Below are 115,343 nucleotides of genomic sequence, written 5' to 3' on the forward strand. Positions count from 1 at the left end.
GAGCAACTAAAACAAATTGCCCGCGTTAGTGGCGTTGAGTCATTGCTTTCGTTAAGCTAGGCGGTCTTATTAACTTTTAAGCCAACGGCAGATAACAATGAATACTGAAGAACTAAAAACTTTGCTGAACGATGCGCTTTCTCTGGAAGAGCTACTGGTTAAAGCTGAAGGCGCAAATGTCGAAATTATTGCTGTCAGTGAAGACTTTAAAGATATGAGTCGTGTTAAGCGTCAGCAAGCCGTGTATGGTCCTCTAAACCCGTTGATTGCCGACGGTTCAATCCATGCCGTATCGATAAAAGCATACACGCCTGAAGACTGGGCGCGTGATAAAAAATTAATGATGCCATAAGGTTGTTGGTTAGTTGATGGATAAATTTAAAATACGTGGTGGCCAACCTTTGTCTGGTTCGGTCACTATTTCAGGGGCAAAAAATGCAGCGCTACCTATTTTAATGGCTTCGCTGTTGCCGTCTGAAAAAATAACCTTGTCTAATGTCCCCGACCTTCATGATGTCGACACGACACTGGAGTTATTAGATTGCCTGGGCATTAGTCACAGCAACCTGAATAATAATAGCGTTTGTATTGATCCGACCACGCTGAATCACTTTAAAGCACCTTATGAACTGGTTAAGACTATGCGTGCTTCAATTCTGGTTTTAGGTCCGTTATTAGCCAAAACCGGCAAAGCAGAAGTGTCGCTGCCGGGTGGTTGCGCTATTGGTGCGCGGCCGGTAAATCTTCATATTGAAGGTTTGCGTAAAATGGGCGCGCATATTGATGTTGAGAATGGTTACATCAAAGCGTCGGTAGATGGCCGTCTGCATGGCGCTGAGATTTTGCTGGACACGGTAAGTGTTACCGGCACTGAAAACTTAATGATGGCAGCGGTACTGGCCGAAGGTGAAACGGTTATAGAAAACGCGGCTCGCGAACCTGAAATTATTGATTTAGCAAACTTTCTAAATAGCTTAGGTGCGAACGTCCGTGACGCAGGAAGCGATACCATCCATATTACTGGGGTCAGTAAGCTGCATGGTGGCGAATACAGTGTTATGCCCGACCGTATCGAAACCGGGACTTTTTTAGTTGCCGCATTAGCTACTGGTGGCTCAGTGCGTTGTGAAAAAACTGACCCGGCCAGTCTCGATGCGGTATTGAAAAAGCTGGAAGAAGCTGGCGCGACAATTGATAAGGGTGATGACTGGATAGCGATACAAAGCCATGGACGGCCTAAAGCGGTTAATATTATTACTGCTCCTCACCCGGCGTTTCCAACCGATATGCAAGCTCAGTTTTGCGCGCTGAATGCTATTGCAGAAGGTACTGCTGGTATTCGAGAAACGATATTTGAAAACCGCTTCATGCATATTCCTGAGTTACGGCGCATGGGCGCAAATGTTGAGTCAGAAGGCAATACAGCGTTATGCCACGGGGTTGCTGAATTAACAGGTGCTGAGGTTATGTGTACCGATTTACGGGCATCTGCGTCGCTTGTTATAGCGGGCCTGGTTGCGACCGGAGAAACCGTTGTTGAGCGCATTTACCATATTGACCGGGGCTATGAAGGGATTGAGAAAAAACTTCAGGGCTTAGGTGCCGATATTGAGCGAGTAACGGCTTAGCTGCCGTTTTTACTCGTTATCTGGGTAATTCGGCCACTGTTACAGTGGTCGTCATTCGCTTTTCATCCCGATAAAACTCAACTTCTAACTTCGTACCAGGTTCACTACTGGCTACCCGATCAAGACCCTCGGGTGCAGAGCGAACCGGGTCACCACCAATAGCGATTAAAAAGTCGTTGGGTTGTAGTCCTGCTTTTGCCGCCGGACTGTTTCGTTCGACTTCCGTTATTAATATGCCAGACAGCGACTGCTCTTCGCTAAAGTTAGGGTTAACGCTAATACCAATGTAGCCGCGCACCACTTTACCTTCCTGAATAAGCGTTTTCATTACTTTGCGGGCATTCTCATAAGGTACGGCAAAATAAATGCCTTCGCCGCCGTCCCCGAAAGCCGAATTATAGCGGGCGTTATTGATTCCGATAAGCTCGCCTGCGGTATTAACCAAAGCTCCGCCTGAGGCGCCCTGGTTTATCACTGCGTCCATTTGAATCAAATCGGAATAGGAATTGCTGACACCGACCCGACCACCACTGGCACTGACAATACCTTGTGTAATTGTCTGGCCAATGTTGTATGGATTACCTATGGCAAGAACAATATCACCAACGCGCACGCGTCGCGTCGACTGAACCGGAATTACCGGTAAGTTATCGGCATCAATTTTCAGCACGGCTAAGTCGGTGTAACGGTCACTACCAATTAACTGAGCGGCGTAGCGTCTGCCGTCCTGTAATGCGACTTCAATTTTATCAACGTTATCGACAACATGATGAGCGGTCAGAATATAGCCCTGAGAGTCCATAATAACACCCGAGCCTAAACGCCAGACGCGTGATGACTGAGGTTGATAATAAGAGCCCTGAATTTCGCCCATGCTGTAAATATTCACAACGGCAGGAGCGGCTTTTCGAACGGCCTGATTGAAGGAAGTAATTTCGCTACTGTTTTGTCTTAGTGATTCAGACTGAGCCCAGAAAGGCTTGGAGAGAATAAAAATAGCCGCAACAACTAGGCCTAAGCCAACTGACTGAAGCAAAAATCGTAGAGTTGAAGAAAGTTGTTGCATACCAGCTTCCGGTTAAATCAGGTGGTATCAGCATAGCACTGATACCACCCGCCTGTCACAATGTCAGTTTGCGCTACGCAAGACAATAAAGAGTGAACTGTCGCCCCGTTTTATATTAAGGGCGATAACGCCGCTTTTATCTTCTATTGCTGTTCGTAACTCAGACAGCGAGCTCACTGCCTTTCTGTTAACGCCCTGAATAATATCGCCTTCCTCAAGACCTATACGAGCGGCGGGAGAGCGTTCTTCGAGCTCCGCCACTTCGATTCCGTTACCAGAATCTGTCGCAGCTAAGGTGGCTCCCTGTAAAGCTGGGTGAATTGACTCTGCGGTAACAGACATGTCTTGTGCTCCAAGAGTGACATCTATCGACTGCTCTTTGCCGTCGCGAATAATGCCAAGCTCTATAGAGTTACCCGAGCCTATTGAGCCAACCAGTGCGCCAAGCTCTGAAAATGAGCGAATTTTTTGCCCGTCAACGGAGACAATGACATCACCGGACTCAATACCAGCCTCAGCGGCGGAACTGCCAGGTACTACCTGAGAGACAAAGGCGCCGCGATTCACCGGGATATTCAGTGCCTGAGCAACGTCGTGGGTCAAATCGTTACCCCGGACTCCCAGTACACCACGACGAACTTCGCCAAATTCAATCAATTGTTGTACTAAGTTGTTCATCATGTCCGATGGAATAGCAAAACCGATACCGATATTGCCTCCATTAGGGCCTAGTATCGCGGTGTTAATTCCAATGAGTTTGCCGTCTAAGGTGACCAGAGCTCCACCTGAATTTCCGCTGTTAATAGCTGCATCGGTCTGGATAAAGTTTTCCAGTTCTTCAATGCCAAGGCCACCGCGGCCTAAAGCGCTGACAATACCGGAGGTGACCGTCTGACCTAATCCGAAGGGGTTACCAATGGCGACAACAAAGTCTCCCACCCGCAGCTCGGATGATTTACCAAGCTCAATTGCGGTAAGGTCTTCGCCGTCTTCTATTTTAAGTAACGCCACGTCACTGCGTTCATCGGTGCCTATGACTTTGGCATCAAACTCGCGGCCATTTTTCAGGGTGACAAGAATTTCAGTGGCGTCGTCTACAACATGGTTGTTGGTGACCACGTAGCCTTTATCGGCATCAATAATAACGCCGGAGCCTAAGCCCTGAAATGGCCGTTCGCGGACTTGTTCACGTGGCGAATCCGGACCAAAAAAGAAGCGTAGGGCGTCTGGTAAGCGTTGTCTAACTTCTCGTTTACCTTTAACCGAGATATTAACGACAGCAGGAGTAACTTCCTCAAGCATAGGAGCTAAAGTAGGCTGCTCGTCGTCATCGCTAAAAAAAGGAATACCAGCCTGAGCTGACGTTATTGGGGTGAAGCTAAAAACAAAGAGTAAACTGAATAATGCTAAGACTCTTTTCATGATTTGAGTGACTCCTTAATAAAGCACTAACAAACGGTCGTGAGTTAAGACCGCTTGTCAGCTATATGAGTTCACTCTAAAAATGTTTCAAGATGTTTTTGAGGACTCTTTTTCCTGATCCTGCTCGTAACTACTTGAAAAGAGCCCGCTGGAGCCCTCGGTGTAATCGCGGGGAATATCATTGGCACTATAGCTGTCACGGCCGGAACGATGATCTTTATTTAATGAATTTGCGACACGCAGCTGCTTAATTGTGTCTTCTGCAAAAAAGGGCAAGTCACTTTGTATGTCGTTTTTCTCGAGTAATTCAGCGCTTTGATTTAAATAGCTTTGCAAGCGTTTTTGGGTATCGGCCAGTTGTTCAACCATCGCGTTTGCAGTGGCAAAGTGCTCGGCAACTTCGCGTTGATAATCAGTTAAACGTTGCTGACTTTGCTGTACTTGCTCTTCGAGATCGCCTGACTGGCCCTTCGACTGACTATAACGAGCCGCAAAAAAGCCAATGATAGCACCGGCAATGACCAACAGAACTCCAATAATCCAACTCATAATTAACTCCTGAACAAGCTGCTGCAGCGGCGAATGATTGCTGCGCTTCACCTTCATGGTAACATATTAACTTATAGGATAATCCCAACTGAGGTGAAGTGGTAGTGTCCAAACAGCAAATGTCTCCACTAGAACGTTATCAGTATGATATAGAACACAATGATTTCTCGAAAGATGCTGCGCAGCTTAACGCTGTTAAACATTTGCAAAGATTGCATGATGAGCTTATTGAGTGGCATCAGTATCAGACTCTGCCAGGCTGGCAAAAGTGGTTTAACAAAGAACCTGATTGGCCTCAGGGCATATATTTTTGGGGTGGTGTCGGTCGTGGAAAAACCTATCTGGTTGATACTTTCTTTGAGAGTCTGCCAATTGAGCGTAAATGGCGCATTCACTTTCATCGCTTTATGCACCGGGTTCATAATGAACTTAAACAACTGGATAAACAGAGCGATCCGTTACGGATCGTGGCAGATAACATTGCCAGCGAAGCACAAGTTGTCTGTTTTGATGAGTTCTTCGTGCAGGACATTACCGATGCGATGTTACTAGGCAAACTGTTCGAGTACCTATTTGAGCGAGGAGTTGTGCTGGTAGCGACTTCAAACATTATTCCTGACGATCTCTATAAAAACGGGTTGCAACGCGCGCGCTTTATTCCGGCAATAAAGCTTATCAATCAGCATTGCGAAGTGGTTAATGTGGATAGCGGCATTGATTATCGCCTGAGAACGCTTACGCGGGCAGAAATTTTTCATTCGCCACTGGATGAAAAGGCCGATAAGAATTTATGGAAATACTTCACCGAACTGGCTCCAGAGTGCAAAGACGAATATCTGTCAGAAGCCATAGAGATAGAAGGGCGGGATATAGACGTTCGGGCCGAATGTGACGATGTGGTGTTCTTTGACTTTACTTCTATTTGTAAAACTGCCCGCAGCCAGAACGATTATATGGAAATAGCCCGTCTGTACCATGCCGTTCTAATTAGTAATGTTGAACAGATGGGAGCAGGCAAAGACGATACGGCCCGCCGTTTTATTGCGCTAGTGGACGAGTTTTATGAGCGTCGGGTGAAACTAATTTTATCCGCCGAAGTGGCTATTGAATCGTTATATACCGAAGGCCAGTTGAGTTTCGAATTCCGTCGGTGTGTTAGCCGGTTGCAGGAAATGCAAAGCCAGGAGTATCTGGCTATGGCACATAAAGCATAAATTTCAGAAAATGCGTGATCTTTAACCGCATTTTTCCTATAATCCGCGCAGCCCACGTTACAGTCCGTTGTGTTACATAACGTAATGCAGCGGTCGCAGCAGATAACTAAATGATTTTCATCATTTTTTTATTGTTGTGATTCGCGGGGAAGCCCGGAATTACTGTCCGTGAACTTTTAAAATGTAGGTTTTATACAATGAAAACATTTGTAGCCAAGCCAGAAACGGTAAAACGCGACTGGTACGTAGTAGACGCTGAAGGCAAAACTTTAGGTCGTTTAGCTACTGAAATCGCTCGTCGTTTACGCGGCAAGCATAAGCCTGAGTACACTCCTCACGTTGATACCGGCGATTATATCGTTGTTATTAATGCTGAGAAAGTTGCCGTTACTGGTAACAAAGCTCAGGGCAAGATGTACTACTCGCACACTGGATTTCCGGGTGGTATCAAATCAATCAGCTTTGAAAAACTGATTGCTAAGAAACCAGAGATGGTCATTCAGAAAGCGGTGAAAGGTATGTTACCCCGTGGTCCATTGGGTCGTGCCATGTTCCGTAAACTGAAAGTGTACGCAGGTACTGAGCATAACCATATTGCTCAACAACCTAAACAACTGGATATATAATACGGAGCAAGAACACTATGGCAGATAATCAATACTACGGTACTGGTCGTCGCAAAAACTCCACGGCTCGCGTATTTTTGCGTCCTGGTAGCGGCAACATCAAAATTAACAACCGTGAACTGAACGAATACTTCGGTCGTGAAACGGCTCAAATGGTTGTTCGTCAACCATTAGAATTAGTTGAAATGACTGAAAAGTTTGACATGTACATCACTGTAAGTGGTGGTGGTACTACAGGTCAGGCTGGTGCAATTCGTCACGGTATTACTCGTGCATTAATGCAATACGACGAAGCTTTACGTGGTCCATTACGTAAAGAAGGTTACGTTACTCGTGACGCTCGTCAAGTTGAACGTAAGAAAATCGGCTTGCACAAAGCACGTAAACGCCCACAGTTCTCAAAGCGTTAATTCGCCTTTGTTTTTTGTGGCAAAGCCCAGCTTCGGCTGGGTTTTTTTATGTCAAAAATAAATGGAAATAGACCAATAAGGGCGGCTATTAAGCTTGTAAAAAGTGTGTCTTTTCATTATCATCTCAACGCATTTTCTGTAATCCGCATAAGCGGACAAAGCAGCAGCTAATTCCCGACTTCGCGACAACGCATCGTGGAGCGTCCAAAACTGGAGAATAGATGGATGAGCAATGCGCCTGTAGATAAAGGCCGCCGTCGTTTTTTGACTGTCGCAACCTCAGTGGTAGGTGGTGCCGGAGCGGTAGCAGTAGCCGTTCCTTTTATAGCATCGTGGAACCCGAGCGCGAAAGCGAAGAACGCGGGTGCGCCCGTAGAAGTAAATATACGCAAAGCTGAACCTGGTCAGATAGTCCGCGTGAAGTGGCGTGGAAAACCTGTTTGGATAGTACGTCGTACACCAGATATGCTTGAAGAACTGGGGAATATCGAAGACAGACTTCGTGACCCGAAATCTGAAGAGCCTCAGCAACCAGCCTATGCACAAAACCAATATCGTTCAATTAAAGAAGAATTTTTTGTTGCGGTTGGTATTTGTACCCATCTGGGTTGCTCTCCATCTTATCTTTCAAGTGGAATGGGTGAACACGTTGAAGGCGTTGAGTCAGGCTTCTTCTGCCCATGCCACGGCTCTAAGTTTGATGTTGCCGGCCGCGTATTCCAAGGTGTTCCTGCACCACTGAACCTGGTCGTGCCACCACATTATTTTATCGATGAAAACACCATTCTGGTGGGTGAAGATAAGGGGCAAGCATAATGTTTAAGCGATTTGTAGAGTGGATGGATGCCCGCATCCCCATGACAAAAACCTGGAACATCCACCTGGCGCAGTATCCGGCTCCCAAAAACTTCAATATGTGGTATGTTTTTGGTTTTTTGGCAACCATCGTATTAATTAACCAAATACTGACTGGTGTCTGGTTAACCATGAACTACGTGCCAAGTGCCGAAGGCGCGTTTGCCTCGGTCGAATACATCATGCGTGATGTCGAATACGGCTGGTTATTGCGTTATATGCACTCCACCGGTGCCTCGGCGTTCTTCGTCGTGGTTTATCTGCACATGTTCCGCGGTATGATGTACGGTTCTTACCAGAAGCCTCGTGAGCTCATTTGGCTGTTTGGCATGTTCATCTTCCTGGTACTGATGGCCGAAGCCTTTATGGGATACTTGCTACCTTGGGGACAAATGTCTTACTGGGGTGCACAGGTTATTATTTCATTGTTCGGTGCCATTCCGGTCATTGGTGATGATTTAACCTTATGGATACGCGGTGACTACGTTATTTCCGGGGCGACGCTAAACCGTTTCTTTGCGCTGCATGTTATTGCATTACCGTTGGTGCTGGTTATTCTGGTGTTCCTGCATATTGTCGCTCTGCATGAGGTTGGCTCGAACAACCCTGACGGTATCGATACTAAGAAACCCAAAGGTTCTGTACCGGACGAAGAGAAGCCTAAGTTTAAGTTCCATGAACGCTTTACTAACAAGAAAGATATTGTCGATTCTATTCCGTTCTTCCCTTACTACATTATTAAGGATTTGTTCGGGTTCGGCGTATTCTTGTTCTTGTTCTGTTACGTTATTTTCTTCAACCCGGAAATGGGAGGCTTTTTCCTTGAGCCGCCTAACTTTGAGCCGGCGAACCCGTTGAAGACACCTGAGCACATTGCTCCTGTATGGTATTTCACGCCGTTCTACGCAATTTTACGTGCGGTACCTGACAAGTTATTTGGTGTTATTTTGATGTTCGCTGCTATTGTCTTCCTGGCTCTGTTGCCTTGGTTAGACCGTGGACGAGTACGTTCTATTCGCTATCGTAGCCTGTTGCATAAGCTGAACTTGACTGTGTTCGCTATCAGCTTTGTTGTACTGGGTTATCTGGGAACGCAACCAGCAACACCTGTTGCAACCGTGTTCGCGCAGATATTTACGTTCCTGTACTTTGCATTCTTCGGGCTGCTCTGGTTCTACAGTAAGCGCGAGAAGACTAAACCGGTACCAGAAAGGGTGACGTCGAAATGAAAAAACTGTTAATCGCTCTTCTAACTTTGGTTCCGTCGCTGGTATTTGCGGCGGGTCCTGAAGTTCCATTGGACAAGGCCGAAGTCGACTTACACGATAAAGCCTCACTGCAGCGTGGCGCGCAGTTATACATGAACTATTGCCTGGGTTGTCACCAGCTGCAGTACCATCGCTATAACCGCACCTTTGAGGATATTGGTATCCCGCAGGACCTTGGTGAAAAGAACTTGCAGTTCACAGGCTATAAAGTCGGTGATCGCATCACCAATAATATGAATCCTGATTCAGCTGCAAACTGGTTTGGTACTGCGGTACCCGATCTAACGAACGTTGCTCGTGTTCGTGGAGCCGACTGGATTTACACTTATCTGCGTTCATTCTATAAAGATGACAGTCGTCCTTTTGGTGTCAATAATGCGGTATTCCCAAATGTCGGAATGCCCCATGTATTGCAAGAACTTCAAGGGCTTCCTGAAAAGACTTACGAAGAACGCATGGTAGACGGTGAAATGAAAGACGTGTACGTCGGTATTGAAACCGATGGCAGTGGCCGTTTATCTGAAAGTGAATATGATCAAGCCATGTTGGACTTAACGGCTTTTCTGGTCTATACCGGAGAGCCTATGTTGTTAGAACAACGCCGCATTGGTTGGTTTGTTTTTGGTTTCCTGCTGGTATTCACCATTTTTGCATGGTTACTGAAAAAAGAGTTTTGGAAAGACCTGAAATAATCGGGGCTTATCAGTCTGTTAGACAACGACTTAAGAAAGGGTGGCTTGCCACCCTTTTGCCGTTGATATTATCTGGAGAAAGGAATGGCTGTTGCAGCAAATAAACGCTCAGTAATGACGTTGTATTCAGGAAAGGATGACTTAAAGAGTCATCAGGTACGTCTGGTGTTAGCTGAGAAAGGTGTTGGTGTCGAAATTACGTATGTGACCGACGAGAGTACGCCGGAGGATTTGTTACAGCTTAATCCGTACCCAGAGGCTAAACCCACTCTGGTTGACCGTGAGCTTGTGCTCTATAACGCTCAAATTATTATGGAATATCTGGATGAGCGCTTCCCACATCCTCCGTTAATGCCTGTTTACCCGGTTGCTCGTGGTACCAGCCGTCTAATGATGTACCGAATTGAACGCGATTGGTACAGCCTGGCTGAGAAAATTCAAAAAGGCGACGCTCAGGCAAGACAGGAACTGAAAGAGGGTATTCTTTCTCTGGCTCCTATTTTTGCTGATACACCGTATTTTATGAGTGAAGAGTTCAGTCTGGTTGACTGTTATCTGGCTCCTTTGCTTTGGCGTCTGCCTGCCTACGGCATTGACTTAGAAGGTCAGGGCGCAAAAGAAATTAAGCAATATATGGTGCGTTTGTTTGAACGCAAAACGTTCCAGGACTCTTTAACAGAAGAAGAGAAAGAACTCGCGCGTAATTAATTTCATCGACGTCGAGGAGTTTTACTATGACGCCGAAAAGACCTTATCTGCTGCGTGCACTATACGAGTGGATAGTTGATAACAACCTGACACCACACTTGGTGGTGGATGCTACTATTGTCGGCACCGTTGTGCCTCAGAACTTTGTCAGTGAAGGGCAAATTGTACTAAACATTTCGCCGACAGCGGTTCAGGGGTTGCAACTGGCTGACCATGAAGTGCGCTTTAACGCGCGTTTTGGTGGGCAGCCAATGCAAGTCGTTGTGCCTATGACTGCGGCTTTAGCAATTTATGCCCGTGAGAATGGTGCCGGAGCAATGTTTGAGGCGGAGCCCGAGCTGGATAAAATGCCCGAGCTTGAGGAAGAAGAGCCGGTCAGTAATGAAGCTGAACAAAAACCAGCTAAGAAAAAGCCTAACCTGAAAGTTGTTAAGTAAAAATAAAAAGCACTAACGCTTAATGGTTAGTGCTTTAATTACCCGCTCAACGCCATCTACGTTTCTTGCAACCTCCACCGCCGCATCTGCCTCAGCCTGGCTTACATGGCCCAGCAAAAATACCTCAGCATTCTCCGTCACCACTTTGATATTGGTCGCATCTATAGACTTATTGTTAGCAAACTTAAGTTTAACTTTGCTGGTTATCCAGCTATCCCCGGCGCGCACAGCTGCGGATGCTTTAGAGCCAATACGCAACTGGTTGAAAATTTTATTGATGCCGTTAGTGTCTTTGATAACGTCTTCAGCTCTTCTTTTCAGAGCCTCGCTCGGGACCTGGCCAACTAAAAGAACATTGGTATCGTAGCTGACGGCAACGACTCGCGATTTCTCAAGTTGTTCATCATTTCCCAGCTTAGCGTTAGCTTTCAGCTCGATAGTCTGATCATCTACCTGTGTTCCAATGGTACGAGGGTCAGTGGCTGAAGATATACCCACGGCTGCTGCTCCTACGGCAACGGCAGCGCAGCCCTGTAAACTTAATAAACTGATAAAAACGACGGGTAAAGCGGTTTTAGATAACGTCATATGCTTCAGTGCTCCTGCGGAAAGATCGTGTTTTCAATTTGTTCACATAAGCCATGGACAATAAATAGCTGAGTTTCTAGTATACGAGCCGGATTTAAACTGGGGGCTCTTAATTCGATATCGTTAGCACCCAACAGCCCCGAAACAGAGTCGTTACCCTCTCCGGTTAAAGCAATAATAAGCATATCCCGGCTAATAGCGGTTTCCATAACGGATGCCAGCTCCTCATTTCCCTGGTTATCCGCTATGACCAGTAAAATATCACCTGCCTGGCCGAGGGCTGCAAGCTGCTTCTGCTTACCAAGAGTCAATGCCAGTACCGGAAAAGGAGGACGTTCTAATTTCATACCTTCGGTCATGAGGTTAGCAAAGTGTTCTGCAACGATGCTCGTCGTGCGGTCGCCACAGCAGAAGACACGTTGGCCATTCAACAGGTTAGCAACTAACAGTTCAACTGTTGTGGCCATTTCGTCGGTAAGACTCTCTACCGCTGAAATTTGTGTCTGTATGCTTTCTGTAAAAAGCGCCTTAATTAACTCGTCATTCATAGTCAGAATGCGTCCTTAAACCATTCAATTTTTGTTGGCTGACCCACTATTGCAATTACGTCGAAACGTATAGCTGCAGTATGTTCATCGATATTATTACTGAGTAAATAGTGACGAGCCGTGTGTCTAACCCGGCGGCATTGCTGCGGCTGAACTTGCTCTATAACCGATGCAAAGCTCTCATCGTCGCGGAATTTCACCTCGCAAAATACCCAGTAATGCCTGTCCCGGGCAATGATATCAATTTCACCGCCGTCAATACGGTAATTTTTGCAAATAATTGTAAGGTTATTTTTCTTCAGAAACTCGGCTGAGAGTAATTCAGCGCGCTTACCGGTAACGACTTCCTGCATTGTCTGCTTCCTTAGCTAAGGTGATTTCTCCTTTACTAAAGGTAGCCCAAATAAGCTTCCGCTGAACAACTGAGTTATCAATATGGAGTTCGCCACTTAGGCCGGACCAGACCAACCCTGGCATGCGATTCATCATTTGCAGTCGTTGAATCAAGGATACGCTGTCGTAACCCATAGCGGTTAAACGTGCCAGCGACAGCCCCCAACCATTTCGCAGCTCAAGCCACTGACTTAAAAGTATATTTTTACCCGAATTCTTAATTAGCCAGGGAATATCTGAAAAAACGATACCGTTAAGATCGGAGTCGCCTAAACGATTTCTGAGTTCATGGGTAGCAGAGCTGGCATAGACCTGAATAGGTTCTGCAAACGGGGAAACGCTGACATCAATAAAAGGTTTTAAAAGACGAGTCTGTTGTAGATTACCCGGCAGATAAATAGCACTAATGTCTCGTCGGCTGCGTTCCTGCTCATCGACAATAATTTTCCCTGCTGCAATCTTAACTGCGCGGATACGTTGCTGACTGTCAGTTAAACCCAGTGAACGCTCCACTGTGGCTTTCATATCTTCGCGTTCAGAGAAGTAAGAAACCCTGGGTTCTCCTGCCTCGTTATTGTTCCAACTTGACTTAAAGGCATCAACCATTCTGCGGCCACTGGAGCCATCAGCGGTAATTATCAGTGCACTCTTCGATTCGGGGAACTGTGTGTTAATTTGTTGCGCGGCTTGATGCGCTTCGGTGTCTGGGCTTAATGCGAAAAACACGTTGGTTAATGAGTTTTGGGCTAATTTCTCATCGTCTATCTGATTAAGGTAAACCTGAGGAATCCCGGCAAGAGGTTGCTCCGCCCAGGCCGCTACTTTGTCCTTTAACAGTGGGCCAATAATTCCAACCGGGCTTAGCTCCTGTATTTGTTTTTGTTGAGACTCAATATCGCCCGTTTCGCTGTCGATGAAAACAACTCTTAAATTTTTTATTTCACCGGTGCGGGCGATAACTCCGTCACGCACTGCCTGGCCTTGTTGCTTGTAGCGGCCGGATAATGGTAATAACACCGCGAGGGTCGGTTCCGGAGATGCCTGCCCGGTTTCCGGTGCATCTTCTGACGGCCTTAATGATGGTTCAAGCCAGATGTCTACCAGTGCCGCAGCATCGTGGTCTGGAAAGCTTTGCTGCCATTGATTTAAGTAAGATTCCAGGCTATCCGGTGAGGTCATTGCCTGATGATGATAATCCACCAGTCGCCACCAACCTGCGAGGGCTAAGTCGTTAGGGCGCTGTTGCGGAAGCTCTTCTCGTTTAATCCGACGGGCTATAGACCAGACTGTATCTGTATTGGGTTGTTCTGCAAAGCGCTGAGCATCAACCTGCCACACCAGCGACTGCCAGTAGTCGTGTTGCTGATAAGCCGCCTGAGAAAGTAGTTGCAGACTAAGAGCGCGAAATTCTCTTTGATTAAACTGAGTGGCGACATCTTCCAGTTCTTCTATCACCTTTGACCAAATTTGCTGCTCTGCGGCCCAACGTGCTTTTGCAAGGCGGTAATATTTTTGACTGTGACGAGTAATTTTTTGAGCACTTAACTGCGAAAGAATAGCGGCCGCTTGTTGCCATTGTTGCTCACTTTGAAAAGCATTAGCGGCTCGTATTAAAGCGGAGTGTTGCTCAACTTCATTTTTTGCAGCAGCGGCTTCCTGTAACCAGTCCCGGGCTGATTTTTCTTCTTTTAAGCTTAATTCCTGGTCAGCAACATCGACCGTCTTTGCCGGTTTATCTGCTGATCGGTCAGGTGCCGAGGTACACTGGGTTAATACCAGTAATGCCATTAGAGCTAAAAGTACAAATGAATGAGTTCTAAACACTGTAAGGTTCCGCTTTGGTGCCTGTTCGGTGATACTATAAACGGCATTGACGTTGGAAACAAACAGAGACTGATTATGGCAGAGCAGGGCATTCTTTATATTGTGCCGACACCTATCGGCAATTTAGGCGATATAACGGAAAGAGCAGTTAAGACATTGGCGGAAGTTGCAGCCATTGCTGCGGAAGATACAAGACACACGCGCAAACTCATGCAGCATTATGGCATACAGAATGACGTATTCGCCCTGCACGAACATAATGAGACACAGCGTGTAGACGCGGTCATAGAACGCTTACAACAAGGTGATTCGCTGGCTTTAGTCAGTGATGCGGGGACGCCACTTATTAATGACCCGGGTTATGTTCTGGTGCATCGTTGCCGGGAGCAAGGGCTTAAAGTTATTGCCTTACCCGGTGCCTGCGCCGTTACGGTTGCGTTGTCCGCGGCTGGACTGCCAACAGACCGCTTTGCGTTCGAAGGCTTTTTGCCATCCAAACCCCAGCAACGTCGGGCAAAACTGGAAGCTCTGAAACCAGAATCGCGAACTGTTGTGGTGTATGAAAGTCCCCACCGAATTTTGCATACGCTGGCTGATATGAACGTGGTTTTAGGCAGTGGTCGGCAGGTAGTGCTTGCACGCGAGCTGACCAAGCAGTTTGAAACTTACTTAAGTGGCACTGCGGCTGAACTACTGCAGGTTTTAACCGACGATACAAACCAGCAGCGCGGCGAAATGGTTTTGCTAATAGCACCTGCACAGTCGGAAACGGATGTTCGTGACGGCCCGGGAGAAGCGGCTAAGCGCACGTTGCTGCTGTTACTAGAAGAGTTACCGTTAAAGAAAGCGGCAGCCGTGACCGCAAAAATTCATGATGAGCGGAAAAATGAACTCTACCAGTGGGCGCTTGAGAATAAAAAGAACGAGTGAAACAAAGATTGAGTTAATGCCTGCTGCAGCGTAGAATCCCCCGCGGAGAGCTGGCCAGACAATCGCCGCCTGTTTACAGGGGGAGGAAAGTCCGGGCTCCATAGGGCAGGGTGCCAGGTAACGCCTGGGCGGTGTAAACCGACGACTAGTGCAGCAGAGAGTAAACCGCCGATGGCTGCTTGCAGCACAGGTAAGGGTGAAAGGGTGCGGTAAGAGCGCACCGCGCAGCTGGTAACAGTTTGTGGCACGGTAAACTCCACCCGGAGCAAGGTCAAATAGGGGTTCTTTGGCGCGGCCCGCGTTGAACCCGGGTAGACTGCTTGAGGATCAGGGCAACCTGATCACTAGATGAATGATTGTCCACGACAGAACCCGGCTTATCGGCCGGCTCTCCACCTTTTTAAGCTTTTAAAACTGCCAGTCCTTTAGAAATTTCAATAATTCATTAAGCGGTAATGGCTCACTAATAAAATAGCCTTGTGCGAAATCGCACTGTTGTTGCTGCAGTAATTCCCATTGTTGGCGGGTTTCGACACCTTCGGCAATAACGTTAATATCCAAAGCCCTGGCTACCTGCAACAACGCATCCAGCAGAGCTACCTGCACTTTGTTCTGAGGTGCCTGATTTAGAAAGCTACGGTCTATTTTTATATAGTCTACGGGATACCGCTGCAAGTAATTGATACTGGAATAACCGGTACCAAAATCGTCGATTGCCAACTGCACTCCCTGAGACCGCAAATAATGTAAAATTTGCAGTTGCCTCTGCTTGTTACTCATTAACAGCGATTCGGTAATTTCAAAGGTTATGCTGGTATTTGGTATTCCATGCTGACTGATGCAGGACAGCCATCGTTTGGCTGACTCCATATCGTTAAGTTCACGTTCGGAGCGGTTGATTGAGACTTCAATGGGGTAACCAGACTTGTGTACAACAGCCCAGTCAACGCAAGCTTGCTCCAGAACAAATTGCCCTAATTCATGAATAAGCCCGGTACGTTCAGCAACCGGAATGAATTCAGCTGGCGAAATCATGTTTCCATCTTCATCCTGCCAGCGCAAAAGCGCTTCGCATTTACTAATTTTACCTGTGCTGAAATCAATGATGGGTTGATAAACCAAAGAAAACTCATGCCGCTTCAGGCCTTCACGCATGCGTCTATGAATGGCATTCTGGCGCTCAGTTTGTTCTCTTAATTCGTCATTAAAAAAGTAATGTGTGCGCCGTCCTGCCGTTTTCGCTGCGTACATGGCAAGATCGGCGTTTTTTAATAGTTCAGAGGCTTTGATGCCGTCATCGGGATAAAGCGCAATACCGATACTGCAGGTGGTTTGAACTTGGTTTTGGCGTAAGTTAAAAGGTTCACTCAACTGTCGGTTAATTTGGCTGGCAAGGTCATTAATGATTTGATGCGACGTAAAACGATTAATAACCACAACAAATTCATCACCACCAATACGGGCAATAAAATCTGACCCCCGCAGTTGGTTTCGTAACCGATCAGAAACCGAGACTAAAAGCTCGTCACCGGCATCATGGCCGAGGTTATCGTTAACCTCTTTAAAGTGATCAAGATCGATGAACAGAATGGCAAAGTGTTGTTCCCGGCCTTTCTGGGTAAGTTGGTCAAGGTAGTCGACAAAAGCGCGGCGATTCGGCAAATCTGTAATGGAATCAAAATGTGCCTGATGGTCAATGGTAACAAGCGCCGAGCGTAGCCGGCTTTGCGTTGTCACCAAATTGCACATAAAGGCGGTCATTAAAAAGGACAACAGCAGTCCGGCGACAATGATGATCCAATAAATACTGTCGCGATTGGCCCAAACCGTATTTTTCGGAGCCAGCGCCAATATCCACTTGCCGGTTGAAACCGCGACGTCAATAGCGACGTAGTCCTCCTTCCAGAGCGACGCATCGCCAGAGTCAAAAAGCTTGTCACCGTTACTGTTTTCTTTTTTTAACGCAAAAAGATAATCGTCTACCGAGTTCAGGCCGCTGCTGGCAATTAAGTCTCCTATATCAATGACCACGGCAATCACGCCCCACAGTTGACCGTCATTGATAAAAACAGGTGCTCTGGCAATTAACGCCCAGCCTCCTTGTATTAAGTTAACCGGACCATCAATAACCACTCGTTTTTTCTGGATAGCTTCCTGAACGCTTTCGAATTGCTGCGGAGAAGTGCGATAGTCAAAACCCAGAGCTGCTTTATTTGGAGCCAGAGGGTAAACAAACTCAATGATCAAATTAGGTGCTAACGCTACGTGCCGTACCGGAACATCGCTATCAATAAGCTCCTGCATTAACAGCCGGTAACGTTCAGGAGAAATGTCTGGTGAGAGCTTAATTTCGGCCTGTAGTGCACGAGCCGTAACTAACGACGAATTGATCTGACCTTCCAGCGCGGCGCGAAGTTTACCTAAGCGCTCGGTAGCTACCCGCTTGCGTGACTCTACTACCTGTGAATGCTGGTTTTCAGCAAACCAGATAACGCCCGTTACCAGAATGCAGAAGCTGATGAAAATAACGAATAAGTAGCGTTTCATTAAATACCGTTGCCCACCAAAACTGAAATGAGTATCGCACAAAAATTATACGAGCTCTAACGGAAAAATAATTTTACGCGTTGCATCAACCGCTTAATGTAAATTTACCGTCAAGGCCTGACAAATAGAGAGTTTTTTTCTTGACAGTGGGAAAGAGAGACACCTAGACTGTAACATTGTGGGGATTTGTGGATAATAGTGGATCGCAATGATCAGGTGGGATCATGTTCCGAGGTGCAACAACATTAAGTCTGGATAGCAAAGGACGGTTAGCCATACCGGCTAAATACCGTCATGCGTTGTCATTAGACTGTGAAGGCAAAATGGTCTGCACGATTGATATTAAGCAACCGTGCCTGTTGCTGTACCCGCTTCCCGAGTGGCAAATCATCGAACAAAAGCTTACTCGATTATCCAGTATGAACCCTGCAGAACGTCGCTTACAGCGACTTCTTTTAGGCCACGCCGACGACTGTGAAATGGATAAAAATGGTCGTTTGCTCCTGTCAGCTCCGTTGAGACAACACGCCGGTTTAGAGAAAAAACTGATGCTTGTCGGGCAGCTGAATAAATTTGAAGTTTGGAATGAAGACGCCTGGCACGAACAAGTGGCGCAGGACATGGATGTTGAACGCGAAGGTGACTTTACTCTTAACGAACGACTAGAAGACTTTTCATTATAATGATTACAACGTCACCGCAACACGTTTCGGTGCTACTGGAAGAGTCGATAGAAGCATTAGCGACTGATCCGCAAGGCACATACATCGACGCCACATTTGGTCGCGGCGGACACACGCGTGCTCTGCTCAACCAGTTAGGTGACGACGCCCGCGTTATTGCCCTGGATCAGGATCCTGAAGCTATTGCTGCGGCTGCAGCATTTGCTGATGACCCCCGTTTTAAAATTATCCACACCCCTTTCTCAAACCTGCAACAGGTACTTGATGACTTGCAGTTGAACCAGCAAGTGACCGGAATTCTATTTGACCTTGGCGTATCTTCCCCACAATTAGATGACGCTGAGCGCGGTTTTAGCTTTATGCGGGACGGTCCTTTGGATATGCGGATGAACACCACCAGTGGTGAAACCGCAGCCGAATGGCTTAATCGCGCAGAAAAGGACGATATTAGCTGGGTTCTGAGAGAATACGGAGAAGAGCGTTTTGCCCGCCGTATCGCCAGTGCCATTGTCATGGATCGCGAGAAAAAGCCGTTTACCCGCACTAAAGAACTGGCGGAAATGATTGCCCGCGTGAGTCCGGTAAAAGAAAAGCATAAACACCCGGCAACACGAACCTTTCAGGCCATCCGCATTCACATTAACCGGGAACTGGAACAAATTGAACAGGCGCTGGACGCTTCTCTGTCTGGCCTGAAAGAAGATGGGCGGCTGGTGGTTATTAGTTTCCACAGTCTGGAAGACCGTTTAGTAAAACGTTTTATTCGCAAACATAGCGAAGGAAAGCAATTACCTCCTGGCTTGCCGGTAACTGAAGCCGAGCGCAATAAAGATAAAGCGCTGGAGAAAGTTGGTAAAGCAATTAAGCCGGGTAAAGCGGAAGTGCAGGTTAATCCTCGTTCGCGCAGCTCTGTGTTGCGTATAGCAAGGAGGGTTCGCAATGACTAAGCGGCGCTACCCCAGTCTGATGAAAATGTTGCTGCAGGATTTGTTGCAGCATAAATGGGTTTTACTTCTGAGTGTGGTGGTTATCGGCAACGCGTTAAGCATTGTCTATACCGCCCATTTGAACCGCCAGTTAACTGGCGAACGTGATGATTTATTATCGCACCGGGATACTCTGGATAGAGAGTGGCGACACCTTGTGGTGGAGCAAAACGCGCTGACTGAACATAGCCGGGTTGAACGTATTGCGCAGGAACAACTGGGCATGCGGGACGTTGAGCCAGAGCAGGAGGTGTTGGTTTCATGGCAGTGAATCGTCGCAATAAACGCACAGAGCCAGCTGGTACTCGTTGGCGCTTTTACACCGCAGTATTCTTACTGTTCGGTGTATTTTCTGTGTTAATTGCACGCGCAGCCTATATCCAGGTCATAAGCCCCGATGCTTTTTCGCTGCAAGGCGATATGCGCAGTTTAAGGGCATCCAGCGTCGCGGTTCAGCGAGGCACTATTGTTGATCGTAACGGAAGAGAACTTGCGGTTAGCGTCCCGGTAGAAACCGTATGGGCCGATCCCAAACGTATCGCCGAGCGCGAGGCTTTAGCTGACGAACGTCGCTGGCAGGCCCTGGCTGAAACTTTTCGCATGAACCGTAACGAGCTGGTCAGTAAAGTGGACGACCCGTCAAAACGTTTCGTTTATCTGCAACGCAAAGTGACGCCATCAGAAGCGGATTATGTGAAGCAGTTGAAAATTCCCGGTGTGTATTTAAAAACAGAGTCACGCCGTTATTATCCTACCGGTGAGATCAGTTCTCACTTAATCGGTTTAACCGACATTGACGGCGCTGGGCAGGAAGGCCTCGAACTTCTGTACGACGAGCATTTAACCGGTACGCCGGGTAAACGAGTTTATCGCAAGGACGCAGAAGGACGGGTTGTTGAAGAAATTAGCCAGACAGATGCACAACAACCAAAACAGCTGACACTGAGTATCGACCAACGTGTTCAGGCAACTGCTTACACCGAATTGAAAAAAGCCGTGCGCTACAATCAGGCAACTTCGGGTTCGGCGGTAGTGCTGAATGTCGAAACCGGTGAAGTGCTGGCTATGGTCAATAGCCCGTCTTTCAACCCTAACAACCGTTCCGAGCTACAGTCTTTCCGCATGCGTAACCGGGCTGTAACCGACAGCTATGAACCTGGCTCTACAATGAAGCCGCTGGTCGTTCTGAGTGCGCTTGAGAACGGACGGCATAAAGCCGGCGATACAATTGATACCAGTCCGGGCTGGCTCAGAATTGGTGGACGCCGGGTGAGTGACCCTCGGAACTATGGCGAACTGTCACTGGCTGAGGTGCTGGAACATTCTTCGAACGTGGGCGTCACAAAAATCGCACTGGATTTAGGCATTGACCCTTTATTGCAAACCTATGCCGACGCTGGCTTTGGAAACGACACGGGTATTGCCTTGTTAGGTGAGAGCATTGGCATACTGGGTGACAGAAGACGCTGGTCAGATTTTGAAACAGCAACTCTTGCTTATGGCTATGGTTTGTCGGCAACAACGCTGCAACTGGCTAATGCTTACAGCATTATCGCTAATGGTGGGAAAAAACGGCCGCTGACTATTTTCCGACAGGAATCACCGTTACCGGCAGAGCAAGTGTTTAATCCGGACAATACCCGGGCGGTTATGCATATGATGGAAACGGTGGTGCGTGATGGTACCGCTAAAGCGGCGCAGGTTCCTGGCTACCGTATTGCAGGTAAAACGGGGACAACCCGAAAAACCAAAGCAACAGGCGGCTACGGTGACGAATACGTAGCACTCTTTGCCGGAATAGCTCCAGTTAGCGACCCCAAAGTGGTTGTGGTTGTAACCATAAACGAACCGGGTACCGACGACTATTATGGCGGCACGGCCGCAGCTCCAGTGTTTTCAAAAATTGTATCGCAAACCATGCGCTTACTGAATATACCGCCAGACAACGTAGATGACACTCAGGTGCACGCTGCGGGCTTTGGGGGTGATAAATGATGAAACTTACCGAGTTGCTGACAATGCTGCCAGCATCGTTCTCCATTCCGGATGTTATCGTTAGCGGTATAAAGCTCGATAGTCGGCAAGTTGCTAATGGCGATGTTTTTGTCGCTATTCCGGGCTACGAGACTGATGGTCGGGCTTATATTGATGCGGCTATTGATGCCGGTGCTGCAGCCATTATTGCTGAAGCCCCGGGAATGGCGGTTGAACACCGCCGGGGCGTAGTCGTTATCGGGTTTAGTGGCGTTCGTGAGCACCTTTCCCGTATTGCTGGTAACTTTTTCGGACATCCATCAGAAAAAATGCAGCTGGTTGGTGTGACCGGAACCAATGGTAAAACATCGGTTACTCACATTATGGCGCAGCTGGCAAAAGCGCTGGGTATGGAAGCGGCAGTTATTGGTACAACCGGCAGCGGCCTTATTGGCCGTTTGTTACCGGAGCGTCATACCACACCAGATGCCGTTACCGTACAGCAACGTTTGGCTACGCTATTAGCTGAAGGTGCAGAATTGGTTGCTATGGAGGTGTCGTCACACGCGCTGATACAGCGTCGTGTTGAAGCCTTACACTTTGCTGGCGCCGTTATTACCAATATCAGCCGGGATCATCTCGACTACCACGGCACCATGGAAAACTATGTCGCCGCAAAACAACGCTTATTTGCCGACTTTGGTGTGCAGAATCGAGTGGTTAACGCCGACGATGATACGTTAAGCCATTGGCAGCAGGATGATTTAGCCGATTTATGGGTAAGTCTTAATGCCAGCACCAATGAACCCTGCCTGCAGGCGACTGGCGTTCAGTTCCATGAGCAGGGCTCGGTGTTCAGTTTAAACTGGCAGGGGGAATCTTGTGTCGTTGAAACGCCATTACTGGGGCGCTTCAACGTTTACAACTTACTCTGCGCGGTTGCTGTGTTGCTAAAACTGAATAAGCCTCTGGCGGATATCGGCAGAGCTTGTGGCAGTTTGCAGCCCGTTCCCGGACGGATGGAAGCCTTTCATAATAACCAGTCACCGCTGGTGGTGGTTGACTACGCGCATACACCGGACGCTTTGCACCAGGTACTGAGTGCGTTACGGCTGCATTGCAAGGGCCGTTTGTGGTGTGTGTTTGGCTGCGGCGGTGACCGTGATCGCGGTAAGCGTCCGCAAATGGGTAAAGTCGCGGCAGATTACGCAGACGTTGTTGTAGTTACTGATGACAACCCAAGAACAGAGCCTGCGGAACAAATTATTGAAGATATTCTGACCGGTATTGCGGATAAAACTCAGGTTAAGGTTTGGCCTGGTCGCCGCGAGGCGGTTATACGCGCAATGCAGCAAGCCGGTAAAGATGACGTTGTATTGCTAGCCGGTAAAGGGCATGAAGATTATCAGGTTATTGGTACTCAACGCATTGACTATAACGAACGAGCGGTAGTCAGCGAATGGCTGCAAGGAGACTGCGCATGATCTCAGTATCACTGAAATGGATTGCGGAGCAGGTGGAAGGCCGCCTGATTGGCTCTGATTGTACAATTGATAAGGTGTCGACAGACACCAGGGCAGATTTAGAAGACGCGCTCTTTATTGCCCTGAAAGGCAGAAACTTTGATGCTCACGACTTTGTCGAGCAGGCGCTGGCTAAAGGCGCTGCTGCAATTATCTGCGAAAAGCAGCAAGACAGCGAGTGTCGTCAAATTATTGTTGAGAATAGTCGCCATGCGCTGGGTCGTTTAGGAGCGGCAGTTAAGGCGAAGGTTGCACCGAAAACGGTAGCGGTTACCGGCAGTAACGGTAAGACCACAGTGAAGGAAATGCTGGCGGCAATTTTATCGATTCAACATCCGGTATTGGCCACACAGGGTAACTTTAATAACGATATAGGTGTTCCGCTGACCTTATTAAGGTTAGAAGAAAAGCATAAATACGCGGTAGTAGAGCTGGGTGCGAATCATCCGGGCGAAATTGCTTATACCACAGACTTAGTAAGACCCGATGTTGCCATATTGAATAACGTGAGTGCAGCGCATGTTGAAGGTTTCGGAAGCTTACACGGGGTTGCCCGTGCTAAAACTGAAATATTCCGTGGAGTGAGTAGCCAGGGAACGGCCATTACCCCGCGCGATTCTGAGTTTTATCCTTGCTGGGAACGCGCCTGTGCTGACATGAAATGGAAGAGCTTTGGTTTAACCGACTCCGCCGATGTTTATGCAAGTGACGTGGTATTGAACAGTGACGGACACCCTGCGTTTACTCTGCATTTGGGCGGTGAAACGAAGCGTATTGAACTGAAGTTAAGCGGTCGTCACAACGTGCTTAATGCGCTTTCAGCCGCTGCTGCGGCAAGTGAGCTGGGTATATCGCTGGATGACATTGTTACTGGGCTGCAAAGGGTCGAGCCGGCTCAGGGACGTTTGACAACGATAAAAGTGAGTGACCACTTACGTATTATTGATGACACCTATAACGCCAGCGTTGCCTCAACTAAAGCTGCCCTGGATTTGCTGGGAAGTTATCAGGGGTATCGCATTTTTGTATTGGGCGATATGGGTGAGTTAGGTGCCGATGCGCGCGCTTATCACGAAGATATTGGTGAACATGCTATCGGCACTGGCATTGATAACTTATACAGTCTGGGCGTACTCAGTCAAAGTGCCAGCGAGGTCTTTAACGGCCACGGAGGTAAGCACTTCGGTAGCTTACAGTCGCTGGTTGAATCTGTTTTACAAAGACTTACAGAACAGACAGGTAAGCAACCTGTCACAGTGCTGGTTAAAGGCTCACGCTCCGCACATATGGAGCGCGTTGTTGCAGCAATACAGCAGGCTGTCGCGGTCAGTGGCAGCGTAGAGGATAAGCACGCATGTTAGTTTGGTTGGCGGAGTACCTAACCCAGTTTGAAAGCGCGTTTAACGTGTTTTCCTACTTAACCTTGCGGGCAATACTCAGTGTTTTGACCGCACTGGTTTTGTCGTTGTGGTTAGGACCAACATTAATTCGTCGTTTGCAGCGTTTGCAAATAGGGCAAACGGTACGGGATGACGGTCCGGAAAGTCATTTAGTAAAAAGTGGTACACCGACTATGGGCGGCGTATTGATACTGGCAGCCGTTCTGGGTTCCTCACTACTCTGGGCTGACTTAGATAACCGTTATGTCTGGGTTGTTTTATTGGTTATTACCGGTTTCGGTATTGTCGGCTTTGTCGACGACTATCGCAAAGTTGTGCGCAAAGACCCGAAAGGCTTAATCGCTAAATGGAAATATTTTTGGCAGTCGGTCATTGCCAGTGTGGCTGCGGTTTATCTTTACTGGAGCAGCACTCAGGGCGCAGAGACCGCGCTCCTCGTTCCATTTTTTAAAGATGTTATGCCTCAGTTAGGCATGCTTTATATGCTTATGGCCTATTTTGTCATTGTCGGTACCAGTAATGCGGTGAACTTAACCGATGGGCTTGATGGCCTGGCCATTGTGCCAACAATTATGGTGGCCGCGGCATTGGGGATTTTCGCCTACGTGTCGGGCAACGTGAATTTCGCTGAATATTTGCAAATTCCTTATTTGCCGCTTACCGCTGAATTGTTGGTGGTGTGCACCGCTATTGTCGGCGCAGGTCTTGGTTTCCTCTGGTTCAATACCTATCCGGCGCTTGTCTTTATGGGCGACGTGGGCTCGTTAGCGCTGGGAGCGGCGCTTGGCATTATCGCGATACTGGTCCGGCAGGAACTGGTGCTGTTCATTATGGGTGGTGTGTTTGTCATGGAAACGGTGTCGGTGATGTTGCAGGTAGGCTCCTATAAGTTGCGGGGCAAGCGCATTTTTCGTATGGCGCCTATTCACCACCATTACGAATTAAAAGGCTGGCCAGAGCCGCGGGTAATTGTTCGCTTCTGGATATTGTCGCTAATTTTTGTACTGATAGGACTCGCAACTTTGAAGTTGCGTTAAAAAATAATGACTAAAATAGCCTGGCAGAACATAAAACAGATTGTAGTCCTTGGTCTTGGAAAGACCGGGGTATCTGTGCTGCGCTATTTACAACATAAACGGCAGCAGGATAAGAAGCTCGCCGAAGTTCAAATTCAGGTTTTTGATTCGCGTGAAAATCCTCCGGGCCTGGAAGAAGCAAAACAAATACTGGGCGATGCTGAACTGCTTAACCGGCATTGGGAATTAGAAGACACTTTAGCGGCAGACTTAATTATTGTCAGTCCGGGCATCGATTTACGTGAAGACCCGATAGCTCTGGCACGTGATGCTAATATTCCTATTGTTGGTGACGTTGAGCTGTTTGCGCAAGAGTTAACATTGCCGATAGTGGCGGTAACTGGATCTAATGGCAAATCGACAGTAACTCGCATGGTCGAGTTTGTTGCTGAACAATGCGGCAAGAATGTTGCTGCTGCCGGGAATATTGGCCTACCAGTACTCGAGTTATTGCTGCAAGAGCAACAACCCGATGCTGTAATACTGGAGCTTTCCAGTTTTCAGCTAGAGTCAATTTCCAGCTTGAAACTTAAAGCCGCGGCGCTTATGAACATTAGCGCCGATCATATGGATCGTTACTGCACTCTGGATGAATATATAAAAGCCAAACAACGTATTTTTACTCATGCAAAAATCTGGATACTGAACCGTCAGCAGCAGGACACCTGGCCACACCCCGTCACCGGGAAATTAATGACCTTCGGTAACGACTCGCACCCCAAACACTTTGGTTTGCTGTCTGGAAATATCGACCGTGTTAGCGGACCGGTTGCCGTGACTTTCGATGGCAGTGTTGTACTGCGGGCAGATCAATTGCAACTGCAGGGCATTCATAACCTGGTGAATGTGCAGGCGGCGCTGGCCTTGTGTCAGGCAATAGATATTGATATTGAAGCTGCGGTTCGCGCGGTCAAAGATTTTAAAGGCCTGCCGCACCGCTGTGAATTAGTCAGTGACAACAACGGTGTGCTTTGGGTTAACGACTCAAAAGCGACAAATATTGGAGCTACTGCTGCCGCAGTTGAAGGCCTGAGACCAATGATAAACGGACGTTTACTGCTAATAGCCGGCGGTGTCGGTAAAGGAGCAGACTTCCGCGAGCTGCAGTCGACTTTGGAACGAGTCGATATTCTATTAACCATTGGTGAAGACGGGCCGCGCATTGGTCAGTTATTTAACGGCTCACGGCAGGTGAAAAGTTTACAGCACGCAGTAGAGCTGGCGGCGTCTTTAGTGCAAACCGGCGACATGGTGCTGTTATCGCCTGCGTGCGCGAGCTTTGATCAATTCAAGAACTTTGAGCATCGGGGCGACAATTTCCGTCATGCAGTGGAGGCGCTTTATGTCGACAGTGCGTGAAGAACAGTTAAACCTTGAAATACCGGCTACCGGCACCGATAGTCGCTGGCAGAAGCTGGTTAACTGGTTTCAACCTAAAACCAGTCAGCCGCTTTATGACCGTATGCTGTTTACCCTGGCAATGGCGTTGCTGGCATTTGGCTTTGTTATGGTTACCTCCGCATCGTTGCCGACGGCAGAGCGGCTAACAGGTAATCCGTTCTATTTTGCTATTCGTCACGGCATTTATATTGTTATTAGCTTAGCTGTTATGTTGGCGACTTTGCGGGTACCCAGCAATAGCTGGAATCAGCAAAGCGGCAAGTTGCTGTTGCTTGGGTTAATTATGCTGCTGATGGTTTTGGTTATCGGGCACGAAGTTAACGGTTCGCAACGCTGGATAAAAGTGGGACCAATTACTTTTCAGGCGGCAGAAGTCGCTAAGCTGTTTTTCTGTATTTATATGGCCAGTTATTTGTCCCGTCGGGAAGACGAGGTCAGGGAAGCGACTAAAGGCTTTATAAAGCCTCTTGCTCTATTGTTTATCGCCGCGGTGCTGTTGCTAATGCAACCAGATTTCGGAACTGTGGTTGTATTGTCGGCAACCACCGTGGCCATGCTGTTTTTAGCTGGCGCAAGGCTGTGGCAGTTCTTTGCGGTATTCATTACCTGCGTATTGGCGTTAATTTTACTGATCATTGTCGAACCTTATCGGATGCAACGGCTGCTAACCTTCCTGGAACCGGAGAAAGACCCGTTCGGTGCCGGCTACCAGTTAATGCAGTCACTTATTGCTTTTGGCCAGGGGCAATTCAGTGGTGCCGGTTTGGGTAATAGCATTCAAAAATTACAGTATCTGCCGGAAGCTCATACTGACTTTATTATGGCCGTTGTTGCTGAGGAGCTGGGTTTTCTCGGCGTGCTGGCGGTTATTGCGACCGTATTAATGTTGGTATGGAGAGCTTTAATTATTGGTCGTCGCTGCTTAATGCAGGAGCAACGTTACGGCGGTTATCTGGCTTATGGTATTGGTATTTGGTTTAGTATCCAGGCCTTTGTGAATATCGGTGTTGCGTCCGGAGCGCTACCAACCAAAGGCTTGACACTGCCGCTGGTAAGCTACGGTGGTAACAGCCTGATTATCTCGGCTCTGGCCGTTGGGCTGTTGTTACGTATAGACCATGAACGTCGGATGCTGGGTCGCAAAGTGGCGCCGCGCGGAGGTGCCGAATGAATAAAGCCTTAATAGCAGCAGCCGGCACCGGCGGCCATATTTTTCCGGCGTTAGCGGTGGCTGAACAGCTGCGCGAGAACGGCTGGCAAGTTGACTGGCTGGGTACGCAGGAAGGTCGTTTAGAAAGTCGGGTGATTCCGGCAGCTAACTTCCCTTTACACAGCATTAGTATGACCGGAGTTCGCGGTCATGGGCTGAAAAGAAAGTTGTTTATGCCATTCACTCTGGCGAAAGCGGTTTTACAGTGCAGGCGTTTACTGAAGACGCTGCAGCCACAGGTCGTGGCAACCTTTGGTGGTTATGTCTGCGCGCCAATGGGGCTGGCTGCAAAACTGCTCGGTATACCCTTAGTGGTGCACGAACAAAACGCCGTGCCGGGTATGACGACAAGGCTGTTAGCTCCCAGAGCAAGCAAAGTTATGCTGGGGTTGCCGGTTGCTCTGCCGCAGTGGCAGCAGTATCCGGTTGTGGGTAATCCATTGCGCAAGGGGTTATTGGCACAAGCGTCTGAACAGACAGAAAGTTCAAAAACAGACGATGTCTTGAATATATTGGTGGTTGGCGGAAGTTTAGGTGCGCAGGTATTGAACGAAGCAGTGCCGGAAGCCGTCAAAACATTAGAAGGTGTCGAACTGAACGTGGTACATCAGTGTGGTGCTGAGCGTGAGTCGGCAACTAAGAAGGCTTATGAAGGAACATCGGTGCTTAAAACGCTTAAGGTCACCGAATTTATTGAAGATATGGGCGACGCTTTTAAAAATGCCGATTTGGTTATTTGTCGCGCTGGCGCGTTAACCGTATCGGAATTGGCGGTGATGGGCGTAGCGTCCATTCTGGTGCCATTGCCACACGCTGTGGATGACCACCAAACCGCTAATGCAAAGGTGTTAGAAAGCCATGGTGCGGCAGTTTTATTGCCGCAAACCGAAGTAATGGAAGGCGCCTTGAAACAACAGTTAAAACGTTTATTGCATGACAGACAACAACTGTGGACAATGGCGCGTTTCGCTCGCCAGTGCGCGATGCCAGAGGCAACGCAACGACTGGTGAATGAATGTATGGAATATAAACAGAGCGATGACTAGCATGACCGCAACCAACGCACAGCCTTTTACTATTGTGAACGTCCCGGAAATGCGTCGGGTACAGCGAATACATTTCGTTGGTATCGGTGGTGCGGGTATGGCCGGTATTGCAGAAGTCCTGTTAAACCAGGGCTATCAGATTTCGGGTTCAGATATTGCCGAAAACGCCAATACCGATCGTTTGCGTTGCCTTGGAGCTACGGTAGTTCTGGGGCATATGGCGAACAATATCGAAGGTGCCAGTGTGGTAGTGGTATCCAGTGCGATAAAGACCGATAACGCGGAGTTGGTTGCAGCACAACAGTTGCGTGTGCCTGTGGTACGCCGCGCAGAGATGCTGGCCGAGCTTATGCGTTTCCGTCATGGTATCGCGGTAGCCGGTACGCACGGTAAAACCACAACCACGTCATTGGTCGCGAGTATTTTTGCCGAAGCGGATCGCGACCCAACTTTTGTGATAGGTGGCTTGCTCAATAGTGCCGGTTCAAATGCTCGCTTAGGTAACAGTAAGTACCTCATTGCAGAAGCCGATGAAAGCGATGCGTCGTTTCTGCATTTACAGCCAATGGTTGCCATAGTCACCAATATTGAAGCTGACCATATGGACACCTACGAAGGTGACTTCAATAAGTTATTGGACACCTACGTTGAATTTTTGCATAACCTGCCGTTTTACGGTTTAGCTGTTATGTGTGTCGATGACCCGGTTGTAGCCGATTTAATTCCGCGACTCGGGCGCCAGACAATGACTTACGGCTTCAGTGAAGCTGCTGATGTACGGGCAATAAATTATAAGCAGACCGCCAGTGAGAGCTGCTTTACCATTTTACGTAACGGGCTGAAGCCACTTGATGTGTGCCTGAATCTGCCGGGCAAGCATAATGTATTGAATGCGTTAGCCGCGGTAGCTGTGGCGACAGATGAAGGAATTAACGACGAAGCCATTAAGTCAGCACTGAACAAATTTGAAGGTATCGGCCGTCGCTTTCAGCATTACGGTAACTTTGCCATCTCAGACAAAGACTCGAGCAAAGAGCCGGGTGAAGTCATGCTGGTGGATGATTATGGTCATCATCCTTCAGAAGTTGCTGCCACTATTCAGGCCGCGCGGGAAGGTTGGCCGGAACGTCGTCTGGTTATGGCTTTTCAGCCGCACCGTTACTCACGTACACGGGACTTATACGAAGATTTCGTTAACGTGCTGTCGCAGGTTGACGTATTGCTGATGCTGGAAGTTTACAGTGCAGGAGAAGCGCCGGTAAGCGGTGCTGACAGCCGCTCGTTATGTCGTTCAATACGCCAGCGCGGGCAGATAGATCCGGTTTATGTGGCAACCGTGGATGACATGCCCGAAGTGCTTGAATCGGTATTGGCACCGGGAGACTTGTTGTTAACTCAGGGCGCGGGAAATATCGGCGCATTGGCCAAGCGAATTGCAACGGAGGTGTTGAGCAATGAAAGCTAATGCCTTTGGGAAAGTGGCGGTTATGCTGGGCGGTACTTCGGCCGAGCGAGACGTTTCTTTAAAGTCCGGAATGGCCGTATTAAAAGGCCTGGTGGCGAAAGGTATTGATGCACACGCGTTCGACCCGGCGGCTCACAGTTTACAGGAGCTTGTGGAGCAGAAGTTTGATCGGGTGTTTATCGCTTTGCACGGACGTGGCGGCGAAGATGGCAGCATGCAGGGCGCTTTGCAAATACTGGAAATGCCTTACACCGGCAGCGATGTTCTGGGCTGCGCGCTGGGAATGGATAAAGTGCGCTGTAAGCAAATTTGGCATTCACTGGGTCTGCCAACAGCTAATTGGCGAGTGGTGGCACAAACTGAAATCGAGCGAGTGAACGCGGAAGCTATGCTGCAGGAGCTCGGAGGCCGGGTCATTGTAAAACCAGCACGCGAAGGCTCTTCTATAGGTATGAGCATCGCCGACACCGGGCGAAGTCTGGCATTAGCACTGCAGCACGCAGCGCAGTTCGATGACGACCTTCTGGTCGAACAGTGGGTTGAAGGTGCGGAGTACACCATTGGCATACTGGAAGGTAAGGCATTGCCGGTTATTCGGTTGCAAACGCCACATGAGTTTTACGACTTTGAGGCCAAGTATCAGGCAAACGATACCCAGTATCACTGCCCGGCAGGGCTAAGTGATAGCGACGAAGCCAGTTTAGGGGCTTTGGCTGAGCGCGCTTTCGCAGCCATTGGAGGCAGCGGCTGGGGACGCATTGATGTGATGCGTAATAACGCGGGTGAGTGGTTTTTGTTAGAGGCCAATACAGTACCGGGAATGACAGAGAAGAGCCTGGTTCCTATGGCAGCAAAAGTTGCAGGTTTACAATTTAATGACTTAGTGGAGCGCATTTTAGCGCAAACGCTGGAGCGCTAACGATGGCTGCTGAACAGCGCCTGCGCTCAGTCAACTTTTGGTCAGGTGTGGTCGTGTTATGCCTGACAATAGCAGGGGCATTGGTTGGCATCTATCAGTTAAATGAAGTGCTGACGGACGAACAACAAGTACCACTGGCTGAATTGAATGTACAAGGCGAGTTGCATTACACCGCCAACGAAGAAGTAAGACAGGCACTGACAGCGGAGCCGTTAGGTAGTTTTTTTACGGCCGATGTGGATGACTTAAGACGTCGGGTAGAGCAGTTGCCCTGGGTGCAAAAGGTTTCTATTCGTAAGGTCTGGCCGGACAAGCTGTCGGTTTATGTGACGGAACACAAACCCGTAGCCATGTGGAACGGCGATCGGCTTATAAACCAGCACCAGGAAGTTTTCCGGGCTGATATAGAAAAAGCAGATAGCAGTTTGCCACAGTTATTTGGCCCGGAGAACGCGGTAAAGGAAACCTGGGAAGAGTTTAACCGGGTGCAGCAAATGCTGGAGGTTAATGGCTTTCAGATAAGAGCCTTGAGATTAACCGAACGTTTTGCTGTCAGCGTGGTTTTGGCACAGGGAATTGAAGTGAAATTAGGGCGGGAAGCCACATTAGAAAGAATAAAGCGGTTTATTGATGTGTTTCCCAGCATCCTTGAACATGAAAAAAGTAAAGATAACGAAATCGATACTGTGGATTTACGATACGACACCGGGGCTGCAGTGGCCTGGCGTGAAGCAAAAAGTGAGAGTTAGACAGCTATGTCGAAAACATCGGAACGCAATATGGTTGTAGGTCTGGATATAGGCACCAGCAAAGTGACTGCGCTTATCGGCGAGTTGCTGCCTGATAATGAGATCAGCGTTGTTGGCGTTGGCACGGCTACGTCGCGGGGAATGGATAAAGGCGGCGTAAATGATTTGAACTTGGTTGTTCAGTCTGTTCAGCGCGCCGTTGACGAAGCTGAGTTAATGGCTGACTGCCGTGTTGCGTCGGTTTACCTGAACATTTCAGGGCGTCATATTTCCTGTCAGAACGAAAGTGGCATGGTGCCAATTAACGAAGCCGAAGTAACGCAGGACGATGTCGACAGCGTGATTCATGCCGCACAGTCAGTACCTATTGCAAAAGAACGCCGTATTTTGCATGTATTGCCGCAGGAGTATGTCATTGACTCGCAGGAAAGCATCCGCAGCCCCATTGGCATGTCAGGTGTTCGCATGGAGTCCAAAGTGCACATTATTACTTGTGCTAATGACATGGCGAAAAACATTATTAAGGCGGTAGAACGCTGCGGCTTGTCGGTGGATAAGCTGATTTTCTCAGCGCTGGCATCCAGCATCTCGGTGCTGACTGACGATGAAAAAGATTTGGGCGTGGCGCTGGTCGATTTAGGCGGCGGTACCATTGATATTTGTATTTATGCGGGCGGTGTATTGCGTCATACCGCGGTAATTCCGGCGGCGGGTAATCAGGTTACCAGTGACATTGCCAAGATATTCCGTACGCCGACCAACCACGCGGAAGAAATTAAGACCAAGCACGCTTGTGCGCTGCGACAAATGGTCAGCATGGAAGACACCATTGAGGTGCCTTCAGTGGGTGGCCGCCCGTCGCGGGTAATGTCGCGTCATACGCTGGCCGAAGTGGTTGAACCGCGTTATCAGGAACTGTTTGAGCTGGTCAGGGATGAAATTCAGCAAAGTGGTTTAGACGAGCAAATTGCAGCTGGTGTTGTTATTACCGGCGGTAGCGCAAAAATGGAAGGCTGCGTAGATTTTGCCGAAGAAATTTTTCAAATGCCGGTTCGTATCGGCGTTCCTCTGGGTATGAAAGGCCTAAGAGATTACGTCGAAGATCCGGTTTATGCCACAGCAGTGGGACTGTTACGGTATGGGCAGGAAGATGCCGCTGTGTCACAAAAAGAAAGCTCTAAAACTGACGTGATCGGACTCTGGCAAAAAGTGCAGAGTTGGTTCAAAGGTGAGTTTTAACTTGGGGTAGCACGTTAAAAGCAGGTAGGGAGAATTATTATGTTCGAACTGATGGACAATTATGAAAGCGAAGCCGTCATTAAGGTGATTGGCGTCGGTGGTGGCGGCGGAAACGCTGTCCAGCACATGGTAAAAGAATCAATTGAAGGTGTGCAGTTTATTGCAGCCAATACCGATGCGCAGGCTCTGCGTAATCATACGGCGGATGTCACCATTCAATTAGGACAGGACATCACTAAAGGTCTTGGCGCTGGCGCCAACCCTGAAGTGGGTCGGCAGTCGGCAGAAGAGGACCGCGAGAATATCCGAGTCCACTTAGAAGGTGCCGACATGGTCTTTATTGCAGCTGGCATGGGCGGCGGTACCGGAACCGGTGCAGCACCTGTGGTTGCTGAAGTTGCCAAAGAACTGGGTATTCTGACCGTTGCGGTTGTGACCAAGCCTTTCCCGTTTGAAGGGAAAAAGCGTATGGCCGTAGCCGACGAAGGCATTAACGCACTGGCACAAAGTGTCGACTCGTTAATTACCATACCAAACGAGAAGTTGCTTAAGGTTATGGGTCGTGGAACCAGCTTGCTGGACGCCTTTAGCGCGGCAAACAACGTATTGTTGGGCGCGGTTCAGGGCATTGCCGAGCTGATTACTCGTCCGGGTCTTATTAACGTCGACTTTGCTGACGTTCGCGCGGTAATGAAAGAAATGGGTACCGCCATGATGGGTACCGGTGTGGCCAGCGGTGAAGACCGTGCGCAGGAAGCTGCGGAAATGGCCATTAACAGCCCGTTACTGGAAGACATCGACTTGTCTGGTGCTCGTGGCGTGTTGATTAACGTGACTGCCGGCATGGACATGAGTATTGAAGAACTGGACACCGTAGGTAATACGGTTAAAGCCTTTGCTTCAGATAACGCTACGGTGATCGTGGGTACGGTTATCGATACTGAAATGTCTGATGAGCTGCGCGTAACTGTTGTCGCTACAGGTATTGGCGCTGAACGTAAGCCCGATATCTCGTTGGTGAATAATACCAATCAGACAGCGCCTAAGCGTGAACCGCAACCGGCTTATCGGAGTAATGATATAGACCGCGGCGGTGCAGCACCTCGTTACGAGGAGCAGGAAGAGCTGCAACCGGAGGCAAAAGCGGAACCAAAACGTCAGCCCGCTGCCAAAGCTAAACAGGATAAAGAACTCGATTACCTGGATATTCCGGCTTTTTTGCGAAAACAGGTCGACTAAATTGACGTAACGCTTGATAAGTATGCGTAAAATTTGATCGAACCATGACAAATGTCGTATAATATGCGGCCGCTTTGGCTTTAGCCATGGCGAACCGAATATAAAAGGTAGGTGAACAAGTACCATGATTAAGCAACGTACATTACAGCAAGCGATATCAACCACAGGTGTTGGGCTGCATAAAGGCAATAAAGTAAACCTTACTTTACGCCCTGCGCCGGCTAATACCGGTTTGATATTCCGTCGTGTGGACCTTGATCCTGTGGTGGATATTCCAGCACGGGCCGACTGGGTGCGTGATACGCAGCTGTGTACCTGTCTTATCAATGAGGAAAACGTTCGCGTTTCTACCGTCGAGCATTTGCTCGCTGCGCTGGCCGGCGTTGGAATTGATAATGCGATTATCGAAGTCGATTCGCATGAAATTCCAATTATGGACGGCAGCTCGCACCCGTTTGTTTACCTGCTACAAAGCGCGGGCATTGAAGAGCAGTCAGCAGCGAAGAAGTTCATCCGGATCAAACAGCCGGTACGTGTCGAAGACGGTGATAAGTGGGCGGAACTGCTACCCCACGATGGTTTCCGTATCGACTTTGCTATCGACTTTGAACACCCGGCTATCGCAGACACAGGGCAGACCGTCAGTATCGACTTTAGCGCTAATGCTTTTATCAAAGAAATTAGCCGTGCCCGTACCTTTGGCTTTATGAAAGACATTGAGTATTTACGGGAAAATAACCTGGCATTAGGCGGCAGTTTTGATAACGCCGTTGTGCTGGATGAATTCCGCATTCTGAACAGTGACGGCTTGCGTTACGACGATGAATTCGTAAAACACAAAATGTTGGACGCTATTGGTGATTTGTACATGGGGGGCCACAGTATTTTAGGCCATCTGCGTGCGTATAAATCAGGGCATGCGCTGAATAATCAGTTATTACAGGCATTATTAGCGCGACAGTCAGCGTGGGAATTTGTGACCTTTGACGAAGAGCAGGCTACTGCGCCTATCGCTTTCTGGTCACCAGCAACCACCACAGCTTAGTCTTTATCGTTGGCGGTAAACTTTGCCGCCAACGCTTTTAATTCCGACTTCAACGGCTCATCACACCCTTCAGCCATTGCCAATAAGCGCTCTGCGCTGCTCGAACCTTTCTGATTTTTAATACTTTTCTCAAAACTATTCATTGACGGAGACACCTTAATTGAAAGGCTCTGTACCGGGACCGTCGCATTGTGGCGAAAATGCGTTATAATGGCCGCTTGCTGAAGTTTTAGCCTGGTCGCCCAGCTACCGTTATCCACCTGAATAATCATTTGGCCATCGCGGATATTCAGCAATTGGCAGTGTTGGCTGGTGTTTTTATCAACGCATTGTTGAAACAATTGTTGCCAATGGGAAAGTTGGGCGGCAAACTGTGCATAATGTCGTAATGTTGACGATAAGGTTTTTTGACCTGAGCGAAGCCATTCTGATGGTGTTTTCGGGTGTCGTGACATAATTGCGTAGTAGGCAAATATTAAGAGAGTTCGGATGAGTTTATCAGTCTTTTATCGAGGCTCCAAAATACGTTTTCGTATTCGGTTAAGTCGACGTCGATTTTTTTCTTTTGTCGGTATAGCGGCCTTTATCGGTCTTGCTACCTGGCAGCCATGGCAGTATCAGGGTATTAACCCTGCAGTGGCACAGAACAAAATTACGGAAGAGCAGAAAAAGCTTGTCTTACAAGAGCAAGCACTAAAAGAACTAAAAGAAGATACTCAAAAGCGTCTGGGTGCCATGACGGTTTATCTGGGCGAGTTAAGAGCCCAAATGCGTCGTCTGGACGCCTTGGGTGAGCGTTTAGCTGGAGTTGCTAATCTCGACAACGGTGAGTTCAACTTTAATCAGGAACTTCCTATTGGCGGGCCAGAATTAGAAGTTGCTGAATTGCCTCACAGCTCTGGTACCGATGTCCTTACTGAGATTGAAGATATGTTGTCGCAGATCTCTGACAAACAAAAACAGCTATCGCTACTTGAATCTGTGATGATGAATCACCAACTTAATAATGATGCATATATTGCAGGCCGCCCAATCTCAGATGGTTGGTTGTCTTCGCAGTATGGTGTTCGTAAAGACCCTTTCAATGGCACACCCGCTATGCATAAAGGGTTAGATTTTGCCAGTTATAACGAAGACGTTAAGGTTATTGCTACCGGAGCCGGTGTTGTTACCTGGGCCGGTGACAGATACGGTTACGGCACCTTAGTCGAAATTGACCACGGTGGTGGCTTAAAAACCCGTTATGGTCATAACGACGAGTTAACAGTTTCAGTAGGGGATGTTGTTACCCGCGGCCAGCAAATTGCGAAAATGGGCAGCAGTGGTCGGTCGACCGGACCACATGTTCATTACGAAGTTTTGCGTAATGGCCGTCAAATTGACCCTAATCAGTTTGTGTATCGTAAAGCTGACTCAAAATAACTCGGTAAATTAATTAGAACGTAGGCGGTACTTCAGGTACCGCTTTTGTTGTTCAGGAAAGTAACACAGGATAAATCAATCTCATGCTAGGCAGTCTGTTTCGAAAAGTATTTGGTAGTCGCAACGATCGCATTCTCAAAACTATGAAGAAAGACGTTGAGCGAATTAATTTGCTGGAACCCGAGTTTGAAGCGTTAAGTGATGCCGAGCTAAAAGAGAAAACCACTGAATTTCGTAAACGCCTGAATGAAGGCGAGCGTATAGAGAAAATTTTACCCGAAGCCTTCGCGACCGTTCGTGAAGCCAGTAGGCGTGTCTTTGGCATGCGCCATTTCGATGTGCAGTTGATTGGCGGTATGGTACTGAACGATAACCGTATTGCAGAAATGAAAACGGGTGAAGGTAAAACGCTGACAGCGACTTTGCCTGCGTACCTAAATGCGTTACCGGGTAAAGGCGTTCACATTATTACGGTGAACGATTATCTGGCCAAGCGTGATGCTGAATTCAACCAACCATTATTCGACTTTCTGGGACTGACAGTTGCCTTTAATATTCCGGGCATGGCACCGGAAGATAAAAAGGCGGCTTATCAGGCCGACATTACTTACGGTACCAATAACGAGTTTGGTTTTGATTACCTGCGCGACAATATGGCCTTTGCACCACAGGACAGAGTTCAGCGCGAACTAAACTACGCTTTGGTCGATGAAGTCGACTCAATTCTGATTGATGAAGCCCGTACGCCGCTGATTATTTCCGGTCCGGCTGAAGACAGTTCAGAAATGTACCGTAAAATGAATGAGCTGGTTCCACACTTAGTTCGTCAGGAAAAAGAAGACACCGAAGAAGAACAAGGCGACGGCGACTTTACCATTGATGAAAAAGCCAAGCAGCTGCATCTGACCGAGCACGGCCAGGAACACATAGAAGAGCTGCTGAAAGAGAAAGGCATGCTGGACGCAGATGATTCGCTATACTCTGCCGCCAATATCAGTTTATTGCACCACATCAACGCCGCTTTACGTGCTCATCATTTATTTCAAAAAGATGTGGATTACATTATCAAAGACGACAAAGTTGTCATTGTTGATGAACACACCGGGCGAACAATGGAAGGCCGTCGTTGGTCTGAAGGTCTGCACCAGGCGGTAGAAGCCAAAGAAGGCGTGCCAATTCAGAACGAAAACCAAACATTGGCATCTATTACCTTCCAGAACTATTTCCGTTTATATAACAAGCTTGCTGGTATGACCGGTACAGCTGACACTGAAGCCTTCGAATTCCAGTCTATTTATGGTCTGGAGACTATTGTACTGCCAACCAATAAACCAATGGTTCGTGATGACAGAGCCGACCTTATTTATTTGACGACACTGGAAAAATACGAAGCTATAGCTGAGGACATAGAAGAGTGTCGTAAGCAGAAGCGGCCGGTGTTGGTGGGTACGGTCTCTATTGAAAACTCTGAGCTTTTGTCACAGCTGCTGAAGAAAAAGAAAATTCCTCATGCGGTACTGAACGCTAAATTCCACGAACACGAAGCAGACATTATTGCTCAGGCAGGTCGCCCGGGAACTGTGACCATTGCGACCAACATGGCCGGTCGTGGTACCGATATTGTTCTGGGCGGAAGCTGGATGGCAGAAGTTGAAAAGCTGGAAGAGCCATCTAACGACAAAATCGAGAAAATAAAGCAAGACTGGCAAAAACTGCATGACGCCGTGATTGAAGCTGGTGGTTTGCACATTATTGGTACAGAACGCCATGAGTCGCGTCGTATCGACAACCAGTTACGGGGTCGTGCCGGTCGTCAGGGTGACCCGGGTTCATCGCGTTTCTATCTGTCGCTGGAAGATCCACTTATGCGGATTTTCGCTTCAGATCGTATCGGAACCATGATGAAGCGTCTGGGTATGAAAGAAGGCGAAGCTATTGAACACCCCTGGGTAACGCGAGCTATTGAAAACGCGCAACGTAAGGTGGAAGGACGTAACTTCGACGTTCGTAAGCAACTGCTTGAGTATGACGATGTAGCCAACGATCAGCGTAGTGTTGTCTATGACCAGCGTAATGAATTGCTGGATGAAGGTGATATCTCTGAGACCATCGTTGCGATACGTGAAGACGTGATCAATTCAGTGATCAGCGAATACGTTCCGCCTCAGTCTCTGGCTGAGCTCTGGGACTTAAAAGGTTTGGAAGAGCGTCTGCGTGGTGACTTCCACATCGAGCTGCCACTACAACAATGGTTGGACGAAGAAGAGCATTTCCATGAGGAAGTGTTGCGGGAGCGGGTACTGGAAGAGCTGGTTAAAGCTTACCAGGAAAAAGAAGAGATGGTGGGGCCGGAAGTGCTGCGTCGCTTCGAAAAATCCATCATGCTGCAAAGTCTTGACCAGCACTGGAAAGAACACCTAGCGGCAATGGATCATCTGCGTCAGGGTATTCACCTGCGCGGTTATGCTCAGAAGAACCCGAAACAAGAGTACAAAAAAGAGGCCTTTGAGCTCTTTACCGAGATGCTGGAAGCCCTGAAGCTAGACGTTGTGACTATTCTGAGCAAGGTGAAAGTACGTGCTCAGGAAGATGTAGATGCAGTAGATGAGCAACGTAAAGCAGCGGATAGCGCACCTCGTGAGTTCCGTCATGAACAAAGTGGCCCGGCGGCTGAAGAGCCTCAGAAAAGCTCTGACAATGCTCAGGGACAACCGGTTCGTAAAGGCGCAAAAGTGGGTCGTAACGAACCATGCCCTTGTGGGTCAGGTAAAAAATACAAACATTGTCACGGTAAACTATAGGTTTTTATGGAAACCCAAAAATCGCCTGCTGTCCACGTGGCAGTAGGCGTGATAGAAAATGAGCAGGGCGAAATTTTTATCGCCCAACGTCATCCAGAACAACATCAGGGTGGTAAGTGGGAATTTCCCGGCGGTAAAGTTGAAGCTGGCGAGAATGTTCAACAAGCGTTGCAGCGCGAACTAAAAGAAGAGTGCGGTATTGATGTGACCGATATGGCGCCGTTGACCGTTATAGAGCACCAGTACAAAGATAAGCGTGTTTTACTCGATGTCTGGTGGGTGCTTGCTTACAGTGGTGAAGCGTGTCAGTTAGAAGGTCAGGACTGGTGCTGGGTTGATAAAAACCAACTGGATGCATTCCAGTTCCCGGAAGCTAATCAACCCATTGTCGAATGCATTATGCAGTCATTGAACGCTTATTAGTACAGCAACTCATACTTTAATGGCTACTACCTGAACTAATAATCCGGTTCTTCGTTGTTATAGTCGTCGTTAGCTATGACAACGGGTTCGCCCGGGATGCTTTTTTCCTCGTTTGCCCATTCACCTAAATCAATCAGCTTGCATCGCTCACTGCAAAAAGGTCTGGCAGGGGATTTTTCTGACCACTCTACCTTAGTCTGGCAGGTTGGGCAGTTAACACTAATACTCATGGACTACACCTTGCGAGTTCAAATTCAATATCGTGCAGGGATGCTTCTTTGCTCTCCCCAGGTAAGGGCATGAATCGTACCGTAAATCGTTGTCGATGCCCACTGATGACCGGATAAATCTTAGCCGAGCGGGGGACTTTAATTCGCAGCATGGCAAGCAACTGCTCAGAACTTTCCTGCAGGAAACCATTTTGCAATTGTATTGGCGAAAAAACGGATTGCTCGCGTAATAAAGTCAGTTTTAAGGTAATAGCCAGTTCGACAAAAGCCAGTGTCTGACTCCAGCTTTCACACTGTTGCTGCTTTTCTTCAGCAGACTGACTTAACCATAAATGCAGCTGCGGTAATTCAAATAAGCCGCTTATGCCCGGCTGGCTGAATCGTTGGCGGATACTCGCCAGCAGTGCATCGTCTTTGAGTTGGCGTAAGTACTTTGGAATATCCTGAAGCGTGTTGAGACAATGCTCAATTTCACTAATGGTTCTTCGCAATGCGTCACGGTCTACGTCGGGGTGTTCTTCCCATTTTTGTAAACGCTGTTTATCGAGCTCTAAATCTTTTGTCAGTTCGGTACGAATGTCGCATCGTTCAAGTAGTTCGGTTACGGCAAAAAGAGCATTAAAAAAGGGTTCAGCGTGCTCATCAAAACAGGTACGGCTGGCTTTTAACTGTTCGAAGCCATGCTCTAACCGCAAGTAAGTTCGCATACGCTCCTGAAGCGGATATTCATAGAGAATGTTGTCGTTATCAGTAGATGTCATGCGATTGCCGATTGTTGAACTCTGTTTCTATGATAGCGGATTACTTTTCCTGTGCAACGATTGCCGCAAGATAGCGCTGATGCAGTTGGTTAACTTGCTGACGTAATTCGTCGATACTGCCCTCGTTATTCAGAATATCGTCCGCTTTGCGAAGTCGTGCCTCACGGCTCAGCTGAGCTTTCATTATTGCTTCAACTTCCTCTTTTGGACTCTCGTCGCGCTGAATGGTTCTTTGCAGTTGCAATTCTTCCGGAACATCCACCACTAATACCCGCTGACAGTACTTATCTAAATTATTTTCCAGTAGTAGAGGCGCTGATAAAATCACATAGGGCGAATTAGCCTGTTCCAGTTGAGCCAGAATTTCCTCGCGTATGGCCGGGTGCAACAAGTTGTTCAACCAGTCTTTTTCTGCGGGGTCAGAGAATATCTTTTGGCGTAGAGCTTTGCGATCAAGCCCCCCTTTGTCTGTTAACAGATCACTACCAAAATGCTCTGCAATAGCTTGCAGGCAAGGACTGCCCGGCATCACCACCTGACGGGAGACAATATCAGCATCGACCACGGTTATACCCAGCCTTTCAAACTCCGCTGTGGCTGCCGACTTTCCGCTACCAATTCCCCCGGTTACACCCACTACGTAGGTCATTTTTAAACGCCTCCTAGCCAATGCCAGTAACTGAACAATAGTTCCATACCATAAAAGTAACTCAGCAGGCCTCCGCCGATTAGAAAAGGTCCAAAGGGTATCGGCTGCGAGCGGCTCTGCCGGCGTAACATAATCAGTCCTACTACGGCTCCGCAAACCGAGCTGGCAAGAATAGTGACAGGCAACAGAGTCGCGCCGGTAAATGCAGTAATAGCCGCCAGCAGTTTGAAGTCACCATAGCCCATACCTTCCTTGCCAGTGATGAGCTTATAGGCCCAGAACACGCTCCAGAGACTAAGATAACCCGCTGCAGCACCAATAATTGCGGAGGCCGGAGTCATGTCACTTAAGTCAGAGATAGACCAGAGCAAAGCCACCCAGAGTAAAGGGTAAGTGAGCTGATCGGGCAGTAACTGATGACGCCAGTCGATAATGAACAGGCAAATTAATAACGAAAAGACTGTAGCATACACCAGTGCCGGTAGAGTGAACCCGAAATTCCAGCCTATCAGACCGAAAGCCGCGCAACTGATAATTTCAACCAGCCAATAGGTAACCGGAATGCGAGTTTGGCAATGGCGGCAGCGAGCGCGCAAAACCAGATAGCTCAACAGCGGGATATTATCGTACCAGGCAATAGAGGCCTTGCATTCAGGGCAATGTGAGCCCGGAAACGCGATAGAAAAACGGTCCTGTTCGGTTACCGGCGTACCGTTCATTTCGGCACATTCGCGCTGCCATTGACGTTCCAGCTGTATTGGCAGTCGGGTGATCACTACGTTCAGGAAGCTACCGATAACGGCGCCCAGCGCCAGCGCGACCACCAATGTCGGTACTGATCCGGCAGCAAGCAAGTATTCCATACTTCTATTCCTTAGTTATTGAAACTGCTGCCCCATGGAAAACAGCGGTAAATACATAGCGACCAAAAGAGTGCCTATAATGCCGCCTAAAACGACCATCAGCAAGGGCTCTGCCAGCGCAATCAGGCGCTCACAATTTTCCTCAAAACGTTGTTGCTTGAAATCGGCAAGTGCGGCGAAGGCGTTATCGATTTTACCATTTTGCTCGCCAACTTTAAGAAAACTGAGCGTGCGGGGTTCATTTAGCGTACTGAAGCGGAAACTGTCTACCCAACCGTTACCGGACTCTAGCTGCTGATGAATGTGATGCAAAGCTGCTTTATGGGGTAACCAGCTCAAAGACGATTCGGTGCTGAGAATAGCTTGCCGGGTTTCAATACCAGCCCGCAAAGCTACCGCCAGCCGGTGAAACAGTTGTTGCAGTTTAATGTCCTGCAGTAATTGCCCAACAACGGGTAACTGCGCAAGTGTGCATTGGGTGAATAGCGGAGCTTTATTTTTAACGGTCAAAAGAGTAACTGCCGCAGCTAATATCGCACCGAAAATGGCAAATGCCTGCTCTTTCAAGAAAGCTGATGAATTCAGTAAAACGGCAGTGAGCCAGGGTAGCTCACCTTCGCCAAAAAGCTGAGCAAAGGCAGGCAAAACCCAGCCCATCATCATGAAGCAAATACCTGCAGCTACTATTAATACAATGACGGGATAACGCAGCGCTTTGGTTAATTGCTTTTTCAGTTGCTGCTGGCGTTTTTCCAGTTCTTGTAACTGCTGTAACGCATCGGCAAGCTGTCCGTTTTGTTCGGCCCAGGCTATAGCGTTAATGTCAGCTTTAGGTAGCCAGTTTTCATAATAGGTTAGGGCGTGACTGAAAGAGAAGCCATGCTCAATGCTGCGAATACAATCTTCAATTAACCAGCGCAGGCTTCTGGACCTGATTTCGCAAATACTGTGTCGCAGAGCTTCTGAAAGCGGCAGACCACTCTCCAGTAAACTGGCGGTTTGTTGCAATAGAATGTACCAGAGCGATAATTTAGGCCTATTAAGTTTTCTCTGACGCTTGGATAAGCGTTTTATTTTCGTACAACGGATATGATGTTGCGATAACAGCTGTTTCGCCTGCAACAGCGAGTCTGCATGAACCAGCCCAGACGCATTGTCAGCCTGCCACTGCCAGCAGTAATCAAGCGTCTTCATAAGTGAAACGTTCCTTTTCCGCAGGGCTGATTAAGCCGCTATCGATATAATGCTGTAGCGCCTGCGAAAAATCCGGAAGCTTCAAATGGCCCAGATAGTGACGCAAATCTTCAATGGAGGCTCGTGAGTTGGTTAATGTCTCAATTAACCCTTCAGTTGTATCCAGCCAGGGCACCACCTCAAATACTGCCTGACGGTTTTTCTCTGTTCGGTTGTGGCTGTCGGCTACAGGCAGTAAACGTTGACTGACAATAAGCTTTAATGAGCTGCGAATATCCAAGGGGTTAACGCCCAGAGAGTGCAAACGCTTCAACGTATCCAGGCAGTTGTTGGTATGCAATGAACTCAGAACTAAATGCCCCGTTTGCGCTGCCTGAACTGCAATTTTGGCTGTCTCCGCATCGCGGATTTCGCCAATAAGGATGACATCGGGGTCCTGCCTAAGGAGAGCGCGAAGAATCGATGCGAAGGTCAGTCCCTGGCGCGCATTGACCATTACCTGACTGCAGCCCGGCAGCGGAACTTCAACCGGATCTTCGACACTGCAAACGTTGCTGCGCTCAGTATCCAACTGGCTCATTGCGCTGTACAAAGTTGAAGTTTTACCACTACCGGTTGGGCCGGTCACCAGAATCAACCCTTGCTTCTGATTTAAACAGCGGGCAAACCAACGATACTGTTGTTCCAGCAGTCCAGTTTGCTGTAAGGGTGTAATGTTGTGTGTGGGCTGTAAGCACCGCAGCACCAACTTTTCTCCACCTATAACCGGACAGCAGTTTAATCTGAATTCCAGTTGCGTGTTATCGCCGGACTGCACCGACAAGCGTCCGTCCTGCGGTTGGCGTTGCTCGGTTAAATCAAGGTTGGCCTGTACTTTAATACGCGAATAGACCTGCTGTGCAAACTCTCGCGCAATAAAGTCTAAACGGCGCAGCTGGCCGGCTTCGCGGCCTCTGACAACAATGCCTTGGTTCAGAGGTTGCAGATGCAGATCGGAGAGCCCTTTTTCTGCGCAGTACAACAGTAGCTGGTCAACGTACTCTATAGCCGAGTCTTTAGGCAGTTGAATACCGGATAGCCTGCCTTTGCCACGAATGAGCAATACTTTTTTATCGCTGTAAAAGCTCAGTAATACCCCGTCGACCGGGGCAAACCCAGGTTGTTGCACTAGCATTAGCCACTTTTCCCCTTGCGCAAAAGCCAGTAAACCATGTTGCCGCAGAAAAGGGTCGAGCTCATTTTCCGACGAACTCGTCGGTCCGGGAAGCTGGGTGAGTGAACAGCAGGCGAAGTCAGTCATTAGTAGCTTACCTGTTGTTCACAGTTTTGCACTACTGAGCGCATTTCGCTGTAATCGGAACAGGCAATGTTCCAGTCTAAATGCGTATTCACGGCGTTGGGTGTCAGTTCAATCTGCAGTGGCTGATTATTAATACTCACCGAGTTGAGAGTTAGGCGCACCGAAGCAGATTCAGTCAGACTGAGGTCGCTGAGTTCATCGGGTAGAGGTGACGGTAAACCGGGGATGCCTTTATTTCCGGCTTGGTTGCATTGGTTTAACTGCCCCTCAATTTGCCAGCACAAAGCAATACCCAGCTGCAGTGGCTGAGCATGGGCTAAGGCTTTACTGACTTTGGCCTGCTGGGTGTAATAGGTGTACGACGGAACCGCAATAGCCGAGAGGATGGCAATGATGGCCACAACGACCATCATCTCGATAAGACTAAAACCGTTACTTGGAAAACGAAGAACGGGAAAACGAAGAACGGGCAAACGGCGAAAATGTGCTTCCTGCATAATTCAGCTCCCTGTTTAAGAACAGCAGAACTGTGGTTCACCCGGGCGAATTAGTAAATTCTATTTTCCTGTAGGTTATTGACTATCTATGGCTATTTTCTAGCTGTCTTCAGAAATTCTCATTGATAAATCAATTGCCTGAACGTTCTTTGTCAAAGCGCCGGAGGAGATAAAATCAACCCCGGTAGCTGCCAGCTCAGGCAAACGTTCATCGGTAATATTACCAGAAACTTCCAATTGCGCGTTGTGCGCGCCATTGTCATGGTTTTGCTGCACAGCCTGCTTAATGTCTTCAATACTGAAGTTATCCAGCATAATCACGTCAGCTTCAGCCTTCAGAGCCTGTCCGAATTCATCCAAATTCTCGACCTCAACTTCCACCGTTTTACCCGGATTCAGGCGTTTGGCCGCAGTTATAGCCTGAGCAATACCACCACAGGCAAAAATATGATTTTCTTTAATCAGGTAGGCATCAAATAAACCAATGCGATGATTCACACCGCCACCGCAGCGCACCGCGTATTTCTGCGCTAAACGCATGCCGGGAAGAGTTTTGCGGGTATCCAGTAGTTGAGTTTTATAACCGTCGAGTAATTTGCTGTAGTGATAAGTGGTGGTCGCGGTAGCAGATAGTGTCTGTAAAAAGTTAAGCGCCGTGCGCTCACCGGTCAGCAAAATACGGCTGGGGCCCTTTAAGTGGCAGAGTTCCGTATTGGCTTTCACCTTATCGCCGTCTTTTACCAGCCATTCAATTTCCACCTGATTTCCCATTTGGCGAAACACCTGATCAACCCAGGCACAACCACAAATGACGGCGTCTTCGCGGGTAATAATGCTGGCGCGGGACTGGCTTTGTTCCGGAATCAGTTGCGCAGTAATATCTAAACGGGCATCTTCGCCGAATAAATCTTCTTTCAATGCGGCGCGCACACCGTCCTGAATAGCAAGTTGCAGCTCGGGCTGACTCATAGATGGCTTTACCTTTTAACAGACAATACGGATACTAGGGGGCAAACTTTACCGTTTTGTTGAGCCTGTGAAAAGCGACCCGATAAAAAATCATAAAATAACGACTGCGGTGCAGCATCCGTCCCCGCATTACGATGATCGCCCGCAAAGCGCTGAAGTCAGTCTGCTGGTCATTCATTGTATTAGCCTGCCGGAAGGACAATATGGTACACCTTATATTCGCCAGCTGTTTATGGGCGAACTGGAACCCGAGGCACACCCGGACTTTGCTATCCTGAAAGGGCTGAGGGTTTCGGCCCATTGTGTGATCCGCCGGGACGGTACGCTGGAGCAATACGTGCCTTTTGATAAACGAGCCTGGCACGCCGGCATGTCCCGTTACTGCGGGCGCAGGCGATGTAATGATTTCAGTGTAGGCATTGAGCTCGAAGGAACCGACCACAGTGCCTATACTCAACAACAGTACGAACAATTAATTGCAGTCACTAAGGCGTTAATCAGCACATATCCCAAGTTAAACCGTCGACGTATTGTCGGCCATCAGGATATCGCCCCGGGTCGTAAAACGGACCCGGGCAGTGAATTTGACTGGCAAACCTATTTAAATGCCTTATAAGGAGTCATGAATGGTCCTCATTGCGTTGCTGATTGCATTAAGCGTTGAGCGTTTGTATCACAGCCCGGCCTTTTTGCACTGGTCGTTTTTTCTGGAACGCTGGCAACACTGGAGTGCGGCACGGCTTACGAACGAAAAATGGGAAAGTGAGCCACTGCAACTGGTTCGCCTGCTGGTTCCTGCTTTGGCTGTCGGTTTTCTGGTGATGTTGCTGGACAACCTGATGGTGACCTTTATTGTCAGTATCTTGTCTTTACTGCTGGCGCTCAATTGCGAGCCGGCCCGCAAAAGCTATAAAGCGTATTTAAAAGCCGCAAACCGGGGCGATGAACAACAGGTAAATGAACATCAACAAGCATTAACTGAATTTGCCGGGCATCATCAACCAAAGCAGTTAAGTGACTCGTTAATCTGGATCAATTATCGGCAATATATTGCGGTGATGTTCTATTTTGTGCTGTTTGGCAGTTTCGGTGCTCTGGTATATGCCAGTCTGCGTTACGCCGAGAAGCAATTAAGTGAACAGGAGTCGACTAAACCCTGGCAGCAATTTATGTGGTTTGCAGACTGGGTTCCGGCTCGATTAGCCGGGTTTGGCTTATTAATTGTGGGGCATTTTTCGCGGGCGTTTCCGGTTTGGGTCAAGCACAGCCTGAACCCGCAGGTCGACCCGGATAAACTGCTTTTTAATGTCGCCAGCAAAGCAGAAGACAGCCCTCAGCACCCCGACGACGGAACCGAGCACATTGCTTGTCAGTTACGCTTAATGCGGCGCCAGCAGATTTTCTGGGTGTGTGTTATTGCCGCCTTAACCTTAACGGGTTGGGTGAACTAGAGGTTGTACCAGCTGAGAAAAATTTGGGCTCAGCGGGTAAATGATTTAGAATAACCGCATCATTTGGTCTGACCAATTTACCGTTATGCCGGATTTACCCATAAAACAAACGAAGTTATCTGACACTATCGTCGCTCACCTTGAGCAGATGATCGTGGACGGACGGCTTGGTGCCGGGCAAAAACTTCCGTCAGAACGACAGTTGGCTCAGCAGTTCAATGTGTCACGCCCGTCGTTGCGTGAGGCCATTCAAAAACTGGAAGCAAAGGGTGTTTTAGAGCGTCGGCAGGGCGGTGGTACTTATGTTATTAACAGCATGAATGAGCAACTGACCGAACCTTTATTTGAATTACTGGCCAAACATCCAGAGTCGCAATTTGATTTGCTCGAGTTCCGTCATGCGCTGGAAGGCATCTCGTCTTTTTATGCGGCATTACGAGGCACCGACGCCGATCTGGATCGGATTTCCGAGAGTATAAAAGACTTAGAGAATAGCCGGGCTAACAGCATCGATGATCAGGTCAACGCAATAGTGGAGTTCTATCACCGTATTGCGGAGGCTTCGCACAACGTTATTTTGTTGCATGTCATCCATGGCATGCAGGAATTACTGGCCGAAAATATTAGGCAGAACCTGGAAATACTGGCGGGTCGTGACGACTTGCTGGGAAAATTGAATCAACACCGTCAGCAGCTGGTTAGTGCCATTGTTGCCGGTAAACCGGAGCAAGCGCGGGATGCGTGTCACCAACATTTGGCCTATATTGAACAGACACTGTTAGACTTAGGCAAAGAACAGTCACGCATTCAACGTTCGCTACGACGTTCCTGAATTGATAAAAAGGTAAGGAATAGCTATGAGTGAAGAATTAAACAAAGATGTCGACCAGCAGGAAACTCAGGAGTGGCTAGACGCTCTTGAGGGGGTGCTTGAGGCCGAAGGCCCGGAAAGAGCGCACTACCTGTTAGAACAATTGGTCGACAAAGCTCGTCGCAATGGCGCTTATTTACCCTATAAGCCAACCACCGCATATCTGAATACCATTCCTGCCAGCCAGGAACCTACTATGCCGGGTAACCAGACGCTGGAATCGCGCATTCGTTCAGCTATTCGCTGGAATGCCGCCATGATGGTGTTGCGGGCATCGAAAAAAGGCGAAGAGCTGGGTGGCCATCTTGCCAGTTTCGCTTCTTCAGCCATGTTGTACGATGTTGGCTTCAACCATTTCTTCCGCGCACCGAGTGAAGGTGACGGGGGTGACTTCCTGTTTATTCAGGGCCATGTGTCACCCGGTATTTATGGTCGTGCTTTCATTGAAGGACGCTTGACCGAAGAGCAACTCAATAACTTCCGTCAGGAAGTCGACGGTAAAGGCTTACCTTCTTATCCGCACCCGAACTTAATGCCGGACTTCTGGCAGTTCCCGACGGTTTCTATGGGCTTAGGTCCAATTCAGGCTATCTATTTAGCCCGTTTCCTTAAGTATCTTACGGACCGCGGCATTAAAGACTGCTCTAAGCAACGCGTTTACTGCTTCTTAGGAGACGGTGAAACCGATGAGCCAGAAAGCTTAGGTGCTATTGGCCTGGCCGCTCGCGAAGAGCTGGACAACCTGACCTTTGTTATTAACTGTAACCTGCAGCGCTTAGATGGCCCGGTACGTGGTAACGGCAAAATCATCCAGGAACTGGAAGGCAACTTCCACGGCGCTGGCTGGGAAGTGATTAAAGTTATCTGGGGCCGCTACTGGGATCCGCTGTTGTACCGCGATACCGAAGGTAAATTGCAACAGTTAATGGAAGAAACCGTTGACGGTGATTACCAGAACTTTAAAGCCAAAGGTGGCAAGTTCACTCGTGAAAACTTCTTTGGTAAGTACCCTGAAACCGAAGAAATGGTCGCCAACTTGTCTGATGAAGACATCTGGCGCCTTAACCGTGGTGGTCACGATCCGGTAAAAGTGTACTCGGCTTACCATAAAGCGGTAAACACCAAAGGTCGTCCACAGGTTATTTTAGCGAAAACCGTAAAAGGTTACGGCATGGGCGCTGCGGGTGAAGGCAAAAATATTGCCCACCAGGTTAAGAAAATGGATTTAGACGCGGTTAAGCACATGCGCGACCGTTTCAATATTCCGTTTGAAGACAAAGAGCTGGAAGACCTGCCGTACTACAAATTTGATGACGACAGCGATGAAATGAAGTACCTGAACGAGCGTCGCGAGAAGCTCGGTGGTTATATGCCGGTACGTCGTCCGGAAAGCGATGTAGAACTGGAATTGCCTGCATTGAAAGCTTTTGATGCGGTTCTGAAAGGTTCAGGAGATCGTGAAATTTCCTCAACCATGGCCTTTGTTCGCGTGCTGACCGCGCTGTTAAAAGATAAGAAAATTGGTAAACGTATTGTGCCAATTATTCCGGATGAAGCTCGTACCTTTGGTATGGAAGGCTTGTTCCGTCAGGTGGGTATTTACTCACACCATGGCCAGAAATACACACCGCAGGATAAAGACCAGGTGGCTTATTATCGTGAAGATAAGAAAGGCCAGGTGATTCAGGAAGGCATCAACGAGCTGGGTGCTATGGCATCCTGGGTTGCCGCGGGTACCAGTTATTCGTTAAACAACGAGCCGATGATTCCGTTCTACATTTATTACTCTATGTTCGGTTTCCAGCGTGTCGGTGACTTAGTCTGGGCCGCTGGCGACAGTCAGACCCGGGGCTTCCTGGTTGGTGGTACCGCCGGTCGCACAACGCTCAATGGCGAAGGTCTGCAGCATCAGGACGGACACAGCCTGGTTCACTTTGGCACGGTGCCAAACTGCATTAGCTATGACCCGACTTACGGTTATGAAATTGCAGTTATCGTGCACGATGGCCTGAAACGCATGTTTGGCGACCAGGAAAATGTTTTCTATTACCTCACCGTAATGAACGAAAACTACCATCAACCAGAAATGCCGGAAGGTGTCGAAGAAGGCATCATCAAAGGTATTTACGAACTGGATAAAGTGAAGGCCAAGAACAAAGCTAAAGGCGATGTTCAGTTGTTAGGCAGTGGTACCATTTTGCAGCAAGTACGTGAAGCAGCGACAATCTTGTCTGAAGAGTACGACGTGAACTCAACAGTTTACAGCGTAACTTCATTCAATGAGCTGGCGCGCGATGGTCTGGATACTGACCGTTGGAACATGCTGAACCCTGAGAAGAAAGAAAAAGAAGCCTACATTACGCAAGTGATGAAAAAGGCGAAAGGACCGGCAGTAGCAGCAACAGACTACATCAAGCTGTACGCTGATCAGGTTCGCGCCTGGGTACCAACCTCTTACCGGGTATTAGGTACCGACGGCTTTGGACGCTCGGACAGCCGCGCTAACTTGCGTAAGCACTTTGAAGTGAACCCGCACTATATTGTGGTTGCAGCACTGAAAGAACTGGCAGACCAAGGTGATATCGATAAGAAAGTGGTAGCTAAAGCTATCAAAGACTACGATATCGACACTGACAAGCTGAACCCGCGTTTAGCATAAGGAGGTACTGAGATGGCCGATCAAATCGAACTCAAAGTCCCCGACGTGGGCGGCGAAGAAGTAGAAGTCATTGAAATTTTGGTCAGTGAAGGCGATACCGTTGAGCAGGAAGACGGTATCGTTACTGTCGAAAGCGACAAAGCTTCCATGGATATCCCGGCATCTTCAGGCGGTAAAATTACCGAGCTGAAAGTAAAAGTTGGCGATACCATTAGCGAAGGTGACGTGCTGGCAATGATTGAGGCTTCCGGAGGAGCCGACGAATCGGATGAGTCTGACAGCGAAGAAGAAGCTGAAGACAAAACCGACGACAAAGCGGACGAAGAAGCAACCAAAGACAAAGCTGAAGAATCGGAAGATAAACAGGAAGAAGAGAAAGATGAAGACTCTGAACCTGAGAAAAAATCTTCCGGTGGCGGCAGTAAAGTTATCGACGTAGAAGTACCGGATATTGGTGACGAAGAAGATGTCGAAATCATCGAGATTCTGGTCTCTAAAGGCGACTCTGTTTCTGCCGAAGATGGTTTAATTACCCTGGAAACGGACAAGGCGACTATGGATGTGCCTTGCCCTGAAGACGGCGAAATTGAAGAAATGCTGGTGAAGGTCGGCGACAAGGTGTCGCAGGGCTCAGTTATCGCCAAGCTGAAAGTTTCCGGCGGCGCTGATGACTCTGAAGCTGAAGAGAAAGACTCAGCGAAAGAGGAGAAGTCAGAATCTAATAAAGAATCTGATAAAGACTCTGGCAAAAAGTCTGAAGACAAAGACCAGAAAAAAGACAGTGGTAGTAGCGTTAAGCCAAGTAGCGAACGCCAGCCGCCGGTTCCTGATCACCCAAGCCAGCGGAGCGACCGTAAAGAAGGCATTCTGCATGCGTCACCTGCGGTACGTCGTGTGGCACGTGAATTCGGTGTCGACTTATCGCAAGTGAAAGGCTCGGGCCCTAAAGACCGCATACTGAAAGAAGACGTTCAGGAGTTTGTTAAATACGAGCTGTCCCGTCCCAAAGCCGTGGCTGGTGCAACAGGCCAGGGCGGCGGTGGATTGCAGGTTATTGACCCGCCTAAGGTCGATTTCAGCAAGTTCGGTGAAGTGGAAGAAGTTCAGTTGTCGCGCATTCAGCGCAAATCTGGACCAAACCTGCACCGTAACTGGGTGACTATCCCTCACGTAACACAGTTCGATGAGGCCGACATTACTGAGCTGGAAAACTTCCGCAAGTCAGAAAACGAAGTGGCTAAGAAGAAAGATCTAGGCTTCAAGATAACGCCGTTAGTGTTTATTTTGAAGGCCTGTGCCAAAGGCCTGCGTGAGTTCCCGACCTTTAATTCGTCCTTATCAGAGTCTGGTGAATCACTGTACATGAAAAAGTACGTGAACATTGGCGTTGCGGTTGATACGCCAAATGGTCTGGTGGTTCCGGTTATTCGTGATGTCGACAAAAAAGGCATTTACGAGCTCTCAGAAGAGCTGGTGGAAATTAGCTCGAAAGCGCGCGACGGCAAGTTGAAAGCAACCGATATGCAAGGCGGCTGCTTCTCAATTTCCAGTCTGGGTGGTATTGGCGGTACAGCCTTTACGCCTATCGTGAATGCTCCTGACGTGGCCATCCTTGGGGTTTCCCGTAATGAGATGAAACCGAAATGGAACGGCAAAGAGTTTGAACCACGTCTGACTCTGCCATTATCGCTGTCATACGATCACCGTGTTATTGATGGTGCTGAGGCCGCGCGTTTCACTGCCTATTTAAGTGGTGTACTGGGAGATATCCGCAAATTGGTGCTTTAAGCACCAATTGGGGTAGGAAATACGAAAAAATTCGCGCTACAATAGCGCCACATTTAGCGTTGACTGAGCGCAGCCGGTGGCTCAACTGGCTGTGACAAAAAAGGGGTTAACATGAGCGACAAAATTACAACACAGGTAGTGGTGTTAGGTTCGGGCCCGGGCGGATATTCAGCAGCTTTCCGTGCAGCTGACTTGGGTCTGGATGTTGTTTTGATTGAGCGTTACAGCACCTTAGGCGGTGTTTGCCTGAACGTTGGCTGTATCCCGTCAAAAGCATTGCTGCACATGACCAAGCACATTGAAGAAGCTCAGCACCTGGCAGAAGAAGGTATTGAGTTTGGCGAACCAAAAATTGACCTGGATAAACTGCGCAAACACAAAGAAAAAGTGGTTGGCCAGTTAACCGGTGGCCTTGGCCAGATGTCAAAAATGCGCAAGGTAAAAGTTGTTAACGGTTACGGTAAATTTACCGGCAGCAACACCATTAAAGTTGAAGGCGACGACGGCGAAACCGAAGTTAAATTTGATAACGCTATTATTGCTGCAGGTTCTCAAGCCATTAAATTGCCGTTCATTCCACATGACGACGACCGCGTATGGGATTCCACCGACGCGCTGGAACTGAAAGAAATTCCTAAGAAAATGCTGTTGTTAGGCGGTGGTATTATCGCGTTGGAAATGGGGCAGGTTTATGCGTCATTAGGTTCTAAAGTCGATGTGGTTGAAATGACTGACCAACTGGTGCCGCCAGCGGATGCCGACATCATCAAGAACTTCAACAAGCAAATAAAAGGCCGTTTTGAGAATATTATGCTCAATACCAAAGCGACCAATGTTGAAGCGAAAAAAGACGGTGTGTACGTGACCTTTGAAGGTGATAAAGCGCCAAAAGATCCAGTCAAGTACGACGCTGTACTGGTTGCTGTAGGCCGTGCGCCAAATGGTAACAAAATTGACGCCGATAAAGCAGGCGTGAACGTTGATGACCGTGGCTTTATCAAAGTTGATAGCCAGATGCGCACTAACGTCGATCACATTTTCGCTATTGGTGATGTTGTCGGTCAACCTATGCTGGCGCACAAAGCGGTTCATGAATCGCACGTGGCGGCAGAGGTTATTGCCGGTAAGAAGCACTTCTTCGAACCTAAAGTCATTCCTTCTATCATGTACACCAACCCGGAAGTTGCCTGGGCAGGTGTTACTGAGAAAGAAGCGAAAGAACAGGGCATCGAATATGATGCAGTGACTTTCCCCTGGTCAGCTTCAGGCCGTGCTATTGCTTCAAACGCACAGCAAGGTATGACTAAGCTTATCTTTGATAAGAACAACCGTATTATTGGTGGTTCTATGTGTGGCACCAACGCCGGTGAATTGTTGGGCGAAGTTTGCCTGGCAATTGAGATGGGCTGTGATGCAGAAGACATCGCGTTGACCGTTCACGCACACCCAACCTTGCACGAATCGGTTGGTTTGGCTGCTGAAATTCAGGAAGGCTCTATTACCGATATGCCGAATCCTAAGGCGAAAAAGAAGAAGTAACATTTTGTTACGATAAATCATCGGTAAAACGGCTGCATTCATCGCGAATGCAGCCGTTTTTTTTGCGCTGAATTTCACAATGCGCTAGTTTAGTGGAGTTAAAATAACGAACACTAAAGAAAGGGTAACAACCAATGAAAAAATTAACCGCTGTAGCGCTTGGCGTATCTATGGCATTAACTCTGGGCGCCTGTTCTCCGCAGCAGGAAGAATCAAAACAACAAACCCAGCAGGCCGAAGAAACAAAACAAGAACTGAGCTCGGGCGTTGTACTTGAGAACTTTGATCACAGCGTTAAACCGCAGAATGACCTATTCCGGTATGTAAACGGTACCTGGATTGATAAGACCGAAATTCCTTCTGACCGTTCATCGGTAGGCTCTTTTTTCGATTTACGTGAGCAAAACCAGAAACGTTTACGCGACATCATCGAATCAGCAGCCTCATCTAACCCTGAACCAGGCACAAACGAGCGTAAAATTGGCGACTTCTTCAACGCCTATATGGATGTTGAAACGCTAAACGAGCTGGGCGCAAAACCAATTGCAAGCGACTTAGACGCTATTCAGGCACTGCAAGATCATGGTTCAGTTGCTGAACATATGGCACGCATGTTCCGTGGGGGCGTTTCAATTCCATTTGGCTTTTATGTTTACCCGGATGCAAAAGACCCACAAATTAACGCGATGTATGTTTCACAGTCAGGTCTTGGTCTGCCAGATCGCGATTATTACCTGAAAGACGATGAAAAGTTTGAAGAGTTTCGCGACGCCTACCTTGAATACGCCGAGGACATTCTGGCAATGGTCGGTGTTGAAAATGCCGATGACGCCGCTGAACGTATTCTGGAGCTAGAAACTCAACTGGCTGATATTCAGTGGAGTCGCGTAGAAAGCCGTGATGCTGATAAAACCTACAATAAAAAATCAGCCGATGAAGTTGCTGATATGTTGGCAGACTTTGATTTCAAACGTTTCATCGATACGTCCGACTTATCTGACGTTGAAGAAATGGTAATTCGTCAGCCATCGTACTTTGAAGAGTTTGGTGAATTATTTAACGACGTTGATTTACAGGCCTGGAAAGACTATTTAAGTTTCCGTCTGGTGAACGAGTACGCTTCTGCGCTAAGCGAAGACATCAGCAAGCGTCGTTTTGAATTTTATGGAAAAACCTTACGTGGTACGCCAGAGCAGGAACCGCGCTGGAAACGCGCAGTAGACGCAACCAATAGCGTATTGGGTGAAGTGCTGGGGCAGGTCTACGTAAAAGAGTACTTCCCGCCAGAAGCGAAAGAAAAAATGGAAGGCTTGATTGAAAACTTGCGTGATGCTTATGGTCAATCGATTCGTAACCTGGAGTGGATGACGGACGAAACCAAAGAAAAAGCTTTAGAGAAGCTGGAGAAGTTTGACCCGAAAGTCGGCTATCCAAGCAAGTGGCGCGACTACAGCGAACTGGAAATTTCGTCAACTGACTTAGTTGCTAACTACAAAGCTTACGCTGAGTTCAATTATCAGGAAGAAATTGCCAAAATTGGCGGTCCTGTTGATGAAGAAGATTGGGGCATGACTCCGCAAACAGTCAACGCTTACTACAGCCCTGTACGTAACGAAATCGTTTTCCCGGCCGGCATTCTGCAGCCTCCATTCTTTGATATGGACGCCGAAATGGCGGTGAACTACGGTGGTATCGGTGCGGTAATCGGTCACGAAATGGGACACGGTTTTGACGACCAGGGTGCCAAATACGATGGCGATGGTAACCTGCAAAGCTGGTGGACTGATGCTGATAAAAAAGCGTTCGAGGAACGGACTCAGCAATTGTCTGCACAGTACAGCGAGTATGAACCTATCGAAGGCCTTAACGTTAACGGCGACCTGACTCTGGGCGAAAATATTGGCGATTTAGCCGGCCTGACCATCGCGTACGAAGCGTACAAAATGTCATTAGACGGCGAAGAAGCGCCAGTTCTCGATGGCTTTACCGGCGAACAGCGTGTATTTATTGGCTGGGCTCAGGTATGGCGCGGCAAGTATCGCGAAGATGCTATTCGTGAGCAGGTTATGAGTGACCCGCATTCACCAGCTGTGTATCGTGTGAACGGTACCGTTGTGAACGTTCCGGCGTTTTACGAAGCCTTTGATGTTAAAGAAGGTGACGAGCTATTCGTTCCGGCTGAAAATCGCGTTACTATTTGGTAAGCTACTGGTATGACGCAAGTAGCCTGATGTTTACATCAGGAGCAATATAGGACCTGACATAAATGTCAGGCTACGTATTAGGAAATATGAAAACACTAACGGTTGTCTGGGTATTAGTTACAGCACTGCTGGTGGGGAGTTTCTCCTCACCAGCAGTGCATGCTATGCCTATGCCAGACGCCGTTAGTGCTTCGTCATCTCACGATATGTCACAGCATGACTGTTGTGATGAGTCCGATATGTCGATGGAACAATCGAACTGCGACAGCGAAAGCTCCTTTTGCCAGCAGTGCGAGCAACATTGTGCCGGTCAACTGGCGCTGGTAAACCCATTCAAACAACTTTCGCCAGCAGCATCCACGCACGCTGCCGATCCCCTTTATTCAAACCTTCCGGTTATTACTGAAACGCTGATACGTCCGCCGAAACACACAGTTTAAGCCCAGTTTTTACGTCTTAAACCGTTTTCGAGGAAATACCATGCGTTATTGGATAGCGATATTTGTCCTGATCCCATTGTTAACTTTGGCTCAGGAACACAATCATAATCATTCAGAAGATCACAGCCCGTTCGAGCAGAGCACCGAGTATGTGTGCCCTATGCACAGTCAGGTGGTTCGTGACGAGCCGGGAACCTGCCCAATTTGCGGTATGGATTTGGTTAAAAAAGAACCTAAAGATGACCAGGCTGAGGACCATTCTGAGCATCAGCAAGGGAGTGAGGCTGCGAGTGAAAAAAGTTTCACTGTGCCAGAGTCCAGTCAGCAGGCCATTCGGGTAACCACCGCAAAAGCAGTTCGTAAAGACTTACAGCCGCAACTCATGGCGCAGGCTCAGGTGCGCTGGCAGGAATCTGCGCAGCGGCATATTCACAGCCGCGCAGAAGGCTGGGTAGAAGAATTACACGCCGACGTTGAAGGTCAGTGGGTAGAAAAAGGCGACAAGCTCTACAGCCTGTACGCACCAGACCTGGTTGTTGCACAAGACGACTATCTGCAACTGCTTGATTCACTCTCGGATATCCGCAACGGTGACAACCAGCAAAGCTTTAAACGCCGTGGCCAGCAACGTTTGCGTTTGCTGGGAATGAGCGAGGCGCAGATTAAAGCGCTTGAGCAAGGTGGCGAGACCGAATATGTGGTGGACTACTACGCACCGGAGTCGGGCTATATTACCAGTCTGGATATTCAGGAAGGCATGTACGTGTCTCCCGGGCTTAAGCTACTGACCCTGACACAGGATAATCAGCTGTGGTTCTTTGCTGATGTTCCGGCGCGCTACAGTAAACAGTTAAAAACCGGGCAAATGGCTCATATTTCTTCGGAGCATTTTCCCGGTGGCCACTGGATGAACACCATTGACTACATTTATCCGCAAGTAGACCCGAAAACCCAGACCATCAAAGTTCGTATTCCGGTTAATGACTCCATTGACCGGCTGCGGGAAGGCCTGTGGGCAACCGCGCACATTGAACTCGAGCCAGTAAAAGACGCTGTGGTTGTGCCGGTTGCCAGTTTAATTGTCACCGGAGCTAATAACCGTGTGGTGGTAAAATCCGGAGCGCGCGAATTTGAAGTGCGCGAAGTGACGACCGGGCTGCGTGTTGGTAACGAAATTGCCATTGAAGAAGGCTTGCAGGAAGGTGAGTTAGTGGTCACTTCCGGGCAATTCCTTCTGGATTCAGAGGCCAGCTTGCAAGGTCTGGGTCTGGACAACAGCGACAACGACGCTCCTGCGCCACAACATAACCACTAGGAGGTTTTATGTTAGCTCGTATTATTGAAGCCTCCATACGTAACTCGTGGATGGTGTTACTGCTGTTCTTAGGTCTGGCTTTCTGGGCCTGGCAGTCGCTGCAGCAAACCAAACTGGACGCAATACCGGACTTGTCGGAAGTGCAGGTTATCGTCAAAACCAATTATCCGGGACAAGCGCCGGCGGTGGTAGAAGAGCAGGTAACCTATCCGCTTTCCAGTGTGATGCTGTCCGTACCTAAAGCCACCTCCGTACGTGGGTTTTCGTTCTTCGGCGATTCTTATGTTTACGTTATTTTCGAAGACGGCACAGACCCCTACTGGGCCCGTAGCAGGGTAAACGAATACCTGGATCAGGCGCAAAGTCAGCTTCCGGAACAAGTTCGGCCGGAGTTAGGTCCCGACGCATCTGGCATTGGTTGGGTGTATCAATACGCATTGGTCGACGAAACCAATCAACTCAATTTAGGCGAACTAACCCGCCTGCAAAATTGGTTTTTAAAACAGGAACTGCAAAGTGTGCAGGGCGTGGCTGAAATTGCCACTGTTGGTGGCATGGTCGAAACCTATCAGGTGGTGGTGCAGCCGGAAGCTCTCCACCGTTATAACCTGACCCTGAACCAAATTAAGCAAAGCATTCAGCAGGCCAATAACGAAGTGGGCGGCTCTGTGGTTGAAATGGGTGAAGCCGAATATATGGTGCGCGGTCTGGGGTATTTGAAAAGTGTCGAAGACATTCGGCAAATTCCGTTACCGCTGGCATCTGAACAGCAGGGCACCGTGCTGCTGGAAGAGGTGGCTGATGTTCGCATTGGGCCGCAGGTGCGCCGGGGCATTACTGAACTGAACGGTGATGGTGAAGTAGTGGGGGGCATTGTGGTCATGCGTCATGGCGAAAACGCCTTGCAAACCATAGCTGCCGTTAAAGACAAACTGGAAGAACTGAAACAGGGCCTGCCCGAAGGCGTTAAAGTGGTTCCGACCTATGACAGATCAAGTCTGATTGAAGCCTCAACGGACAACCTCACCACCAAGTTGATAGAAGAAATGTTTTTCGTTGCTGTGGTGTGCATTTTGTTTCTCTGGCATGCGCGCTCGGCGGTGGTCGCTATTATCAGTTTGCCACTGTCAGTCCTGTTCGCGGTGTGGATCATGAACATGCTGGGTATCAGCGCCAATATTATGAGCCTGGGGGGAATTGCCATTGCGATTGGCGCGCTGGTGGACGCCGCCATTGTCATGATTGAGAATACCCACAAGCATCTGCAGAATTATCAGGAACGGCATCAAATAGTCGCCAAAGGCGCCGGGCGGCTGAAAATTGTTAATGAAGCCTGTCGCGAAGTGGGACCTTCACTGTTCTTCTCCTTGTTAGTCATTACCGTCAGCTTTGTTCCGGTGTTTGTGCTGCAAGGTCAGCAGGGGCGTCTGTTTGAACCCTTAGCCTATACCAAAACGCTGGCTATGGCCGCCGCCGCAATTATTGCAGTAACGTTGATACCGGTACTTATTGCGCTATTGGTGCGCGGAAAAATACCTGCCGAAGAAAAGAACTGGCTGTCGCTCGGCTTAATTGCGCTTTACCGGCCACTGCTGGCTTTCACACTTAAGTTCCCTAAAACCATTATTGTGCTGGCTCTTTTGATCACGGCATCAGCCTGGCACCCGTATAAGCAGCTTAATTACGAGCTGATGCCGCCGCTACAAGAGGGGGATCTAATGTACATGCCTACCACATTGCCGGGTATCAGTGTTGAAAGTGCCGGTAAGCTGCTACAGCAAACCGATAAGCTCATTGCAGAACAACCTGAAGTTGAGCGTGTGTTTGGTAAAGTTGGTCGTGCTGACACAGCGACCGACCCGGCACCCATGACCATGATTGAAACCAGTATTACTCTTAAGCCAGAGAGTGAGTGGCGTGAGGGGATAACCGTGGATGATATCATTGCCGAGCTGGATGACGGGGTGCAGATTCCCGGTGTCACCAACGCCTGGGTACAGCCCATTCGTACCCGCATTGAAATGCTGGCCACCGGTGTTAAAACCCCGTTGGCTATTAAAGTCAGCGGTAGTGACTTTCGTGAAATAGAAAAGTTGGCTACCCGTATTGAAAACACGCTTTCTGAAGAGGGGGCAACAGGTTCCGTTATTGCGGAACGTTCCGGCGGCGGTCGTTATATAGAGATAGAGCCGAAACTGCGTGAAGCCGCCCGTTACGGTATTAGCCAAAGCGACATTCACGATCATATTCAGTACGCCATTGGTGGTGCGAATATTGCGACATCGGTACAGGACAATGAGCGTTTTCCTATTAACCTGCGCTATCCGCGAGACCAACGTGACCATATCGAGAAGCTGAAAACCCTGCCGGTTAAATCGGCTTCCGGGCAATGGCTGACCTTATCGGATGTTGCTGACATTCAGGTGACTCAGGGTCCCGCCATGCTGAAAAGTGAAGATGCCCGTTTAAGCAGCTGGGTTTTTATTGAACCGGCTAAAGGCATCACGGTTAGCGACTACATTACTCAAGTTAGCGGTGTTATGGCGAACCTGGACATTCCGGTTGGTTACAACTGGAGCTGGACCGGACAATACAAAGCCATGCAACAGGTGGAAAGTGACTTAAAAGAAATTATTCCGCTGACATTGCTGGTTATTCTGTTGTTGCTGTACATGACTTTCCGCTCGTTACCGCAGGCAATGCTGGTCATCGGCACTTTGCCTTTAGCTCTAACCGGCAGCCTGTGGTTGATTTACTTGCTGGATTACAACCTGTCACTGGCGGTTATTGTCGGCATGATAGCTCTTGCCGGTGTCGCGGCGGAATTCGGCGTGGTCATGTTGTTGTACCTGAACAACGCCTGGAAAGCCGTGGCATACGATAAAAGCGAACTGAAAGCAGCAGTGGAAGAAGGCGCGTTGCTGCGGGTAAGACCCAAGGCCATGACCGTGCTGACCATTATTGTCGGCCTGCTGCCGATAATGCTGGGCGGTGGTGTTGGTAACGAAGTTATGCAGCGCATCGCCGCTCCCATGGTAGGAGGTATGATTTTAGCCCCACTGATCTCTATGCTGGTTATCCCTGCCGTGTTCTACCTGGCCCGGAAATAATGCGACGTAGCCTGACATTTATGTCAGGTGAGGTGGAATATAGCGAGCGCTGGAGGTTGCAGGAACCATTGAGAAGGACGCCTGTAAATACATCCCTGTAGGGCTTGGGCAGCGCCATCCATGGCGCTGCACACCTCCTCAATGGTTCGCCGCAACCGTCAGGCGTGCCCACTATCTGCCACCTCACCTGACATAAATGTCAGGCTACAGGGTGCACGTAGCCTGATGTTCACATCAGGAGCAATAGTGTTACGCAAACCGCTGCCAGATGGCATTGGCAGCAGGGCCTAAGGTACGGTTTGCAGAGCGTACCAAGTGAATCTCCAAACGCACTTGCTGGATGAATCCCGGAATACTGATTTCAACCAGCTTGCCCTGCTCTAGGGCGTCCAGAGCGATGTGTTTGGGAATAATGCCCCAGCCGAAACCGGCCATTAGCAGTTCAAACTGAGTGTTAACCTCATTTACCCTTATGCGCTGCTGGCTGGGCAGACGCAGTACTGCATCCAGATTAATGCCTATCTCCAGGTTCTGCGGTACCAGCATAGGCAGTTCTAATAAATCCTGGCGGCTTTGTGGCATACGCCCAAACTCTTTCATCAGCGCGGCTGACATCACAACCGTTAATTCAAACGGTGCCACCGGCAGAGTTTCAAAGTCGCCGTACTGGCGAAATAAAGGCAGCCAGGGGCACAAAGCTAAGTCGGCGCTGCCGTTATCGATACGCTTCAGCGCCCGCATTTGTGACTCGCCGTCTACGTGCAGTTCGGTAGCCGGATATTGTTGTTGAATGTGCTGAATACTGGGCACCCAGAGTTTGCTGTCGCAGGTATGGTCATAGCACAGCGTCAGCAAAGGCTCTGCACCGTGCTTTAGTTGGTTAGCCAGTGACTGTAGCCGTTGCTGCTGGCGCACCACTTCTTCCGCCTGCCGCAGAAAATGCTGACCCTGTTCGGTTAGTTCCAGACGATAACCGTCGCGGTTGAATAAGGCGAAACCGGCGTTCTCTTCCAGTTTCTTCAACGCCATACTCACCGCAGACTGTGTGCGGTTGAGTTGCTCGGCTGTTTTTTGCAGACTACCGAGGTTAGCTACGGTGATCATCATTTTTAGGTGAGATAAATTCATTAAATTTTTCTGATTATCTTTTTAATTTTAATTCAATATAACTGTAACTATACCTAGGGTAAACTTATTCCAATTCAATTTCTCTGAAAATATCGGAACCAAATTCATGCGCTGGCTGAAACCTATTTCTATCGCTCTGGCTGCTGTCGTTATAGCGGCGTGCAGTGAACAAGCAGAAGTTAATGATACTCAACAAGCGCGCCCGGCGCGGCTTATGCAAGTGACTGAAGCTGACGGTCCACGGTTACGTGAATTTCCGGCAGTGGTCGAAGCGGCTAAAGTAGCGCAATTGACGTTTCGCGTCGCCGGAGAAATTACCGAGCTACCAGCCCGTCCCGGCACCGAAGTAAAGCAGGGCGACCTTATCGCACAGTTGGATCCAACGGACTATCAACTGGCTGTCGATCAGGCGAAAGCACAATATGAACTGGCGTCTTCTCAATATGAGCGAAACAAAGTTTTGGTTAATGAAGGTGTCATGTCGGAAGGACAGTTTGACCAAATAGAGTCAGAACTGGCGGTTGCTAAGTCAAACTACGAAACCGCCAAAGCGAATTTACGCTATACCAAACTGACCGCACCATTCGATGGTGTCGTGGCGAACCTGGCAGTGGAAGCTTATGAAAACGTGCAGGCTAAGCAGCCCATTGTGACGTTACAAATTAGCAACGCGATTGATATCAGCATTAATGTGCCGGAAAAACTTTTTGCCAAGGTTAAAAAACAAACCGATTACCAGCCTGAAGTGCGCTTTGATGCGGCGCCGGAATTTACTTATCCGGCTCATTTAAAAGAGTGGGACTCGCAGTCTGATGGCGCGACGAATGCTTACGAAGTCGTATTCACTTTACCTAAACCTCAGGACATCAATGTGCTGCCAGGCATGACCGCAACGGTTATTGTTGATATTAATGAAGTGCTGCGCTCCTCTCAAATTGGCATGGTGGTTCCGGCTAAAGCGGTGTTTAGTGACACAAACGATGCTTCCTATGTCTGGGTTGTTAACGACGACATGCGTGTACAAAAACGTAAAGTGAATGTCGGACCAATGACCAACGATGGTTTGACGGTACTCGACGGGTTGCAGGAGGGGGAAACCATAGTCATAGCAGGCGTTCATCAGCTGAAAGAGAATCAGCAGGTGCGTGAATGGCAACGTGAACGGGGTCTGTAATGAATATAGCTCAATACAGCATGGAGCGAAAAACCACGAGCTGGATGTTATTTCTCATCCTGTTAATTGGTGGTCTGGTTGCCCTGACTCAGCTTGGTCGTTTGGAAGATCCCAAATTCACAATTAAGCAAGCCATGGTCATTACGCCATACCCGGGAGCATCAGCTCAGCAGGTAGAAGAAGAGGTGACCTACAAGCTGGAAAATGCCATTCAGGAGCTAAGTTACGTCGACCATGTAAAATCAATTTCCAAGCCCGGGTTGTCGCAAATAACGGTTGAGATGAAAAGCATCTACCGCGAAGAGCACTTGCACCAAATATGGGACGAATTGCGACGTAAAATTAACGACACCAAAGGGCAGCTTCCTCCGGGCACCAGTGAACCCATTATTCGCGATGATTTTGCTGATGTGTATGGCGTTATGATGGCCATTACCGGGCCGGATTATTCCTATAAAGATATTGAGCATTATGCTGACTTTTTGCGTCGTGAACTGGTTTTAGTTGATGGTGTAGGCAAAGTGACTCTTGCAGGAGAGCAGCAAGAGCAGGTTGTGGTGGAAGTATCGCGCTCACGCCTGGCCAATTTTGGTATCCCTCCCAGTCGTATTGCCGGGCTGCTGCAAACTCAAAATGCCGTAGCAAACGCCGGACGGGTAACCGTTGACGAGGAAGCCTTGCGCATCGCCACCAGTGGTGAATTTGCCGATGTTGAAGATATGGAAGAACTGGTTATCAGTAATCCCGGAGCCGACCAGCGTATCTACTTGCGCGATGTAGCGACCATTTATCGCGAAACTAAAGACATTCCGGATCACGTGGTTCGTTATAACGGGCAGGCCTCTTTGTGGCTGGCGTTGTCTTTTGCTGACAACGTGAACGTTGTGGAAGTGGGCGAGCGTCTGCAAAAACGAATGGATGAGCTGGAGTACGCTAAGCCTCTCGGAATGTCCGTCGACCGCATCTACGACCAGCCGCATCAGGTCGAGAACTCAGTTAATGATTTTCTGCTGAACCTGGTAGAGGCGGTGGCCATTGTTATTATTGCGTTGCTGCTGACTATGGGCTTCCGCAGCGGCTTGCTTATAGGAACGGTTTTATTACTCACCGTGCTGGGCACCTTTATTTTCATGCGCATTGGCGATATTAACCTGCAACGGGTATCGCTGGGCGCGTTGATTATTGCGCTGGGAATGTTGGTAGATAACGCGATAGTCATTGCCGACGGTATTATGGTCGGTATGCGACGGGGCATGAGTAAAGTGGATGCCGCGGTTAGCGTGGTTAAGCAGAATCAGTGGCCGCTACTGGGTGCTACCGTTATCGGTATTATTGCTTTTGCGCCCATTGGTCTGTCGGCTGACGCCACCGGTGAATTTGCCGGAAGTTTGTTCTGGGTGTTGCTCATCTCCTTGCTGCTGAGCTGGGTGACTGCGTTGACGCTTATACCGTTTCTGGCCGATCGCCTATATTCCGCGAAGGATATTGGTAGTGGTGATGATCAGGACGATGTCTTCTCTCACCCTGTATACCGGGGTTATAAGAAGATGTTGGCAGTTTGTTTGCGTCACCGCATTATCAGCATGGTAGTGATGCTGGCAATGCTGGCTGCGGCTGTGGTTGGATTCGGCCAGGTGAAACAGGCATTTTTCCCGCCATCAACAACGCCATTATTTTATGTCGATCTCTGGTATCCACAAGGCACCGATATTCGTCATACTGAGCAAGACTCTAAGCGGCTCGAAGACTACCTGCTGGAGAAAAGCGAAGTGACATCGGTAGCTACGACCATAGGCCAGGGAGCCCCGCGGTTTACCCTGACTTACCTGGTAGAAAAAAGTTACGAGAGTTATGCGCAGTTACTGGTACGGGTAGAAGACAAAGACGTTATGGACGCTTTAATGCGTGACATTCGCCAGCGAATTCGTGAAGAGCATCCGGACGTTGAGGACAAACTGATACGGGTTGAAATTGGCCCGGCTACTCCGGCAAAAATTGAAGCGCGTTTTTCCGGCCCCGATATTGATACCTTGCGTGAGTTGAGTAAAAAGGCGCAGGCCATTCTTGCCGAAGATTCAGGTGCGGTAAACATTCGCTCTGACTGGCGCACGCCGACTAAACTGTTGCGTCCGGAATACGACGAAGCGGCAGGCCGGCGCGCCGGAATTACGAAAGAAGACGTGAATAATCTGCTACTGGCTAATTTCGTTGGCCGGCAAATTGGTATATACCGTGATGGCACCGATTTATTACCAATAGTGCAGCGCGCGCCGGCGGCTGAGCGGGTCGATTTGGATAATTGGCAGGAGCTGCAAATTTACAGTCCGGCGTTCGACCGCTTTGTGCCCCTGGCTCAAGTTGCGCGTTCAATTGATGTGGTTTGGGAAGATCCTTTAATACTGCGTCGCGACCGTAAGCGAACACTTACTGTTATGGCCGACCATGACTTACTGGGTGAAGAAACGGCAGCACAAGTATTTGAGCGTGTCCGGCCTAAGCTTGAGGCTATCGACTTGCCGTTAGGCTACGAATTAACCTGGGGCGGCGAGCACGAAGCCGCCGGTAAAGCCGAAAAAGCGTTGTTCGGCGCCTTGCCTCTGGGCTTTCTGGTCATGTTTATTATTACCGTGCTGCTGTTTAACAGTATTCGTCAGGCCGGAGTGCTTTGGACGACAGTGCCACTTTCCATTATTGGGGTCACTGTTGGACTCTTGCTACTGGATAAACCTTTCGGCTTTATGGCCTTACTCGGCTTCCTCAGCCTTTCCGGCATGTTGATTAAAAACGGCGTGGTGTTGCTGGAACAGGTTAATGCTGAGCTGGACGCTGGTAAAGAGGCGGCTCAGGCGTTAAGCGATGCCGCTGTCAGCCGTGTTCGTCCGGTAGGAATGGCGGCAGCCACCACCATTTTGGGCATGATACCGCTGCTGTTTGATGACTTCTTTGCGAGCATGGCAACGGTCATTATGTTTGGTCTTGGTTTTGCCACCTTGCTGACCTTGTTTGTTGTCCCTGTTATGTACGCCATAGTACAACGAGTACCGCGCCCGTAACCCGGGCGCATTCACCCTGTTTATACCCTGAATTATCTGTTTTATAGCCCCGTGTCATGGGAATTTAACAGTAAAATCCGTATAATGCGCCGCACTAGTGAACCGTCTAGAATTCATGCAAGCAAATGAGAGGTACTATAAGTGCTTAAAGAATATCGTCAGCACGTAGAAGAGCGCGCCGCAGAAGGCATCCCTCCGAAGCCATTAAACGCCGAGCAAGTAGCCGATTTAGTGGAATTACTGAAAAATCCCCCAGCAGGCGAGGAAGACTTCCTTGTTGAGCTGCTGGCCGAGCGCGTACCGCCGGGTGTGGATGAAGCAGCCTATGTTAAAGCTGGCTTTTTAAGCGCCGTTGTTAAGGGCGAAATTGAAAGTCCGGTTGTGAGCAAAGAATACGCAGTAAAACTGCTGGGTAACATGCACGGCGGTTACAACATCGTCACTTTAGTAGAATTGCTGGACGATTCTCAGCTGGCTGAACTGGCGGCAAAAGAACTGAAAGAAACTATCTTAATGTTTGACGCTTTCCACGACGTGGAAGAGAAAATGAAAGCCGGTAATGCGCTGGCGAAAGAAGTGGTTGAATCCTGGGCCAACGCTGAATGGTTCACCAACAGCGATGAGCTGGCTAAGTCAATTAAAGCAACAGTCTTTAAAGTGACTGGCGAAACCAATACCGATGACTTGTCTCCTGCACCCGATGCCTGGTCTCGTCCAGACATTCCTCTGCATGCTAAAGCAATGTACAAAATGCCACGCGAAGGCATTACTGATGCAGGCAAGCAAATTGAAGAATTGAAAGAAAAAGGTCACCCGGTTGCCTTCGTTGGTGACGTAGTGGGTACAGGTTCTTCACGTAAGTCGGCGACAAACTCCGTATTGTGGAACATTGGCGAAGACATGCCGGGCACACCAAATAAACGTGCTGGCGGTATCTGCATTGGCTCTAAAGTCGCGCCTATTTTCTTCAACACCATGAAAGACGCTGGTGCGTTGGTATTTGAAGCCGACGTTGAAAAAATGAATATGGGTGATGTCATCACTATCTACCCATACGAAGGCAAAATCGAGAACGAAGCTGGCGACGTTATCGCTGAATACGATTATGCGTCTCGCGTTATTTTAGATGAAGTGCGTGCCGGTGGCCGTATTAACCTGATCATTGGCCGTGGTCTGACAGAAAAAGCACGTGAATCTCTGGGCATGGGTCCATCCGATTTATTCCGTAAGCCAGAGCAACCAACCGACAGCGGCAAAGGCTTCTCGCTGGCGCAAAAGCTGGTCGGTAAAGCTTGCGGTATGGAAGGTGTTCGTCCGGGCGCTTACTGCGAACCTAAAATGACCACTGTGGGCTCTCAGGATACCACTGGCCCTATGACTCGTGACGAGCTGAAAGACCTGGCATGCCTTGGTTTTAACTCAGACTTAGTTATGCAGTCGTTCTGTCACACCGCCGCTTATCCTAAGCCGGTTGACGTTGAAACTCAGCACACCTTGCCTGACTTTATTATGAACCGTGGCGGTGTAAGTTTGCGTCCTGGCGACGGTATCATCCACAGCTGGCTGAACCGTATGTTGCTACCAGACACGGTTGGTACTGGTGGTGACTCACATACGCGTTTCCCGCTGGGTATTTCATTCCCGGCAGGCTCAGGTCTGGTTGCGTTCGCCGCAGCGACCGGTGTTATGCCACTGGATATGCCTGAATCTGTATTGGTGCGCTTCAAAGGCGAAATGCAGCCTGGTATTACTTTACGTGACCTGGTTCATGCCATTCCTGCTTTCGCTATCAAAGAAGGTCATCTGACCGTTGATAAGCGTGGCAAGAAGAACATTTTCTCAGGTCGTATCTTAGAAATTGAAGGTCTTGATCATTTAACCGTTGAGCAGGCATTTGAATTGTCTGATGCTTCTGCTGAGCGTTCAGCGGCCGGTTGTACCATCGATTTGTCTGAAGAGTCGGTTGCCGAGTACCTGCGTTCAAACATCACTATGCTGCGTTGGATGATCAACGAAGGCTACGGCGATGCGCGTACGTTGGAGCGTCGTGCCCGTAAGATGGAAGAATGGTTAGAGAACCCGCAGCTAACGCGTGCCGACAAAGATGCCGACTATTCTACGGTTATCGAAATTGACCTGAACGACATTAAAGAACCTATCGTTTGCTGCCCGAACGACCCGGATGACGCGAAGTTCCTGAGCGAAGTGTCAGGTAACAACGTTGATGAAGTCTTCATTGGTTCGTGCATGACCAACATTGGTCACTTCCGTGCGGCGGGTAAATTGTTAGAGAAAAACTCTGACCCATTAAATACCCGTTTGTGGATTGCACCACCAACGAAAATGGACAAAGCGCAGCTGGAAGTTGAAGGGTATTACGACATTTATGAGCGTAATGGCGTTCGTACCGAAATGCCGGGTTGTTCACTGTGTATGGGTAACCAGGCACGGGTAGAACCGGGCGCAACGGTGCTGTCTACCTCAACCCGTAACTTCCCGAACCGTTTGGGTGATGGCGCTAACGTTTACCTGACTTCTGCAGAGCTTGCCGCTGTCGGTGCAATTGTGGGTCGTCTGCCAACTCCGGAAGAATACCTGGAGTACGCACAGGACATCAACTCAATGGCTGGCGAAGTCTATAAATACCTGAACTTCGACCAGATGGATGCCTTCCGCGACGCAGAAAAAGCGGCCAAGGAAAACATCATCCCAACCATCAACGTGGCTTAATGAGTGCTTAGGTTGCAAGGACTCTTTACGAGGACGCCCGCAAGTACTTCCCTGTAGGGCTTGGGCAGCGCCATCCATGGCGCTGCACACCTCGTTAAGAGTCCTCGCAACCGCTGATCGCACTCATTAGCAACTTATAAAACCGCTTCGGCGGTTTTTTTGTGCCCGATATTCAGTAGCCTGATGTTCACATCAGGTGCGATACTTAACTTGTCTTATGGTCTATTAATAGTCTATATTTAGACTGTTCAGTCGGGAGAGAATCATGCAGATAAAAACCATCAGTTACATTAAGCAAAATGCAGCATCGCTGGATGTGGAGGAGCCTATTGTGGTCACTCAAGGCGGTAAGCCTGTCTACCGGATTGAGTCGGAAGCGAGTGCTCGACAGCGCGATGAGGCTATTGCGACACTTAAACTGATGAACCTGGCTGAAAGGGATATTCGCAACCAGAATTTGCTATCCCTTAGCGAAGCAAAAGAAAGGTTAGAGCGTGAACTCAGTACAAAGAAGTTTGAGCTTTAGCCATATCATTTATGAACTACGATGTTTATTTCACTGAGTTTAGTTATAAAACACTGGCTACTTTAACTCGCTACATGGAAGAGTTTCTTGGTCAAGAAGAAACCATTCGATTAGGTTAACAGCTCCTTGATTTTTCGGTAAGTAAGCTAAGTGACAACCCGCTGCAATTCCCTGTTTCCCATGAGCTTGAAACACTAGGCATAGTTGATTATAGAGTGGTGCTCGTGGATAACTATAAAATTTTATTTCGCTTAGATGAGAAAGCTCGGGTGAGCTATGTCATGGCCTTTCTACGACAGAAACAGAATACTCAAGATCTGCTTTATCAAATAACAATTTGGTAGCCTGATGCTAATGCATCAGGTGAGATAGTCGAACACCTCACCTGACGTAGAACGTCAGGCTACAAAACTTGGCGGGATAAGAGAGGATCGTGAGCGCGTCCAATGGTTACAGGGCCTCATGTGGAGGTGTGCAGCGCCATGGATGGTTTTGTAGACGGTAGAAATAAACAAATAGAATCCCCGCTATCAGGAAGTGTCTGGCGCCATGGATGGCGCCAGTCAAGCCTTACAGGGACGTACTTGCAGGCGTCTTCCTGATAGCGGGGGTTCTGTTTTATTTCTGCTCGGCAATCCAGTCGTTGATGTGTTGTTCTAGTACTTTCAGTGGCACGCTGCCGTTTTCCAGTACCGCATCGTGGAACTCACGAATATCGAACTTATCACCTAACTGCTGTTCTGCTTCGCTGCGTAAACGCTTAATGGTCAGTTCACCCAGCTTGTATGAAAGTGCCTGTGCAGGCCAGGTAATGTAACGGTCAATTTCGGTTTTTACGTTGTGCAGCGATAACGCAGTGTTGTTCGCCATAAACTCCATTGCTCGTTCGCGGCTCCAGCCTTTAGCATGCATACCGGTATCAACTACCAGACGCGCCGCACGCCACATTTCGTAGCTTAAACGACCAAAGTTGCTGTAAGGGTCTTCATAAAAGCCAGCTTCCAGACCTAGGTATTCGGAATACAAACCCCAGCCTTCACCAAAAGCTGAAATATAAGTTTGCTGGCGGTACTCCGGTAAGTCTTTCAGCTCGTTCGCTATCGCGCTTTGTAAATGGTGCCCTGGTACGGCTTCGTGCAGAGTTAAAGCTTCCATCTGATACAGCGGACGACGGTCCAGTGCGTAGGTATTTACCCAGTAGAAACCTGCGCGGTCGTCACGGCTTGAACCTGAATAACGGCCGGTTGTGTATTTGGGGGCGATCTCAGCCGGCACCGGAGCTATACCATAAGGCTGGCGGGGCAAAGTTTTAAACAGTTTTGGAAGTTCACCGTCCATTTTCTTTGCTATCCAGGCGGCATATTCCAATAACTCTTCTGCAGTTTCCGGGTAAAACTGCTCATCTGTACGTAAAAAGTCGACAAACTGGTCAAAGTTACCGTCAAAACCGGTTTCTTCAATAACTTCCAGCATCTCGCCGCGAATACGCGCAACTTCCTGCAATCCAATTTCATGGATTTCGTCAGCGCTCATATCCAGCGTGGTGTAGTGTTTAATTCTGTTCTGGTAGAAAGCATCGCCGTTTGGTAGCTCGCTGGCACCAACACTCTCACGAGAGTTAGGCAGATACTCAGTGACCATAAAGTTAAAGTAGTCGTCGTAGGCCGGCATAACCTGGTCATCAATAGCGGTCAGGGCATCTTCCTTCAACTGTTCCCATTGCTCGCTATCAACAAAACCTGGCTGCTGAGAAAATGGCGAGAAATACACGCTTTGCTCGGCATCCTGTACAATATAGGCCAGTATGCTCTCTTCAAAGCCAGCCATAGCAGCGGCCGGTTGTGTGTAACCTTCCTCTATTGCTTTACGTAACCAATACGTTTGTTGTTCCATATAACGGGGAATGGAACGCAGCTTGGCAATGTAATTCTGATAGTCCTCAGCTGAAGAGAACGAGGTGTACGATGGCATAAAAGCTAAAGAACTGTGGAAGCTTCCTTCTGCTGTTAATGGCATATAGTGTGCTTTAAAACGATACTCATCCACTTTGTTTTTTAACGTATAATGGATCATCGAGTGATTAATTTGGTCATCCTGGCTAAGCGCGTTAAGGTTAACGGCGTTAAGCTGTTCAAGCCACTTTGAGCGTTGTTGGTAGCGTTTTTCTACCGCTTCCGGTGACATATCGGTCAGCTCAGTATCGCTGGACTTATTCAGTTCTTCCCAGATAGTGTCAGCCAGTTGATGAAACTCAGCAGCAGCACTTTGTTGCTGTGTGCTGCTACGCTGGGCTTGGTTATCAGCTGTGGTGGTGCAGGCAGTAACGCCCAGCAAACCAAAAATAAGTATCAGATTACGCATGATTTTTCCTTGCGGTGTCATAACGAATACAGGCATTCTATAATGCCTCTTGCGCTAATTAATGTAAAAGCGAATAGAACGAACCCACAAAAATAACAGTTAAACGGGAGAATAGGGTGGATAAAGCTCAGTCAGGAGTCTACGCGGAACCTAATCTGCATGGTCTGACGTTGTTTTGTCATGTCATGAGCGACGACGTTGAAAGTTTACGTCGCAAGTTAGCTCGTTTTCCAGCAATTTTACGCGATCTTGACGCCCGTTTCTCTGAAGGCATGTTAACAGGCTTTGTTGGTATAGGGGCAGACTACTGGGATATTCTCTATCCACATAAGCGGCCACTGCACTTGCAGGCTTTTCCCGAGCTGAGCGATGGAGACCGCGAAGCACCCAGACACCCTTATGATCTTGTTATACAAATTCGCTGTGACCGTTTCGACGCCAACTATCTGGCCGGGCGCACGCTAATGGAATGGTTCGGTTACGACATTGAAGTGGCTGAGCAAATTCGTTCCTTCCGTTACCTGGACGGCCGCGACTTAACCGGCTTTATTGATGCGCCGGATAACCCGCGGGGGATGCGTAAGCGTAAAGTCGCTTTAGTTGACGCACAGGACGACGCCGACTTTGTCGACGGCAGCTACTTATTCGTGCAGAAGTTTCGGCATGATTTGCGTCGTTGGGACTATTTAGGCCCGGAAAAGCAGGAACAGTTAATGGGGCGTGAGAAAGTATCCGGTGAACGTTTGTCAGAAGCCAAAATAGAAGGTGTCACTCACGCCGCGAAAAGTCGTTTAATTGATGGTAGCGAACAGCCCATTCCACTATTGCGGCAGAATATGCCCTGGGGCGACTTGCGTGAACAGGGGCTATTGGCCATGTATTTTAGCCATTCGCCTAAAATGGTTGTTCAGTGGCTAAAGAACCGTTATTACGCCGACGAACAGGGGGCTTACGACCCCTTACTCGATTACTCTCAGGCTGTGTCCAGCTCCGGTTTTTTTGTTCCTTCAATGCGCTTTATGGAAGCGAACAAAGAAGTCGCCGACGACATAGCGGACTATGAAGAGGGCAGTACCGCCTGATTCGCAAAAAGCTCGCGTACTTTTCGCAAAGTGAATTCAATGTCAGCAACTTTAAGCGGTGCGATAAAAATGGTGTCGTCGCCAGCAATAGTGCCGAGTACCCCTTCTTTTTTACCGACCGAATCCAGCAGTCGTGCAATTAACTGAGCGGCGCCCGGGCTTGTGCGAATAATGACCATCACATCATTATGCTGAATATCCAGTACAAGCTGGCTTAATGGTGCCCGGGTGGAAGGCACGGCTAAATCAGGTGGTAAACAGTAGACCATTTCCTGCTTCGCATTGCGGGTACGAACCGCTCCCTGCTTACTCAGCATGCGCGACACTTTAGACTGACTAATGTTATCAAAGCCCTCGGCTTTCAAGGCGTTAACAATTTCTCCCTGCGAGCCGTAACGCTCTTCGCGGAGTAATGTTTTAAAAGCTTCGAGTAACGTGTCCTGCACCATGTGAGTGTCAAATTCCTATGCTGTTTACGTGCTATAATTATGAACAGTGTACTGCATAAAGATGCGCTATTCGAGTGCTGAATGTGTATCGGGCAAAGTTGTATTTTTACTGATATAGGAGTACAGTTTTGCCCCAAATTCTGCATTTTTAAGCAGTTTAAATTGACCAACAAAAACGGAGTCTGAGATGAAAGTAGCCGTATTAGGTGCGGCCGGTGGTATCGGCCAGGCATTGTCATTACTTCTGAAAACCCAATTACCAGCAGGTTCAGAATTATCGTTGTATGACGTTGCACCAGTAGTTCCGGGTGTGGCGGTTGACTTAAGTCATATCCCTACCGACGTAAAAGTAACAGGCTTCGGTAAAGACGACTTAGCATCAGCATTAGTTGGCAGCGACATCGTATTAATTCCTGCCGGCGTACCACGTAAGCCGGGTATGGATCGCTCTGACCTGTTCAACATGAACGCAGGCATTGTTAAAAACTTAGTGCAAGGTGTTGCAGACAACTGCCCTAACGCTTGCGTTGGTATCATTACTAACCCAGTAAACACTACCGTTCCAATCGCTGCTGAAGTACTGAAGCAAGCGGGTTGTTACGACAAGCGTAAACTGTTCGGTGTAACGACTCTGGACGTTATCCGCTCAGAAGCATTCGTTGGTGAACTGCGTGGCCTAAACCCAGAAAACGTAGAAGTTCCGGTAATTGGCGGTCACAGTGGTACGACTATTTTGCCATTGCTGTCTCAGGTTGAAGGCGTTGAGTTTACCGAGCAAGAAATCAAAGACTTAACTCACCGTATCCAGAACGCAGGTACCGAAGTTGTCGAAGCAAAAGCCGGCGGCGGCTCAGCAACCCTTTCTATGGGTCAGGCAGCAGCACGTTTTGCCTTGTCACTGCTGAAAGGTCTGCAAGGTCAGGACACTATTGAGTGCACTTACGTAGAAGGCCCGGGCGACAACGCTAAGTTCTTCGCACAGCCAGTACGCTTAGGCAAAAACGGCGCAGAAGAAATCCTGTCTTACGGCAAACTCAGTGCATTCGAACAAAAATGCATGGACGACATGCTAGACGGCCTGAAAGGCGACATCCAAACTGGCATCGATTTCGCCAGCTAAGCTTTCAGCAATCCGCTCTTGAAAATATTGGGGCGGCTATTACAGGAGACGCTACAAGCTCATCCCTGAGCGCTCGACGAAGGCCGTCTTTGGCCTTCGACGCTCCTGTAATAGCCGCCCCAACATTTCTGCGCTACTTGCTGAAAGTTATGCCAGCACTTTCTCCAGATAACCCACAATGGCATATCGCCAATACTGACCAACCCCAATATTTCCCTGCTTGTTGAAAGGTATGTAGCCTGACGTTTACGTCAGGTCCAATGTTCAAATACCCCACCTGATGTGAACATCAGGCTACCGAAATGGTTCATGGGGCAGGCTGTTGGGTTGCAAGCGTTACGAGTGTTGAAGGTTTCTATGGCGGAGTGTCGAAGGCCATGGACGCTTATTACTTATTAGAAATGCCTTAAGCGGGAAGGGTTCTGTTTCGGAGGTGTGTAGCGCCATGGATGGCGCTACCCAAGCCCTACAGGGAAGTACTTGCGGGCGTCCTCCGAAACAGAACCCGCTCCCCCAAGGCATTTCCTTCCCTAAGCCACTCGGTCGACAGCCAGGTGGGTTAGGGTGAGCAGGGCTTGTTTGTAGTCGGAATCGGGGAGATCGCTTAGGGACTCACGCGCTTGTTCGGCGGCTTCTAAGGCTTTATCGCGGGTGTACTGTAATGCTCCCGTTCGTTCCATAGCGGTTAGCACGGTTTGTAAGTGCTCACGTCCGTCGCCTTGCTCAATGGCTTCGCGAATCAGCTTTTGCTCTACTTCGTTGCCGTGCCACATGGCGTATAACAAGGGTAGCGTAGGCTTACCTTCCGCCAGGTCATCGCCGGCGTTCTTACCCATAGATTCGCTATCCGCAGTGTAATCCATTAAATCATCTACTAGCTGAAACGCGGTACCCAGGTAACGCCCGTAATCGGCCAGTTTCTGGGTTACTTTTTCGTCTTGTGCGGTTAATACGCCTGCTAACTCTGTAGCTGCTTCAAACAGCTTGGCGGTTTTGCCGTAAATAACATTAAAGTAGCTGGCTTCTGAGGTATCCGGGTCGTTACAGTTCATTAACTGCAACACTTCGCCTTCAGAAATGATGTTGGTAGCATCCGCTAAAATACGCAGTATCCGTAGGGAGTCTAAATCAACCATTAACTGAAAAGCACGGGTATAAAGGAAGTCACCAACTAATACGCTGGCTTCATTACCAAATACTGCGTTGGCGGTCTTGCGTCCGCGGCGCAGTTCAGATTCATCAACCACGTCGTCGTGAAGCAGAGTCGCGGTATGAATAAACTCGATAATCGTAGCAAGTTTGCGGTGATCATTACCTTTATAACCCAGAGCCCGACAGGCTAATATTGCGAGCAGCGGTCGTAAGCGTTTACCGCCACTATTGACAATATAAAGGCCTAACTGGTTAATTAAGGCAACATCCGATTGAAGTTGTTCACCTATTAAGGCATTAACACCAAGCATATCGTCTTTGGCTAATGCGTTAATGGACTGCATATCCATCATAGATATCTGTTTATTTACAAAATTTAACGGAAAACAGATGGTACACTATTTATAGCGGAGCGGAAACTCAATCCGCGGTAAGCAGTGCCGCTTTTAAGTTCAAATTAAAGGTTGCGATCGCTGATTGGATTACGTACAATTCGCGCCCTGATTTGAATTTGGATGCCCAATAGGGTTGTGGAGAATAATATGTACGCAGTATTCCAAAGTGGCGGTAAGCAGCACCGTGTGTCTGAAGGCCAAATCGTCCGCCTGGAAAAACTGGAAGCAGCTACCGGTGATGTAGTTGAATTCGACCAGGTTTTGATGGTTTCTGACGGCAACGATGTAAACATCGGTGCTCCGTTCGTGTCCGGTGGTAAAGTGAAAGCGGAAGTGATTGATCACGGTCGTGGCGATAAAATTAAAATCGTCAAGTTCCGTCGTCGTAAGCATTCTCGTCGTCAACAAGGCCATCGTCAGTGGTTCACGGAAGTGAAAATCACTGGTATCAACAGCTAATTAAGGAGTAACGACATGGCACATAAAAAGGCTGGTGGTTCTACTAAAAACGGTCGCGACTCAGAGAGTAAACGTCTCGGTGTTAAGCGCTTCGGTGGTGAGTCTGTATTAGCAGGCAACATCCTGGTTCGTCAACGTGGTACTAAGTTCCATGCTGGTGCGAACGTTGGTATTGGTAAAGACCACACATTGTTTGCAACCTCAGAAGGCAAAGTGTCTTTTGATGTGAAGGGCAGCAAAAACCGTAAATATGTGAGCGTTATTACTGACTAATAATGTGAACATAAACTGAAAAGTTTCGGTTCTGAAAGCCCTGCCTTACGGCGGGGCTTTTTCATATGTGCTAGAATTTTGCACAGTATTCTATAAGTGAAAAGTAGCAGATTGCGATGAAATTCGTTGATGAAGTAGAAATCCGCGTAGACGCGGGTGACGGTGGTAATGGTTGTATCAGTTTCCGTCGCGAAAAATATATTCCCAAAGGCGGCCCTGACGGCGGCGATGGTGGCGACGGCGGTGATGTCTATCTAGAAGCAGATGAGAACCTGAATACTCTTATCGACTATCGTTTTGAACGTTTTCATAAAGCTGAACGCGGTAAAAACGGTATGGGCAAAAACTGTACGGGCAGACGCGGCAATGACATCGTGCTACCGGTTCCTCCTGGTACCCGCGCTACCGATATTGATACTGGCGAAGTTCTTGGCGATTTGACGAAGCATGGTCAACGTTTAATGGTAGCCAAAGGTGGTTTCCATGGTCTGGGTAATACGCGTTTTAAAAGCAGTATAAATCGCGCACCCCGCCAGAAGACCGACGGGACTCCTGGTGAAGTCCGTCCGCTAAAGCTGGAACTGATGTTGCTGGCTGATGTTGGTTTGCTGGGTATGCCTAATGCCGGTAAATCGACTTTTATTCGTTCGGTTTCGGCAGCACGCCCTAAAGTGGCGGACTATCCGTTTACCACCCTGATACCAAACCTGGGTGTTGTGCGTCCCGCGCCGCATCAAAGTTTTGTTATTGCCGATATTCCGGGTCTTATTGAAGGCGCGGCTGAAGGTGCCGGGTTGGGTATACAATTCCTCAAACATTTAGAGCGTTGCCGCTTACTGCTGCACCTGGTAGATTTGGCTCCCTTTGATGAAACCGACCCCGCCGAGCAGGCGCGTATCATCATCAACGAACTGGAAAAATACAGTCCGAAACTGGCAGAAAAGCCACGTTGGCTGGTCATCAATAAAGTCGACTTGCTGCTGGACGAAGAGGTTCAGGAAAAAGTAGATGAGCTGGTTAAAACTCTGAACTGGGACGGTCCGGTGTTCCAAATTGCTGCTCTGGAAGGGCGAGGCAGTGATGCGCTTTGTCGTGAGGTAATGTCTTACCTTGAAACATTGCCAGCACCTGACACTGAGCAGCATGAAGAAGCCGATCCGGTCGAGTTTATGTGGGACACTTACCACGAAGAAGTTCTTGAAGAAGAGATGGATGACGAAGATGACGACGATGATGATGATGATCACGACGTCGAAGTCATTTATCAGAAGTAGCCTGACATTTATGTCAGGTGAGATATTAGTCCTGGCGTAAACGTCGGCTACATTCACCTGTAGCCTGACATTCATGTCAGGTGAGATATTAGTCCTGACGTAAACGTCAGGCTACGCATTAAAGGTATCACCAAATGAAAATATCACTCGTGGTTGCTATGGCCGATAATCGTGTCATCGGAAAAGAGAACAAAATGCCATGGCACCTTCCGGACGAGTTGCAATATTTCAAAAAAATTACCTTAGGTAAGCCAATTGTTATGGGACGGCGAACTTTCGAGTCAATTGGTCGTCCTTTGCCTGGGCGTAAGAATATCGTTCTAAGTCATCGAACAGATCGTTCGGAAAATCAGGACAGTCAGGTGGTTTGGGTGTCTGGGGTGCAACAGGCAATAACCGCCGCAGGTCCGGTTGAGGAACTAATGGTGATTGGCGGAGGAAAAATTTATGAGAAATTTTTACCCCTCGCAGACCGACTATATGTTACTAAAATAGAGCTAAATGTTGAGGGCGATACGTACTTTCCTGATTACCATCAAGTTGCCGACTGGCAAGAGGTAGAGCGGCAAAACTTTGCCGCTAATGAGCGTAACTCGCATAATTTTAGTACTCTTATTTTCGACAGATTAAGTTAATAAGAAGTTATAAATTCAGTAACTTACCTGCATTTTAAGCCATTGCGGCAAGCTTGAGTTCGTAGTATCATCATGGTGAATTTTTGAACAATCTTGTGATGGGGTTTTAGATGAAAGCAATTGTATTAGGCACCATGATGGCTGCCGTTGCGGCAACAGGCGTAACTTTTTCAAAAAGCGCAGAGGCAAATGAATTAGCCTTAAGCTTATGCACATATGTACAGGGTGATGACACCATGCGTATGCGTAAAAAATTACGTGATGCTCGTGTACGCGTGCGTGATATTTACAGTGGCATTCAGTGTAATGGTCAGAGCTTATTGCAATTTGCCATGTCAAATGGTTCACAAGACATTGGTGAGTTCATTGTTGGTCGTTTGTCAGTAGACGAGCTGAAAGCTTCTGGCGACTACGAATGGGCACAATCTAACGGTCATGGCAGCAGTGCAATTGCCGCAGCAATTAAAGATCGCGCTGGCCTGTAAGTTAGGTACCAATAAAGTTATTTTCTAAAAGCCTGCAATTTTTGCGGGCTTTTTTACATCTTCTAACAAATCAATCAGTGACTTACCTTGTAATTCTCCCCTGTTCTCTACGACAATAGATCCGTTGCATATATAAACGGAATCACTATGAAACGATGGATGGCATTATCGCTACTGTTACTGGGGCTGGCATCGCTCAGCGGTCAGGCACAGGCAAAACTAAATGAAGCTTCGAGCTGTTATTTGCCGGGCGTGCAAGAGAAACTGCATTGTGGCACAGTTTCAGTTCCTGAAAACTACGAACAGCCCGACGGTAAGCATATTGGTATTTACTACGCTATTCTTCCGGCTATTCAGGAGGGTTCGCAAGCTGATCCTATGCTAATTCTGGCTGGAGGGCCGGGTCAGGCTGCTACCGAATTAACTCCAATGATAGCGCGTATGTTCGAAGCGGTGCGTCAAAAACGCGATATCCTTCTAATTGATCAGCGTGGCACGGGAAAAAGTCATCCGCTTGAATGCGACATTGAACGTCCGGATGAATTGATACGTGCAGACGATGAACAGGATCTGAAAGCCCTGAGTCGTGAATGTCAGGAACAGTATCCCGATACAGATACAACCCAATACCATACCGTTAACGCCGTAAAAGACTTTGAACGGGTACGTGAACATTTAGGTATAGAGCAACTTAACCTTTATGGTGGTTCTTACGGAACGCGTGTCGGGCTAACCTATTTACGTGAAGCGCCTACTTCAGTTCGCACGGCTACCCTCGATGCTGTAGCCCCGCCTCAGGTAATCATTGGGCCTTTTGGTCAGCACGGAGCCAATGCGTTTGACGAAATGCTGAAGGATTGTTCGGAACAAAGCCCGTGTCACGAGAAGTTTCCTAACCTCGAGCAGGAATATTATGAGGTGATGAATGAGCTGGAAACCGGAGATATTCTGCTGGAAACGCGTGATCCTCTGTCGTTTGAACCGCTGGAAATAAAACTGACTCCCGGGCGCTTTAGTTCAATTATCCGTGTTGCCTTATATCACCCCAATACGCGTCAATTATTACCCTATGCCATTCACTCTGCAGCTCAAGGAAATTACCACGCGATACTGGGCTTGATGGGCGGTACTATGTCGCAGAACAGTATTTACCTGGGGCTTATGCTGTCGGTTGTCTGTGGCGAAGATTTACCCCGGGCGACTCCGGAGCTTTTTGCGCAGGACGGCAACAATGAGTTTATTGGTAGCCGCACCGGTGATGCTTTTGTTGATATGTGTGCGGGTTGGCAGTCATCAAGCGTACCTGCTTATTGGTCGGACCCTGTGGTCAGTGATAAACCGGTACTGCTGTTATCGGGTGAATTGGATCCGGTTACTCCTCCGGAATGGGGCGAAATTGCACACAGAACCTTACCCAATAGTAAACATCTGATAGCTCCTAATGCGGGACATACTATTGCCAGCCATACCTGTGCTAATACACTTATCGCAGACTTTATTGAGCAAGGTTCTATTGAGAATATAGAAGGTAGCTGCTTAGAAGAACAAAGCCTTAAGCCATTCGTGCTAAACCAAAATGCAGCGGGGCTATAAATAATGATAAACGTAGATGCACTGACAAAAACATTCAAAAATGTGCAAGCGCTGGACTCACTCTCCTTTCAGGCAAAAGATGGAGAAATTACCGGTCTGCTCGGGCCAAACGGAGCCGGGAAGACCACTTGTCTGCGGATTATTTACGGGCTGTTGCAGGCCGATACTGGCAAAGCCGAGATTGAAGGGGTTGATGCCAACCAGAACCCGATTGGTGCACGCCGAAACCTCGGTATATTTCCTGATAAGTTCGGGTTATACGAACGTTTAACCGTGCGCGAACAAGTTGCTTATTTCGCCGGGCTGCACGGGTTAAAAGGCAAGGAGCAAAAGCAGGCGGTTGAGAAGGTGATAGAGAAGCTGGATATTAAAGATCTTGCAGACCGCCGCACTGCAGGATTCTCACAAGGCCAGCGGATGAAAGTTGCGCTTGCTCAGGCTTTAGTACACAGCCCAAAGCACTTGATTCTGGATGAGCCCAGCCGTGGTCTGGACGTTATGAGTACCCGAATTTTAAGAGATGTGCTGCGCGAACAACGCGCTCAGGGTACCTGTATTCTTTTTTCCAGCCACGTTATGCAGGAAGTTGCTGCGCTATGCGACCGAGTGGTGGTTATGGCAAAAGGTAAAGTTGCAGCTGAAGGAACACCACAGGAACTTTGCGATATGACCGGCGAGCAACAGCTGGAAGACGCCTTCGTTAAAATTATCGGTACCGACGAGGGGATAGCAGCCTGATGAGTGCATTAACTTCTGTATGGAAAAAAGAGTTTCGGGACGCTATCCGTGATAAACGCTCCGTTTTAGCGGCAATGTCCTATGCGTTTTTCGGCCCCTTATTAATGGCCGTAGCCTTTTTCTTCTTAATAACCCAACTGACCGATCCGGCGGACGTTGAAATTACCATTGAAGGTAAAGAAAACGCCCCTCAACTCGTTGAATTTCTGAGCGAACACGGTGTTGTTGCTAAAGAAGGGGAATGGGCGAAAACCGAAACGCCGATAATATTAACCTTACCGGAAAACTGGCAGGAGAATGTAAGTAAAGCGGAGCCAGTAGAGGTAACCTTGCGTGCCGACTGGTCGGCCCAAAAGCAACAAACCGAAATTAAGCGTGTAGAGCAGGCAGTTCAGGCGTACTCCAGTCAAATAGCGGCTTACCGGTTGACATTGCGGGGTGTTGACCCGCGTGTCATGCAACCGGTGCAACTGCAAAAACAGGACTTAGCAACCCGGGGCTCAAAAGCGGCCTTGATTATGGGCAGTGTGCTGGTGTTTATTATCTTGTCCGTGTTCTGGTCTGGCATGAACGTGGCTATTGATATTAGTGCAGGCGAACGTGAGCGTAACTCACTGGAATTTTTGCTGAGTCAGCCATTAAGCACCTGGGACATTGTTACCGGTAAAGCACTGACCGCAACGACCTTTTCATTGTTCGGCGCAATACTGTCATTGGTACTCATACCCATTATATTTGCCTACGTCCCATTACACGAAATTGGTATGAACGTGAACTTTAGTGTAGGTATGATGACGCTGATGTTCATACTACTGGTGCCACTAGCCCTTTTCGCCACAGCCCTGCAGTTGTTTGTATCCTTCCGGGCTAAGAACTTCAAAGAAGCACAAACCTACATCAGCTTCTTATTGATCATTCCCATGGCAGCGTCATTCGGTGTCGAATTTGCACGGCTTAAAAATCCAATTCTCTACTATCTCCCGCTAACCGGTCAGCATCAGGCTTTTCTGTCACTGATACGCGGTGAGAACGTGAATGTCATGGGAACGGTCATCAGCGCAATTGCCACCCTGGCAGCCGCATTGCTGCTAATGAAATACATAGCCCGAATGCTCAAAAGCGAAAAAATCGTCTTCGGCCTGTAGCGGGGCTGAATAGCGAGCGCTGAGGTTACAAGGGCCATTGTGGAGGACGCCCGTAAATACATCCCTGTAGGGCTTGGGCAGCGCCATCCATGGCGCTGCACACCTCCACAATAGCCCTGTGTAACCGTCGGCGCGCTCACTATCTTCCGCTTCAGTTAAGAAGCCACTTAAGCTGTGATGAGAGAGATTAGAAGGGCTGGCTGTTCACGTGTGAGCGTTACGAGTGTTGAAAGCCTCTGTGGCGGAGTGTCGAAGGCCATGGATGGCCTTCGTCAAGCTCTCATGGATGAGCTCGTCGCGTCTCCGTCATAGAGGCTTTCAATGCTCAAGCGAAGCAAGTGAGCAGCCTGCCCCTGTCCCCCCTCAGTCGCGTAGGCGGCCGTAGTGGTAGTAGAGCCATTGGCCTAGGCGGCGGAAGCGTGGTAATGGGAAGGGCTTTACTTGTGACTGGTAGTACGGTAGCTCGGGCAGGTTTTTTTCCATGGCGGCTTCTGCCAGTCTTTGACCGGCCAGGGCGGTAAAGCTAACACCAGCTCCGCAGTAGCCCATGCTGGCGTAGATATTGTCTTTCACTTTGCCTACTCGCGGGTAATCGTCCAGTGACACACTGACCCAGCCGCTCCAGAAGTGCTCCCACTTGTTAACGTCTTGCAGTTGAGGAAAGGTTTGGTGCAAGGCTTGTAGTAAGCGTTTAGCATAAACCGCGTCGGAGGCATGTTTCCCCTGAATGGCACCACGACCACCAAACAACAGGCGGTTATCGGGCAGTAAGCGGAAGTAATACTTCAGAATACGTGTATCCATTATGGCGTATTGAGGTGACAGCTTAACGCTGGCGACTTGTTCTTTACTCAGAGGTGGGGTGGTAATAATGCTTGAGAGTACCGGTAGCGAGCGACTGGCAAGCTCTGGCAGTAACTGCCCTGAAGTATATCCGTTTGAACAAACCAGCAGCTTACGAGCGCGTACAGCGCCTTTCGCAGTTTTCAGGTATACGCCTTTGCTGCCCAGCGATACGGCCTGAGTTACCGGACAATGCTGTACTAACTGTGCTCCAGCAGCTGCCGCCCGTCGAGCCGTGGCGGCAGCTAATAACATAGGGTTTAGAGCAAAGCAGTCGGTGAAGCGTAATGCGGCATGGGCCTGCGGGCTGGCGATAATCTTTGAAAGTTCGCTCTGAGTCAGCCACTCAACTGGCTGATCAAACTGCTTTAACTGCTCATACTGTTGCTTTAATGGCTCAACAGCGCTGGGTTTGTGCGCTATTTTCAGGTAACCGCCATTTTGGCGCTGGCACTGCTCCGGGCAATAACGCAAAGCTTCTTCAATCAGTTGAAGTGCCTTTTGATGCTCATCGGCAATGTCCTGGGCAATATCAGCACCAATGCGCTCAGACCAGGCTGACAAGCCCAGTCGACCAGTACTTTTCATCACAAAACCAGCATTACGCGACGAACAACCCCAGGCCAGCTGGTTGGCTTCAAATACTGCAACAGAATGCCCGTTTTCCGCCAGAACCCGGGCCGCATTTAAGCCAGTATACCCAGCTCCAATAACAGCAAATTCCACTTCCTCCGGCGCATCCACACACTCCGGAAAATCGGCCTGCGTATGCTGCTGCCAATAACTAGGCTCAGGAGCATCATGAGGCCCCGGAGGCGCATTAACCAAAGGATCATACATAATCACCCACCTATAAAAACGGAGAGGGAAGACAGCGAGCGCTGAGGTTACAAGGACTATTGTGGAGGACGCCCGTGAATACATCCGTGTAGGGCTTGGGCAGCGCCATTCATGGCGCTGCACACCTCCACAATAGCCCTATGTAACCGTTGGCGCGCTCACTATCTCCCGCTTCATATAAAAACCAACTTAAGCCGCTATGAGGGAGGCAAAAGGGGCAGATTGTTCACTTGTGAGCGTTAAGAGTGTTGAAGGCCTCTGTGGTGGAGTGTCGAAGGCCATGGATGGCCTTCGTCAAGCCCTCATGGATGAGCTCGTCGCGTCTCCGCCACAGAGGCCTTCAATGCTCAAGCGAAACAAGTGAGCAGTCTGCCCCCAAGCACAATGCAACCTCAGCGCTCGCTAGTTGTCGAATTTCAGCAGCATTTCGCCGGCGTTGCAGTAGCAGGTGCCGTCGCATACTGGGCAGTAGTAGCCGTCTTCTACAGAGGCTTTGTACCAGCGCTTTTCATGTTGCTTAATCATTTCACCGCCGCAGCGGGTGAAATATTCATAGGCGCTGTTATTGGGGCTTTGCATCCAAATATGCGCTAAACCACCACGGCAGCCCAGTTCTTTGGCAGCTTCAATACTGCGGAACAACAACTCTTTGCCTATACCCAGGCCGCGTGCCTTTTCTGATACCGCTGCGCATTTAAAGTAGCATAGCTTCTCGGCTGGAATTGGCCAGGCGTCTGGGGTGCAAAAATCATCGATTGGCCATTGTCCGGGCGCCAGGGTAATGCGCACGCCCAACGGGGTCTCGCCGCGCAAAGCTATCCAGTTCAACTGCACGTTACCCGCGGTTCCGCCAGCCAGATACTGCTGGAAACTGTCTTCGTTCAGGTAGTTGTCGCCATGAACTTCGTTGGCCAGATCAATAACGGCCGCCATATCGGCAGCCGTTATTTCACGATAAATAATATCGCTCATTAGTAGCGGTACTCGTCTGTCTTAAACGGACCTTCCACATCAACGTGAATGTAGTTAGCCTGATCCGCGGTTAGCTTAGTGATAACACCGCCGAAACCCTGCACCATATAACGCGCAACTTCTTCGTCCAGTTGCTTAGGCAGAACTTCTACACGCAGATACTCTTCCTGCTGTTTAATTTCCATGTCGGCAAATTTTTGCTCGAACAAGTGAATTTGAGCAAGTACCTGGTTAGCGAAAGAGCCATCCATAATACGGCTTGGGTGACCTGTTGCGTTACCTAAGTTCACCAGACGGCCTTCGGCCAACAGAATCAGGTAGTCGTTGTCGTCGTCTGAACGATAAATTTTATGAACCTGCGGCTTAATTTCTTCCCAGCGCCAGTTTTTACGCATAAAGGCCGTATCAATCTCGTTATCGAAGTGGCCAATGTTGCATACCAGAGCGGTAGGCTTAAGCGCCGCCAGCATGTAGCGGTCACACACGTCCATATTACCGGTTGTGGTGACAATCAGGTCGGTATTGCTAAGTAAGTCTTTGTTAATGTTCTCGCCGTTACCTTTGTTGTTGCCGCCAATGTAAGGAGAGACCACTTCAAAGCCGTCCATGCAGGCTTGCATAGCACAAATTGGGTCAATTTCGCTGATCTTAACAATCATGCCTTCCTGACGCAGACTCGCGGCAGAACCTTTACCCACATCACCATAACCTACAACCAGAGCTTTTTTGCCTGACAATAAGTGGTCAGTAGAGCGCTTAATGGCGTCGTTTAATGAGTGACGGCAGCCGTACTTGTTGTCATTTTTTGACTTAGTTACGGCATCGTTCACGTTAATAGCTGGTACTTTCAGAGTGCCTTTTTCCAGCATATCCAGCAAGCGGTGAACACCGGTGGTGGTTTCTTCCGTAATACCGTGAACTTTTTCCAGCATCTGCGGGAATTCGTCGTGGATCATCAGGGTTAAATCACCGCCGTCGTCCAGAATCATGTTGGCATCCCACAACTCGCCGTCTTTATGGCAAGTTTGCTTTAAGCACCACTCGTATTCTTCTTCGGTTTCACCTTTCCAGGCGAAAACAGGTACGCCAGCAGCGGCCATAGCGGCAGCAGCATGGTCCTGAGTAGAGAAAATGTTGCACGACGACCAACGCACTTCGGCACCCAGTTCAAGCAATGTTTCAATCAACACGGCCGTTTGAATGGTCATGTGGATACAACCAATAATGCGGGCACCAGCCAGCGGCTTGCTGTCAGCGTATTTACGGCGGATAGTCATCAACGCCGGCATTTCAGATTCAGCAATCGCAATTTCCTTGCGGCCCCATTCGGCTAAGCTAATATCTGCTACTTTGTAGTCTTGCGAATTTTCTGCACTCATAGCGACTCTCTTTTTCAGTGATTTCTGTCAGTGAACTTTCAGTAAATTCAAGCAGTTTGAGCGTTCATAACGCGCTCAATTAATTGTTGCTGTCGGTCTTTATTCAGTCGGGGACCGAATTCAGTGACCAGTTCTGCTGCCGCGTGACTGGCTAAACGACCAGCGTCTTCCAGCGACATATTACGTGTTAAACCATAAAGCATAGCACCGGCAAACATATCGCCAGCTCCATTGGTATCAATGGCTTTAACCGGTACGCCCGGAATATGTACCTGACGTTCACGGTTAGCAATGACAGCGCCGTCTTTACCTAAGGTAATAGCAACCGTGTCTGCCTGCTTTAGTAATACGGATAAAGCGGCCTGAGGATCGTCTTTACCGGTTAATAATTCTGCTTCTTCGCGGTTGCAGAACATTAAATCGACACCACCATCCAGAATTTCATCAATTCCGCTACGGAAGAACTTCACCATGGCAGGGTCAGAGCAAGTCATAACCAGCTTTGTATTGTTTTCCCGTGCGACTTTTTTCGCATGCTGAATCGCGCCGCGCGCAATGTCTGAGGTAATTAAGTAACCCTCAATATAAAGATAGTCTGCCGCTGCAATGGCATGGTCGTCAATTTCCGCGCTAGATAAATCGGCTGTTATGCCCAGGTGAGTACGCATGGTGCGTTCGGCGTCAGGAGTCACCATAACCAGACAACGACCAGTAGTGCCCGGGTTCTTCTGTTGGTCAAGACTGGTTTCTATGCCTATTTTTTCTAAATCATGACGGTAAAACATGCCTGCTTCGTCGTCAGCAACTTTACAGCAGTAGTAGGCTTTGCCGCCGAATTGAGCGAAAGCCACCAACGAGTTAGCTGCTGAGCCACCGCCGCTTTGCTTTTTCAATTCGCCCAGTTGGCTTAGTTCTGCAATCAGAGTGTTTTGAGCGTCTTCATCAATCAGCTCCATCATGCCTTTTTTTAAATCGTGCTTTTTCAGGAAGTCTTCAGAGACTTCAAACTCCTGATCCACCAGCGCATTGCCAATGCCGACTACATCAATGGTTTTCATAATATTAAACGGTTGCTTATTAGGGCGCGTAGTATACCCGATGAGTCACTCAGGGTCGATAAATGAACAAGGCAAAAAGTGCAATAACCAGACAAGCAATGAAAAAGCCCTGCCATTGCCTTTGCCAGCGGGAAGCTCTCGGTATTAACAACTCGGCAGGTCGTCCATCAAAACGTTGTCTGGCGATACGAATTCCCTGAACTTGTATAGGCCCGCCCAAACTTACCCGGTGGCAATAGCTGAAGCTTTGTAGCCAGCTGAGCAAAATAGTAGAGAACAAAGGGTTACGTTTTAACGGCTGCAGCCTGAATTTATTACGCTGAAATAGCGCCATAAACCGTGCCGCCAGAGCCAGTATAAATGAAGGTAAGAAATGCGTGATGGTGTGAAGCCAGTGTGTTGCCAGACCAAAGTGTCGGTACTTTGCCTGTGCAACCGGCCAAACCTGAGTCAGTTCAGAAAGCGTTCGTACTCCAAGAGCCGCCAGTGGCCCACCAACAAACCAGAAGAGCAAAGGTGTAAAGCGATGTTCCAGAATACTGGTTGCGCGCAGTTCGATGCTGGTTTTGGCAATGCCGTGTTCACTCAGTAAATCGCAGTCACGCCATGTTATGCGGCTTAGCCAGGCGCGGGCGGCGTTCTTCCGGCCGCGCTGCAGATGGCTGTCGGCTAGTTTGATGGCGTGACTGACGGGCTGTTGACGCAGGCTAACCAGTAAAATTAACCAGCCAATAGCTAAAGACACTTCAGCACCGGCAAATACAATGGCCGCTGGCAGTAATACCAGCAGTGACATAGTTAACCAGGCCAAAAAACCGGCAAGGCGTTGCTGGCCGGCAGGGCGGTTGGGTTTGTTAACCTTGCCGCTCATGTAGGCGGCCATTAGCCGCAAAACGGCAAAGGGGTGCCACTGCTCAGGCCAGGGAAACCAGCGCTCTGCCAGCAAAGCCAGCAGAGCCAGAGCAACAGGTGATAATAAAATGTCGGTTAAAAGTTCCGTGTTCATGCAGCTATACTGCCACGGAGCAAGTTAAGCGGCAATTGGCTGTTTATTCTTATCTTTATTTGTTGGTACCGCGGCACGAACATGTTCAGCCTGACGGATTTTACCGTGAATGTAGTCGTGCAGCTCGGCAACGCGATAGCCAGGTTTTGCTTTAAAGCGCAGGAACGGCAGTCCGGCAGCGGCTAAGGTGTTTTTCAGGAATAAGTTACGTTTCTGCTGGTTCAGTGATGACTGACCCGGTTCCAGCTCGATAGCTGCTTTAACCTGCATGGTGTGAATGTCGCACAGCACATAGTCAAGAATGCGCTGGCTGGCTTTGTTGTGGGCATCTTTGCGTGCGGTTGAGGACAAGCCTGAGCGCACGGTAACAATGTCGCTTAAACGAACTTTAGTGAATATGCGGAAGTTGTCGCCGACCGATTTTTCCAATAGTGTCAAAAACTGATCTTCCTGCGCGGTGCACAAGGAAACGTCTTTTAGCTTATAAGGGTAGGGCACATAGTTTTCAGACATTCGGCTGGCAATAATAGCCACCGCAATTAACACTACAACAAACAACAACAGGATAATTTCCATTTTTCACACCTCATCAGAAAATTGACGCTCTGTGAGGTGTGAAGCAAAAGCTGTGCCAGCTATGGCTGCTTATGGAATTTATTTAACCCCAGTTATGCCGAGTAACCGCCGGGAACACCTTTGGTTGTGACACTGACTGCGTCGTGCGCGTGCAGTGACTCGTAGTGGTTAACCCGCAACCAGAAATCACGGAAGCTTGGCATTTGGTTTAACTGGTGTTGTAAGCGACGCGAAGCGTCCTCACAGAACATCAGGTTCTGTCCATTTAAGCGCGCAAACTCTTGCTCGTCTTCACGTTTAACGGCCGCTTGTACTGGTGTTTTAAGAGCCCCTTCAATGGCATCAATAAGTTCCACTATAGGAAAGTCATTAACACTGTCGCTTAAGGCAACTTTAACCTCAGCGACTGAACGCTGGCTGTGCGGTGTTGCAACAATACCTTCGGTGGAACCTAACCACTCGTGCATGATGCTGGCATCAACCTGTTCCTGACCGGCAAACTTCTCGCTAAAGGCATCCTGAATTAACTGACGCGCTAAAGCCGCAGAGCAAGGGCAAGTCGATGAGTAAGGGACATCGACAGACAGCTCCAGCTTTAACTGACCCGCATCGTAGCGGCCGGTTAAACTGACTGGATAAGCTTTCCAGCCCTGCTTTTTGCTAATCAGCGACTTGCGGCGCAGGTGATAGTCAAAATCAAACTTAATGAAGGCCTGATCACTGATGTCTTTATGGCTTTCGATAAAGTCATTCAGTAATTGCTTCAAAGTATCGTGACTGAGCTCACCTTCGGTCGACAGTTTGTCCAGCAGCAAATACAGGCGGGACATGTGGATACCCTTGGTTTTCGGGTTTTTCAGGTTGACGAAAGCTTCCACTTTAGCCGCTACCGGGCGTTCTGCTACGCCGGCTGCTGCTACCATCAATGGAACTTCAATATTGCTCATGCCAACCCAATCGAGAGCTCCCTCTGTCTGGGCCTGCGTTTGGTTGGCTACGTCGGGCATAACTGTTGGCATTCGTTGTGAACTCCAAGTGTCGTGAATATTGTCCGGCCTATTTGATCTTGATCAATGAGGCTCAGTCTAAAGGTGGGCATTATATCGCAGAATTTCACCAGGTGACACCGATTGCCCTAATCGATTCTGTCTGCACAGTGGTTGACTCAAAACAGGAATACGCCGAGGATAGGGTTTTGGATTGATGGAGCATAAGAAAGATGGCAGAAAAATCGGCGATAGACACCGAGCTATTACAACAATACGTCGATACCTTAGGTGTTGAAGGCGTGAATTCAACGCTGACGACTTTTGACGGTATTATTCAAAGCTATGCGCAATTATTGCATCAGGCAGCTAAAAGCCGTAATGAAGACGAGCTACGCAAACAGGCGCATAAAGTGAAAGGAGCTTGCGGTTCAGTCGGTTTAACTGCGTTATCTGAGATAATGGAAAAGGTTGAGAAAGAAGACTGGGAATGGCCGGTAGCTGAGCGTTTATTAATTGAATGGGCCGATGCGGTCATTCCGCACCGACGCCAAATTGATGCCTGGTTAGCTGAGCATCACTGAGCTTGTTGATCAACCTCGCCGATAAAGCGATAGCCTTCACCATGGATGGTGGTTATTAAGTTCGGCGTTTCCGGGTGAGACTCGAAATGCCGACGAATGCGACGAATGGCAACGTCAACGGTACGGTCATTCGGACGCAGTTCGCGATCCAGCATGCGTTTAACCAGAGTTTCGCGGTCAAGGATGCGACCCGGGTTGGATAAAAATAACTCCAACGCACGGTACTCACTTTTCGGCAAACGGAACATTTGGTTTTCCGGTGAGTACAGGCAGCGACTGTCACTGTTCAAGCGCCAGCCGTGGAACTGGAATTCAACACTGTTATTTTCAACCGGACTGCCTGAGCGCGATGCTTCAATACGGCGGCACAGGTTACGCACACGAATTGTCAGCTCTTTCGGGTTATAAGGTTTGATAAGATAGTCGTCAGCCCCTAACTCCAGTGCTAACAGACGGTCATCTTCGCTGTCACGACCGGTTAAGAAAATTAACCCAATGTTGTCGCTTTCGCGTAATGATTCAGCAAGTTCCAGACCATTCTTACCTGGCAGGTTGACGTCCATAATTACGACATCAACACGTTCCTGACGCATGATGTTTTCCATTTGCAGGCCATCAGCAGCATCAAAAACTTCGTAGCCTTCTTGTTGGAATAGACGTGTGAGGGTCTGGCGCGTAACAACTTCGTCTTCAACAATCAGTATTCTGGCATTCATAAGCGTTGATTTTCCCGGAAAGTTCGTCGCTGTGCGTACGGTGTTGAACTTATATTTATAAAAGTTATGACGTTACATTATGACTTTTGTTTGAGATTTTTCAAGCATTGCTGACCAAAGTGACAGGAAAACGGACAATAAACTCCACGCCGTTCTTTTCTTCACTAAAGAAGTGAATGTTTCCGCCCAGTACCTGAGTCACTAAATTATAGACCAAATGCAGACCCAGCCCGCTGCCACCGGAACCGCGTTTGGTGGTCACAAAAGGGTCAAATATTTTGCGATTAATATCACTGGGAACACCTTTACCATTGTCGGTATAGACCATTTCCAGCTTGTCATCACCTATCATCGTGAAACTAATGTGTACGCGGCCGCTGCTATAACCCTCAAAAGCATGGATCATAGAATTGACAATAAGGTTAATCAGTACCTGATTTAACGGCCCGGCTTTAGCGCGTACGGTCAGCCCCTCAGGGCATGAAATACGGATAGGGAATTTCTCCGGGTCCAGACGTCTGGGTTTAACTGAAATAAGAACATCGTTCATGAACGACGGAATATGAATATCCCGGTCAATTTCTGATGACTGATCAACTGCCACCTGCTTGAAGCTGGTAACCAGATCCGCCGCCCGGCCCAAATTACGGTAAATAATTTGCAGGTTTTCATCGCAATCACTTAAAAAGCGCTCGAACTCTGAGGTTGAAATTCGCTTCTCGTCGAATTTCTCCTGCATTATCGTTAATTTGTCCTGCAGCAAAGTGGAAGCGGTAACTGACAGACCTATTGGTGTATTAACCTCGTGGGCAATACCGGCCACCATGTCACCCAGTGACGCCATTTTTTCCGACTCAACCAATTGCCCCTGATACTGGTGTAATTGTTCCAGAGTTTTAAGCAGTTCACTGTTGGATTCTTTTAGTGCCTGAGTGCGCTGGGTAACCTGACGTTCCAGCTCGGTATTTAACTGGCTGGCTTCTTCTTCGGCTCTGCGTTGGCGGCTAATGTGCTGCTGTACGCGATCCAGCATGGTGTTAAATGCGTGTGCCATCATATCAAACTCAACCAGCTTTGACGGCGCCAGGCGCAGTGAGTAATTTTTGTCCCTAGCTACTTGAGAAATCACATCTACCACTCCGTCCAGTGGAGTTACAATGGTTTTTCGCAAACGTAGGGTTATTAGCCAGCAAAGTAGCAGTGTCAGCACAAAAACCACGCTGGCAATACCAATTGAGCGCCACATGAATAAACGAGCCTGCTCCAGTGAACCACGTAAATACACATAGCCAATGACTTCGTCGTCCAGTACCACGGGCTGAGAAACTTCAATGTAGTTGCCGTTAGTTTGCGGTGTCGTCAGTTTATCCAGCTTAGCGAACCGTGCCGGAATAGGAGCCAGCCCTTTTTTATTGTAACTTGAGAAAAAGGTCAGTTCGTTACTGGTTTCATCCATTTTGTAGACATGAACATGCTGAATAAACGAGGTGTTCTCTAATGAGCTCAGACGTTGTTTTTCGTTAGCGTTGTCATTAAAAACTAAGCTGCTGGCAGCGTTGCCGGCCACAATGCGGGAATAAGACAAAGCCTGATCACGCAATGAGTCCTGATACTGTGCAACCTGGCTCACAATATTAACCGTAAAACCAATAAGAAGCGCGAAGCTGGTGACCAACAACACGATATAAATCAGTATGCGCTTCAGTGAAATGGTATGCATTCAGTCTACGGCTCAGTCTCTGAAAAAGTTATATGTTTACTAATGTTAGCAAAGCGTTAACAAAAAAGGCATCGGTTAAACAAAAAAACGGCTTATTTATCGACAAGTGGCATGGTAAACACGATAACGGCCATCGTCGGCTATAACACTGCAGTTGCCAAACACCGATTCAATGACCTCTGGCCAGGGCAAGAAACGGTTCGCAACGACTCTAAAAGCACCTTGCTTATTCAGGTGTTGCCGGGCATTGCTAATAAATTCACGAGCAATTTCATAATCGGTTCTCTGTCCGGTGTGAAACGGAGGATTACTGACAATGAAATCAAACTGTCCGGCATTGTCCGGTATGCCATCGGCTAAACGCAACTCAGTTTTTACTGGTTCATTGGCCAGCGTTATCTCACTGGCAGCAATGGCAATAGGACTCACATCACAGGCCATAAGTTCAGTGGCCACTGCAGCGAGCTGCTTAGCAATAACTCCCGCACCGCAGGCAAAGTCCAGGCCCCGGCCTTTGGGTAGATCTTTTATATGTTGCAGTAACAGTAAGGTTGCCGGGTCAATATGCTCGCGGCTGAACACGCCCGGTAAAGTAACAAAAGATTCCTGTTGCTGGTGTAATTCAAAAGTAATGGTTTTGGCGTAATCCTCAATCGAGGCGCTTTGATGAACCTGCTCATTGCGTTGACTGGAAAAAAGCAGGCAATGGTTTGCCGAAGCCAGTTTTTGCGGCGGCTGTAACCACTCAGGCAAGTGCTTCATTAAAGGTTGAATACCCGAGCGTTTTTCGCCAGCAAACCACACCGGGGTGCCAGCCGGCAACGACGCTAACTGTTCCAGTAAATACTGATTCAGTTCTTTTTCCTTTGCTACCAGGAATAAAACACCGTCGTAATGATTAAGGTTAGGAGGTTGAATTTGGCAAAAAATCGGGCGCCCGGCAGCTTCCCAATAAGCCGCGTGGCCCGCGTGAAAACTCCAGGCCGAGGCATTAGGTAAGGCCGATAACTCGCCACCACCGGGGTGAATAACCAATAATGAGCCATTAGCCCAGGGTTGCGCGGACTGACGCCCAAGCATGGATAAAATTGCAGCTGACATAGTGATACTTAACGGATTAGAGTAAGCTGTCTACTCGTAGTTGTTTGTCCTGAAGTAAGAACATTGTACCATTTCGATGTTCTTTTATGCGCAGACTTTTCTCTTTAAAGATAAACAAAATACCCGGAAAGACTTCTTTGCTGACCATAGTGCGCAAAACTGGGTGGTTTTCGAAAGCCTCCAGTATTGAATCTATGCTGGTTCGGGTATTAATAATGCGGATCTTAAGTTTGCGTAACTCAATTTTTAGTTTTTTCTGGTATTCCAGCTTTTTCACACCATCTTCCAGTTTGTCGCAACGATTTAACCCTTGCTGTACCACTTTTACCCTGGCCAGAGTTTTTGTCAGCAACGCTCGCATACTATTTAAATGCTCAAGCGACTGAGGGTCAGCAGGCGGCAGCGACCAGTAAATTCGGGTTTTTGTGCCGGCTGGCGCGCCCAACTGCCCACAATAGACATGATCACAGGTTTCAATAGTGCCGCCAATGAGTTTGCCGCGGGCATTACGACCTTCACCACCAATGGCCAGAGGGCCTTTTGTTATAACATGGCAATGGGTTAGTTGTTTGTCTGTATTCACACCCGTTTGAGCTTCAAAGTAGGAATACTGGGCATAGGCACACCAGATGGAGCCGCCCGCAATAAGTTTGGTGGACACGTCAGGTATCCATTCATCGCCGTCTTCGTCGTTCTCAGCATTATCGCCTGAATGAATCAGATGACCGATACAACCTTTACGCACCGTGATATTGCCTTCGGCATGTAACTCGGCTGAATCGACATAACCACCTACCGTAATATCGCCTGAACAAGTGACTTTCATTCCTTCACTGACATTACCGGTGACAATTACGCTACCCTTAAATTTAACGTGGCCAGTTGATACATCGACGTTGTTTAGCTGCATAACATCATCAACCTGCACGCTGTTTTCGCTAAAGCTGGGCATGCCGGTCCGGTCTGCAACAATTAAATTGGCATCGGTATCGCTAACACGAGTGCCTTCACCGGGTTTAAAGTCGCGGTCCTCACCGTCGCGGGCTTCCAGTTCCTGGCCAAAAACAGTAAAGCCAGCGCGACCTTTGCTCGGAGGTATTTTCTGTAATAGCGGATGGTCAGGATTAACCGTGACTTCAGCACCTAAATCGCGCATGTCTGCCGTACCGTCTTCACGTAACTGAGGACGTAAAACGCGCTTGCGGGCATCGTCTGTCAGGGGTTTAAATTTGGCATTACTGCCATTGATAGGGTATTTGCCCTTTGCCACAGTAACTGACAACTCAGCACCCGGTGGAGCTTCATTAGTGTGCTGAACTAGTGCGTCAATAGCCTTGCGCTGAATGCCGGAGGTAATTTTCTTTTCCTTCAGCTTGGCAATGATAATTTCCTGCGTCAGGGCTTTGCCGCCATAACCGACAATACCGCTGGCGGTGACTTTCATATCATCGTCGCTTACCTGCAAATTTAAATCGGCGTCAAAAATCTCAGCAATAGCGACTTGAAAGGGAATGCTGCTGTTAGAGTCTTTACTGTAATGCTGGGCGTACTTTGTTGCAGTTTGTAGCAGCATTTGAGGATCAAGTAATTTGGCAGCCGAAAACTTAGAAGCCTGCCAGGCTTGCTGGAGTTTATCTGCTTTGACCTCTGAGGGAGGAGTGCCGGCATCAATACTGATGTACACATCTCTTTCAGAAACCCGGAAACTGACCGGACTGGACATAGGGCGCCTGTACTCTAACTGTTGTTATAATTTTTATCGGGCTATTTTAACGAATGTTTACCCTTTTTTGTATTAAATTTAATCGTCCGGGACAACATCATTACAGTAGCTTGCTATTTTTTCATTCACTGCGGCTAATTCAGCGTTAACTTGTTTAACTGCTTCAATGCGTTGTTCGTAAGTCTTTAACTGCCAGTCTTTGAAAAGTTGTGCAGCCAAAAGGCTCAAGTCAGTCGCGCCAATAGTAGCACTTAAACTTTTTAACGTATGTAACTGTAAGCGGGCCGCTTCAACATCTTCTAATAAGTCCTCTGTATTCAGCAAAGGAGCAAACTGTTCCAGATAACAGTTCAGCACTTCCCGGTAGAGGCTGTGCTGATTGTCACAATGGCGCAGACCGCGGTTAAAATCAATCTGTGCTGAATTACTGCTCATAAGGTTTGTTCTCGTAAACCTCGGTAAAAGAATCAACGCTTTCGGTGGCGTCCGACATGGCGTCTTTATCAAACTGTGCAACATTGAATAAGGCTTCGCCTTCATTAGCTACCGGAATATTGCTGCAGCCTATAATAATGCCGCGTACCGGAGATTCAATCGCATCGCCTTCGCCACCATGCGGGTTAACGCTTAAGGCTAATACTTGTTGTTTCTGAATGGTTTGTCCCAGTTCAACTTTGGGAATAATAAGGCCATCCCGTTCTGCCCGAACCCAGGTGGAGCGACGGGCAATGACGGGTGTAATACGACGACCACGACGGCGGCCTTTCATCATTTTTAAATGCTTCATGACATTCTGTACGCCAATAACACCGGCACTTATCGAGGCTTCATCAAAGCGCAGTCCTTCACCGGCCTCGTATAAAATTAGAGGAATACCGAGCTCATTGGCTAAAGCCCGTAACGAACCGTCGCGCTCTTTAGAATGCAGAATAACCGGCGTGCTGAAAGCTTTCGCCATAGCCAGTGCGTTCTCATTTTCAACGTCCACCCGAATTTGCGGAAGATTACTGCGGTGAATAGCACCCGTGTGTAAGTCTACAATGTGGGTCGACTTTTTGACCAACTCTTCACTGAACAAATACGCCATACGACTTCCCAGCGCCCCCCGTTCCGAGCCGGGAAAACAACGGTTTAAATCACGTCGGTCGGGTAAGTAGCGAGACTGCTGAATAAAGCCAAATAAGTTAACAATAGGCACCACAACTAAAGTGCCGCTTAACGTGCGGGCATCGGTGGTATTAATTAAGCGACGGCAAACTTCAATGCCGTTCAGCTCATCACCATGAATAGCCGCACAAACCAGCAATACCGGTCCGGGCTTGGTGCCATGAAATACATCTATGCGTAAGTCCAGCGGTGCATCGTTATATAAACGCAACGCGGGCAGAGTTATATGCTGATGCGACCCTGGTTCTACCCATTGTCCAGCCAGTTCAAAACCGTTCATTTTATCCTTGCCCTTTGGTACGGGTTTTATGCGCTTTGGCGTTTTTCTCCAGGAAGGTAATAATTTGTGACGCAACGTCTTTCTCGGTTGCCTGTTCAATACCTTCAAGTCCGGGTGAAGAGTTCACTTCCATAACTAATGGGCCGTGGTTAGAGCGTAAGATATCCACACCGGCCACATTAAGCCCCATAGTCTTAGCCGCTTTAACCGCCGTTGCGCGCTCAGCCGGAGTCAGCTTAACTAACGACGCGCTGCCACCACGATGCAGGTTTGAACGAAATTCTCCGGCTTTAGCCTGACGCTTCATTGCCGCAATAACTTTATCACCAATAACCAGACAACGAATGTCCGCACCACCCGCTTCTTTAATGTATTCCTGCACCATAAAGTTGGAGTGCAGACCCATAAAGGCTTCAATAACACTTTCAGCGGCCTGACGGGTTTCGGCTAACACCACGCCAATGCCCTGAGTACCTTCCAGCAATTTAATAACCAGCGGTGCACCACCAACCATGTCAATCAGGTCAGGAATGTCCTGCGGCTGACTGGCAAATCCGGTGGTAGGCAGGCCGATGCCTTTTCGAGACAGCAATTGCAGCGAGCGCAACTTGTCGCGGCTACGGGAAATAGCGACTGATTCATTTAACGGATAGCTGCCTATCATTTCAAACTGGCGCAAAACAGCGGTGCCATAAAAGGTGATCGACGCACCAATACGCGGAATAACGCAGTCGTAGTGGGGCAGTTCCTTGCCGTGTTTGTGAATGGATGATTCACGCGCATTAATGTTCATGTAACATCTTAGCGGGTTAAGCACGTCAACTTCGTGTCCACGCTCTTCAGCGGCTTCCACTAAGCGGCGGGTTGAATAAAGTGAGGCATTACGCGATAAAATCGCAATTCTCATTGCTCTTCTCCTAATAAGTGAGAGGCTTGTGGATCTACGATAAAGTTTCCGCGCATGGCTTGTCGACCCAATAACATACGGAACTTCATAGTGTCTCTGTTAGTTAATGTCAGTTCGACCGCCTGGTCAAACTTACCCAGTTGTAACCGGGTTCGGATCACATAACGGATTTCGGTATGACCGCCGGAATCGGTCACTTCGCGTTTATCAAATACCGGCGCTTCGCAAACTTGTTCGCGTAAAGAGCCTTGCTCTGGGTGCATAAAAATACGCAACCACTCCTGCCCGTCGCGTTCAAAAGGTTCAAGTTTGAACGCGTGCAAACACGAAGTTTTGGCACCAGTATCGACTTTCATATGAATGAGATTAATATTGAGTTCAGGAAGTGCTCCCCACTCTTGCCAGCCAATTGTTGTCATTGTGCTACCTTGTTGTAAATCTTGAATGCTTAATACAGTATTTTTGGTAAAACGCAATTTTTATTTATGTAGCCTGACATTCATGTCAGGTGTGATAGCTTTTTACGTAAGCAACGAAAACTGCTACTTTTGATAAAATAAGTAATAAGACTCAACTTAAGGATAGCCTATGTCGGTTTGCCCATCTTGTGATTGTCGAAAACCTTTGGGGTTTGGCATTAAAATGGCCTTTCAGCCCATTGTTGATATTTCTGACAAAAGCGTATTCGCACACGAAGCTCTGGTGCGCGGAGAAAACGGCGAGGGCGCAGGCCGAATATTGGGGCAAGTGACAGAAGACAACAAGTACACTTTTGATCAAACCTGCCGGGTTAAGGCAATAGAGACCGCGTCTCGTATTCAATTACCGGGTAGTTTGAGCATTAACTTTATGCCTAACGCTATATATGAACCGGAAACCTGTCTGGCAACCACCTTATCGACGGCCCGCAAAACTGGATTCGACCGGAATAAAATTATTTTTGAGGTGACTGAACAGGAACAGGTTGTGAGTCAGGAGTTTCTGGTGGAAGTGTTTGAAGCTTATCGTAAAGAGGGGTTCAGAACCGCTATCGACGACTTTGGTGCCGGTTACGCCGGGTTGAATTTATTGGCTGACTTTCAGCCGGACATCCTGAAAATTGATATGAAGCTTATTCGTGATATTAATCACAATAAAGTGAAGCAAACTTTGGTTCGGTCCATTCAGCAAATTTCAGAAGAGCTGGGGATTCAGCTTATCGCCGAAGGCATTGAAACCGAAGACGAGTATAAATACCTGCGCGACAGCGGCATTACCCTAATGCAAGGCTACTTCTTCCAGAAGCCCATGCTGGAAGCCTTCCAGAACATTAATTTCCCGTAGCCTGACATTTATGTCAGGTGAGATCCTGGTTCTGTGCGCCTTGTAGCCTGACATTTATGTCAGGTGAGATCCTGGTTCTGTGCACCCTGTAGCCTGACATTTATGTCAGGTGAGATATCGCTCCTGACGTAAACGTCAGGCTACGCACGCGATGCCTGCAACTTCTGCAAATGGGCTTTAAAATCGTAAATGTCGCGGTCCAGCGCATTGGAACTTACGTAAAGGTCATAGCCAAGCAATTCCCGCATTTGTTCCATGCGCTTACCAAACACACCAATTAGCCCCTTGTAGACCGTGCCATTCGGGCTGATGTAGCTGTCCGGAATATCAAAGTAAGGCGTATAATCCTCACGATCGGGGGCCTGATGCCGCAACGCCATGGTCAGCAACTGACGCTGCTCGAACAATAGAGCAGAAGCAAGCCGGGGGGAAATATCGTCCAGCACTTCTTCAACCTGATACAACCGGAACCCCAGAAAGGGCGCGTCTTCAAGCTCCAGCACCCGGTTCACGCGGGGAACGTCGTAACGAATAATATTGTCCCAGCGAATCTGCCATTGTCCACGGCGGTGCAAATAACGAATACCTTCTTCGGTAATCACCAGTGAAACCGGAGGCTCTATCACTTTACCTATGCCTAACAGCAAGAATATGCCGGACGTTGCGCCGAGCACCACAGTAACACCCACCGGAATATCGTCCCGCACCAGATGAAGGAAAACCAGTAGCGCAAACAACAGTACAGCTAACCCACAAAAGGTTAATGCATTGCGCTTAGCCTGAGGACTGACATTAAATTGCATAGTTTCTCCTACGTACTGGATAACCCACCGACATTGCCCGTAATACTGATTCTGTGCTCCGTAGCCTGACATTTATGTCAGGTGAGATACACCCGGGAAAAACGCCGTCCAAATCATCAGGCGATGCTGTGTGTTCAACATCGTTCCTGACATAAATGTCAGGCTACATTATGGGGTGAACAGGCAACACCACGTTTTACATAAACATCCGCTGCAATATCTGCCGGGTGAAATCCTTCTTAAGATAAAAGCCCCGTGGGCGCACTTCAATTATAGTACCTTCCGGACCAATGGCCTCGGTCAGCGCCGAGCCATCTGCGGCTTTGGGGCGAATTTGCATGGCTTCACCCTGACGTGCGGTAATGCTCTCAACCTGCCCCAAAGCAATACGGTCCATGTGTTCTTCCCAGTCGTTGCGTAGCAAAGCTTCTTCCTCAGCACTGGGTATCCACAAAAACGCACTGCCAACAACCCGCTCAGCCAAAGGCACTTCGCGGCGACCGTCAATAGGTAGCCACAACACTTGTTGTAATTTATTTCGTACGTTAGATGTTGCCCATTGGACGCCCTGAATATTCACCAGCGGAGCCGTACAGACAAAAGTGGTTTCCAGTGGTTCACCGTCGGGCGTTACCGGCAGGGTTTTCAGTTCAACACCCAGCTCAGGAAAGTCCTGCGTGGGCTTAGAGCCCGCAGTGGCGCCCAGTTGCAGCTCCAGTAGTTGTCCTACCCAGCCTTTATCGCGGCGCAAATCTTTGGGTACCTGTAATCCGGTTTCAGCAGCCAGATCAGCAAATGTACGGCCAGCTAAAGCCGCCGCGCGCTGAAACAATTCATCAATGGACTGAGGGCGTTGTGGCTTGTCGGTCATGACTTAAATCTTCGTAAATAGTGAATCAGCATTTGCCCGCAACCGGGCTTTATGGAAGAATCCACTGTAACAGAGAATAATTGAGGATGCTCGCGTGATAGATGCAGAAGGGTTCCGGGCAAACGTAGGAATCGTCATCTGTAACGGGCATGGGCAGGTATTTTGGGCTCGTCGAATTAACCAGCAAAGCTGGCAGTTTCCGCAAGGAGGAATTCACGAAGGCGAGACCCCTGAGCAGGCAATGTACCGCGAACTCTACGAAGAGGTCGGGTTAAAGCCAGAGCAGGTTGAAATTCTGTACACCAGCCGTCAGTGGTTGCGTTATCGCTTGCCAAAGCGCTTAATTCGACGTGAACAGCGGCCCATGTGTGTTGGACAAAAGCAAAAGTGGTTTTTGTTACGGCTAAAATGTCGTGAAGAAGACGTAGATGTATTACATTCAGGCCACCCTGAATTTGATGGCTGGCGCTGGGTCAGTTATTGGTACCCGGTGCGGCAGGTCGTATCCTTCAAACGCGATGTTTACCGTCGGGTGATGAAAGAGTTTGCCACGCAGGCGATGCCATTTCGAGCTTCGGGAGGGCGTCAGCACAGGCGCAAACGTTAAATATGATGTTGGTTACATTGCAAAGGATAGTCCAGGGCGTCAATAAAGCGCCTGATTTCAACATGGCATTAACTACCATGGTGAGTCAGGTGCGCGAAGCCTTAGAAACCGACAGTTGCAGTGTATTTTTGGCCGACAACGACCAGCGTCAGTTTGTTATGGCGGCCAGCGACGGCCTCCGCGCCGAGGACGGCAAACCCGTTCGGGTCGACTTTGGCGAAGGCATTATCAGTTTAGCGGCACAACGAGAAGAGCCCTTAAACATTGCCGATGCCAGCATGCATCCCGCCAACAAAAAGCTCAGCGATACCAACGAAAATATTTATAAGGGCTTACTAGCCGCTCCTATTATCCATCGCCGTAAAGTGCTGGGTATTGTGGTGGTGCATCAAAGCGTAGCGCGCAGTTTCAGTCGTGAAGAAGAAGCTTTTATTGTTACTTTGGCAGCGCAACTGGCGGCAGTTATAGCGCATGCCGATGCCAAAGGCTTGCTGGTCAGTGAGCACTCACCCTGGATACACAGTTTAAGAGGTCTGCCCGGCTCGCCCGGTGTGGCCGTAGGTGAGGCTTATGTGTCGCGACCAGAAGCGCGTATAGATGAGGTGACTCCGCGGCGTTCCGACAAACCCATTCACGAAATTCGCAAGTTCCGTCAGGCGGTTGCCCGTACCCGGGCCGACTTAAAAGAGCTTTCCAGACGCATGGCGGGGCAGGTCCCGGATGACACTCTGGCCATATTCGATGTGTACCAGGGCATGCTGGACGCGGCCAGTATGGGCGACGCCGTCGAAAACATGATTAAAGAAGGCTGGCGCGCGCAAACGGCGTTAAAATATGTGGTCGAGCAGTTTGTCGCTCAGTTTGAAGCACTGGAAGACTCATACCTGCAAGAACGCGCCACCGATGTTCGTGACATAGGCCAGCGGGTGCTTTTGCACTTGCAAAACCGTCAGCGCAAACGCACGCCTTTGCCGGACAATTTCATTTTGATAGCGGACGAAGTCACTGCTTCAATGCTGGCGGAACTGCCACGTGAACAAATTGCCGGTATTATTTCGTTAAACGGTTCCAGCAACTCGCATGCGGCCATTATGGCGCGCAGCATGAACATTCCTGCGGTGCTGGGTGTCGACGACATTGAACTGCATTTTTTCTCTGACCGCCAGCTGGCTGTGGATGGTTATACCGGCGAAATTTATATTGACCCGCCAGCGCAGGTATTAACTCAGTTTCATCAGTTAGCCGAAGAAGAACAAGAGCTGCGTGATATTGTTACTGAGCACAGCCATTTGCCGGCAGAAACCCAGGACGGCCAGCGTGTTAGCCTGCATCTGAACCTCGGGCTGGATGTTACTCACGACTACCTAAAAACGCTGAACATAGATGGCGTGGGTCTGTATCGCTCAGAAATACCTTTCATGATGCGTGACCAGTTACCTACCGAAGACGAACAAACCGAAATGTATCAGGAGGTGCTGGAGCAGTTTCCTGATCAGCCAGTGGTTATGCGTACACTGGATGTTGGCGGCGACAAGCCGTTACCCTATTTTCCCTTAAAAGAAGACAACCCTTTTCTGGGCTGGCGCGGTATACGGTTAACTCTGGACCATCCGGAAATTTTCCTGATTCAAATTCGCGCTATGCTGCGAGCCAGTATTGGCAAAAGTAATTTGCGTATTTTGCTGCCCATGATAACCAGTACCAGCGAAGTTGACGAAGCGTCACGGCTTATCAAACAAGCGTATTTTGAGGTAGCCGAAGAGCAGGGCTGTGAAGTGGGTGTTAACCTGTTTCAGCCGCAGCTGGGCGTGATGATAGAAGTGCCCGCCGCTATTTATCAGTTGCCGGCTATGGCCAGCAAAGTCGATTTTTTCTCGGTCGGCAGTAATGACCTGACACAGTACTTGCTGGCCGTTGACCGCAACAACCGTCGCGTTGCCAGCCTTTATGACGCCTACCACCCGGCAGTATTAGCCAGCCTGGATGAAATCGCCCGGCGCTGCGAAGAAATTGGTAAGCCCGTTAGTGTCTGTGGCGAGTTAGCCGGTGATCCGGGCGGTGCTTTACTGCTGGTGGCTATGGGTTATCGACAGCTCAGTATGAACAGTTATAACGTCGACCGGGTGCGCTGGATACTGCGTAATGTGCGTTCCAGCACGTTAAACGTGATGCTGGCTAAAGCTTTGCAGGCACGTAACCCCGATCAAATTCGCAAAATGATTGCCGAGAAGATGGAAAGCATCGGACTCGGTGGTTTTGTCAGAGCAGGGAAATAAGCATGTTACTCACCACCTGGATTTGGTGTATTGGCGGCGGAGCAGTGGCGGGGTTATTAGCCGGCTTGCTGGGTATTGGCGGTGGTCTGGTTATTGTGCCACTACTCATTTATTTACTGCCTATTATTGGCGTGCCGCCGGAGCTGGTTGTCCCCAGCGCAATTGCCACCAGTCTGGCAACCATTTGCATGACCACAGCCAGTGCATCACGTGCGCACGCCAAACATGGTTTGATGGAGAAATTCTGGCTAATTAGGGTATTGCCGGGCTTGTCTGTTGGCGCAATGACCGGCGCTTTTCTGGTCACTGTTGTTGATCCGGACTGGTTAAAAATTATATTTTCCGTGGTGTTAATAGCGCTGGCTATTCGTATGGTGTTGCCGCAGAAAACCGGTGAGCCTTTAACGTCGGTTTCTAAACGGTTGGTTGCGCTTGGCAGTTATATTATCGGAACCATATCGGGCTTAGTCGGTATTGGCGGTGGGGCGCTGACGGTGCCATTTTTAAGTCGTATGCGGTTGCCGGTGCGCCAGGCTATTGCAATTTCCTCGCTCGGCAGCTTTGTTATCGGTTGCAGCTCGGTGGTAATGTTTATTTTGAATGGCTGGTTGTCGGGTCGGGAAACCGGCGCTCTAGGGTTAATCAATGTTCCCGCCTGGGTAGGTATTTCCGTTGCGTCGGTGCTATTCGCCCCACTGGGTGCTAAACTGGCGCACAAATTACCAGTCAAACAGTTACAGCGCGTTTTTGCTGCGTTTTTAATTCTGGTCGCCATACAACTTATTTTTAATTAACCATAAAGCAGGGAGTACAAGCAGTGCCGTCTAATGACTATTGGCAATTTCCCGCCATTGATCCTGTTCTTTTTCATATTTGGGGACCTTTGGACATTCGCTGGTATGGCCTTGCCTATATAGCCGCCTTTGCTTTTGCCTACTTCTGGGGTATGCGTCAGACCAAAACAGACCCTAACTGGAGCAAAGAAGAGTTCAGCGACTTAATGTTCTGGGGTTTTATTGGCGTTATCCTCGGTGGCCGTATTGGTTATACCCTGTTTTATCACTTCGACTACTTTATCGATAACCCGTTGTACCTGTTCTACATTCACGAAGGTGGAATGTCATTTCATGGCGGCTTGCTAGGTGTTATTACGGCTATGTATCTGTATGCCCGCAAAAAACAGCGCTCGTTTTTACAGGTTGGCGACTTTGTTGCTCCGTTAGTGCCTATGGGGTTATTTTTCGGACGCATTGGTAACTTTATTAATGGCGAGCTTTGGGGGCGTGCGGCAGAAGTGCCATGGGCTATGTACTTCCCAAGCGGGGGACCGGTACCGAGACACCCATCGCAGCTATACGAAGCCTTGTTAGAAGGCCTGCTATTATTCCTGGTTATACTCTGGTTCCAGCGCAAACCCCGTGGCGTTGGTGCGGTAAGTGGATTGTTCCTGTTGGGCTACGGCGTGGCTCGCTTTATCGTCGAATTCTTCCGTGAACCCGATGCGCACTTAGGCCTGCTGTCTTTAGGTATGTCTATGGGTCAATGGCTAACTCTGCCAATGATCATTCTGGGTATCATCCTGATGGTTCGCGCACAGAAACAATCGCCTACAGTCTGATGGATGCGGGGTGTAGCCTGACATTTATGTCAGGTGAGATATTGGCCCTGACATAAATGTCAGGCTACGAAGAGGTCAGGTGAGATACCGGCCCTGACATAAATGTCAGGCTACGGAGAGGTCAGGTGAGATATTGGCCCTGACATAAATGTCAGGCTACGAAGAGGTCAGGTGAGATACCGTTCCTGACGTCAATGTCAGGCTACTGCAGATGGGCTTTCATAGGTAAGATCTCACCTGATGCAATAGCATCAGGCTACAGCATCAGGTACGATGTAAAACATTACGCACAACATAATTCGCATAAAATGAAACAATACTTACAGCTGTGCCAGCGCATTGTCGACGAAGGTGTCTGGGTTAAAAATGAGCGTACAGGCATTAACTGCCTGACGGTCATAAACGCCGACTTAGAATACGATGTTGCCAACAATCAATTCCCGTTAATTACTACTCGGAAAAGCTATTACAAGTCGGCTATTGCTGAGCTTCTAGGATACTTGCGAGGCTACGACAGCGCCGCCCAATTCCGTGATATTGGCTGCAAAACCTGGGACGCCAATGCCAACGAAAACCAGGCTTGGTTGAATAATCCGAATCGCAAAGGCGAAGACGACATGGGCCGTGTTTACGGTGTGCAGGGGCGCTCATGGCAAAAGCCGGATGGCAGCCACTTAGACCAGCTGAAAAAGGTCATTAATAACCTGTCGAAAGGCATTGATGACCGTGGGGAAATTGTTACTTTCTATAACCCTGGTGAATTTGAACTGGGTTGTTTGCGTCCGTGCATGCATACCCACAACTTTTCGCTGTTAGGCGACACGCTTTACCTAACCTCTTACCAACGCAGCTGCGATGTACCTTTGGGGCTCAATTTTAATCAAATTCAGTGCTTTGTTCTTTTAGCTTTGGTCGCACAAATCACCGGTCACAAGCCGGGCAAGGCCTACCACAAGATAGTGAACGCTCACATTTATGAAAACCAGCTTGAATTAATGCGTGATGTTCAGTTGAAGCGTGAGCCTTTCCCGTCGCCACAGCTGCATATTAACCCTGAGATAAAGTCTTTAGAAGACATTGAAACCTGGGTCAGCAAAGACGATTTCACCGTCAGCGGCTACCAGTGCCACGAACCCATTAAATACCCATTCGCCGTGTGATATACACTTTGTCACCGCCGTAACCTGACATAAATGTCAGGCTACAGGGTGCACGTAGCCTGACGTTTACGTCAGGAACGATGTCGAATACAAGGCATCGCCTAATTATTTAGGCGGTATTTTTGCCGGGGTATCTCACCTGACATAAATGTCAGGCTACATCACCAACGTAGGTTGCGTCATGGGTCGTATGCAGCCAAGTTACTATCTACCCAAGATTCGTTAATGTAAGCCCAATCGGGCGGGTATCGATTATTACGCAGGTAACGATTCAAAGTTGAATAGGGCCACTCGGTAGCGTTTGAAACGTAACGATGTTTTACCGGGTTATAGCAACAGTAAAGTAAGTACATATGAAGTTCTTTTTCGTTACGAATTGTGTGCTCCCAATATCCTTTCTGCCATAGGCTGTTTAACTGGCGCTTTTGTCTACTTTTATTCTTATAGTGCTTACTATAATTTTTAGCGGAGAACTCTGGCACAGCTTTAGAGGTTAAGGCCTTAATTTTAGACCACCGAACCGGAACATTCGTGTCCATTATTCTCAATACACAATGCAGGTGATCAGGCATGACAACCCAGGCTTCTATTTCAAACGGGTGAGTTTGCATGGTTTCTTTCACGGCACTACGTAACGCCGCCAGAATGTCAGGGCGTGTTAGTACCTTTTGTCTTTTGTGGGTGCAAACGGTAAAGAAATACCATCCACCTTCATAGTATCTGCGTACATTAGTCATGCAGGTAATTAATAGCCATAACCCAGGAATGGTCAATTCCATTGTGTTGTAGGAAAACGGCTTATTGGTTGATGCAGTTTGACATTGATGCAACTCGACATTGATGTAGCCTGACGTTTACGTCAGGAGCGATGCTGAATACACGGTATCGCCTAATTATTTGGGCGGTATTTTTGCCGGGGATACCTCACCTGACATGAATGTCAGGCTACAACGCCCGGTCTTTATCCCACCTGACATGAATGTCAGGCTACAACGCCCGGTCTCTATCCCACCTGACATAAATGTCAGGCTACGTTGGCGGGTATATCCACATCCATGGCATCGGGCTACTGCCTGCGCTAGAATAAGGGCATTAGACAACTGGCGGAAACCTTAAATTATGACGCTAAAAGTCACTCTGTGCGATGACTCCAAGATGGCACGTAAGCAGTTACTTCGCACGCTGCCAGATGACTGGGACGCTGAGGTTCACCAGGCAGAGCACGGCGAGCAGGCGCTTACGTGCGTGCGCGAAGGGCGTGCCGAAGTACTGTTTCTGGATTTAAATATGCCGGTAAAAGACGGCTATGAAACCCTGCAGGCTATAAAAGAAGAGCAATTAGAGACTCTGGTTATTGTGGTGTCCGGTGACATTCAGCCGGAGGCTCAAAAGCGCGTGCAGGCTCTGGGCGCTATGGCTTTTGTGAAAAAGCCGATGAAGCCAGAAGACATACAAACCCTGTTGCAGCAGTTTGGTCTGTACCAACCGGCTGCGGGTCAGCTTAAACTGGCCGATGAAACACCACAGGCTCCGGCGAATCCATTGGATGTTTACCGGGAAGTATCGAATGTTGCTATGGGGCAGGCTGGTGATCATTTAGCCCGGGTGCTGGATACCTTTATTGAATTGCCTGTCCCTAATGTCAATTTTATCGCTCCCTCCGAACTGCACATGGCAATAGAGTCTATCGACACCAACAAGCAGGTGGCTGCGGTAAGTCAGGGGTTTTCCGGCAGCGGTATTCTGGGCGAAGCGCTAACGCTGTTTAATGAAGCATCCATTGACGATATTGGCAAACTGTTGGGCGCTAAGTTTGGCGAGAGCGGCTCAATAAAGCAACAACGCATAGAGTCGTTAATGGATGTCGCTTCCATTTTGTCTTCGGCCTGTTTAAACGGCTTAGGCCAGCAATTGCATGTGGAATTTGCGGCTTCGCAGCCGGTGCTTTTAGGTGAACAGCAGTCAATGCGGGAATTAATTAAATATGGCGAACATCGCTGGCAGAAAATTCTGGCCATAGAAATTGGTTATCAGTTACCGGAGCACAAACTGGCTTTCGACTTACTGCTGCTATTCCCGGCCGACGCGGTGAAAATTCTCGATCAGCAGCTGGCTCACTGGCTTCAGGGAGACGACGAATGATAGACGATATGGACGAACTGCACAGCAAGCTGAGCATTTTAGGTGCGATTGATGTCGGTATTGTAGTTATTGATAACGACAACAACATTCAGATGTGGAATGAGTTTATGCAGAACCACAGTGGCCTGCGTCCGAGTGAAGTACGCGATAAAAATTTATTTCGCTGCTGCCCGGGTATCGAAGAGGCCTGGTTTCAGCGTAAAATTGACCGGGTGCGGCAGTTGAATTCGCGGGTGTTTATTACCTGGCAGCAGCGTCCTTATGTGTTTCGCTTTCGTCACAGCCGTCCAATAAGTGGGCAGAGTGAATGGATGTACCAGAACGTCACCTTAATTCCGCTGAAGAACCCACGAGGTGAAGTGCACCAGGTGGGCATTATTATTTACGATGTGAGTGAACAGCCTAGTCATGAGTAAAGTACCCGATCAGCGCTTTGGTGGTGTCAGCCGTGTTTACGGACAACAGGCACTTAACCATTTTCAGCAGTTACACATTGTGGTCGCCGGGCTTGGCGGCGTTGGCTCATGGGCGGTGGAAGCTCTGGCGCGTACCGGTATTGGTAAGCTAACGCTCATAGACCTGGACGATGTGTGTGTGACTAACATTAACCGCCAGCTACCAGCTACCGACGACACCATAGGCCAGCTTAAAAGCGAAGTACTGGCGCAACGGGTGAAAAGCATTAACCCCAACTGCGAAGTAAAGGTTATTGATGACTATTTGCTGCCGGAAAACTTTGAAGAATACTTAACCGGCGCCGATGCCGTGCTCGATGCCATAGACAGCGTTAATACTAAGTCAGCGCTGGTGGCCTGGTGTAAGCGTCGCAAGTTACGCATAGTGGTGTGCGGCGGAGCGGGTGGGCAGATAGACCCTGGTATGATCCGCGTCGGTGACCTTGCCAAAGCCAAACAAGACCCGTTGTTGGCTAAGGTGCGCTCACAACTGCGCCGCGATTACGGCTTTTCCAAGAACCCCAAACGTAAATGGGGCGTTGACTGTGTCTATTCCGAAGAGCAGTTGCGCTATCCAATAATTTCCGGTGAACACGAAGGCGAAGTCACGCTGCAAAAACCGGGCTCCGGCACCATGCGCATGGACTGCAGCTCCGGCTTTGGCGCTGCTATGGTAGTTACCTGCAGCTTCGCCATGCAAGCCACCGCTGTTTTGTTGAAGAAGTTGTAGCCTGACGTTTACGTCAGGAGCGATGCTGAACACGCGGCGTTATTGTCTATTTATTTGAGCGGTGTTTTAACCGGGGGCATCTCACCTGACATGAATGTCAGGCTACAGGGTGCACGTAGCCTGATGTTTACATCAGGTGCGGTGTTGAACAACCCGCAGCTTCAAGGTTTTGGCTACCTGGTACAGGCCGTTGCTGCGCGAGGGGCTGAGGGCGTTGTCCAGGCCTTCGGCGCGGTAAAAGGCGTCAATATCAAAGGCGGCTATTTCCGCCACCGAGCAACCATCCAGCCGTTGTTGCAGCAGCGCCAGTAAGCCGCGCACTATGCGTGACTCAGAATCAAAGCGAATAACTACCGCCTCCGGGTCAGAGGTATCCAGCCACAGCCACACCCTAGCCTCGCAGCCACCCACCAGATGATCGTCATCACGACATTCCGGCGGGTATTCTGGTAGACTTTTAGCTTGTTGAACTAAGTGACGAAAAAGCTGTTCCCAGCTGGCCATGTAAACTCTCCCTTACGGCAATAGAGTTTTATTCTCCCATAACTTGTGAGATCGACGCCAGTCTAGGATAATGGCAACATAATAAATACCAACATTCAGAACATTCCAGAAAAAGGAAGACAACATGAAGATACTTGTCGCGGTTAAGCGCGTCATTGACTACAACGTCAAGGTGCGCGTTAAACCAGATCAGTCCGATGTCGATTTGGCAAACGTCAAAATGGCACTTAACCCATTCTGTGAAATTGCGGTAGAAGAAGCCGTACGCCTGAAAGAAGCAGGCACTGCAGACGAAGTGGTTGTTGTTTCTATTGGCCCTAAAGCCGTGCAGGAACAGCTTCGCACCGCCTTAGCATTAGGTGCAGACCGTGCCATTCAGGTTGAAACCGACGACATGCCAGACTCTTTATCTGCCGCCAAAATCTTAAAAGGCGTCGTAGAGAAAGAAGGTCCGGACATGGTTATTCTGGGCAAACAGTCTATCGACTCAGACAACAACCAAACCGGCCAGATGCTGGGCGCCTTAACCGGTATGCCACAAGGTACTTTCGCGTCTAAAGTGGAAGTGGGCGACGGTTTTGTTAACGTCACTCGTGAAATCGACGGCGGCCTGCAAACTATTAAGTTGAGCCTGCCTGCGGTTGTTACTACCGACCTGCGTCTGAACGAACCGCGTTACGCGTCGTTGCCAAACATTATGAAGGCCAAGCGTAAGCCGCTGGAAACCACAACTCCGGACGAACTGGGTGTGGAAGTTAAGCGCACTATTAAGCTGCTGAAAGTTGAGACACCTGCCGAGCGTAGCGCGGGCGTTAAGGTAGCTGACGTAGATGAGCTGGTCGACAAACTGAAAAACGAGGCGAAAGTATTATGAGCATCTTAGTGGTAGCAGAACACGACAATAACGCGGTTGATCCATCAACCCTGAAAACGTTAGCCGCTGCACAGAAAATCGGTGGCGACATCGAGGTACTGGTTGCCGGTAAAGGGTGCTCAACCGTTGCTGAAAACGTAGCAAAAGCCGACGGCGTGAAAAAAGTCATGCTGGCAGACAATGAAGCTTACGAGCATCAGCTGGCGGAAAACATCAGTGAACTGGTTGCTGATTTAGGCAAAAACTACAGCCACATTCTGGCACCAGCCACCACCACCGGCAAAAACTTCATGCCGCGCGTTGCTGCATTATTAGACGTAGCGCAGGTATCTGACATTATCTCAGTAGAAAGCGACGACACCTTTAAGCGTCCTATCTATGCAGGTAACGCCATTGCCACTGTGCAGTCAGAAGACAAAATCAAAGTTATTACCGTTCGTGCAACAGCGTTCGACGCAGTTGCAGAAGAAGGCGGCAGTGGTGAAGTTGAAAACATCGACTCTGTTTTCAATAACGACAAATCTGAATTTGTTGAAGAACAACTGGCCGAATCTGAACGTCCTGACCTGACTTCAGCCGAAATCGTTATTTCGGGTGGTCGTGGTATGCAAAACGGCGAAAACTTCCACCTGCTGGAAGACGTAGCTGACAAGCTAGGTGCTGCTGTAGGTGCATCCCGTGCCGCGGTAGACGCGGGCTTTGTGCCAAACGACATGCAGGTTGGCCAAACCGGTAAAATTGTTGCACCGCAGCTTTATATTGCGGTAGGCATTAGTGGTGCTATCCAGCACTTAGCCGGTATGAAGGACTCTAAAGTCATTGTTGCTATCAACAAAGACGAAGAAGCACCTATTTTCCAGGTAGCTGATTATGGCTTAGTCGCCGATTTATTCGACGTACTACCGGAATTAAACAGCAAAATTTAACGTTCATTTCGCTGTTAAAAATCGCTGCTGACGCGCAGTTTTAGCCGTCAGTAGCGACATTTCCCCGCACTTTTTCTTACAACTTGTTATATTTTCGTGTTCATATACTTGCATATTTTTAACTCATCGGACATGATTCAGACATAACCGCCAAACAAGTTAAAAAGATTAGGTGGCTCACAATGAAAAGAAGAACAACTATGCTAAAAAAACTTCCTCTGGCTACGGCCATTGCACTGAGCTTTGCAGCATCAGGGCAGGCAGCTGACTTTGAAGTCGGCGATTATGAAATTAAATTCGATTCCATTCTGTCATACGGCGCAGCATGGCGTATGGAAGATCAAGCTAATCACCTTATCCATCCGGGTAACCGTGCCGGCGGAACAGCTGGCTCCAGCGTCGGCGACGACGGCAACCTGAACTTCGATAAAGGCGATTTAGTTTCATCAGTATTCAAAGGCGTACACGATTTAAGCATTGATGGCGGTAGTCACGGTGCTTTTGTTCGCTTTAATTATTGGTATGACTATGTGGTTTCAGAAGAGAATATGGCGCATGGTCATGCGGGTAATAATTATTTTCCTGATACCAAATTAAATGACGATATCTTTGACGATTACTCTCAAGGTAAAGGTATCGAGTTACTCGATGCTTTTGTTTACGCTAACTTCGATTTAGGCAACATGCCAACCAGCGTACGCTTAGGTCGTCAGGTATTAAGCTGGGGTGAAAGCTCGTTTATTTTTAATGGCATCAACGACATTAACCCGTTAGATGTTAACGCTGCTCGCCGTCCGGGCGCAGAAATTAAAGAAGCTTTGTTACCTGTTGGTATGTTCAGCACCAGCATTGGTTTAACCGACTCGCTTAACCTGGAAGCGTTTTACCAGTACGAGTGGGATAACACCAAACTAGACGGTTGCGGTACCTACTTCTCAAGCGTTGATATTATTGGTGGTTCAGGCTGTGGCAAGGTTACGCTTAACCCGCAATTAGTTCCGGGTGACCCTGACAGTTATCTAAGTGACTTCGAATCGGTACAAGCCGGTGCTTATATTGGCAGCAACCCAACTCTGGAAGCTTCTGACAGTGGTCAGTGGGGTGCAAACCTGCGCTACTATTCGTTAGACCTTGGTGCTGAATTCGGTGTTTATTACCTGAACCTGCACAACAATACGCCTATTATTTCGGCCTATAACTGGACAGTAGATCCTCGTCCCTTCCAGGAAGCGGCCGGTGCAGCAGGCCAACAACCGGGTTACACCTGGTCAACACCAA

Annotated in this window: 108 protein-coding genes and 1 other RNA gene (2 of these 109 only partly in view); 69 read left to right on the plus strand and 40 right to left on the minus strand. The window is 48.7% G+C overall.

Translation table 11 applies throughout. The features are described 5' to 3' along the window. The 3 genes in view from ACN0RF_RS11420 to murA are tightly spaced (at most 37 nt apart) and all read left to right on the plus strand, a layout consistent with a single transcriptional unit that may run on beyond the window. A protein-coding gene (locus ACN0RF_RS11420; protein WP_417439099.1) for an STAS domain-containing protein crosses the window boundary here: on the plus strand, window positions 1-60 show its 3' end. Its footprint begins 252 nt before the window's first position; the window shows 60 of its 312 coding nt (coding positions 253-312); the start codon falls outside the window, past its left edge; it ends in the stop codon at window positions 58-60. 37 nt (window positions 61-97) lie between these two features. Next, the gene (locus ACN0RF_RS11425) at window positions 98-352 is read left to right on the plus strand and encodes a BolA family protein (RefSeq protein WP_011233669.1); all 255 of its coding nucleotides are present in this window, start codon (window positions 98-100) and stop codon (window positions 350-352) included. A gap of 16 nt (window positions 353-368) precedes the next feature. Continuing rightward, the gene (gene murA, locus ACN0RF_RS11430; RefSeq protein ID WP_417439100.1) at window positions 369-1,628 is read left to right on the plus strand and encodes a UDP-N-acetylglucosamine 1-carboxyvinyltransferase; all 1,260 of its coding nucleotides are present in this window, start codon (window positions 369-371) and stop codon (window positions 1,626-1,628) included. A gap of 16 nt (window positions 1,629-1,644) precedes the next feature. Here murA and ACN0RF_RS11435 read toward each other — a convergent pair whose 3' ends face one another. From ACN0RF_RS11435 to ACN0RF_RS11445, 3 genes are all read right to left on the minus strand, one after another. Next, window positions 1,645-2,694, minus strand: coding sequence for a trypsin-like peptidase domain-containing protein (locus tag ACN0RF_RS11435; RefSeq protein WP_417439101.1), 1,050 nt, complete (start codon window positions 2,692-2,694; stop codon window positions 1,645-1,647). Between the two features lie 63 nt (window positions 2,695-2,757). Then, window positions 2,758-4,116: a DegQ family serine endoprotease gene (locus ACN0RF_RS11440; RefSeq protein ID WP_417439102.1), complete on the minus strand. Its 1,359-nt coding sequence runs from the start codon at window positions 4,114-4,116 to the stop codon at window positions 2,758-2,760. 87 nt (window positions 4,117-4,203) lie between these two features. Then, the gene (locus ACN0RF_RS11445) at window positions 4,204-4,665 is read right to left on the minus strand and encodes a YhcB family protein (protein WP_417439103.1); all 462 of its coding nucleotides are present in this window, start codon (window positions 4,663-4,665) and stop codon (window positions 4,204-4,206) included. 119 nt (window positions 4,666-4,784) lie between these two features. Here ACN0RF_RS11445 and zapE point away from each other — a divergent pair, with 119 nt between their 5' ends. From zapE to ACN0RF_RS11485, 8 genes are all read left to right on the plus strand, one after another. After that, window positions 4,785-5,879: a cell division protein ZapE gene (zapE, locus tag ACN0RF_RS11450; RefSeq protein WP_417439277.1), complete on the plus strand. Its 1,095-nt coding sequence runs from the start codon at window positions 4,785-4,787 to the stop codon at window positions 5,877-5,879. 197 nt (window positions 5,880-6,076) lie between these two features. Then, entirely contained in the window at window positions 6,077-6,505 is a 429-nt protein-coding gene (rplM, locus tag ACN0RF_RS11455; RefSeq protein ID WP_011233675.1) for a 50S ribosomal protein L13, read from the plus strand. Window positions 6,506-6,522: 17 nt separating this feature from the next. Next, window positions 6,523-6,915: a 30S ribosomal protein S9 gene (gene rpsI / locus ACN0RF_RS11460; protein ID WP_011233676.1), complete on the plus strand. Its 393-nt coding sequence runs from the start codon at window positions 6,523-6,525 to the stop codon at window positions 6,913-6,915. 225 nt (window positions 6,916-7,140) lie between these two features. Continuing rightward, the gene (petA, locus tag ACN0RF_RS11465; protein WP_417439104.1) at window positions 7,141-7,731 is read left to right on the plus strand and encodes a ubiquinol-cytochrome c reductase iron-sulfur subunit; all 591 of its coding nucleotides are present in this window, start codon (window positions 7,141-7,143) and stop codon (window positions 7,729-7,731) included. Further along, window positions 7,731-8,999, plus strand: a complete 1,269-nt coding sequence (locus ACN0RF_RS11470) for a cytochrome b (RefSeq protein ID WP_417439105.1) — start codon at window positions 7,731-7,733, stop codon at window positions 8,997-8,999. Before petA ends, ACN0RF_RS11470 begins: the two co-directional genes overlap by 1 nt. Next, entirely contained in the window at window positions 8,996-9,730 is a 735-nt protein-coding gene (locus ACN0RF_RS11475) for a cytochrome c1 (RefSeq protein WP_417439106.1), read from the plus strand. The genes ACN0RF_RS11470 and ACN0RF_RS11475 overlap by 4 nt, the downstream gene beginning before the upstream one ends. Window positions 9,731-9,814: 84 nt before the next feature. Beyond that, entirely contained in the window at window positions 9,815-10,438 is a 624-nt protein-coding gene (sspA, locus tag ACN0RF_RS11480) for a stringent starvation protein SspA (protein ID WP_417439107.1), read from the plus strand. Between the two features lie 26 nt (window positions 10,439-10,464). Continuing rightward, window positions 10,465-10,875, plus strand: a complete 411-nt coding sequence (locus tag ACN0RF_RS11485) for a ClpXP protease specificity-enhancing factor (protein WP_417439108.1) — start codon at window positions 10,465-10,467, stop codon at window positions 10,873-10,875. 12 nt (window positions 10,876-10,887) lie between these two features. Here ACN0RF_RS11485 and dolP read toward each other — a convergent pair whose 3' ends face one another. Genes dolP through ACN0RF_RS11505 form a run of 4 tightly spaced genes read right to left on the minus strand, consistent with a single transcriptional unit; the run spans window position 10,888 to window position 14,228 of the window. After that, entirely contained in the window at window positions 10,888-11,463 is a 576-nt protein-coding gene (dolP, locus tag ACN0RF_RS11490; RefSeq protein WP_417439109.1) for a division/outer membrane stress-associated lipid-binding lipoprotein, read from the minus strand. A 5-nt stretch (window positions 11,464-11,468) separates the two neighbouring features. Further along, window positions 11,469-12,011, minus strand: coding sequence for an SIS domain-containing protein (locus ACN0RF_RS11495; protein ID WP_034818633.1), 543 nt, complete (start codon window positions 12,009-12,011; stop codon window positions 11,469-11,471). Window positions 12,012-12,013: 2 nt separating this feature from the next. Further along, complete coding sequence (locus ACN0RF_RS11500; RefSeq protein WP_034818631.1) at window positions 12,014-12,364, minus strand: YraN family protein; 351 nt, start codon at window positions 12,362-12,364, stop codon at window positions 12,014-12,016. Next, entirely contained in the window at window positions 12,342-14,228 is a 1,887-nt protein-coding gene (locus ACN0RF_RS11505; protein WP_417439110.1) for a penicillin-binding protein activator, read from the minus strand. The genes ACN0RF_RS11500 and ACN0RF_RS11505 overlap by 23 nt, the downstream gene beginning before the upstream one ends. A gap of 75 nt (window positions 14,229-14,303) precedes the next feature. On the opposite strand from ACN0RF_RS11505, the gene rsmI reads away from it, so the two are divergent. Together rsmI and rnpB are read left to right on the plus strand one after the other, a co-directional pair. After that, window positions 14,304-15,158 carry a 16S rRNA (cytidine(1402)-2'-O)-methyltransferase gene (gene rsmI / locus ACN0RF_RS11510; RefSeq protein WP_417439278.1) on the plus strand — a complete coding sequence of 285 codons (855 nt, stop codon included), beginning with the start codon at window positions 14,304-14,306 and terminating at the stop codon, window positions 15,156-15,158. 46 nt (window positions 15,159-15,204) lie between these two features. Then, window positions 15,205-15,554: RNase P RNA component class A (rnpB, locus tag ACN0RF_RS11515), an RNA gene on the plus strand. Window positions 15,555-15,566: 12 nt separating this feature from the next. Here the strand turns inward: rnpB and ACN0RF_RS11520 are convergent. Then, window positions 15,567-17,705 carry a putative bifunctional diguanylate cyclase/phosphodiesterase gene (locus tag ACN0RF_RS11520; RefSeq protein WP_417439111.1) on the minus strand — a complete coding sequence of 713 codons (2,139 nt, stop codon included), beginning with the start codon at window positions 17,703-17,705 and terminating at the stop codon, window positions 15,567-15,569. A gap of 224 nt (window positions 17,706-17,929) precedes the next feature. Between ACN0RF_RS11520 and mraZ the strand changes: the two genes are divergently transcribed. The 16 genes from mraZ (at window position 17,930) to lpxC (ending at window position 35,660) form a co-directional block, all read left to right on the plus strand. Continuing rightward, the gene (gene mraZ, locus ACN0RF_RS11525; protein ID WP_011233688.1) at window positions 17,930-18,388 is read left to right on the plus strand and encodes a division/cell wall cluster transcriptional repressor MraZ; all 459 of its coding nucleotides are present in this window, start codon (window positions 17,930-17,932) and stop codon (window positions 18,386-18,388) included. After that, window positions 18,388-19,335: a 16S rRNA (cytosine(1402)-N(4))-methyltransferase RsmH gene (gene rsmH, locus ACN0RF_RS11530; protein ID WP_417439112.1), complete on the plus strand. Its 948-nt coding sequence runs from the start codon at window positions 18,388-18,390 to the stop codon at window positions 19,333-19,335. Before mraZ ends, rsmH begins: the two co-directional genes overlap by 1 nt. Continuing rightward, a complete protein-coding gene (gene ftsL, locus ACN0RF_RS11535) occupies window positions 19,328-19,645 on the plus strand; it encodes a cell division protein FtsL (RefSeq protein WP_034818618.1) in 318 nt (105 codons plus the stop codon). The genes rsmH and ftsL overlap by 8 nt, the downstream gene beginning before the upstream one ends. Further along, window positions 19,636-21,369, plus strand: coding sequence for a peptidoglycan D,D-transpeptidase FtsI family protein (locus ACN0RF_RS11540; protein WP_417439113.1), 1,734 nt, complete (start codon window positions 19,636-19,638; stop codon window positions 21,367-21,369). The genes ftsL and ACN0RF_RS11540 overlap by 10 nt, the downstream gene beginning before the upstream one ends. Continuing rightward, the gene (murE, locus tag ACN0RF_RS11545; protein ID WP_417439114.1) at window positions 21,366-22,832 is read left to right on the plus strand and encodes a UDP-N-acetylmuramoyl-L-alanyl-D-glutamate--2,6-diaminopimelate ligase; all 1,467 of its coding nucleotides are present in this window, start codon (window positions 21,366-21,368) and stop codon (window positions 22,830-22,832) included. Before ACN0RF_RS11540 ends, murE begins: the two co-directional genes overlap by 4 nt. Then, a complete protein-coding gene (locus ACN0RF_RS11550; RefSeq protein ID WP_417439115.1) occupies window positions 22,829-24,232 on the plus strand; it encodes a UDP-N-acetylmuramoyl-tripeptide--D-alanyl-D-alanine ligase in 1,404 nt (467 codons plus the stop codon). Before murE ends, ACN0RF_RS11550 begins: the two co-directional genes overlap by 4 nt. Further along, window positions 24,226-25,308: a phospho-N-acetylmuramoyl-pentapeptide-transferase gene (gene mraY, locus ACN0RF_RS11555; RefSeq protein ID WP_417439116.1), complete on the plus strand. Its 1,083-nt coding sequence runs from the start codon at window positions 24,226-24,228 to the stop codon at window positions 25,306-25,308. The genes ACN0RF_RS11550 and mraY overlap by 7 nt, the downstream gene beginning before the upstream one ends. Window positions 25,309-25,314: 6 nt before the next feature. After that, window positions 25,315-26,706 carry a UDP-N-acetylmuramoyl-L-alanine--D-glutamate ligase gene (murD, locus tag ACN0RF_RS11560; protein WP_417439117.1) on the plus strand — a complete coding sequence of 464 codons (1,392 nt, stop codon included), beginning with the start codon at window positions 25,315-25,317 and terminating at the stop codon, window positions 26,704-26,706. Further along, the gene (gene ftsW / locus ACN0RF_RS11565; protein WP_417439118.1) at window positions 26,690-27,919 is read left to right on the plus strand and encodes a cell division protein FtsW; all 1,230 of its coding nucleotides are present in this window, start codon (window positions 26,690-26,692) and stop codon (window positions 27,917-27,919) included. The genes murD and ftsW overlap by 17 nt, the downstream gene beginning before the upstream one ends. Beyond that, entirely contained in the window at window positions 27,916-29,004 is a 1,089-nt protein-coding gene (gene murG, locus ACN0RF_RS11570) for an undecaprenyldiphospho-muramoylpentapeptide beta-N-acetylglucosaminyltransferase (RefSeq protein ID WP_417439119.1), read from the plus strand. The genes ftsW and murG overlap by 4 nt, the downstream gene beginning before the upstream one ends. Beyond that, window positions 28,997-30,469, plus strand: a complete 1,473-nt coding sequence (gene murC, locus ACN0RF_RS11575) for a UDP-N-acetylmuramate--L-alanine ligase (protein ID WP_417439120.1) — start codon at window positions 28,997-28,999, stop codon at window positions 30,467-30,469. Before murG ends, murC begins: the two co-directional genes overlap by 8 nt. Next, complete coding sequence (locus tag ACN0RF_RS11580) at window positions 30,459-31,388, plus strand: D-alanine--D-alanine ligase (RefSeq protein ID WP_417439121.1); 930 nt, start codon at window positions 30,459-30,461, stop codon at window positions 31,386-31,388. Before murC ends, ACN0RF_RS11580 begins: the two co-directional genes overlap by 11 nt. A gap of 2 nt (window positions 31,389-31,390) precedes the next feature. Continuing rightward, window positions 31,391-32,137 carry a cell division protein FtsQ/DivIB gene (locus ACN0RF_RS11585; RefSeq protein ID WP_417439122.1) on the plus strand — a complete coding sequence of 249 codons (747 nt, stop codon included), beginning with the start codon at window positions 31,391-31,393 and terminating at the stop codon, window positions 32,135-32,137. A 6-nt stretch (window positions 32,138-32,143) separates the two neighbouring features. Beyond that, a complete protein-coding gene (gene ftsA, locus ACN0RF_RS11590) occupies window positions 32,144-33,376 on the plus strand; it encodes a cell division protein FtsA (RefSeq protein WP_317503810.1) in 1,233 nt (410 codons plus the stop codon). A 39-nt stretch (window positions 33,377-33,415) separates the two neighbouring features. After that, on the plus strand, window positions 33,416-34,615 hold the full coding sequence (gene ftsZ / locus ACN0RF_RS11595; protein WP_034818600.1) for a cell division protein FtsZ: 1,200 nt from the start codon (window positions 33,416-33,418) through the stop codon (window positions 34,613-34,615). 124 nt (window positions 34,616-34,739) lie between these two features. Beyond that, entirely contained in the window at window positions 34,740-35,660 is a 921-nt protein-coding gene (lpxC, locus tag ACN0RF_RS11600) for a UDP-3-O-acyl-N-acetylglucosamine deacetylase (RefSeq protein ID WP_417439123.1), read from the plus strand. On the opposite strand, the gene ACN0RF_RS11605 is transcribed toward lpxC, so the two are convergent. Next, window positions 35,657-36,115 carry a DUF721 domain-containing protein gene (locus tag ACN0RF_RS11605; RefSeq protein ID WP_417439124.1) on the minus strand — a complete coding sequence of 153 codons (459 nt, stop codon included), beginning with the start codon at window positions 36,113-36,115 and terminating at the stop codon, window positions 35,657-35,659. The two genes, lpxC and ACN0RF_RS11605, sit on opposite strands and share 4 nt — an antisense overlap. Before the next feature lie 34 nt (window positions 36,116-36,149). On the opposite strand from ACN0RF_RS11605, the gene ACN0RF_RS11610 reads away from it, so the two are divergent. The 3 genes from ACN0RF_RS11610 (at window position 36,150) to mutT (ending at window position 40,306) form a co-directional block, all read left to right on the plus strand. Beyond that, entirely contained in the window at window positions 36,150-37,082 is a 933-nt protein-coding gene (locus tag ACN0RF_RS11610) for a peptidoglycan DD-metalloendopeptidase family protein (protein ID WP_417439125.1), read from the plus strand. An 83-nt stretch (window positions 37,083-37,165) separates the two neighbouring features. Then, window positions 37,166-39,883 (plus strand): preprotein translocase subunit SecA, encoded by a 2,718-nt coding sequence (gene secA / locus ACN0RF_RS11615; RefSeq protein WP_417439126.1) that lies wholly within the window; start codon window positions 37,166-37,168, stop codon window positions 39,881-39,883. Between the two features lie 6 nt (window positions 39,884-39,889). Further along, window positions 39,890-40,306 (plus strand): 8-oxo-dGTP diphosphatase MutT, encoded by a 417-nt coding sequence (gene mutT / locus ACN0RF_RS11620; protein WP_417439127.1) that lies wholly within the window; start codon window positions 39,890-39,892, stop codon window positions 40,304-40,306. Between the two features lie 35 nt (window positions 40,307-40,341). Here mutT and yacG read toward each other — a convergent pair whose 3' ends face one another. The 8 genes from yacG to nadC form a co-directional block, all read right to left on the minus strand. Beyond that, on the minus strand, window positions 40,342-40,536 hold the full coding sequence (yacG, locus tag ACN0RF_RS11625) for a DNA gyrase inhibitor YacG (RefSeq protein ID WP_417439128.1): 195 nt from the start codon (window positions 40,534-40,536) through the stop codon (window positions 40,342-40,344). Next, the gene (gene zapD / locus ACN0RF_RS11630; RefSeq protein ID WP_417439129.1) at window positions 40,533-41,297 is read right to left on the minus strand and encodes a cell division protein ZapD; all 765 of its coding nucleotides are present in this window, start codon (window positions 41,295-41,297) and stop codon (window positions 40,533-40,535) included. The genes yacG and zapD overlap by 4 nt, the downstream gene beginning before the upstream one ends. 40 nt (window positions 41,298-41,337) lie before the next feature. After that, the gene (coaE, locus tag ACN0RF_RS11635) at window positions 41,338-41,946 is read right to left on the minus strand and encodes a dephospho-CoA kinase (RefSeq protein WP_417439130.1); all 609 of its coding nucleotides are present in this window, start codon (window positions 41,944-41,946) and stop codon (window positions 41,338-41,340) included. A 2-nt stretch (window positions 41,947-41,948) separates the two neighbouring features. Then, entirely contained in the window at window positions 41,949-42,809 is an 861-nt protein-coding gene (locus ACN0RF_RS11640) for a prepilin peptidase (protein ID WP_417439131.1), read from the minus strand. A gap of 15 nt (window positions 42,810-42,824) precedes the next feature. Continuing rightward, complete coding sequence (locus tag ACN0RF_RS11645) at window positions 42,825-44,003, minus strand: type II secretion system F family protein (protein ID WP_417439132.1); 1,179 nt, start codon at window positions 44,001-44,003, stop codon at window positions 42,825-42,827. Continuing rightward, window positions 43,990-45,303, minus strand: coding sequence for a GspE/PulE family protein (locus ACN0RF_RS11650; protein WP_417439133.1), 1,314 nt, complete (start codon window positions 45,301-45,303; stop codon window positions 43,990-43,992). The genes ACN0RF_RS11645 and ACN0RF_RS11650 overlap by 14 nt, the downstream gene beginning before the upstream one ends. Continuing rightward, window positions 45,303-45,800, minus strand: a complete 498-nt coding sequence (locus ACN0RF_RS11655) for a pilin (RefSeq protein ID WP_417439134.1) — start codon at window positions 45,798-45,800, stop codon at window positions 45,303-45,305. Before ACN0RF_RS11655 ends, ACN0RF_RS11650 begins: the two co-directional genes overlap by 1 nt. A gap of 99 nt (window positions 45,801-45,899) precedes the next feature. Continuing rightward, window positions 45,900-46,769 carry a carboxylating nicotinate-nucleotide diphosphorylase gene (nadC, locus tag ACN0RF_RS11660; RefSeq protein WP_417439135.1) on the minus strand — a complete coding sequence of 290 codons (870 nt, stop codon included), beginning with the start codon at window positions 46,767-46,769 and terminating at the stop codon, window positions 45,900-45,902. A gap of 67 nt (window positions 46,770-46,836) precedes the next feature. Between nadC and ampD the strand changes: the two genes are divergently transcribed. The 10 genes from ampD to ACN0RF_RS11710 all read left to right on the plus strand — a co-directional run bounded on the left by ampD (window position 46,837) and on the right by ACN0RF_RS11710 (window position 62,146). After that, on the plus strand, window positions 46,837-47,385 hold the full coding sequence (gene ampD / locus ACN0RF_RS11665; protein WP_417439136.1) for a 1,6-anhydro-N-acetylmuramyl-L-alanine amidase AmpD: 549 nt from the start codon (window positions 46,837-46,839) through the stop codon (window positions 47,383-47,385). A 10-nt stretch (window positions 47,386-47,395) separates the two neighbouring features. Further along, window positions 47,396-48,220, plus strand: coding sequence for a beta-lactamase regulator AmpE (gene ampE / locus ACN0RF_RS11670; protein ID WP_417439137.1), 825 nt, complete (start codon window positions 47,396-47,398; stop codon window positions 48,218-48,220). An 85-nt stretch (window positions 48,221-48,305) separates the two neighbouring features. Beyond that, window positions 48,306-49,052: a pyruvate dehydrogenase complex transcriptional repressor PdhR gene (gene pdhR / locus ACN0RF_RS11675; RefSeq protein WP_417439138.1), complete on the plus strand. Its 747-nt coding sequence runs from the start codon at window positions 48,306-48,308 to the stop codon at window positions 49,050-49,052. A 25-nt stretch (window positions 49,053-49,077) separates the two neighbouring features. Next, window positions 49,078-51,750, plus strand: coding sequence for a pyruvate dehydrogenase (acetyl-transferring), homodimeric type (gene aceE, locus ACN0RF_RS11680; protein WP_110013588.1), 2,673 nt, complete (start codon window positions 49,078-49,080; stop codon window positions 51,748-51,750). Between the two features lie 12 nt (window positions 51,751-51,762). Next, window positions 51,763-53,538, plus strand: a complete 1,776-nt coding sequence (gene aceF / locus ACN0RF_RS11685) for a dihydrolipoyllysine-residue acetyltransferase (protein ID WP_011233720.1) — start codon at window positions 51,763-51,765, stop codon at window positions 53,536-53,538. A gap of 111 nt (window positions 53,539-53,649) precedes the next feature. Then, window positions 53,650-55,077 carry a dihydrolipoyl dehydrogenase gene (lpdA, locus tag ACN0RF_RS11690; protein WP_110013590.1) on the plus strand — a complete coding sequence of 476 codons (1,428 nt, stop codon included), beginning with the start codon at window positions 53,650-53,652 and terminating at the stop codon, window positions 55,075-55,077. Between the two features lie 134 nt (window positions 55,078-55,211). Then, window positions 55,212-57,281, plus strand: coding sequence for a M13 family metallopeptidase (locus ACN0RF_RS11695; RefSeq protein ID WP_417439139.1), 2,070 nt, complete (start codon window positions 55,212-55,214; stop codon window positions 57,279-57,281). A 62-nt stretch (window positions 57,282-57,343) separates the two neighbouring features. Next, entirely contained in the window at window positions 57,344-57,721 is a 378-nt protein-coding gene (locus ACN0RF_RS11700; protein ID WP_417439140.1) for a hypothetical protein, read from the plus strand. Window positions 57,722-57,761: 40 nt separating this feature from the next. Next, window positions 57,762-59,036, plus strand: coding sequence for an efflux RND transporter periplasmic adaptor subunit (locus ACN0RF_RS11705; protein WP_417439141.1), 1,275 nt, complete (start codon window positions 57,762-57,764; stop codon window positions 59,034-59,036). A gap of 8 nt (window positions 59,037-59,044) precedes the next feature. Then, window positions 59,045-62,146, plus strand: a complete 3,102-nt coding sequence (locus ACN0RF_RS11710) for an efflux RND transporter permease subunit (RefSeq protein WP_417439142.1) — start codon at window positions 59,045-59,047, stop codon at window positions 62,144-62,146. 249 nt (window positions 62,147-62,395) lie between these two features. On the opposite strand, the gene ACN0RF_RS11715 is transcribed toward ACN0RF_RS11710, so the two are convergent. After that, window positions 62,396-63,274, minus strand: a complete 879-nt coding sequence (locus ACN0RF_RS11715) for a LysR family transcriptional regulator (RefSeq protein ID WP_417439143.1) — start codon at window positions 63,272-63,274, stop codon at window positions 62,396-62,398. 106 nt (window positions 63,275-63,380) lie between these two features. On the opposite strand from ACN0RF_RS11715, the gene ACN0RF_RS11720 reads away from it, so the two are divergent. The 4 genes from ACN0RF_RS11720 to ACN0RF_RS11735 all read left to right on the plus strand — a co-directional run bounded on the left by ACN0RF_RS11720 (window position 63,381) and on the right by ACN0RF_RS11735 (window position 70,757). Beyond that, window positions 63,381-64,448 carry an efflux RND transporter periplasmic adaptor subunit gene (locus tag ACN0RF_RS11720; protein ID WP_417439144.1) on the plus strand — a complete coding sequence of 356 codons (1,068 nt, stop codon included), beginning with the start codon at window positions 63,381-63,383 and terminating at the stop codon, window positions 64,446-64,448. Next, on the plus strand, window positions 64,448-67,501 hold the full coding sequence (locus ACN0RF_RS11725; RefSeq protein ID WP_417439145.1) for an efflux RND transporter permease subunit: 3,054 nt from the start codon (window positions 64,448-64,450) through the stop codon (window positions 67,499-67,501). Before ACN0RF_RS11720 ends, ACN0RF_RS11725 begins: the two co-directional genes overlap by 1 nt. A gap of 141 nt (window positions 67,502-67,642) precedes the next feature. Beyond that, window positions 67,643-70,231 carry a bifunctional aconitate hydratase 2/2-methylisocitrate dehydratase gene (acnB, locus tag ACN0RF_RS11730; RefSeq protein WP_417439146.1) on the plus strand — a complete coding sequence of 863 codons (2,589 nt, stop codon included), beginning with the start codon at window positions 67,643-67,645 and terminating at the stop codon, window positions 70,229-70,231. Window positions 70,232-70,496: 265 nt separating this feature from the next. After that, the gene (locus ACN0RF_RS11735; protein WP_114981852.1) at window positions 70,497-70,757 is read left to right on the plus strand and encodes a type II toxin-antitoxin system Phd/YefM family antitoxin; all 261 of its coding nucleotides are present in this window, start codon (window positions 70,497-70,499) and stop codon (window positions 70,755-70,757) included. 618 nt (window positions 70,758-71,375) lie between these two features. On the opposite strand, the gene ACN0RF_RS11740 is transcribed toward ACN0RF_RS11735, so the two are convergent. After that, on the minus strand, window positions 71,376-73,118 hold the full coding sequence (locus tag ACN0RF_RS11740; protein WP_417439147.1) for a DUF885 domain-containing protein: 1,743 nt from the start codon (window positions 73,116-73,118) through the stop codon (window positions 71,376-71,378). Window positions 73,119-73,234: 116 nt separating this feature from the next. Here ACN0RF_RS11740 and ACN0RF_RS11745 point away from each other — a divergent pair, with 116 nt between their 5' ends. Then, window positions 73,235-74,200 carry a Dyp-type peroxidase gene (locus tag ACN0RF_RS11745; protein ID WP_417439148.1) on the plus strand — a complete coding sequence of 322 codons (966 nt, stop codon included), beginning with the start codon at window positions 73,235-73,237 and terminating at the stop codon, window positions 74,198-74,200. Here ACN0RF_RS11745 and argR read toward each other — a convergent pair. After that, a complete protein-coding gene (argR, locus tag ACN0RF_RS11750) occupies window positions 74,176-74,649 on the minus strand; it encodes a transcriptional regulator ArgR (protein ID WP_011233732.1) in 474 nt (157 codons plus the stop codon). The two genes, ACN0RF_RS11745 and argR, sit on opposite strands and share 25 nt — an antisense overlap. Window positions 74,650-74,836: 187 nt before the next feature. Between argR and mdh the strand changes: the two genes are divergently transcribed. Further along, complete coding sequence (gene mdh / locus ACN0RF_RS11755) at window positions 74,837-75,769, plus strand: malate dehydrogenase (RefSeq protein ID WP_417439149.1); 933 nt, start codon at window positions 74,837-74,839, stop codon at window positions 75,767-75,769. A 530-nt stretch (window positions 75,770-76,299) separates the two neighbouring features. Here mdh and ispB read toward each other — a convergent pair. After that, on the minus strand, window positions 76,300-77,271 hold the full coding sequence (ispB, locus tag ACN0RF_RS11760) for an octaprenyl diphosphate synthase (RefSeq protein WP_417439279.1): 972 nt from the start codon (window positions 77,269-77,271) through the stop codon (window positions 76,300-76,302). Window positions 77,272-77,463: 192 nt separating this feature from the next. Between ispB and rplU the strand changes: the two genes are divergently transcribed. From rplU to ACN0RF_RS11800, 8 genes are all read left to right on the plus strand, one after another. Continuing rightward, on the plus strand, window positions 77,464-77,775 hold the full coding sequence (gene rplU / locus ACN0RF_RS11765) for a 50S ribosomal protein L21 (protein ID WP_011233736.1): 312 nt from the start codon (window positions 77,464-77,466) through the stop codon (window positions 77,773-77,775). Window positions 77,776-77,790: 15 nt separating this feature from the next. Then, window positions 77,791-78,048: a 50S ribosomal protein L27 gene (rpmA, locus tag ACN0RF_RS11770; protein ID WP_417439150.1), complete on the plus strand. Its 258-nt coding sequence runs from the start codon at window positions 77,791-77,793 to the stop codon at window positions 78,046-78,048. Window positions 78,049-78,164: 116 nt separating this feature from the next. Continuing rightward, window positions 78,165-79,322: an Obg family GTPase CgtA gene (gene cgtA, locus ACN0RF_RS11775; protein WP_417439151.1), complete on the plus strand. Its 1,158-nt coding sequence runs from the start codon at window positions 78,165-78,167 to the stop codon at window positions 79,320-79,322. A gap of 134 nt (window positions 79,323-79,456) precedes the next feature. Continuing rightward, the gene (gene folA / locus ACN0RF_RS11780; protein ID WP_417439152.1) at window positions 79,457-79,957 is read left to right on the plus strand and encodes a type 3 dihydrofolate reductase; all 501 of its coding nucleotides are present in this window, start codon (window positions 79,457-79,459) and stop codon (window positions 79,955-79,957) included. A gap of 110 nt (window positions 79,958-80,067) precedes the next feature. Beyond that, the gene (locus ACN0RF_RS11785; protein ID WP_417439153.1) at window positions 80,068-80,442 is read left to right on the plus strand and encodes a DUF3718 domain-containing protein; all 375 of its coding nucleotides are present in this window, start codon (window positions 80,068-80,070) and stop codon (window positions 80,440-80,442) included. A gap of 147 nt (window positions 80,443-80,589) precedes the next feature. Beyond that, window positions 80,590-82,035 (plus strand): alpha/beta hydrolase, encoded by a 1,446-nt coding sequence (locus tag ACN0RF_RS11790; protein WP_417439154.1) that lies wholly within the window; start codon window positions 80,590-80,592, stop codon window positions 82,033-82,035. Window positions 82,036-82,038: 3 nt separating this feature from the next. Continuing rightward, window positions 82,039-82,773, plus strand: a complete 735-nt coding sequence (locus ACN0RF_RS11795; RefSeq protein WP_417439155.1) for an ATP-binding cassette domain-containing protein — start codon at window positions 82,039-82,041, stop codon at window positions 82,771-82,773. After that, window positions 82,773-83,918, plus strand: coding sequence for an ABC transporter permease (locus ACN0RF_RS11800; protein ID WP_417439156.1), 1,146 nt, complete (start codon window positions 82,773-82,775; stop codon window positions 83,916-83,918). Before ACN0RF_RS11795 ends, ACN0RF_RS11800 begins: the two co-directional genes overlap by 1 nt. Before the next feature lie 363 nt (window positions 83,919-84,281). Here ACN0RF_RS11800 and ACN0RF_RS11805 read toward each other — a convergent pair whose 3' ends face one another. The 7 genes from ACN0RF_RS11805 to folE2 form a co-directional block, all read right to left on the minus strand. After that, on the minus strand, window positions 84,282-85,601 hold the full coding sequence (locus ACN0RF_RS11805; RefSeq protein ID WP_417439157.1) for an NAD(P)/FAD-dependent oxidoreductase: 1,320 nt from the start codon (window positions 85,599-85,601) through the stop codon (window positions 84,282-84,284). 402 nt (window positions 85,602-86,003) lie between these two features. Next, the gene (locus tag ACN0RF_RS11810; protein ID WP_417439158.1) at window positions 86,004-86,573 is read right to left on the minus strand and encodes a GNAT family N-acetyltransferase; all 570 of its coding nucleotides are present in this window, start codon (window positions 86,571-86,573) and stop codon (window positions 86,004-86,006) included. Further along, window positions 86,573-87,952, minus strand: a complete 1,380-nt coding sequence (gene ahcY / locus ACN0RF_RS11815) for an adenosylhomocysteinase (RefSeq protein ID WP_417439159.1) — start codon at window positions 87,950-87,952, stop codon at window positions 86,573-86,575. Before ahcY ends, ACN0RF_RS11810 begins: the two co-directional genes overlap by 1 nt. Window positions 87,953-87,999: 47 nt before the next feature. Continuing rightward, window positions 88,000-89,010, minus strand: a complete 1,011-nt coding sequence (locus tag ACN0RF_RS11820) for an adenosine kinase (RefSeq protein ID WP_417439160.1) — start codon at window positions 89,008-89,010, stop codon at window positions 88,000-88,002. 49 nt (window positions 89,011-89,059) lie between these two features. Next, complete coding sequence (locus ACN0RF_RS11825; RefSeq protein WP_273025240.1) at window positions 89,060-90,016, minus strand: cobalamin biosynthesis protein CobD/CbiB; 957 nt, start codon at window positions 90,014-90,016, stop codon at window positions 89,060-89,062. Window positions 90,017-90,040: 24 nt separating this feature from the next. Then, on the minus strand, window positions 90,041-90,592 hold the full coding sequence (locus ACN0RF_RS11830; protein ID WP_417439161.1) for a DUF2726 domain-containing protein: 552 nt from the start codon (window positions 90,590-90,592) through the stop codon (window positions 90,041-90,043). A gap of 92 nt (window positions 90,593-90,684) precedes the next feature. Continuing rightward, the gene (gene folE2 / locus ACN0RF_RS11835; RefSeq protein WP_273025238.1) at window positions 90,685-91,611 is read right to left on the minus strand and encodes a GTP cyclohydrolase FolE2; all 927 of its coding nucleotides are present in this window, start codon (window positions 91,609-91,611) and stop codon (window positions 90,685-90,687) included. 200 nt (window positions 91,612-91,811) lie between these two features. Between folE2 and ACN0RF_RS11840 the strand changes: the two genes are divergently transcribed. Then, window positions 91,812-92,162, plus strand: coding sequence for an Hpt domain-containing protein (locus tag ACN0RF_RS11840; RefSeq protein ID WP_273025237.1), 351 nt, complete (start codon window positions 91,812-91,814; stop codon window positions 92,160-92,162). Here ACN0RF_RS11840 and arcA read toward each other — a convergent pair. The 8 genes from arcA to ACN0RF_RS11880 all read right to left on the minus strand — a co-directional run bounded on the left by arcA (window position 92,156) and on the right by ACN0RF_RS11880 (window position 100,195). Further along, entirely contained in the window at window positions 92,156-92,878 is a 723-nt protein-coding gene (gene arcA, locus ACN0RF_RS11845; RefSeq protein ID WP_034818483.1) for a two-component system response regulator ArcA, read from the minus strand. The genes ACN0RF_RS11840 and arcA overlap by 7 nt on opposite strands. A 100-nt stretch (window positions 92,879-92,978) precedes the next feature. Further along, complete coding sequence (locus ACN0RF_RS11850; protein WP_273025236.1) at window positions 92,979-94,598, minus strand: ATP-binding protein; 1,620 nt, start codon at window positions 94,596-94,598, stop codon at window positions 92,979-92,981. A 96-nt stretch (window positions 94,599-94,694) separates the two neighbouring features. Further along, window positions 94,695-95,699: a methyltransferase gene (locus tag ACN0RF_RS11855; RefSeq protein ID WP_417439162.1), complete on the minus strand. Its 1,005-nt coding sequence runs from the start codon at window positions 95,697-95,699 to the stop codon at window positions 94,695-94,697. Between the two features lie 16 nt (window positions 95,700-95,715). Beyond that, window positions 95,716-97,422: a DUF342 domain-containing protein gene (locus ACN0RF_RS11860; RefSeq protein ID WP_417439163.1), complete on the minus strand. Its 1,707-nt coding sequence runs from the start codon at window positions 97,420-97,422 to the stop codon at window positions 95,716-95,718. 78 nt (window positions 97,423-97,500) lie between these two features. Further along, window positions 97,501-97,857, minus strand: a complete 357-nt coding sequence (locus tag ACN0RF_RS11865; RefSeq protein ID WP_417439164.1) for an Hpt domain-containing protein — start codon at window positions 97,855-97,857, stop codon at window positions 97,501-97,503. After that, window positions 97,847-98,869, minus strand: coding sequence for a succinylglutamate desuccinylase/aspartoacylase family protein (locus ACN0RF_RS11870; RefSeq protein WP_417439165.1), 1,023 nt, complete (start codon window positions 98,867-98,869; stop codon window positions 97,847-97,849). Before ACN0RF_RS11870 ends, ACN0RF_RS11865 begins: the two co-directional genes overlap by 11 nt. A 1-nt stretch (window position 98,870) precedes the next feature. Further along, window positions 98,871-99,776 carry a 30S ribosomal protein S6--L-glutamate ligase gene (rimK, locus tag ACN0RF_RS11875; protein WP_417439166.1) on the minus strand — a complete coding sequence of 302 codons (906 nt, stop codon included), beginning with the start codon at window positions 99,774-99,776 and terminating at the stop codon, window positions 98,871-98,873. Further along, window positions 99,773-100,195: an ATP-dependent zinc protease gene (locus ACN0RF_RS11880; RefSeq protein ID WP_417439167.1), complete on the minus strand. Its 423-nt coding sequence runs from the start codon at window positions 100,193-100,195 to the stop codon at window positions 99,773-99,775. The genes rimK and ACN0RF_RS11880 overlap by 4 nt, the downstream gene beginning before the upstream one ends. 169 nt (window positions 100,196-100,364) lie before the next feature. Between ACN0RF_RS11880 and ACN0RF_RS11885 the strand changes: the two genes are divergently transcribed. Then, window positions 100,365-101,099, plus strand: a complete 735-nt coding sequence (locus ACN0RF_RS11885; RefSeq protein WP_417439168.1) for an EAL domain-containing protein — start codon at window positions 100,365-100,367, stop codon at window positions 101,097-101,099. 140 nt (window positions 101,100-101,239) lie between these two features. On the opposite strand, the gene ACN0RF_RS11890 is transcribed toward ACN0RF_RS11885, so the two are convergent. Both ACN0RF_RS11890 and mutH read right to left on the minus strand, forming a co-directional pair. Then, window positions 101,240-101,902: a DUF2982 domain-containing protein gene (locus tag ACN0RF_RS11890; RefSeq protein WP_417439169.1), complete on the minus strand. Its 663-nt coding sequence runs from the start codon at window positions 101,900-101,902 to the stop codon at window positions 101,240-101,242. Between the two features lie 196 nt (window positions 101,903-102,098). Beyond that, a complete protein-coding gene (gene mutH / locus ACN0RF_RS11895) occupies window positions 102,099-102,773 on the minus strand; it encodes a DNA mismatch repair endonuclease MutH (protein ID WP_417439170.1) in 675 nt (224 codons plus the stop codon). 94 nt (window positions 102,774-102,867) lie between these two features. Between mutH and rppH the strand changes: the two genes are divergently transcribed. The 5 genes from rppH to ACN0RF_RS11920 all read left to right on the plus strand — a co-directional run bounded on the left by rppH (window position 102,868) and on the right by ACN0RF_RS11920 (window position 108,434). After that, window positions 102,868-103,380, plus strand: a complete 513-nt coding sequence (gene rppH, locus ACN0RF_RS11900) for an RNA pyrophosphohydrolase (RefSeq protein WP_011233763.1) — start codon at window positions 102,868-102,870, stop codon at window positions 103,378-103,380. Window positions 103,381-103,385: 5 nt separating this feature from the next. Further along, window positions 103,386-105,656, plus strand: coding sequence for a phosphoenolpyruvate--protein phosphotransferase (gene ptsP, locus ACN0RF_RS11905; protein WP_417439280.1), 2,271 nt, complete (start codon window positions 103,386-103,388; stop codon window positions 105,654-105,656). 2 nt (window positions 105,657-105,658) lie between these two features. Next, complete coding sequence (locus ACN0RF_RS11910) at window positions 105,659-106,450, plus strand: sulfite exporter TauE/SafE family protein (RefSeq protein ID WP_417439171.1); 792 nt, start codon at window positions 105,659-105,661, stop codon at window positions 106,448-106,450. Window positions 106,451-106,473: 23 nt separating this feature from the next. Continuing rightward, a complete protein-coding gene (lgt, locus tag ACN0RF_RS11915; protein ID WP_417439172.1) occupies window positions 106,474-107,274 on the plus strand; it encodes a prolipoprotein diacylglyceryl transferase in 801 nt (266 codons plus the stop codon). A 308-nt stretch (window positions 107,275-107,582) separates the two neighbouring features. After that, a complete protein-coding gene (locus ACN0RF_RS11920) occupies window positions 107,583-108,434 on the plus strand; it encodes a thymidylate synthase (protein ID WP_417439173.1) in 852 nt (283 codons plus the stop codon). 179 nt (window positions 108,435-108,613) lie between these two features. Here ACN0RF_RS11920 and ACN0RF_RS11925 read toward each other — a convergent pair whose 3' ends face one another. Then, complete coding sequence (locus tag ACN0RF_RS11925) at window positions 108,614-109,171, minus strand: REP-associated tyrosine transposase (protein ID WP_417439174.1); 558 nt, start codon at window positions 109,169-109,171, stop codon at window positions 108,614-108,616. Between the two features lie 382 nt (window positions 109,172-109,553). Here ACN0RF_RS11925 and ACN0RF_RS11930 point away from each other — a divergent pair, with 382 nt between their 5' ends. The 3 genes from ACN0RF_RS11930 to tcdA are packed head-to-tail and all read left to right on the plus strand — an operon-like array spanning window position 109,554 to window position 111,761. Then, window positions 109,554-110,576, plus strand: a complete 1,023-nt coding sequence (locus ACN0RF_RS11930) for a response regulator (protein ID WP_417439175.1) — start codon at window positions 109,554-109,556, stop codon at window positions 110,574-110,576. After that, a complete protein-coding gene (locus tag ACN0RF_RS11935) occupies window positions 110,573-110,992 on the plus strand; it encodes a PAS domain-containing protein (protein ID WP_011233771.1) in 420 nt (139 codons plus the stop codon). Before ACN0RF_RS11930 ends, ACN0RF_RS11935 begins: the two co-directional genes overlap by 4 nt. Continuing rightward, a complete protein-coding gene (tcdA, locus tag ACN0RF_RS11940) occupies window positions 110,985-111,761 on the plus strand; it encodes a tRNA cyclic N6-threonylcarbamoyladenosine(37) synthase TcdA (RefSeq protein WP_417439176.1) in 777 nt (258 codons plus the stop codon). Before ACN0RF_RS11935 ends, tcdA begins: the two co-directional genes overlap by 8 nt. 132 nt (window positions 111,762-111,893) lie before the next feature. Here tcdA and ACN0RF_RS11945 read toward each other — a convergent pair whose 3' ends face one another. After that, window positions 111,894-112,265: a SufE family protein gene (locus tag ACN0RF_RS11945; protein ID WP_417439177.1), complete on the minus strand. Its 372-nt coding sequence runs from the start codon at window positions 112,263-112,265 to the stop codon at window positions 111,894-111,896. A gap of 124 nt (window positions 112,266-112,389) precedes the next feature. Between ACN0RF_RS11945 and ACN0RF_RS11950 the strand changes: the two genes are divergently transcribed. The 3 genes from ACN0RF_RS11950 to ACN0RF_RS11960 all read left to right on the plus strand — a co-directional run. After that, window positions 112,390-113,139, plus strand: coding sequence for an electron transfer flavoprotein subunit beta/FixA family protein (locus tag ACN0RF_RS11950; protein WP_414018875.1), 750 nt, complete (start codon window positions 112,390-112,392; stop codon window positions 113,137-113,139). Beyond that, on the plus strand, window positions 113,136-114,065 hold the full coding sequence (locus ACN0RF_RS11955) for an electron transfer flavoprotein subunit alpha/FixB family protein (RefSeq protein WP_417439179.1): 930 nt from the start codon (window positions 113,136-113,138) through the stop codon (window positions 114,063-114,065). Before ACN0RF_RS11950 ends, ACN0RF_RS11955 begins: the two co-directional genes overlap by 4 nt. 182 nt (window positions 114,066-114,247) lie before the next feature. After that, a protein-coding gene (locus ACN0RF_RS11960; protein WP_417439180.1) for a DUF1302 domain-containing protein crosses the window boundary here: on the plus strand, window positions 114,248-115,343 show its 5' portion. 749 nt of this gene lie beyond the right edge of the window; the window shows 1,096 of its 1,845 coding nt (coding positions 1-1,096); it begins with the start codon at window positions 114,248-114,250; its stop codon lies beyond the right edge, outside the window.

It is taken from the genome of Idiomarina sp. (genome assembly GCF_048260185.1).
GTDB lineage: Bacteria > Pseudomonadota > Gammaproteobacteria > Enterobacterales > Alteromonadaceae > Idiomarina.

Coding starts and splice junctions, on each gene's coding strand:
- ACN0RF_RS11735 (WP_114981852.1), top strand. CDS start 70,497: ATGCAGATAAAAACCATCAGTTACATTAAGCAAAATGCAGCATCGCTG.
- murA (WP_417439100.1), top strand. CDS start 369: ATGGATAAATTTAAAATACGTGGTGGCCAACCTTTGTCTGGTTCGGTC.
- ACN0RF_RS11885 (WP_417439168.1), top strand. CDS start 100,365: ATGTCGGTTTGCCCATCTTGTGATTGTCGAAAACCTTTGGGGTTTGGC.
- lpdA (WP_110013590.1), top strand. CDS start 53,650: ATGAGCGACAAAATTACAACACAGGTAGTGGTGTTAGGTTCGGGCCCG.
- murE (WP_417439114.1), top strand. CDS start 21,366: ATGATGAAACTTACCGAGTTGCTGACAATGCTGCCAGCATCGTTCTCC.
- mraY (WP_417439116.1), top strand. CDS start 24,226: ATGTTAGTTTGGTTGGCGGAGTACCTAACCCAGTTTGAAAGCGCGTTT.
- ACN0RF_RS11800 (WP_417439156.1), top strand. CDS start 82,773: ATGAGTGCATTAACTTCTGTATGGAAAAAAGAGTTTCGGGACGCTATC.
- folA (WP_417439152.1), top strand. CDS start 79,457: ATGAAAATATCACTCGTGGTTGCTATGGCCGATAATCGTGTCATCGGA.
- ACN0RF_RS11850 (WP_273025236.1), bottom strand. CDS start 94,598: ATGCATACCATTTCACTGAAGCGCATACTGATTTATATCGTGTTGTTG.
- ACN0RF_RS11950 (WP_414018875.1), top strand. CDS start 112,390: ATGAAGATACTTGTCGCGGTTAAGCGCGTCATTGACTACAACGTCAAG.
- ACN0RF_RS11580 (WP_417439121.1), top strand. CDS start 30,459: ATGAAAGCTAATGCCTTTGGGAAAGTGGCGGTTATGCTGGGCGGTACT.
- ACN0RF_RS11945 (WP_417439177.1), bottom strand. CDS start 112,265: ATGGCCAGCTGGGAACAGCTTTTTCGTCACTTAGTTCAACAAGCTAAA.
- rpmA (WP_417439150.1), top strand. CDS start 77,791: ATGGCACATAAAAAGGCTGGTGGTTCTACTAAAAACGGTCGCGACTCA.
- pdhR (WP_417439138.1), top strand. CDS start 48,306: ATGCCGGATTTACCCATAAAACAAACGAAGTTATCTGACACTATCGTC.
- sspA (WP_417439107.1), top strand. CDS start 9,815: ATGGCTGTTGCAGCAAATAAACGCTCAGTAATGACGTTGTATTCAGGA.
- ACN0RF_RS11645 (WP_417439132.1), bottom strand. CDS start 44,003: ATGAAGACGCTTGATTACTGCTGGCAGTGGCAGGCTGACAATGCGTCT.
- ACN0RF_RS11550 (WP_417439115.1), top strand. CDS start 22,829: ATGATCTCAGTATCACTGAAATGGATTGCGGAGCAGGTGGAAGGCCGC.
- ACN0RF_RS11865 (WP_417439164.1), bottom strand. CDS start 97,857: ATGAGCAGTAATTCAGCACAGATTGATTTTAACCGCGGTCTGCGCCAT.
- ACN0RF_RS11585 (WP_417439122.1), top strand. CDS start 31,391: ATGGCTGCTGAACAGCGCCTGCGCTCAGTCAACTTTTGGTCAGGTGTG.
- ACN0RF_RS11820 (WP_417439160.1), bottom strand. CDS start 89,010: ATGAAAACCATTGATGTAGTCGGCATTGGCAATGCGCTGGTGGATCAG.
- rsmI (WP_417439278.1), top strand. CDS start 14,304: ATGGCAGAGCAGGGCATTCTTTATATTGTGCCGACACCTATCGGCAAT.
- ACN0RF_RS11475 (WP_417439106.1), top strand. CDS start 8,996: ATGAAAAAACTGTTAATCGCTCTTCTAACTTTGGTTCCGTCGCTGGTA.
- ACN0RF_RS11440 (WP_417439102.1), bottom strand. CDS start 4,116: ATGAAAAGAGTCTTAGCATTATTCAGTTTACTCTTTGTTTTTAGCTTC.
- rplU (WP_011233736.1), top strand. CDS start 77,464: ATGTACGCAGTATTCCAAAGTGGCGGTAAGCAGCACCGTGTGTCTGAA.
- ACN0RF_RS11860 (WP_417439163.1), bottom strand. CDS start 97,422: ATGTCCAGTCCGGTCAGTTTCCGGGTTTCTGAAAGAGATGTGTACATC.
- ACN0RF_RS11485 (WP_417439108.1), top strand. CDS start 10,465: ATGACGCCGAAAAGACCTTATCTGCTGCGTGCACTATACGAGTGGATA.
- aceE (WP_110013588.1), top strand. CDS start 49,078: ATGAGTGAAGAATTAAACAAAGATGTCGACCAGCAGGAAACTCAGGAG.
- lpxC (WP_417439123.1), top strand. CDS start 34,740: ATGATTAAGCAACGTACATTACAGCAAGCGATATCAACCACAGGTGTT.
- aceF (WP_011233720.1), top strand. CDS start 51,763: ATGGCCGATCAAATCGAACTCAAAGTCCCCGACGTGGGCGGCGAAGAA.
- ACN0RF_RS11495 (WP_034818633.1), bottom strand. CDS start 12,011: ATGAATGACGAGTTAATTAAGGCGCTTTTTACAGAAAGCATACAGACA.
- petA (WP_417439104.1), top strand. CDS start 7,141: ATGAGCAATGCGCCTGTAGATAAAGGCCGCCGTCGTTTTTTGACTGTC.
- ACN0RF_RS11650 (WP_417439133.1), bottom strand. CDS start 45,303: ATGACTGACTTCGCCTGCTGTTCACTCACCCAGCTTCCCGGACCGACG.
- ACN0RF_RS11935 (WP_011233771.1), top strand. CDS start 110,573: ATGATAGACGATATGGACGAACTGCACAGCAAGCTGAGCATTTTAGGT.
- ACN0RF_RS11605 (WP_417439124.1), bottom strand. CDS start 36,115: ATGTCACGACACCCGAAAACACCATCAGAATGGCTTCGCTCAGGTCAA.
- ACN0RF_RS11880 (WP_417439167.1), bottom strand. CDS start 100,195: ATGACAACAATTGGCTGGCAAGAGTGGGGAGCACTTCCTGAACTCAAT.
- ACN0RF_RS11790 (WP_417439154.1), top strand. CDS start 80,590: ATGAAACGATGGATGGCATTATCGCTACTGTTACTGGGGCTGGCATCG.
- ACN0RF_RS11925 (WP_417439174.1), bottom strand. CDS start 109,171: ATGACTAATGTACGCAGATACTATGAAGGTGGATGGTATTTCTTTACC.
- rimK (WP_417439166.1), bottom strand. CDS start 99,776: ATGAGAATTGCGATTTTATCGCGTAATGCCTCACTTTATTCAACCCGC.
- ACN0RF_RS11695 (WP_417439139.1), top strand. CDS start 55,212: ATGAAAAAATTAACCGCTGTAGCGCTTGGCGTATCTATGGCATTAACT.
- ACN0RF_RS11470 (WP_417439105.1), top strand. CDS start 7,731: ATGTTTAAGCGATTTGTAGAGTGGATGGATGCCCGCATCCCCATGACA.
- ftsZ (WP_034818600.1), top strand. CDS start 33,416: ATGTTCGAACTGATGGACAATTATGAAAGCGAAGCCGTCATTAAGGTG.
- ACN0RF_RS11500 (WP_034818631.1), bottom strand. CDS start 12,364: ATGCAGGAAGTCGTTACCGGTAAGCGCGCTGAATTACTCTCAGCCGAG.
- mutH (WP_417439170.1), bottom strand. CDS start 102,773: ATGACCGACAAGCCACAACGCCCTCAGTCCATTGATGAATTGTTTCAG.
- ACN0RF_RS11610 (WP_417439125.1), top strand. CDS start 36,150: ATGAGTTTATCAGTCTTTTATCGAGGCTCCAAAATACGTTTTCGTATT.
- murD (WP_417439117.1), top strand. CDS start 25,315: ATGACTAAAATAGCCTGGCAGAACATAAAACAGATTGTAGTCCTTGGT.
- ispB (WP_417439279.1), bottom strand. CDS start 77,271: ATGGATATGCAGTCCATTAACGCATTAGCCAAAGACGATATGCTTGGT.
- ACN0RF_RS11955 (WP_417439179.1), top strand. CDS start 113,136: ATGAGCATCTTAGTGGTAGCAGAACACGACAATAACGCGGTTGATCCA.
- yacG (WP_417439128.1), bottom strand. CDS start 40,536: ATGAGTATTAGTGTTAACTGCCCAACCTGCCAGACTAAGGTAGAGTGG.
- rsmH (WP_417439112.1), top strand. CDS start 18,388: ATGATTACAACGTCACCGCAACACGTTTCGGTGCTACTGGAAGAGTCG.
- ACN0RF_RS11910 (WP_417439171.1), top strand. CDS start 105,659: ATGTTACTCACCACCTGGATTTGGTGTATTGGCGGCGGAGCAGTGGCG.
- arcA (WP_034818483.1), bottom strand. CDS start 92,878: ATGAATGCCAGAATACTGATTGTTGAAGACGAAGTTGTTACGCGCCAG.
- zapD (WP_417439129.1), bottom strand. CDS start 41,297: ATGACATCTACTGATAACGACAACATTCTCTATGAATATCCGCTTCAG.
- ACN0RF_RS11435 (WP_417439101.1), bottom strand. CDS start 2,694: ATGCAACAACTTTCTTCAACTCTACGATTTTTGCTTCAGTCAGTTGGC.
- ACN0RF_RS11825 (WP_273025240.1), bottom strand. CDS start 90,016: ATGAACACGGAACTTTTAACCGACATTTTATTATCACCTGTTGCTCTG.
- dolP (WP_417439109.1), bottom strand. CDS start 11,463: ATGACGTTATCTAAAACCGCTTTACCCGTCGTTTTTATCAGTTTATTA.
- ACN0RF_RS11705 (WP_417439141.1), top strand. CDS start 57,762: ATGCGTTATTGGATAGCGATATTTGTCCTGATCCCATTGTTAACTTTG.
- mdh (WP_417439149.1), top strand. CDS start 74,837: ATGAAAGTAGCCGTATTAGGTGCGGCCGGTGGTATCGGCCAGGCATTG.
- ACN0RF_RS11830 (WP_417439161.1), bottom strand. CDS start 90,592: ATGGAAATTATCCTGTTGTTGTTTGTTGTAGTGTTAATTGCGGTGGCT.
- ACN0RF_RS11720 (WP_417439144.1), top strand. CDS start 63,381: ATGCGCTGGCTGAAACCTATTTCTATCGCTCTGGCTGCTGTCGTTATA.
- nadC (WP_417439135.1), bottom strand. CDS start 46,769: ATGAGTCAGCCCGAGCTGCAACTTGCTATTCAGGACGGTGTGCGCGCC.
- ACN0RF_RS11520 (WP_417439111.1), bottom strand. CDS start 17,705: ATGAAACGCTACTTATTCGTTATTTTCATCAGCTTCTGCATTCTGGTA.
- mutT (WP_417439127.1), top strand. CDS start 39,890: ATGGAAACCCAAAAATCGCCTGCTGTCCACGTGGCAGTAGGCGTGATA.
- ACN0RF_RS11640 (WP_417439131.1), bottom strand. CDS start 42,809: ATGGAATACTTGCTTGCTGCCGGATCAGTACCGACATTGGTGGTCGCG.
- ACN0RF_RS11445 (WP_417439103.1), bottom strand. CDS start 4,665: ATGAGTTGGATTATTGGAGTTCTGTTGGTCATTGCCGGTGCTATCATT.
- ACN0RF_RS11920 (WP_417439173.1), top strand. CDS start 107,583: ATGAAACAATACTTACAGCTGTGCCAGCGCATTGTCGACGAAGGTGTC.
- rplM (WP_011233675.1), top strand. CDS start 6,077: ATGAAAACATTTGTAGCCAAGCCAGAAACGGTAAAACGCGACTGGTAC.
- folE2 (WP_273025238.1), bottom strand. CDS start 91,611: ATGCCAACAGTTATGCCCGACGTAGCCAACCAAACGCAGGCCCAGACA.
- ftsA (WP_317503810.1), top strand. CDS start 32,144: ATGTCGAAAACATCGGAACGCAATATGGTTGTAGGTCTGGATATAGGC.
- ACN0RF_RS11785 (WP_417439153.1), top strand. CDS start 80,068: ATGAAAGCAATTGTATTAGGCACCATGATGGCTGCCGTTGCGGCAACA.
- cgtA (WP_417439151.1), top strand. CDS start 78,165: ATGAAATTCGTTGATGAAGTAGAAATCCGCGTAGACGCGGGTGACGGT.
- argR (WP_011233732.1), bottom strand. CDS start 74,649: ATGGTGCAGGACACGTTACTCGAAGCTTTTAAAACATTACTCCGCGAA.
- ACN0RF_RS11740 (WP_417439147.1), bottom strand. CDS start 73,118: ATGCGTAATCTGATACTTATTTTTGGTTTGCTGGGCGTTACTGCCTGC.
- ahcY (WP_417439159.1), bottom strand. CDS start 87,952: ATGAGTGCAGAAAATTCGCAAGACTACAAAGTAGCAGATATTAGCTTA.
- murG (WP_417439119.1), top strand. CDS start 27,916: ATGAATAAAGCCTTAATAGCAGCAGCCGGCACCGGCGGCCATATTTTT.
- ACN0RF_RS11700 (WP_417439140.1), top strand. CDS start 57,344: ATGTCAGGCTACGTATTAGGAAATATGAAAACACTAACGGTTGTCTGG.
- murC (WP_417439120.1), top strand. CDS start 28,997: ATGACTAGCATGACCGCAACCAACGCACAGCCTTTTACTATTGTGAAC.
- coaE (WP_417439130.1), bottom strand. CDS start 41,946: ATGACCTACGTAGTGGGTGTAACCGGGGGAATTGGTAGCGGAAAGTCG.
- ACN0RF_RS11870 (WP_417439165.1), bottom strand. CDS start 98,869: ATGAACGGTTTTGAACTGGCTGGACAATGGGTAGAACCAGGGTCGCAT.
- ftsW (WP_417439118.1), top strand. CDS start 26,690: ATGTCGACAGTGCGTGAAGAACAGTTAAACCTTGAAATACCGGCTACC.
- ACN0RF_RS11425 (WP_011233669.1), top strand. CDS start 98: ATGAATACTGAAGAACTAAAAACTTTGCTGAACGATGCGCTTTCTCTG.
- mraZ (WP_011233688.1), top strand. CDS start 17,930: ATGTTCCGAGGTGCAACAACATTAAGTCTGGATAGCAAAGGACGGTTA.
- ACN0RF_RS11840 (WP_273025237.1), top strand. CDS start 91,812: ATGGCAGAAAAATCGGCGATAGACACCGAGCTATTACAACAATACGTC.
- ACN0RF_RS11805 (WP_417439157.1), bottom strand. CDS start 85,601: ATGTATGATCCTTTGGTTAATGCGCCTCCGGGGCCTCATGATGCTCCT.
- ACN0RF_RS11655 (WP_417439134.1), bottom strand. CDS start 45,800: ATGCAGGAAGCACATTTTCGCCGTTTGCCCGTTCTTCGTTTTCCCGTT.
- ACN0RF_RS11710 (WP_417439142.1), top strand. CDS start 59,045: ATGTTAGCTCGTATTATTGAAGCCTCCATACGTAACTCGTGGATGGTG.
- ACN0RF_RS11930 (WP_417439175.1), top strand. CDS start 109,554: ATGACGCTAAAAGTCACTCTGTGCGATGACTCCAAGATGGCACGTAAG.
- ftsL (WP_034818618.1), top strand. CDS start 19,328: ATGACTAAGCGGCGCTACCCCAGTCTGATGAAAATGTTGCTGCAGGAT.
- ACN0RF_RS11725 (WP_417439145.1), top strand. CDS start 64,448: ATGAATATAGCTCAATACAGCATGGAGCGAAAAACCACGAGCTGGATG.
- rpsI (WP_011233676.1), top strand. CDS start 6,523: ATGGCAGATAATCAATACTACGGTACTGGTCGTCGCAAAAACTCCACG.
- zapE (WP_417439277.1), top strand. CDS start 4,785: ATGTCTCCACTAGAACGTTATCAGTATGATATAGAACACAATGATTTC.
- ACN0RF_RS11810 (WP_417439158.1), bottom strand. CDS start 86,573: ATGAGCGATATTATTTATCGTGAAATAACGGCTGCCGATATGGCGGCC.
- secA (WP_417439126.1), top strand. CDS start 37,166: ATGCTAGGCAGTCTGTTTCGAAAAGTATTTGGTAGTCGCAACGATCGC.
- ACN0RF_RS11855 (WP_417439162.1), bottom strand. CDS start 95,699: ATGTCAGCTGCAATTTTATCCATGCTTGGGCGTCAGTCCGCGCAACCC.
- ACN0RF_RS11890 (WP_417439169.1), bottom strand. CDS start 101,902: ATGCAATTTAATGTCAGTCCTCAGGCTAAGCGCAATGCATTAACCTTT.
- ACN0RF_RS11795 (WP_417439155.1), top strand. CDS start 82,039: ATGATAAACGTAGATGCACTGACAAAAACATTCAAAAATGTGCAAGCG.
- tcdA (WP_417439176.1), top strand. CDS start 110,985: ATGAGTAAAGTACCCGATCAGCGCTTTGGTGGTGTCAGCCGTGTTTAC.
- ampE (WP_417439137.1), top strand. CDS start 47,396: ATGGTCCTCATTGCGTTGCTGATTGCATTAAGCGTTGAGCGTTTGTAT.
- ptsP (WP_417439280.1), top strand. CDS start 103,386: ATGTTGGTTACATTGCAAAGGATAGTCCAGGGCGTCAATAAAGCGCCT.
- ACN0RF_RS11715 (WP_417439143.1), bottom strand. CDS start 63,274: ATGAATTTATCTCACCTAAAAATGATGATCACCGTAGCTAACCTCGGT.
- ACN0RF_RS11540 (WP_417439113.1), top strand. CDS start 19,636: ATGGCAGTGAATCGTCGCAATAAACGCACAGAGCCAGCTGGTACTCGT.